The organism is Microcoleus sp. B13-B6, from assembly GCF_036705405.1.
Lineage (GTDB): Bacteria > Cyanobacteriota > Cyanobacteriia > Cyanobacteriales > Microcoleaceae > Microcoleus.
This window is the reverse complement of sequence record NZ_JAUBUJ010000004.1, coordinates 57,672-162,733: the sequence shown is the minus strand read 5'-3', so window position 1 is coordinate 162,733 and position 105,062 is coordinate 57,672. Positions and strand designations below refer to the sequence as shown.

The window sequence follows — 105,062 nt, the reverse complement described above, 5'->3', positions numbered from 1 at the left end:
GAGGCTCTTTCTGCCCATTCTTGTGACTACTTTCCTATGCCTGACCTCATTCCCGAATTTCAGACCTGAATCCTTACGATTCAATAACACCCTGATGGCAGGGATATCTCGTTATTGTAATAAAAACTCGGTCATTTTATAAAAAGCTTTCCAATCATGTGAGAGCTATCTGGTATTTTATCCATCATTACAATGTTTCTTTACGCCTAAAACTGTTTAGGGTTTTTCCTGGATCAGTAAAATAATCTTAAAATTTAAGCTTTGTAACGGAACTTTCCTGGGCATCTTCAGCTAATTCACTCCGAACAAATGTCGAGTTTAGCACAGTTAGTCGCTGGAGTCGCTCACGAAATCAACAACCCTGTCAGTTTAATTTATGGTAAAATAGTTCAGGTTAATTAATATGTCTGAGAGTTATTCAACCTGAGTGAAATTTACCAAAAATACTGTCGGGCATTCCCATCATAAATCACCTAAGATGTAAAATATATTGCTCTGCATCATATCAAAAAAGCATAAAAAACGTAAATATTGTTGAGCAGATTGCAGATATACAAGCGTTTATCTAGTTTCAATAAATTATATTATTTATGTAGGGGCTAATTTCAGACAGCCCCTACATCATTTTTGGTTCGGCTAGCTTATTTTTGCAGCGGATTGAGTTTCGTAACGGAACTTTCCTTGGCATCTTCAGCGCTATCTTTGAGGAAACCAGAAGCATCCTTAAATGCGGCGCCTACTCTCTCTAAAATATTGGCATCGGGATCGCTGCGATCGAATACGGGTTGAGCCTTAGCCGGCTGTCCGTCTGGCGTATCTAACAGAGTTTTATCTCCGCCGAGTTCGAGGTCAAACTTGTCAGTTTCCATCGGTGCAGAACCCGGATAAAGCAGCTTTGAGGAATTAGATTCAGCGGTAGTCGAGGCCAGGAGACGATCGCCTAAGATCGACAAATCAGCCCGATTCTTTTCTGCTTTAGCAGGCGATTGATTGACTTTAGGGTCAGTAGACATTTGATAATTCGTATATCCATCACCACCGGCCTTGTGAGGGTTATTCATTCCTCCCATTTGGACGGGAGGATTCTCAGGCCGAGCACCTCGAGTATCGCCGGCATTGCAAGCGGTGCTGGTAAACAGCAGCACACCTGCCATAAATACAGTCAAAATTTGACCGATACGCAGTCTTTTAAAAAAAGCAGTTACAGTGTTCACAAAAATTTTCCATTTTTTTACTACTACTTATCAAGAGTAAAAATAAACTCCCCACACCTGCCTCTAACGGCGGTGATATTTTGCCACTAATTGCTATCTATTTTTTTCTAACTTTAGAGGGATTTAAAAATGGCGATCGCCTTCGAGAGATTATTTTTGGTAGGACTTACGCGCAGGTATCTAGAAACCCAGCTTTTTTACCGGGTTTCTAGAGTAAGTTTGGTTGAGACACTCGTACCCGACCGACAAGAAAAGGGCCCAGGTAGTTTCAAAGCGTAGTCTTCGGGTGCGTGCGTTCCAAGAATTGCTTGATGACAAAAGCTTTTCTGTTTTTGACCACGCCCAAAAACGGATACTTGCGAACGAATGCTGTCGTGGAGTTAGAAAAATTTTAGACTCTTGTTCAACATCCCAGATTCATCTGTGGAGTAAACATAACATCTAAAATCTCCAATCCACTGACGCACCCTACCAGCTACTAACCTCAGAACCCTACTGCTACTCTGGGAATTTTTCGACTTTCGCTTCAGCTTGCAAAGTCAGCACACCAGCTTCCACATTTAGCTGCTGAATTCGCAGGGACATTCCCTCAATTTCAAAATTTCGCAAGTTTAAAACCTCACCAGCTTTGTCCGCCAAAGCTGCTGTTAACTCCGGCGAAAATTCCTTGTTTTCGGGATACTCGACATCCTGAAGAGAAATTGCCCAACCGCCCGCTGCGATCTGAGGTTTTGATGTAAAATAAATTTTTTCAGTAGAGGCAGTTTCCTGCACCAATACCTCAGCATTTAAAGCGATTTTTCCAGCTAGCAATTGGCACTCAATAGTTTTAACGTCTATTGTCTGCTGTTGTCCCTCAACAGTAACTTTTAAGTTTTTCAGTTTCCTGCTGATGTATTCGGAATTAAAAGCGCGGTTGATATCGCTTTCTGTTAAAACTGCGCGCGCCGCACCGAAGGCAGGCCCGTTCAGTTCAATTTTGCCAAACATAGCGGTCAGGGGATTGACAGCAATATCCTTTATGTGAATTTGCAAATCTTCCACGCGCAAATCTTGTTGCATTACCAACCCTGTGCCCTCAACCGCAACGGCCTCTACTGAACCCTGGGCTAGCTGGATCGGATCGGTGTTAACTGTGACAGACAAAGTTTCGGATTCGTCTAATTTGCTCGCAATAGCAATCTCGGCCACTTTGTCGATCGCCTGTTCCCCTAAACTTCTATTTTGTTGAAGCACGCTCAGAATTCCTAATATTGTTTTCAAAATAGTAGTTAATACCTAAGTCATTTACCGTCTTCCTCTCGGCTGGTTTCTCGTCTGAAAAAAACTCAGCCAAAGACAGAGGGTTTCCAGAAAATTGCTAAAATTAATCAGGTACTCTTCGGCGCACTCTACATTGACCGAAAGCATCCAGCATACAAGCCCCCGGATTCATCTGTCCCGAAATAAAAAAACTGTATCCGATGAAACTTGCCCCCCGAATTTATCCGTGGGGTCAATGCTTCAATGCTTCAATGCTAAAATCTAAAATCTAAAATCTAAAATCGATTGACTCGGTTGCGAAGCGGGGAAAAATCAAAAACTCGGATTTTTGCCAAAAGTCTTTTCGAGAAGTTCGATCGCCCGCTACAATAAGTAAGAGCAGGCACCGCTTTTTGCAGTCAGGAACCTCAGCTATCAGGCATGAGGCTTGTAAGAGATTCTTGCGAGCCGTCCTGACGGGCCGTATACTTTCGAGGTCTACGTTTTTTGAGTCACGAGACCCGCTTGATGCGAAGCTAGTCCCCTGCTCTGTCATTTGCAGTTAAACAGTTTTAAGGTCACGCTTTACAGTGCTGCAAGTTTAACAAGCTCTCAAAACAAAGGCGCGTGCTAACTTTACCCGTAAGGGAGTTTTGGAGAAGACCACATCTCCACGGAGGGGCAACCATACCCCTCCACCCCAATCCAATGTAAAGCCGTCCTAGAAGGACGGGGTTTCAGGCTCATTTTTCTGATGAATTCAGAATCAACTCTCGCTAGACTACAAGCTACACTTCCCGGCGGAAAACTGCCTTCTAGCTACGGGGTATACTTCAAAAACACCCTCGTAGCCCTGTGTCACGCCCTAGAAGACCACATTTTGCAAACCAGTGGCGGGGACAAGAGCGAACTCCAACCCCTAGTTTTGGTGATGTTTCAGCAGGGAAAATGGTATTTACAGGAAGCCGATCGCTACCTAGATATTGCTAATGCCTCTCGGCGCGTTGTCATAGGTGCAGTAGCCGACAGCGGTTTCGCTACCCACAAAACCGCTCAATTAGAAAATGTATCTTTAATAAATCTCGATGAGAGCGACCCCATAATCCAAGAATGGAATTTAATCATCCTCGCCCCGACATACAAAGCAATGGTGCTTTGTCGCGAACTTTCAGACCAGGAATACTTGCCCGATGGCAAGCCGGAAGTAGATATAGAACGAAAGTTCTACGGTTTGTGGTCGTTTGACCAGTCTTTGGTGTCGGCTGCTGCAGAAATTTTTATAGAACAGACGCGACATTACAACGCCCCCCTAGCCGAAAGTTTGCTGGAAATGCACCACGAAATCCTGGCAACTAAAGGCCCGCCCTTGGCCGACATTAGTGGGGTGGTATCGCGGATCGTCACTTACCTGCAAAGTTCTCAGCAGCAAATGGTGGCAATTAACCGCCAAACCCGCGAGTTGTGGGAATTGGAAGGTCAAGCTTTGCGCGTCAGCCGCAATTTGAACGCTAACAAACTTCAAGCTTTTCTGCGGATCGCCCAGCGCGTAGACGAACGCGATACCTCCAATCCTACAGCGTCTTTGCAGGTGGCGGCTTTGTCGGAAACTTTGGGTCAAATCCTCGATTTGCCGGCTTTGCAGTTGCGGAGGCTGCGGCTGGCTGGATTGCTATTTCGAGTCGGCTTAGTTTCGGCCCCGAATGAGGTGTTCGATCGCACTCCCGATGCTTTTGACGAAGCAACTTTCTCGTTTTGGCGCGATCGCAGTTTCATCGGTTCCCAACTGCTGCAAGCAATGCCGGAACTAGCACCTGTAGCGGAAATTGTCAAGCATAAACTCGAATATTGGGACGGCAGCGGCAGGCCAGAGGGTTTGCGAGCCGAAGCGATACCGATGACTTCGCGGATTTTGGGGTTGGTCGCTTATTTTCAAGAACTGACTCAACCACGTGGCGATCGTCCGGCTTTGAGTTTGAGCGAAGCTTTGGAACAGTGCCGCGAACTGTCGGGCACTCGCTTCGATCCGGCTTTGCTGGAAACTCTCAGCAGCGTCGTCAGAATGACAGAAATTGGTTTGATGGAGTTACCAACTCGTCCGAGCCAACTGCCTAACGTGTGGTTGGAGGAGGGCGATCGAACGACCTCGGCCGCTCCGGCATTATAAAATAACTCGACTGTTGACTGTTGACTGTTGACTGTTGACTGTTGACTGTTGACTGTTGACTGTTAACCAACAACTGACAACCAACAACTGACAACTGACTAATGACTAATGACCTCGAAGCCATACGCAAAGGCAAAATTTTGATGTTGGTCGGCACTGATTTAGCCGGCAAAGACTTAGCCGGAGCCGATCTCGCCGGTGCTAACTTGTCTCAAGCCAACTTGAGTGGAGCTAATCTCGCCGGCGCTAACTTGCAGCGGGCAGTATTGCGAGCCAACCTCCGCGGCGCTGACTTGAGCGGCGCTGACTTGCGAGGCGCAGATTTTCGCAATGCCGATTTGCGGGGCGCTTCCTTCGCTAACGCTTTAGTCCGCGACGCAAGTTTTGGGGGTGCTTTTTTGACGGCGGCATCCATCGGCAATTTGGATTTGAGCGGTGTCGATTTGCGCGGTGCCGATTTGCGGGGCGCTGCTTTGGCTAGGGCAATTTTGCTTGGTGCCGATTTGAGCCATGCCAATTTGTCCGGCGCTGATTTGTCAGGAGCTGACTTGGAAGAAGCGATCCTGAATGGAGCCGTACTGCGGGGCGCTAACCTGACGGGGGCTAATTTGCTTTGCGCCATGATGGAAAAAACCCTTTGGGATGGAGCTTTGCTCGATCGCGCTTGTCTCCAGGGCACCCCCCTGAGCCTTTAAATTTCAAGAATGTTGTTTAGAAGACAGACAAAAAACAAGATCTGCTTATGAGGTGAATAAGCACAAGCGATTTTTACATTTCTTAATATAGGGTTATAATGGCGACTGTAGATGAGCAAACGAATAAATGGTAGCAGCTTTGTTTAGCGGTACATCCTTTCAAGGTCAAAGTGGCGATCGCCTTGTTAGTAAAGTAGCAGGAGCTGCGATCGCAGCCTTATTCAAGCGTTCTGAAAAGGCCGAGGCCAACATCCGAGTCGAACCAGTAGCCAAACTCTTGCAGGGAAGCATCGACGGTTTCGACTTCGTTGGCAAAGGTATGTTGATGTACAACGGCCTTCGCATAGAAGTGATGGAACTCTACCTGCAAGCACTCTCCATTGATTTTGGAGCGATTTTTGCAGGTCAAGTGAAATTACGGCAGCCTACCCAGGCAAATATGCGAGTAGTCTTAAGTCGATCGGATTTAACCACCTCATTCAATACACCTTTTGTAGTTGAAAAACTCCAGAAGCTGAAGTACCAAGAGCAATCTCTGCACTTTCAAAACACTGAAGTCAGCTTCGGAACCGACAAATCAATTCGGCTTCAGTCCGAAATTACCGTAGGCGATGCCAGCGAACCGGTCAAAATAGATATTACTGCTCAATTGCAAGTAGAAGACAGACGCAAAATCCAATTTGTCAGCGTTACTTACGGCGGTGACGAGCAAGCAGTAGACTTGGGTCAAGCTATAATTGCCCACGTAAATAACTTGCTAGACTTAGACAAATTTGCCTTAGAAGGCACTCAACTGCGAGTAGACCGCTGCCGAGTTCAGAACGACGAGCTGGTTTTCTACGGTTGGGCTGGTATCGAGCAATTCCCCAAAGGTAAGCGCTAAGCCTCAGCCTGCTGAGCTGGCCAAATCCGATTTGTTTGAGGAATTTTATCAGAAGATTGGGTTTAAAACCCCGTCCTTTTAGGACGGCTTTTTCCATTTTCAAGTAAAATAACACATCCATCTCAACAAATGAATATGGTACAGTAAGCAGATCAGACAAGATTTAAAAACCTACCCCCGGACTGGGGGAAAGTCTACGCCCAAAACATTCACAGAGGAGATATGACTACACACCTATGTGCTTTTCGTGGTCAGCCTGGGAACCCTATTACTAGGGATATTAAGATCGAAATGTCTTAAGAATCCTCGTGCCTTCAGGGCCAGGAGTGTCAAAGCTTAACAGCACAACCCGCGTAGGCGGGTTTTGCTATTTTAGCGACAGTTTTTAAGCTGTGGCCCTGCTAGCGTAAGGTCGCGCTATAGTCTCGATCGCAAAAATTGGGTACACCTCACATCTTGCACCATTCTCAATTACTTGTTTAGGAACAGGCTTTTCGGCCTGTTCCACAAGAAGACTCATTCTTTGTGGAACGGGCCGGAGAGCCCGTTCTTGACAATGGTGCAAGATATCAGGTACACCCAAACCTGTGTGGCCAAGCTATATGTCACTGTCAGCTATACGCGAAGCAATCGCCTAGACTATATAGCCTTTCTCACAAAAATTGGATACACCGAAACCTGTGTTGCCAAGGTTATTAAGTTTGATTTCATACCTCATCTGCCCAAGAAATTCTATATATTCCGGCGTATTTCGCGAAGTAAGCTGTCGCGCATTTAATCGATCGACTACTGCGTACTTAAACTCTTGTGGGGTCGCCACTCCTAGCCCACCATCAAGCTTAAATTTAAATGCAAAATAGTTGATTCACTGGGATTCTATTCTCGCCTCAAAATCAGCACTCAGGTTGATGCGATCGCACAAATTACTTTGATAAAGTTAGACAATTCTAAACGCAGAAACCGGGTTTGAAGGACTAAATTCTCTGGTAAAGGGCGATCGCCAGGAGTTGAACAACCCGGTTGATGAGAGTCGCGAGGGCGTAAGTCCTGTGAGAAAATAAATAACCCCAAAAGAGGAAAAATGCTCGGAATTTATTTATTTTGTATCTACGTCGCAGTATTGTCCGTGTTTGCTGGCTCCAGCCCCCGCAGCCCTGAGAAATGGTGGGTAGAAATCGTCACAGATTTGCCCCGCTGTACCTACTATTTTGGCCCCTTCGACACCGACAAAGAAGCCTCCAGCAATATTCCGGGCTACATCGAAGACCTGGAAAGCGAGAAAGCCAAAAGAGTTAGCATCCGCATCAAACGGTGTCAGCCTTCGGAACTCACGATTTGCGACAGTGAATTCTCAGAGAGTATCGCGGCTTAAGAATTTTGATAGTCCAGACTCCAGAAACCGGGTTTTTTGACGAAAATACTCCATCTATCGCGAGGGGTATCGGTTAAATAACCCGGTTTCTGAGCGTCAAGAGTGCCTAAGTTTGGTTTGAGTTTTCAATTACCTCAAGCCTCAACAATAATATTAAGCCTCATCTTGTCCTAGTCCTTACCTTGCGGACTTGGTATTTGTAGTGGTGGCTGAAAAGTCGGAATCATCTCCATCAAAGTGCAGATTTTATCCACCATTAACTGCCCAAATTTATCGGGATCAAATCAGCACTGAGGATGAGCCGATCGCTCTCGTTGCGTTGATAAATTGAGAACAGTAAAAACTACTTAAGTCTTCTCAGAGGTAAATATGTTTGAAATCTCTATGTTGGGTATGTTTTTCACGGCTTTTTGGGTGCTAGCTCAACCTGCTAGCAGCACTCGACGCGACGAATGGTGGGTAGAAGTGGATACAGATTCGCCAAAGAGTACCTATTACTTTGGGCCCTATGACAGCAGACAGGAAGCTTCCGACAACTCGAACTACTACATCCGAGACTTGGAGAACAAAGGATCTAAAAAAATTAGCATCAACATCAAACAAGGTAGTCAACCTACTCAGCTAAGAGCTAGTGAAGAGTCTTGAGAAAGTGGGAAAGTGCAAATTACGGGCGAATAAAATTTGAGTTGTTAACAGGGTTTTTTTAAAATGAGATCGCGCTTGCATACTGTAGGGACACAACAATGCTGTGTCCCTGGCGAATCTTGAAGAAATGGTATTATTTGCGTCCGAGAAATGCAGGTTTTTTCAAATCACCATCTGATTGAGATTACTGCGAGGATTAAAAGTACGATTGGCTTGAATTTTCTCGTAGGCCTCGCGTTCGAGAGTGGTGAGTTCTTTCGGCGGCACGATCGCAATTTTTACTAACAAATCAGTCCGCTCGTCTTTCTTGGGTTTCGGCCATCCTTTGCCCCGCAACCGCAAAGACTGACCCGAACGAATCCCGGCTGGAAATTTCACAGTGATCATACCTTCAGGCGCCGGCACTTCAATTGAAGATCCCAACACCGCTTCGTCGGGAGTTATCGGGACTTCGCAGACCAAATTTTCTCCCTCAAACTGGAAGAAAGCGTGAGGCAAAACTTCTAATTTTAGGTACAAATCTCCCTGCTGCTTCGTGTACGGGTCAACTTGACCTTTGCCTTTTATCCGAATTTTACTGCCAGTTTTCACTCCTGCTGGAATCGAAACTTCGCCCGTGGCGACTCGCTTGGAAGTTCCCCGAAATGCTTCCCCCAGAGTCAGGGAAATGGCGACCTCGGTGTCGAGAGAGCTTCCTGCGGTGCGGTTTTCGTACCCCGCGAAATCTTCAAATCCGCCAAACCCGGTGGGCCCGCCGCTGGTGTTGCGGTAGTTGCTGTAATTCCACTTGGGGTTGCGGGCACTACCCGGACTACTACCTGCGCGACCTAACAAGGCATTGATAAATTCGTCAAAACTGCCGTACTCGCTGAAGTCAACCCCGCCAAAGTCTACATTCGTACTGCCCCCGCCCGGCCATCCACCTGGAGTTGTGGCAGCTTGCTTCCAGTATTGACCGTATTGGTCGTATTTTTTGCGTTTTTCAGGGTCTGAGAGCACTTCGTAAGCTTCGTTTACTTCTTTAAAACGAGCTTCGGCTTCTTTGTTGCCGGGGTTCATGTCCGGGTGATATTTGCGGGCTAGTTTGCGGAAAGTTTTTTTTAATTCGTCAGAAGTGGCAGTTTTGTTGAGTCCCAAAATAGCGTAATAGTCTTTAAAATCTGTTGCAGCCATTAAGCAATCCCCTCTTTATTAGTTGTTATTTGTTAGTTGTTAGTTGTTAGAAAGAATAAATCCCAAATTAGCCGCAGGATGGCGCATTAGTATAATGCCAGGAGCCGAAGTGCCTGCGACATCTCATTCAAATTATAGGTTATCAAAGGTTTGGACTCGATCGAGTTCGGTTGTTGCTGGGCGTTCGATCGCAATTTCCGCACTCCGCTGCTGTTTAAGATTTTATAGCATTCGGCTCTCTCGTGCACAAGGCAGCCGGAGCAGTGGGCTCTAGAAATGATTTTGGCATTCGACAGCAAAAACAATGCTTTCCTCAATTAAGGAACGTCCTTACCCTATAGGCCGTTGCTATAGCTGTGAGCTTTGAGACGGTGAAACTCCTGCGACGAAAACTTTTGGGGAGTTTATGAGGCTGAGGGCTTTCGGGAGGCGGCAGCCCGATTGAGGTGAGGGGGGGAAAGCTGCTGCTGTTGCGGGCGCGAGCCCAGGAGGGTTGACTTGCGCGGACGATCGATCTTTTTTGGTCTTTTTTTCCGGGGCGCGGTGCGATGGCTACGCCCGGCTTACGCCTACGAACTTCTCGATCTGAGCTTGATCACCCAATCCAAATCTTAGCAGGTTTTCATCAGCAAGTTCTGTCAAATCCGGTGTCTGAATTGTGACTATATAATACCCTAAATTGCGCCGTTTTTACACAAAATTTATAGATATTTTTTATTCACCCCAGACCCGTGCTAGACAATTTTATTTTTACAACCTCTGAATAGATTTTAATCCAACTAATATAACATAATTTCTCCCCTGTCTGTTAGCTACATCACACACTTTTATAAAACATTAAGATAGGATAGTAGAGCGATAAGCTTTTAACTGTACCAGGGTCCTAACATTATGAATTATTTGCTAAGTTGGCCTTGTGGCTGCTGCGACGATTGGAAAGATAGTTCCGAGAGTGCTGTGGTACTCAGAAACGGGCAGCGTATTTGTCAGTCGTGCTACCAGCGCAAATACAAAAATCAGAAGCTATTCGCCAGACGCAGGCGAGCGGACATATCTGTATCACGGCAGACAGTAACAGAGACTGTCGCTTATTAATAATGCGCGAGCCTTGGAAGAAAGCCAAGTATTTCGACAACCTCGCATCAGCGGTGGGAATTAATAATCAACAAAAAAAAGAATGAATTTCGTCATCAGTCATCAGTCATCGGTCATTGGTGATCTGTCACTAATTTCATTATTTATCATCAGTCACTTGAAAAGCAGGTAACAGATTTTAACTTAAAAAACTAATGACTGACGACTAATGACTAATGACTAATAACTAAATGATAGTTCCATCAGGAATCGTGGCATTTTTCAGAACTACGATAATGCCGCTGCGGATGTAAAAACCTTGGTTTTCGCGGTTGGCTTCTTCCACTCGGTCTTTATTAATTATTTGAACATTGCGGCCGATGCGGGCATTTTTATCCACAATCGCGCGGCGAATTGTAGTATCTGCACCGATACCGAGGGCGACGCCGCCGCTGTCCAAACTCGAATGCCGTTCGGCGTCGGGTTCGTAGAAGTCAGCACCCATCACCAGGGTGTCTTGAATCGTACATCCAGCTTCAATGCGCGATCGAACTCCCAACACAGAATGGTCGATCCGGCACTGTTTGAGAATGCAGCCTTCAGCAATAATCGATTCAGTCACGTGAGTATCTAAAAGCTTAGTCGGCGGCAAGAAACGCGGGCGAGTGTAAATCGGCGCATTTTCATCGTAGAAACTGAAAGGCGGCTGAGGCTGTTTTGTCAGAGCCAAGTTAGCCTCGTAAAAAGCCTCAATGGTTCCGATATCTTCCCAGTAATCGTCAAACAAATAAGCTTGAACGTTGTGGTCTTTTGCATTATTCGGAATAATCTCTTTACCAAAATCAGTTTGGTTGGGAGATTCTTTCAGAAGTTTAATCAGAACTTCTTTTTTGAAGACGTAAATCCCCATCGAAGCAATGTAAGGACTTTCCTGAGCCTGCTGCGCTGTCAGTCCCAGTTTAGTAGTATCCACCTGCATTTGTTTGAGCGCATCGCCTTTTGGCTTTTCGCTGAAAGAAACAATGCGGCCGTTGTCGTCTATTTTCATCAAACCAAAATCCGAGGCCCGCTTCTCGTCCATAGGCAACACCGAGAGGGTGATATCGGCGTTGGTTTCGCGGTGTCTCTGCACAAACTTCTGGTAGTCCATGCGATAGAGGTGATCGCCCGAAAGAATTAAGTATTCGTCAACGTCCCACTCTTCTAGCAGCCAGAGATATTGGCGAACTGCGTCGGCTGTCCCTTGAAACCAGTTGGGGTTTTCCTGAGTTTGCTGGGCGGCGAGCACCTCGGCAAATCCCTCGGTGAAGCCGGAAAACTGGTAGGTGCGAGCGATGTGACGGTTCAGGGAGGCCGAGTTGAATTGGGTGAGGACGTAGATTTTGACTATTTCCGAGTTGATGCAGTTGCTGAGAGGAATATCGATGAGGCGATATTTGCCTGCGAGGGGAACTGCGGGTTTGGCTCGCAATTTGGTTAGGGGGTAAAGGCGGGTGCCTACACCGCCACCGAGGATGATGGCTAAAACTTTTTTCAAGGAACTTTCTCCCTAGGGTCGATTAACTCTCCAAGTACAGTGTCGGATGGTGAGGGCTTCTTGACAAGGGGGGGGAGCAAGGAAGTTTTGAGTTTTGAGTTAGGAGTTGAGTCGCTTACACAGAAACCGGGTTGTTTAATCCAAATACTTCTTCAAACCCTCAATAAGAGTTATAAAACCCGGTTTATGAGAGTTGGAGTGCGTCCGGGACAGGAGTTAGGAGTTTTGAGTTGTGAGTTAAAATACCCATCAATCCATAATCGATATTTAAAAAAGTTTTGAGTTGTGAGTTAAAATACCCTTCCATAAATAAAGGCAGTTTAAGGAAAGAATAAGGTTCGGGGTTTTGGCTGTTAATAACAAGTTTTTTGGGTAAATTCCCCGTTTTCACAATTTCTCGATCGAGGCTCATGGCGCTATTGTTCTTTTTCAAGGCAGGTCGATACTCGCACCGCCACGCCCACTGACCGAAAGCATGCAGGATACAAGCCCCCGGATTCATCCGTCCAGAAATAAAAAACCTGTATCCGAGAAACTTGCCCCCCGAATTTATCCGTGGGGTCAATGCTTCCATTCTTTAATCTAAAATCTAAAATCTAAAATCTAAAATCGATTGACGCTCTGTATGGGCCCAAAGTGCGCTCTGGTTCTGCTTGAATTTGATCCGGTTCTTTTTGCTGGCGTTCCTGTTATCTGAGTTTGTCCGACTCCACACCAGTCAGAAAGCGCCGCCCGTCGGGACGATAAATTTCTAGGTAGAGTCACTTTTCAGTCTTAGATTGACTGCAAATTTGTGTAATATTTTACAATTTGTCGATCGAGAAAATTGCAGAAAATGTCTATTCTCTACCAAAAGCTAGATCCGCAACAAACATCTGCTACTGTAGCCTAACCCCTAAAAGCTAGAAAAAGTGTATGCAAATTCAAACGCCGGACTGGGTTAAAAACGCCGTATTCTACCAAATATTCCCCGATCGCTTCGCCAAAAGCAAACAGCCTCGCAAACGCCTGCTGCAAAACTTCATGTGGGAAGAATGGCAGGCAATGCCCACCCTGCAAGGCTACAAAGGTGGCGACTTGTGGGGCGTGATGGAACAGCTAGACTACTTGCAAGACTTAGGCATTAACGCAATTTACTTCACCCCCATATTTCAGTCGGCCAGCAATCACCGCTACCACACCCACGACTACTATCAAGTCGATCCGATGTTGGGTGGCAATCCAGCTTTTAAAGAGCTTCTAGACGCCGCCCACGATCGCAATATCAAAGTTGTCCTCGACGGCGTATTCAACCACGCCAGCCGCGGCTTTTTCTTCTTCCACGACATCCTCGAAAACGGCCCCGGTTCTCCTTGGCTCGATTGGTTTAAAATTGAAGGCTGGCCGTTATCTGCCTACGACGGCAATTTTCCTGCTAATTATGCCGGTTGGGATGGGAATCGAGCCCTTCCTGTATTCAATCACGACAATCCCGAAGTGCGAGAATACATCATGGAAATCGCCGAATATTGGATTGAATTCGGCGTCGATGGCTGGCGGCTGGACGTTCCTTTTGAAATTAAAACTCCGGGATTTTGGCAGGAATTTCGAGACCGAGTTAAAGCAGTTAATCCCGAAGCTTACATTGTCGGCGAAGTCTGGGAGGATGCGAGAGAATGGCTCGACGGCACTCAATTTGACGGGGTAATGAATTATCTTTTTGCTGCACCGACTATTGCTTTTGCAGCGGGGGACAGGGTAGATTTAACTCAAATTGAAGGCCGTGCTTACCATCCCTACCCACCGCTTTTTGCTAAAGAGTACGGCGACAAAATTCAGCAGGTTTTGGAACTGTACCCGTGGCCAATACAGCTAACTCAACTTAATTTGTTAGCCAGTCACGATACTGCGAGGTTGTTAACAATTGCAGGAGGCGATAAAGCTAGTGTTGAACTTGCAACTTTGCTGCTGTTAACTTTTCCCGGAGCTCCTAGCATTTACTACGGCGATGAAGTTGGTTTGCCCGGTGCTCTCGATCCCGATTCTCGCCGCAGTTTTCCCTTACAAGCTCGCTGGGAACTTGATGTTTTAGATTATCACAAGCAGTTGATAGGTTTGCGGCACAAATACGCTGCCCTCCGCACTGGTTCGTACCAAGTTCTGTTTGCTGAGGGAACGGTTTACGTTTTTGCCCGAATTTTGGGGGATGAGGAAATAGTTGTTGCTGTCAATGTCGCGACCGAAGAAGCTAATATTAGCTTTGAGCCAGCTAATCTGAAATCTCCTCACGATAAATTGCTGTTTGGCAAAGGTGAGTTTGTGTGGAAAGGTGAAGGGGAAACTCGCCTTTTAGAATTGATGCTGCCGGCGCGATCGGGATTGATTTTAGGTTCGGATAATTAGTTCAGCAATTACGCAAGTGTCACGATCCAATTGACTTGTAGGGTGCGTCAGACCGATTGATGGACGGATGATCCAGGGTTTTGGCTCTGACGCACCTTACTAATTGTGACACTTGCGTAAGTTCTCTAGTTTAAAATGTAAGGTGCGCCCATAAGCACCCAGGGCTGTTTCATTCTCAGAAAAACCAGGGTTTTGTAGGGGCGGTGCCCCCGTGCCCGCCCAGCCGATAGACGAGCGGGTAGGGGTTTCAGATATCGGGGCAACCACGGGGGGATTGCCCCTACAAGAGAATGAAACAGCCCTGCATAAGCACCCTACTAAATTTAGAGATGCCGCAAGTTTTATTCTGCTGAAACTAATGCGGGTATTAGCACCGCATCAATAATATGGATGACGCCATTGTCAGCAAGAATATTGGAAGTGAGAACTTTAGCATCATTCACTTTAATGCCGTCAGAAGTATCAATTCCCACCACAGAACCTTCAACTGTTTCAGCAGAACTTAACTCAAGCAAATTCTCAGTTAGTACCTCGCCAAACAGAATGTGATAGGTCAGAATTTTCTTGAGCTTGGGTATGTCTTCCAGCCAAGACGTAATAGTATTCGTAGGAATTTTGGCAAATGCCTCATCAGTGGGTGCTAAGACGGTGTAGGGGCCCGGACTTTGCAATAAATCTAACAAACCAGCCGCTTCAATAACAGTCACGAGGGTTTTGAAAGAGCCGGCATTGGTGGCAGTCTCGACAATATCAGCCATGATGTTTTTCAGGAGTGCAAATAGCAGAAAATGAATCAGAGGCGACAATCATTTTAGCAATTTACAAATAGCAGAAAATGAATCGGAGGGATGATGATTATTTTAGTCATAAAAAACACTCGGCAAGTGGGAAACTCAGTGACTTCAGTCCTGAGAGGAAAACGACCCGGCGATTTCAAGCGCCGTGAATCTTCAAGTTCAAAATGAGTAATTGTAGCCATCTTTGTGATGAACAATTTTGCAGTATTTATGGCTAATCCCTTGCATCAATTCTGATGCCGAGATATTAAACGAACCCGTCGTTCTAACCGCAACTCGACCAACATATTCACCAATTTTCTTGCCACTGGTAACGACTGCTTTTACAATGTCGCCCGTTTGAAAACCTTTGACAAACTTGTTTCTCGGAACGTACCGAGATGGAAAGCCAAATTTGTCTGTGCGGCACATTTGACGAGTTCCGTGTCCAGTCGCCTTGATTAGCAATGGTTTACTCGTTACTACAGACAATGATTCAAGTTGACCGACACAAGCAGCATCAAGCCAATGAGTTTTAGGTAGTTGCAGTCGAGTACGATTAAACTTGGTCAGTCCACCTGAACCAGTTAAGACGGGCAACCCCGTTTCTTTCAGTCGAGAGAACAGCGCCCATCGAGTCGAATTCACGGCAGCAGCATCCTTGAGCGGACGTTTTGCTTGTGCAAGAATGTGCTTCAAAATGTCAGGTTTTTTGGCTAAGAATTGCTGAACATCTTGAGTACCTTTCTTCTGGTTGCACTTCTCGCAAGCAAGGCAGAGATTAGAAATTCGATTGCTTCCACCCTTGGCTTTTGGATGAACGTGTTCAACTTGCAAAGGTACGTTTTCAAGGTTGCAATAAGCACATTTCCTGTTCCATTTATTCAATAAATACTCGCGGATTTCGTACCCACATAAAATGCCTTGCTGGTACTCCAGTTCACTAATTTCTGGGTTTTCTAGTTGTTGTAGATCGAATCTGACAAGCTCTTGAACGATTAGACTGATTGGTGCAAGTCTGCGTAATTTGTTGACCCAAGTTAGGGTGGTTTCTACCCGGTGCTGCAAAGATGGTGCTAACCAACCTTTTTGGCGGGTACGGTTTAAAAACCTTGCTTGGCGGTAGCGAGTATGACGGTTTCGTCTTCCTCGACGCAGTGCGCGACGGGAATCAAGACTTGCTTTGATGGCTTGACCTCGATGAGTTAGTTCAGCGCCAAAAATTACTTTCTCACCTTCTAGTAAAGCGATGCCAGTAGTTTTAGAACCTGGATCTAACTTGAGACTAATTGATTCAATAGTTGCTGTTATCACCTTTTTGAGAATAATTGTGAATGGGAACCGTCTAAAAACAGCCGCTTTGCCGGCAGTTAACAACTTATGAGCCATTGAAGGCTTGCAAGGTGTTAGCGGTCTTTTGTTTGTATCAAGTACGAAAATAAAATTGGACATTGTTTCGTCCCTCCACTTGCGTGTAATGTTAGCTTCGCCAAGGTTATAAGAGCTTTTTAAACCTGCAACACTGCCGAGCGTGACTTTAAGACTGTTTAGTTGCAGATGACAGAGCAGGGAACTAGCTTCGCATTCGCCTGGTGTCGTGACTAAAATAACGTAGATTTCAAGAATCTTAGGCTGGTCAGCATAGCTTGCAATTTCTTACAAGCTCAGTCTCTTTAGAGCTGAGTTACTGACTATAAGTTAATTCGGTTGCCGACCCTGATGGCTCGGCCCGATCGACCTTTTTGGCTTATACTTGGCTCGCCTCCTCCCCCTTGCGGAAAAACTGCTTTAAAATCTCTCCGGGTTCTCTGTCCCAGGTGTCGATATGTTCGTAAATTAAGCCGTCTTTATCCAGTTTATAAGTAGAGTAGCCGTTAAAAAAAATCCGAGCTTTCCAGGGAACCCGCAGTGTCCCGCGAACAGTCCAATTTGCCACAATAGTATCAGGGGCTGTCTGACCTACGTCGTGGAGGTCGAAGTAAATCTCGTTAAAGAATAGCTGCCCGTGAAATCGCAGAGTCCAAAAGATAATGCGATAGTTGATTTTTCCTTTAAATTTGTTAACAGGGTCTTGAAAATAAACATCTTTTGTGTAGATGTCGTAGGAGATGTCTTTTTCAAAAAGCGTCGGGAGATCCGCTTTCAGGGTGTCTACTGCTTGTTCTACCTGCATTTGATATTCGATCGCGCTCAAACTACCACCTTGTGACAGTATTAATTTATGACTTTAAATGAATAATCTCGATCGGCAGCGGGAGGAGAAAAAAATTGATACTTCAACCAGCTCTAATCTTACCTCTAATTATATTGTCCCCCTCGGCCTTTCTGCTGACCCGGACTTGCGAACTCGAAACCTTGGCACAGATTTGACAGAACACCCCCACTCCTCTGACATTCTCGCAGAAATCAACAGCGGCAAGCTGTTGATGGTAGATAGCCGTCGCCGGAACGGCCTAATTTTGATTAAACGTTTCCACGCGGAGTTTGCCGGGCCTGGGGCTGCCGTTGGGGGCGCTTTTGATGTTGACTCTCAGCAGGCGATTCCCGTGGGCGATTTTTGTTTGGTTTGCCCTCAATCTCCCGAAGAAATACAGAAAGCTTTTGGAATTCGGCGGCAGTGGGTGCGGTTAATGGAACAGTTAACGGCAAAGCCAGCAGCTTTGGAACGCGCACAAATGGTTTTAACTCAGTTTGAACAATATTTGGATTGGGAAACGGTGGCACAAATTCCCGATGAAGCTTTGGCACTTTTAGTAGGCGTATTTCCTCAAACCATTCGGGCGGCACGGCAGATTGATAATTAAAAATGTTATTGCATCATTTTAGCCGTAGGTTGGGTTGAGGAACGAAACCCAACGCAACCGATGTTGATGTTGGGTTTCCACTATCGTTCCAACCCAACCTACGCAAGATTTGTTGCAAAATTAATATTCATCATTCCTGACCAACTTCATTGTCCCATTCAATCAGAACATTCGCGCCCCAATCCCTTGAATAAGAACCATCCTGCACATAGCGATGAAAACTGGAATATTCCCAATCCCGTGGTGCGGCAACTAATCCATGCTTGACCGGATTATAAGGAATGTAATCCACATGATTTGCAAAATCCACTTCATCTCTAATTTGATGCTCCCAAAACCGCCTCTGCCAGATAGCTTGCTCACCTTTTTTCAAACGAGATACTGAACGAGTTTGTTTATATTGCTCAGGACAATTACGACTGAAATAATTCTTGATCAATCGCCAGCGAGTTGAAAAATTAGCATCTTGATCTGGCAGCGTCCAAATACAATGGAGATGATCTGGTAAAACAACAATAGCATCAATTGTAAAGGGAAATCCACCTATAACATTGCGGAATGCAGCGCGAAGCAGCTCTACCATTTCGGGGTCAGAAAATAAGCGTTGGCGCTGATACGTAACAATAGTAAAAAAATAGGTAGCTCCGGGAGTTTTTAGACGACGATACTGCATGTGCTAAGCACTGATTTTTATAGTGTAGGTTGGGTTGAGGCACGAAACCCAACATTCTGTATAAGCCGTGGAGTTGAGAAACGAAACCCAACATTATTAATCAATTGGGTGTTTGGCAGAGCGAAGCGTAGGGTTCGCTATCGCTTAACCCAACCTACAGAATACCAGCTACAAGATCCACTCGGCATTCTGCAAAACGACTCGATAGCCATCTGGGTCTTCAAAGGTCACTCCATCTTTGTCCCAGTAGGGATTGTAGGAGTTTACAGGCTCAAATCCCATTGCTTTCATTCGCTCAACAGCCTGCTGCCATTCTTGTTGGTTAGGAAGGTAAAAGACGATAAGATTGTCTTGAGTTGGAGCGCCACCTACAATATGTCCCCGTTGATGGATGAATTCAAAGTGGTGGCTTTCTCCTGGCATCCCAACCATTACTCCGTCAAAACCTTCATGGTTTTCAAAACGATCGAGGATTTGCAGCCCTAAACCCTCTGTGTAGAAATGAACAACTCGATCGAGGCAATCCGTTGGACGAGCAACCCGTAAAACCTTTCCTTGAAGCATATATATCTTCTCCAAAGTTATTTTTGTGTTAAGCAGAAACTGGATACCGAATATTATGAGTTGTCAAAAAGTTCTCCTATGCGATCGACTGTCCGCTGATTTTCCTCCGGGCTACCCACCGTAATTCGCAAACCTCCCCCAGTATGCCTAATTAAAGTACCTCGCTCTTTTAGCTGCTGCATGATTTGTTTGTGTTCCTGTTCGGCAGATTCGCCCTCACGAGCTTTTACCCGCAGGTAAACGAAGTTAGCCGCACTCGGCCAAACTTGCAATTTTTGATGCTGAGTTAGCGCTGCAATTAATTTGGCTCTTTCTGATAGAGTTTCTGGAATAGTTGCTAGCAATAACTGCCGCTGCGCTAGAGCTAACTCGGCTGCGGTTTGCGAGAAACTGGGAAGGTTGTAGGGGAGGCGAATTTTTTCTAAGGTGGCTGTGAGTTCGGGATGGGCGATCGCATATCCGACTCTCATTGATGCTAGCCGGAATGCTTTGGAAAATGTACGTAAAATTATCCAATTCCGGTGATGGTGCAATTGGTCTGCTAAAGTATTTTGGCTGAATTCAAAATAGGCTTCGTCAATTACTACTAATATCTCTTCGGGTAAAGTTGACAACCATTCTATTTCATCTGGTGTCAAAGCATTGGCTGTGGGCGAATTGGGGTGAACGACAAAGACGGCGCGCACGGGGGGATTTTGATTTTGGGCTATCGCCCTTTTAGCCGCCTCGATATCGATTTCAAAATTCTCCTCTTTCCGCGGAGCACTCACAACGGGAATTCCGAGGGTTTGGGCGATTATTCCATACATCGAAAAGGTGGGATTCGCAACGAAAATAGAGCCTGCGCCGCCCAAGCAAGTAGCTATTAAGATGGATCTAATTAGTTCGTCGGAACCGTTGCCCACAGAAATATTGTCGGCTGTAATGGCGGTTTTGGGCAGTGTAACCCCCCCTAGCCCCCCCTTGTTAAGGGGGGGGACATTTAGGGATTCATTGACGTATTGGGCGATCGCCTCTTTGAGCGCTGCGTGGCCTCCGTCGGGATAGCGATTTGTCTCAATTAACTGCTGGTAAGTCCAAGCTAGCTTTTTTTTTAATTCTTCTGGCAAGTCGTAGGGGCATTCATTGGTATCGAGGCGATCGATCGCACTTTCCGAGTGCGCTGATTCTCCTGATGTGCCGCCCGGATGGGGAGTGTATGCGGTAAGTTCGGCTAAATCTTTTCGGATAAAGGGAAGCATGGTATAATTTACGACTTTTTATTTTAGATTATCTGCTTAGAAGCATCTGAACTTAGCATAGAGCTTGTTCTATCTCGAAAGCAAGAGGAGAGGGGGATTTAGTTTCTGTCGATCGATTGATGCGTCGGCTGTAACAAATTGATTATTTTGATAAAGTAACTGCTGATATTTGGAGACCGAGTATGAAAGTTAAGCCTTCCGATTTATCTAAAAATGCCGCCGCTACCCTCATAGCTTTGAGTTTGGCTGTTCTCCCTTCAGCTATGCCTGCCTCAGCTCAAACCGAGTCAGCTCCGGCACAGAACAATACTGAGTCTAATGGAGTTGTTCTAGACACCACTCCCCTTCAAGAAAGCAAGGAAGACAACAATCATTGGGGTGCTTTGGGTTTGTTGGGCATCCTCGGTTTGGCGAATCTCTTTCGCAAGGATGAACCCAAACGCTACCGCGATCCGATGGGCGAATAATTTTTTAAACTGCCATCGCACCAGCCAAAAACCCAATCAACCGTCGTGGATTCAGAAACCGGGTTTTTTACCTAAAGACTGGATTATTGCCTTTAATCCAACCAAAAAATCCGGTTTCTTTGATATTATTGATGGCCATTTTAGCCACAAAGTTTATTCAATCGCGCCACAAAGCAATCCCGCCCAATAAACCGCTCACATTGGGTACTATTTTAACCTGTGGCGGTAACTCAACAGCAATCTTTTTAGTATTGCCGCCGCCGATGTAAATGCGATCGCAATTAAAGAGATTTTGCAGATAGGTGAGCGCTTTTTCCAGACGGCGATTCCATCTTTTGGAGCCCACTGTATCTAATGCCGATCGCCCTAATTGCTGTTCGTAAGTTTCCCCTTTGCGAAACGGGTGATGTCCTAATTCTAGATTTGGCACCAAGATACCATCGACAAATAAGGCAGAACCGAAACCGGTGCCAAGGGTAATTACTAATTCTACCCCCGTCCCAGCAATTGCTCCCAATCCTTGAATATCGGCATCGTTAGCCACTCGCACAGGTTTTCCCAAGCGATCTTTGAGGGTAGTTTCTAGGTCAAAATCTATCCAAGACGGATCTAAATTCACTGCGGTTTTGATGACGCCTAGACGCACGACACCGGGAAAACCGACGGATACTCGGTCAAATTCCCCTTGTCCGCTTGCTAAAGAGGCGATCGCCTCTAGTACGGGTTCCGGTTTCGGTGGTTGAGGCGTTTCTAAACGGCTGCGTTCCGTTTGGGGCTCGCCTTCATTGTCCAAAACCATAACTTTGATGCCACTTCCGCCAATGTCAACGGCTAGGGTGCGAGTCGATCGATCTTGTTCAGTCATTTGAGTGTTAAGACTTGCAAGTTGGTCAAATTTTAATTTTTGAATTGGCAAAACTTTTGATCGCTTCCCACATTTCCGCTAGGACATTTCCCAAAGAATGATCGTCTTCTAATTCAATTAATTGCACCCAGGGACGGTTAGCGGCAAAATCTCTGCTAGCGTGAACCGGTATTATTGTATCATGCTTCCCGTGGAGAATTAACGTAGGCACGGATCGCATTAATTTTTCTTCAGGGTATTGAGCCATATCTGCCACAAACTGATAATTCAGCGGCAGATAACCTTGTTCGCCGTAGTGGTAAACGGGCAAATATTTCTCAGACTGCCATTTTTCTAACTGTTGCTGTCCCAACAGCGGCAGCCAGTGGGAGATAAAGTCAAAAGCCGGTGCTAACAAAACTATTTGTTTTACGGACAATTGTCGATCGGCCAACCAAGCCGCTGTCAGCCCCCCAAAACTAGACCCTATTATTGTAACTCCGCCTAATTCTTTTACCTTTTCTGCCGATTGCGAGGATTGGGTTTGCAGAAAGTCTGTTTCTATTTGCTGCAACTGACGGGTGAGGGTGAGGCCGGAAAAATCGTTTTGATTGAGATCTGGAGTTTTTAGGTCAATTCCTACGGAAGAAAAGCGCTCTCGGAAATATTTTGCCTTAAGGGAATCGGGACTTGAAGCAAATCCGTGTAAATAAATGTAACTCGAATCGTTCTGTAGATTCATCCAGAAATTTTTATGAGACTTCTTAACTAATTATTTTAACTTAAAATGAGTTATTAAATAAAAAAATAAGACCCTAAGTAGATGAACATATTTACTGATTATCCCAAGAGAGAAATCCATCGCATAGACTTGAAATCGCTTACTTTTTAGACAAATTATCCGAAGAGAGAAAGCCATCGCGTAGATTACAGAAAACCAGCGTTTATCGATGCCTGTATTTATTGATTTATACCTGCTTACAATGAATCGCAGAGTGCGAATTACGCACCCTGCAATTCACTCTAAACTACTCGTCAATTACTGCGGTTTTTGACCGTTTTGCATCCGGTTTTTAGCATTTTGTCGGCGCTGCTGCATCAGTTGAGCTAATTGGCTACGTTGTTCGGCAGTGAGCACTTCTCGCATTGCGAGTGTAATTTCAAATTGCACCTCTTCCAACTGCTGCCTCAATCCCATTATTTGACGGTGTTTGTCGCGTATTTGGCTGGCATTTTCCTTGCCGGACATCATCGTTTCCAATTCTTGTCTGGCTTGGCGGACTGCTTGCATTCGCTGGGAAACTTGGTCTTTGTAGCGATCGCGCACTGCCTGCATTTGCTGCTTTTGGTCTGCGCTTAAATTAAGTTTCTCGAACATCCCACCTTCCCTGCCAGCGGGTCGATTGGGACGCTGGTTTTGTGCAATTGTTTCTGGTTCTAGGGGATTGGGAACTGCTATTGCTGCGGCTGTGCTGCCGAGAGTCAGCATTAAAACGGCTAGGGCAGAAATACGACGAATTGACATGAAAATTACCTCTTTGATATTACTTATTTGTGGGCGGTTCACTGTCAGCACCAGGGCTGAAAGTCAACCAGTCTGTTTGTGAGCGATCGGTCATATTTTCTTGGGGAGAATCATGGAGGACACCCTCCCAGTTAGTGACTAAAAATGCTTCTAACTTAGCTGTTTCCTCATCTGGCAATTGTGCAGTCTCAAACGGACGGTAGCCAGACCAAAGAACTAGCAAACCAGCAGCAATCGCAGACGACACAGCCCACTTAGAAACAGATGATACTTTTAACCTGTCATTAGACTTAGGTGACGTAGTTACTCGCGTTTTTTTGCGGTGGGTTTCATGGAAAACACTCGCCTGATTACTTTCTATTGCTGCTAAAATTTTTAGCTCTAAATCTGGTGCAGATTCAGGAATATTTGGGCGATGTTGCTTCAAGAAATTAACTAACTCTTGGTCGCTGCTTGGGTTATTCATAGCTCGCTGACACCTTCTTTTTGCAAAAATTGCCGCAGAGAATTTCGGGCATAAAACACGCGAGATTTGACGGTTCCCGCAGGCAGTCCCAAAATTTGGGCTACTTCTTTTTGCGGGATGTCTTCTAAGTCGTGCAGCACCAAAACGCTGCGGTGTTCAAAGCTCAATTGCTCCAGTCCCCGTTGCACTAAATCTTGATAGTGCAACTGCATCAAGTCCGATGTGTTATCTTTGAAAATAACCCGATCCATTGTTTCTTGATTTTTGAGTTGGGAGTCAAAAGAATGCTGTTTAGCAAATGCTTGTCTTTGGTCGGAAGCCACATTCCACGTGATTCGATAAAGCCAAGTAGAAAAGTTTTCCTGGTGCTTGAGTTTGGGCAATCCTTTCCAGACTCGCAGGAATACTTCTTGTGCTAAATCGTCAAGAAGTGAGGGGCCGCAGAGTTGGTAAAGGGTTGACCTGACTTTGTGTTGGTACCGTTGGTAAAGGTAGCGAAAGCAAGTGCGATCGCCCTTTAAACATTGAGCAACTAAGTCCGAGTCGGAACAGTCATCGGTTAAAACATTGGCTGACACAGCTAACACCTGTGAAGTCTCCCCCACCAGTTCGTTATCTGAAGTGTTTAGACAGGGCGATCGCAAAAAAGGTTCAAAGGATTTAAAATTTTTTTTCGACGAGGCGGCAGGTAGGGAAACGGCACTGCCGTGTCCTGATTTTTCCTGTAATTAACGGGTTCCGAGGTGTAAACCTGGGAACCCAGATCCAGAGTCCCAGCCTTGGTTGAGAAAATGGACGCTCTGACTCGCCCCAGAAGCGTTACTTTTACAAGTGATTTAGAAAAGCTATGTATAGCGGTTATCAATTAAGGGAGGTACAAGTTTAGATTGAATAACTGAATAGTTGGGGAATTTACGAATCAATTAAAAAGTCCTCAATACCCCAATTTAAAATCTAAATCTGTACATTATCTACCTGAGAAAAGCTATAGTAGGCTTAGCGCTTTTATTGACCTGAGAGTTTGAGGCGATCGCCTGCCGGTGATATTGCTCTATCCAGGATTGAATTGCCAATTTAAATTCAGCTTTTTGTGCGTCTTGAATTCCTTTTGGATCGAAGCGATCGCAATAATGAATCTCAATCAACAATGCTAACTCTTCGAGACAATATAACTCCGGTTTTTCTTTTTTTAACCTCTCGATCCAATTTTTAAAAGACTCGGAAGGATGGCGAATCAATCCAGACTCATTTAAAGCCTGTTCGATTAAATAAAATTCCGATTTCGGACTCAACGAATCTTTGTTATAAATAGCTTTTAGCCAGCTTTGTTTCTTAGATAAAAGGCGTACATTTTTCTTAAAATTAGGATTACACCTCCAGAAAAATATTAAGATCAGCAGGATGACTCCCCCATACTTCAATCCATTGCTACCTGATAAATATCGCAACCCCAGCAAAATTTCGTAACTCAATAGCGACCATAAATCAGAGATAAATGCCCCTGGGGGAGCAGCAGCATCCTCCATGCTTTGCCAATCAGAAGGCGTAGCATCAAAAGCTTGCCATTTTCCCGCGATATAAGCCAAAGTCCAAGCATGAGCATGGCGACTTCTTACAATATACTGGTTCTCCAAAGAACTAAATTCGTGAACAGAATATCCAACAGCATAACGGGCTGGAATACCGAGTTTTCTCAGGAGAAGTGTCGCAGCAGTAGCAAAATATTCACAATGTCCAGAGCGAGTGTTCAGTAAAAATGTTGATAGAGGCGTAGCATCATTATCTTGGCCCCTAAGCTTCAGTGAATAAACGAAATTTTTTAGGAAAAACCACTCTATTTTATCTAAAATTTGTGGTGGAGACTGGCCTTGAATATCCATTTGGCTGAGGACTTTATTCAGTGCAGCCATTTCTGATTTTGGTATTTGCAGGTCGTCTGCTGTAGGCGGGCTATCTACAGAAAAATTATTATTAAAGTAGCTTCGATAAGCCAGCCTATCAACTTTTCCTACCACTTTAATTGTGCCATATTTATTCTTTTCCATCTGACTGACAGGCAAGGCGTCAATTTTAAAAGTTCCATCTGGCAGCTTTAATAAACCTTGGTTGCCTTGGAGTGTAGCCGAAATAGTAATCGTTGATGGATTCGGTAGTTGGTCGCCTAAATCCCAAGTTGTGCCATTAGTCTTTGGTTGTACGGGAACAAAGTTAGGATTTAAGGCGAGCCACAGTGAAGAGTTGTAGCGATTATAAGTGGCTTCTCTTAGCAGTCGGGGAGGAGTCTGTTTAGCTTCAGGAGCAACTCTAAAAATAATTTCATTTGACTGTTTTAATAATCCCACTGATCCGATGTTCGTTTGTTTTTTCAAAAAATCTGTTTCTTGAGAATTCCCATTACTAAGCCATGAGATTGCTTGCTGTTCTACTGCTAGGTGAAGTTGGTGCAGACCCATCTGTCCTATAAATCCTATACTGCCAGCAATTAACATCAGACCAAGCCAGAGAATAGATGAAAATCTTTTCGTTCTCACCGACCACAAAGCAATAGCTGTTAATGCAAATATCCCAGCATAAAAAGATATCTCTCTACTATTCGTCGCACTAGCGGATAGCAGACAACAGATAAAATATGGATAATTTAGATTCACCATCAAGGGGTTAAGTGGTGCTTTTTTTGTGGCTTTGTTTAGCCACAAAAACATTAGGCGTATATCCAGACTTTCCTTGAGAGAATATACCTGAGCAGCTACCAGTGGAAACAATACACCAGGAAGCCACTGCAACAAATTATATATCAAGTAAATAGAGCGGTTGGCGACCAGGAGATAAACCAGCAAACAGCACAAAAAAATCAGGCAGAAATTAGCAATGCGCCTAAAATCACTAGCTGAAAAATCCCACCGATAAGGCAACCAGCTAGCTGCCTCTAAAATCAGAGCAATTGGCAAAGCAAAAAACCATAGTCCCGTCTGCCAGCCCCAAAAAATTACACTAACACCCAAAAGAAACACTGGCATTTTCATAATTTCATTAACTCCTCTTGTATTTGACCTAGCTTTAAAATATGGCAGCTTGTTAAGTCATCTTTAATCAACTCTAAATTTAAGCTATCTAATTTAGCGTCTCGCTCTGTTAAAATTAAAACTAAGGTATGGATACCGCGACTTCTTAAATAATTTATTAATCTTTTTCTAGGTTCGTCCCAACACAAAAATATACAAATACAACCGCTTAGCAGAGAGATTTTCTTCATTAAAACTGAGGTGAGGGAGTCAAAAACTTTATCCTGACAGGCACCGACGGAGGCGAGAATTTCTAGCATTTTATCAGTAGAGTTTAGCCCTCTACCAAAGGTAAAACAATAAGCTTCTTGAACTACAAACATCAAATCCAATAAGGATTCTTGAGTCTGAACTTCATAGGATAATGAAGCAGCGATTGAAATTGCCTCTTCTAAAATTTCACTGTACTTTACACTTTGAAATGTATCCAAAATTAGGGCGTGCCTCACAAAAAATTCATCCTGTTCTTCTTTAACCATTGGCTTACCTGCTTTTGCCCAACTTTTCCAGTGAATTTTTCGTAGCGGATCTCCCGGTCGATAATCCCGCAGAGACCTAAATTCCTCGGAATCTCCTACGGATGAAGCTAATGTTACGCCACCTGATTGATATCTTCTTGAGCCAGGAAGCTGAATTGGTGGTAAATGATATAGTTTGGGTAAAATTAACATAGATTGGGGCAAGGAATTTGTTTTACAAGCATTCCAAATCCCAAAAGGATCTGACCTAGTAACTGTTAGACCACTGAGGCGGATAACACCTCTGCAGGACGGCGTGATTTCACCTACCACTTCTGTTTTGCTATTGGGTGGAAGAGGAGGCAATTCTATGACTTTAGCTGTGGCGCATTGTTTTCTATAAATCAGCCACAGCCAACGATAATAGCCGAAGTATTTATCCAATGAAGTGCGCTGTTCTTCACCCGGTTCAGGTGTTTCTATAAATTCTTGAAAACTTGGGAAGGTGTCGGCAAAATTTTCCCACAATTTCAGGTTATTTTGACTGTGGCTAGTTTTGTTATGAATGAGTATACGGTATTTTAAAGTGACTCCAACAGTTGCAAACTTTGGCAAAAACCGTACTGCATTGAAGCGGAAGCGAAAAAATTTACTAAAAATTATGGCTATTCCTATAATTGACAACAGGAAAGTAAAGATTTGATAAGTCACAGTCTGATTAGTATCTAATCCTAAAATTCCCGCTAAAAGCGTGCAGCTAAGCACTGCTAACCCATTGTTGGTCAATCGCTTCTTTCGCGAGCGATTTACACGCGCACAGAAGCGAAAAATAGCGTAGAAAAAACGTTTCATTTTTTAGGCGGGTACAGGAATAGATTTGATAATTTCTTCAACTACACCTGGGGCCATTCTACCAGAAAAACGCGCTTGAGGTTCCATTACTAGGCGATGAGCGATGACTGATACCGCCTGTTCTTGAATATGTTCTGGCGTAACAAACTCATAGCCATCGAACAAAGCTAATGCTTGAGCAACTTTCATTAAAGCTATGGAAGCTCTGGGACTCGCCCCTAGTTGTACGCCTTCGGCTGAGCGAGTTGCATTCACGATATCTACGAGGTAACGTTTCAATTCTTCACTAATCCTAACTTGCTTTACCTGCTGTTTTAAGCTAATTAAATCCTCTAAATTAACGCAGGTTTGAAGTGTATCAATAGGATGTTGATGGATTTGGTCTCCGAGCAGGTTAACTTCGTCTTCTGGCGAGATGTAGCCTAGACTAAATTGAACGGCAAAGCGATCCATTTGGGCTTCAGGAAGTGGATAAGTGCCACGAGATTCTACTGGATTTTGAGTAGCAATGACAAAAAATGGGTCTTTAAGTTTGTGTAAATTTCCGTCAATGCTGACTTGAAATTCGGCCATTGCTTCTAGGAGGGCGGATTGGGTTCGCGGTGATGACCGATTGATTTCGTCAGCCAAGACAATATTAGCAAAAATAGGCCCTTCGTGGAAATGAAACGTGCGTTGATTGGGGTCGAGCATGGATATGCCCAAGATATCGGATGGCAAAAGGTCAGGTGTAAATTGAATGCGTTTAAAGCTGACATCGACAGATAAGGCTAGGGCTTTAGCTAGGGTAGTTTTACCTGTACCGGGATAATCTTCTAGGAGGACGTGCCCGCCACTCACAAAGGCTGACAGCAATTTCCTGATTGCTGCTGATTGCCCTTTCACCACTTTTTGAATGTTGTTGGAAATCCTTTGATAAATTTCTCTGCCCGACTGAGCGTGATTTTCTGTAATTGCTTTATCCATTATTTATTGTGTTCGTAGCGTCCGGTTACTGTCCCGCTGATTGGCTTCGCTAGATTTAACTATTTACAGCATTTTTCCAATATGTATAAGTTTTTAAACCAATACTTTTTTGATTTTCATTATATATCTCATCCAAACACCTGAAAAGAGCTAAAGCGTAATTTTTCAATCCCAACTCTGTCAAACTTGTGAGAATCCTAGTCAGCCGCAGGTAGTTGTGATTAAATTGTTCAATCCACTCTCTTTTCCTTGACAAATATTCTGGGGACTTGGCAATTACAATTTCTGCGTTTTCCCCTTCGCGGCATTCCAACCCGTAAAACCCCAGCATGACTTTTAGAGATTTGACTAAGCGACTTCTTAACTCTTCACTTGTTCTAAAAGCTTGAATAACCTCATCATTTAAAGTAGGAGCACTGGAATTAAAGCGGCTCTTTTCTCTCAGCGGAAACAGCCATTGAATGTAATTGTGCACGGATTCCAGCTTCTGGTAATCCCACGACCAAATATCCTCGATCGCCCGACCTTGTGAATCAGGCTGCTGGCCGAGATAGAATGCTAAAATTTTGTTTTGTTTGGTTGAATTACTCATTAATCCCTTTACGGGCGGGCAGGATGCCCACCCCACAATAAAATTTAATTTTTCTGTGGAACAGGCATCCTGCCTGTTCTGGAAAATGGTGCAATATCTGAATTTTAACTGACTTTAGGCTGTTAGGCAGGGGTTTAAACCCCTGGCTGCTTCGCCCGCTTTACCGCAGAGTCACAAACTCTTCACCAGTCGATGGGTGAATGCCAATAGTCGCGTCGAAGTCTTTCTTCGTAGCTCCCATATTAACAGCGATCGCCATTCCTTGAATAATCTCCCCCGCGTCTTTCCCAACCATGTGCACGCCCAAAACTCTGTCCGTATTAGTCTCAACAACTAACTTGACAAAAGTCTTCTCATCTGCACCTGTCAAAGAATGAAACATCGGTCTAAACTTGGCTGTATAGCACTTAATTGATTCGGGAAACTTGGCTTTAGCCTCCTCTTCTGTTAAGCCAACTGTAGCTGCTTCCGGCTGGGAAAATACCGCTGACGGGACATTTTCGTGAGTGATTGCTCTCGGATTGTTGCCAAATTCAGTATCTGCAAAAGCGCGTCCTTCGGCGATCGCAATTGGCGTTAAATTGATGCGGTTGGTGCAATCTCCGACTGCAAAAATGTGCTGCTGACTGGTGCGGCTGTCTTTGGTAACGGCGATCGCACCTTTATCGGTTTCTACCCCCGCATTTTCTAAACCCAATTTTTCTAAATTTGGTAAGCGCCCGGTAGCGGACAAAAGCGCGTCTACTATTAGCGTTCCTTCGGATTTTCCCGACAGAGTTAATTTTAAACCTTCTGGGGTTTTCTCAATGTGGTTGATCGAGCTTTCTGTCAAAATGTTTATTCCGTGCTTACTCATTCCTTCTTGCACGTTAGCGCGAATTTCTTCGTCGAAGTAGTGCAGTATTTGATCGCGCCGGATGATTTGAGTTACTTGGCTTCCCAACCCGTTCATAATGCAAGCAAATTCGACACCGATGTAGCCGCCACCCCAAATTGCCAACCGTTTTGGCTGCTCTTTTAGTAGGAAGATTTCGCGAGACGTAATCGCGTGTTCGATGCCGACAATTGGGACTCTTTGCGCTTCTCCGCCCACTGCAATTAAGATTTTAGCTGCGGTAAATTTTTTGTCACCAACTTCGACGGTATGGGGGTCAATAAATTTGGCGTATCCTGAGATTAATTCGACTCCGGCTTTTTCAAGAAAGCTGATGTGCAGTTTGCTCAGCCGCCGCACTTCTGTGTCTACCGTGGTGACGAGTTTTTCCCAATCAAAGCTGCTTTCAACTGGACTCCAACCGTAGCCCACCGCATCTTCGTAAAGGTGCGAAAATGTTGAGGCGTACACCATGAGTTTTTTGGGGACACAGCCGCGAATTACGCAGGTTCCGCCTACTAAGTCATTTTCGGCGATCGCCACTTTTGCGCCGTAGGATGCTGCTCGCTTGGAACTCGCCAATCCGCCGGAACCCGCACCTATCACAAACAAATCGTAATCGTATGTCATAATTGTATTTACCTAAAATCTCCAACTTACCAAGTTTACGCTTAAATTTTCTTAATGATAGCTCAAAAATTTTGCCTTTAAGAACTTCTGATCGCTACATACATAGCTAATTGAGGGGTAAAAAAACGGGGGACTAGCCGATATTTGGTTATAGGATAGCCCCAAAATGCCATCTGTGATGAAAAGTTTAGCCGTATAAGAGCAGGTGGCCTCACTCGGGAGCATCTCATATTTGTAAAAAAACTTCTTCTAGCTCCCTCCTTCTTCCTCTTTCCTACTGCCTTCTGCCTCCTGCCTCCTGCCTCAAAACTCCAATTTCTAGCTTGGCTGAAAAAGTGAGATGCTCCCCCTCACTCAACCCTACCTGCTTACTGGTATTGTCAGATTCGTTAACTCTGCCCCTACTTTGACTCGGTAGATTGAGCTGGCTCTGTATTCTGATCCTTTGACGCTGTATCATCTGGTTTTTGGATTTGCTTGAGATGAATCTCATTCACCTGATTGATAAAGTTTTCTATTGCCATTTTTGTCATTTGTTGATGTTGGGCTGCGTCGGCTACATCATAGCAACGATAAGCTGGAGTCACTCCTAATACAAATTTCTCCTGTTCCGCTTCTAACAATTCCACAGCCGTGTTAGCAGAAATCCAATTCTCCTGAAAAGGAAAGGAGGTAACTATACTGGCGACTATCGAGGCGACAGCGGGACAAATTACGGGCAGCCATTTGAGCAAAGATTGACCTGGTTCCAATTTGTCTACCAATACTAAAATTGGTGTGACTCCCGAGAAAATCACGGTTGCCAACTGGAAAGTATAGTAAATATTTCTCGAAGTCTCTCTGGTGTTTTTATAGTCGTCAATCAACTCCTGGCAATATCGTAAAGCCTTTTCTCTCACCGGGGTAATCGAATTGTTATCCGAAACATTATTCGGATTTAAGAGGTAATTATATAGTTCCGCTTTTCTTCGGATTTCTAACTGATTAGCATTATTCCTAGAGTTGTGAGCCAATTGCCTATTGGTCAGGAAGAGAAAAATAAAACTAGAGAGAAAAACCGATCCCAAAATAACGATAAGTTGATTGTCTGGAAAAACTCTGGTAAGGAGGCACGCACCCACAAAAGCGGCTATGGATAAATACTCAACAATTTTCAGGAAAGATAACATTTGTGGACTCGATGAGACTGTATTGGAAATCTCGGTCTGGTTTGTATCCGCAGAAGTAGTCATTGGTTTGTACTCTGTTTGGCGATCGGACACAAGTTTAGCCTATTTGGGTGTCTATTTCACCCAAGCCCTGTCAACTTGGTGAAGAAGGCCCTGAAACCCTTGAAAAGTTGTTGATGGCGATCTTTAAATATTCCTTGTATAACAGTAGATGACCAATAAACTGGGTTTATTGGTCATCGCCAACGGGTAGGATGAGGTAAAGCAGGGCGAGCGTATTTTGACAGTAGTTGCCATAAGCACCCTACAGAGAGAGTCAATCGATTTTAGATTTTAGATTTTAGATTTTAGATTTTAGCATTGACCCCACGGATAAATTCGGGGGTTCCTTTATCGGATACAGGTTTTTTATTTCTGGACGCATGAATCCGGGGACTTGTATCCTGGATGCTTTCGGTCACTGCATAAATAGTATAGATTTTTTGGCTCTGCTGAATTTATGTATGATTTTGCCTGTAGGGATAATTCTAAGTCCTTACACCGTCAGCGGTGGGGCAATCACGGGGGGATTTCCCCTACAAATTTTATACCCCATTCAGCAACGCCGATTTTTGTTTCCACTCCGACTTTACCTCCCAGTTGGTGTCAAAGTATTCACTTTGATTTGAATATAGATTTTCTGTTCATTAGCATCGAAACAGCCGTCACCCCGATCGCCAAAACCGATGGGAAGTGTTAGCTTAGTAGTTAGTTGTGTCGATCGCACAGAAAAAAAATGCCTGAACTACAAACCGATACATACCAAGACCTCGACCCGCAAGTCCTCTCAAAGCCCGTTGTTGTCGGTCTGGAAGAGGTAACAAAAGTTTACGGGATTGGCGACCTGGAAGTTCGCGCCTTAAACGGCGTCAGCTTGACCGTAAGACAAGGAGAATATTGCTCGATTATGGGCGCATCGGGTTCCGGCAAATCTACAGCTATGAATATTATCGGCTGTCTCGATCGACCTACGAGCGGCAGTTACTACTTAGACGGCGTAGATGTCGCCCAAATGCCCGAATCAGAATTAGCCGGAATTCGCAATTTAAAATTAGGTTTTGTCTTCCAACAATTTCACCTGTTGCCTCAATTGACAGCCTTAGAAAATGTCATGTTACCGATGGTATATGCCGGCATTCCCGCAGCAGAAAGACGCGAACGCGGAGTAGATGCTTTAACGAAAGTAGGCCTGGAAAGTCGCCTGCAAAACAGACCGAATCAACTATCAGGAGGACAGCAGCAGCGCGTAGCCATCGCCAGGGCTATTGTCAACCGTCCCGTGTTGTTGCTGGCTGATGAACCTACAGGTGCATTGGATACAAAAACTACTCAAGAAGTAATGGATATTTTTACAGAATTCAACGAAAGCGGCATGACTGTTGTTATGGTAACGCACGAACCGGAAGTAGCGCGCCAAACTCGCCGCGTTGTCTGGTTCCGGGACGGTCAAGTTATTCACAATAATCTCAACCCGGAAGAGCTTTCACACGCGGTATTTTAGTATAAAAGTCCGCCAAAAGCGAACAGAAAATTCGGCGATTGAAATCGCTTCTAGACAAACAAAGTCCGCCTACGCGGACTGAAGAATCAAGAAAGTATTATTTCTATCCAAGAGGGCTTTAGCTATTAGACAGGGGTTTTCAACCCCTGGCGGACTAATACACAAAACGCCAGATATCTGCTTAATGAAAAGCACTGGGAAAAGCTTCCCAAACTCGATCGACAAAATCTCTAAGTTGCCGAGATGCGATCGCACCATCCTTTTTTTCAGCATCCAGAGAGTGCAACTCAGTCAACAGTGAAATTACCTCAGTATCAAAAGCCTCCCGAAACAAGCTCAGCGGCCAAAGCAAATCAGCACCATCCCGCAAATCCGATAAAGTGTATTCTGCCGATAAATCTTTCCCCCACGCCGATACAACTAACATCAAAGGGCGCACCCAACAAACTTGACGTGCCTCAACCACTTGGATCACCTCGGAATGGAGGCACGCATCTCCACATTCTAAACTGACAATTTGACCGGGCTTAAAGTTCAAAGCAAAACCCATAGATTCTGACATTGCATAGCAAAAAATTACCACTGTATTCAACAGTCGTAACAAATATTATAGCACTTTTTAGTAATATGAGATGCGTGATTGGTCATTGGTGATTACTAGCTGACTTACCTCACTTACTTGAGAACAACTGACAACTGACAACTGACAACTAACAACTTTCATCAAGCTTTTTAAGATCCATTTCGAGCTGGGCACTCAACAATCGTGCTTCTTTTTTACCACCGCCACCATTGGCATAATCCGCCACGCAAATCGGAGCACCGATCGCAATTTTTACCTGACAACCCCATTGAGGAATGCGCGGGCGATAGCGGATACTCATCGGTACAATTTTCACCCCCAAACCCGGTTTGCTCAACTCTGCTTGCATTGCCAAACGCGCCAATCCAGGCTTAATCGGGTGAACTTCGCCATCCTGAAAAATACCGCCTTCGGGAAAAATCACCAACATTTCTTTGTCGAGGAGTAGTTCCACGCCGTAACGGAGACTGCCAATTGCCGGATGCTTGAGATCCACAGCAAACCCCCCCAAATTTCTGATGAACCAACCTTGCAGTCCTTTCACTTCATCAGCAGTTACCATAAACCGCAAATCGCGTCCAGTCACCATCTGTCCCGTTGAATAAGGCATCATCAGGGCATCCCACCGGGAGCGGTGCGTAGGGGCTAAGATGACAGGCCCGTCTTTCGGCAAGTGCTCCTGTCCGGTTATCTCAATCTTGCCAAAATGAAACGGTAGGACAACATAGTGACCTAGCGGATAGAGCAAGGAGGTTAACCAAGGAGAAACGCGAGAGGTATTAGATGCTACCTTGGCAGGCATGGGCTTCACTAGAGATGATTTACTGGACTCAACGGCGATCGTGGCGGTGTGGCGCATAGCAATTAAGCTGCCTTATCGAAATATAAAGTCTAAAGTAAGTTGTTGGACAAATCTTTAGTTTTTGGCTCAGGACAGTTTTGCTATTGGCCTTGTGCAGATCGAGCGATCGCGCCCGCAAGAGATAATCTGTCACAGGTAAAACCTCAGCCAACCGGACAGCACTAATGCAGAGCAGTCGGCCGCCTGGAAAGCTTGATCGGGCAATTACGGATCTATTATTTCAGTTAAAGGATCAATTTCAATTAAACATCGCCCCGAAGAGAGTAAAAAATTTTACCGGTTAATTTTTCCGGCGTGCTTCAAACCAAGAAAGCAACTGCTCGCGGCAAACAGACTCCATAATACCGCCGAGCACCTCTAATCGGTGACACGAATGCGCGCTATCTGGAATATTAGCCGCAGTCCGAATCGTGCCAGTTTTCGGATCATCTGCTCCGTATACCAGCAGACCAATCCGAGCTTGGACGATCGCACCCGCGCACATCGGGCAAGGTTCCAGCGTTACGTAGAGTGTGCATTGGTTAAGATGCCAGTCTTGCAAAACTTTGCCGGCCGCCCGCAAAGCCAAGATTTCAGCGTGAGCAGTCGGATCGCAATCTCGCTCTCGCCGATTTTGCGCTTCGGCAATCAATTTGCCAGTACCGTCAACAATTGCAGCACCCACGGGTACTTCACCAGCATCACCGGCTGCTTGCGCCAGTTCCACAGCCCTAGTCATCCAGCGTTTGTGAATAAAATAAGTAGTCTCACTAATAGCCAACGGCTCAGCTTTATAATTCACGTCATACCTAAGTTACAGAAAAACTTAAGATCGATATAGAAAGTTACATTACAGCTTAATCGAGAGTCTTTAATTATGGACACCACTACGATTACCACTGAAATTGTTGAGCTGTTGTGCCGCATTAGTCGGCAAAAGCTGCGCGAACAAGATATCACTCCTTTGGTAGTGTTTCTGACTGCTCTGATTTCCATCCTGCGCGGAGTGATGATTATTGACAGGACGATCGCAGTTGAAGAAGAAGAACGGCTGCAAAAGACTCTCAAAGCCTTTGCCAGCGGCGACCGCGATCGGATCGAACTAATTCAGCGCCTTGTCAAAGGAGTATCGAAACAGCAGGTTTACTTCAACCCCACGGAATTGCTAACCCTGACAGCTTTGTTCTCAGAATCTGAAAAACTGTTGCTCATCGGTTCCGGCTACGAAATGTCAGCGGCCGACGGACACATCGATATGCGGGAGCAAATGTACTTACAGTCGATCGCAAATCGGCTCGGCCTCGACTCCAGACACATTGCAGTCATAGACACTTTATTTACTAAAGAAGGAACCCTCGACTCAGAAGCTTTTGCCGAAGTTAAAGCTTTACTCGATCCCAGCGAATTCGAGTCCCGCGATCCGGTATTTGGCAAAGCAGCAAAGCACTTGCTGAGTATTTTACTCCGCCAATAATCCAGCCCCTATAATTTTTTGGGCAGTACAAAGTAGTGAGAGAGGATTTCGAGGATTTGACGCTGTTTCCAATTGAGATGGGAATTGGGCGCTCTTACCCTCAAAAACCGGGTTGGTTAACCCCTACCAAGAGCGCTGCACGGCGTATGTTGGTGAAAAACCTGGTTTCTGCCTAAGTCCCGCTTTATTTTTTTGGCAAGAGTCGATCGACCCTTGTATCCCATTGAACCGAATCCCTCTAAAATCTAAAAGCGACTTGTCGCTGCCTTGATTGACTCAGCTCAATCTCCAATCTCAAATTGATTGATTATGCAAATTGAATGGCAAACCGCCAAAACCTACGAAGACATTCTGTATCACAAAAGTGGTGGCACCGCCAAAATTACCATCAATCGACCTCACAAACGGAACGCTTTCCGTCCCAAAACCGTGCAGGAACTGTGCGATGCCTTTACTGATGCCCGTGAAGACACAAAAATCGGCGTTGTCCTTTTCACCGGTGCCGGGCCTCATACAGACGGCAAATACGCCTTTTGCGCCGGCGGCGACCAAAGCGTGCGGGGTTCGGCGGGATATGTAGACGAAGGTGGCATACCCCGCTTGAACGTGCTCGACTTGCAGAAGTTGATTCGATCTATGCCCAAAGTTGTAATTGCTTTAGTTGCAGGCTACGCAATTGGAGGGGGTCACGTTCTGCACTTAATTTGCGATTTGACGATCGCTGCTGACAATGCTATTTTCGGACAGACCGGCCCCAAAGTCGGCAGTTTCGACGGTGGTTTCGGAGCTAGCTATCTCGCCAGAGTAGTCGGCCAGAAGAAAGCCAGAGAAATTTGGTTTTTGTGTCGCCAGTACAGCGCGCAGCAAGCCCTAGAAATGGGTTTAGTCAACTGCGTCGTGCCCGTCGAACAACTAGAAATAGAAGGGATTCAGTGGGCTGCGGAAATCCTCGAAAAAAGTCCGATCGCGATTCGCTGCTTGAAATCCGCTTTTAATGCCGACTGCGACGGTCAAGCCGGTTTGCAAGAACTGGCGGGAAATGCCACTTTGCTGTACTATATGACGCAGGAAGGCGCCGAAGGCAAACAAGCCTTTTTAGAAAAACGGCAACCTGATTTTAGTCAATATCCTTGGCTGCCATAGCTGGATGGAGAAATCAGTTTTTTTTATGCGCTCATATTAAAGTAGATGCTGCTGAGTTTTATGAGTTAGTAAAGCCAAATGCACGCGCTCGTCCAAAAGTGTCAGTATGGATACCAGTTCCCAAAAAGAATGAAACTGCTTTGCCAGATCCAAACCATGATAGTCATCAGTGATTCCCCAATCGAAAATTGACAATCGAAAATGGTATGAGCTGTCCTGCTGCAGACTAACTAGACCGAGAATGCTGCAGCGGATTTTTCGGTTAAGGTTGTGCCTGTAAGCTGGCCGGCATGGCGATCGGAAAGAGTGACGGTGGCATCCTGCAGCGTCAGAGTCGATTCTTGCCACAGTCCAATTTCTTCTATGTTTTCCCAAGATGACCTAAAAGGCGAAACCGCTAAAGCACAAGCTTTCCACTGACTTTGAACCGGGCCGCCTAGTAAAGCGCAAACACCCCCGCGTCTGCCTTCAGGGGTATAGTGACGGCAGTGACCACAAGCTGAAGTTAAAGGTGAAGTTAAGGAGGTTTGCATAAAAGTTCTTAGGGAAATCATTTTCATCTCTAATTCTCCCTTGCAGAGCTAGTCTGCCTTAGAGCCTCCCAACCTTTATGCTGTCTGGGTTGTAGCGATCCCCGGAGCATAATTAAATTTTATAATTTATTTATAATCTCGTTATATATAGAAACAATTAGCTCGGTCGTTGCTCATTGTATAGGTAAAAACCCAGGTTAAAAGTTTATAAAGCCGTTAGGGATCAAGAAAAAGTACAAATGCCCAACCAGTATGAGAGGTTACAAATAAGCGGTAGCAGAGAATACAAAAATTGGCTGAGAGTGTCGGTAAGCAGCCTCCGGGAAACAGCAACAATTGAGTTTTCCACTGAAAATGAAAAATAGCTGCCGACGCGCGAGCCCCTGTTGCATTGACGCCAAAAGTAGCTAATCATAAAATAGGCAAGTTTTCAACCTTCATGTTTATCTCTACAATCAACATATTAAAATTAATTCAGAGGCGGTAGGAGTTTTGCTAATGAGTAAGCGTTCTTCGGTTGAATCCCCAAATCATCAATCCTCTTCAACCCCAATCAACCCTGCTTTGCAAGCAGTCCTGGGGAGTCTAGATGTAAACCTAGAAGCAGAACTGACAACATACAGAAGGCACAGGAGGCGCGCCGAACAGTGGGTGTCGCCCTCAGTTCGTACCGGCAAGCAAACAGCCACAACCGAGCAACAGCTAGCCCAAAATTTGCCGCCAGAGACTGCGGAGGAAACCCAGCAGCCCCTATCGCTGCCGCTATCCCTTGCCGGCACTCAGGGCGATGCCCCGCTAGCAACTACCAGGGGTGGCACAAAATTATCTAGCAGTGCCTTCGCACCCAACAAGTATCTCGAATCAAGCGAAAAACTGATCGAAAGTTTGGACGAGTCAAAAGCTGAGCCTACAGTAGAACGCAGTTTAGCCGCCAGTTTGTTAACTCCCTTGGGACTGAGTTCGATGCTGCTGTTTTTGCTGTCATGCACAGCTTTGGGCTACGCAGTCATGTACCCGTCAAATCTAGTTAAGATGGCCGGCCTGAACCGTTTGCTCGATCGCACCTCACCCTCTCCCAGCGACAGTCCCGCCTCTACTGCCATCTCAGATAGCAGCACCAAAGAACTACCGAAAGCACCAAATCTGGTATCCAAGGAATTTGTCGAGCTAGATTTGAGCACTCTCAGCAATGTCAAGCCGACAGTCAGCCCGATTCCTTCCCCGTCACCCAAAGCATCAATCCCCCCAACTCCGCCAGCGCCTCCGGGCCCCAGCGGGGCTGTGCCGATTCCTACAGAAGACGGCAACCCGGCCAGAGGCAGGGAACAAGGACTCAACAATCTGAGCACGGCTTTGCTTCCCACTCCCAGCCCCAGCGCCGCCCAGCCTGTGCCGACACTGCCGACACTGCCTCCAACACCCTCCCCAGCCCAGCCTGCAGCCACATCCCCGGCGACAGCATCCCCAGCCGCCACCTCCCCAGCCGCCGCATCCCCGGCGACAGCATCCCCAGCCGCCACACCCCCGCTGGGAAGGCCTGCACGGGCTGCCGACGGTTTCTATTACGTTGTCACCGATTACACAGACGAAAAATCGCTGCAGCAAGCCAGAACCGCAGTTCCCGATGCCTACGTGCGGAACTTCTCAAAGGGTGTCAAGATCCAAATGGGGGCTTTGAACGATGCTGCCTCAGCAGAACGTTTGGTGAAAGAACTCCAAGAAAAAGGGGTGAAGCCACAATACTATCAACCATAAATTAGGCAAAGACAATTAAACTAATGATCGGGGAGTAGGTTGGGCCCAGGCACGAACCCTCGGTTTCGCTTCACCCAACATTTGCTCAGTTTTGATGGGTAATGCTCGCGCCCTACCCATCCTAAAAATAATCATGACGACCTAACTTAGAGGGAATTAAAATTTCACAATTAAAAATTAAAAAGACGATTGATAAGTATTCATTTTTAATTTTTAATGGTGATTTCTCTGTCTTAATTCTAAAGTTTAAAATTGGGAGACTGGCAAAATGGGATTATTCGATCGCCTATGGCGAGTGATTCGAGCCAATATTAACAGTTTGGTCGGCGCAGCAGAAGACCCAGAAAAAATTCTGGAACAGGCTGTAATGGATATGCAGGAAGATTTAGTGCAGCTCAGACAAGCTGTGGCAGGAGCGATTGCAGCTCAAAAACGCACTGAACGCCAGTGCTCCCAAGCTGAGTCTACAGCAGCAGAATGGCATCAGCGGGCGCAGCTAGCTTTGCAAAAAGGCGAGGAAAATTTGGCGCGGGAAGCTCTGACGCGCAAGAAATCTTATCAAGAAACGGCAACGGCGATGAAAGCCAGTCTGGATCAGCAATCGGCTGTTGTGAGTAAACTTAAAGAAAATATGCGGGCGCTCGAAAGTAAAATTTCCGAGGCAAAATCTAAAAAAGATATGTACATTGCCCGAGCTCGATCGGCTGCATCGTCGGAAAGGCTGCAAGAAATGATGGGCAATCTCAGTACCGGCAGCGCTTTGAGCGCGTTTGAACGGATGGAAGAGAAAGTCATGCAGCTAGAAGCTCGCTCCGAAGCAATCGCAGAACTCGGAACTAATGATTTAGAAAAGAAGTTTCTCTCTCTCGAAGGTGCCGACGATGTGGATACCGAGTTGGCGGCGATGAAAGCACAAATGCTTCCGGGCAACAATACACCCAAATTGCCGTCGAGCGAGCCGCCCGCATCCTGAACCCCGGCAACAGAACAAGAGTCGGGACGAGCAAAAACTTCTCAACAGCCTAGCTAGAGATGGCTCGAAGCCTGTTGGGGAATTCCCGGATCGAAGTTAAACTCAATAGGTAGGTGCATGAATAAGCTTGCCTGCATCACATTACTCGATCGCTTTAAACTGGATTTATCTGTCTGCAAAAATTGCCAAAAACTAAATCGCACTAAAAATCTGACCAGAGTGAATTTCACAACTGCGGGCTAGGGCTATCAAGCCTGCTTGCCGCCTACTTCGTACACCTCATTCAGGAAAAATAGCATTATGGGATTATTTGACCGCATTAGCCGAGTCGTCAAAGCCAATCTTAACGATCTGGTCAATAAAGCTGAAGACCCGGAAAAGATTTTAGAACAGTCCGTTACGGATATGCAGGAAGACTTGGTGCAGTTGCGTCAGGCCGTTGCCAGCGCGATCGCCACTCAAAAGCGCACCCAGACTCAGTACAATCAAGCTGAATCTCAGTCTAACCAGTGGCAGCAGCGCGCTCAGCTAGCCCTGCAAAAAGGAGACGAGACTTTGGCCAGGGAAGCGCTGGTTCGCAAAAAGTCTCACGCTGAAACGGCGGCTACCCTGAAAGCCAGTCTGGATCAGCAATCGGCTCAGGTGGAAAGTCTCAAGCGCAACTTGATCGGTTTGGAGAGCAAAATTTCCGAAGCTAAGACTAAGAAGGATATGCTCAAAGCAAGGATATCCGCTGCTAAGGCTCAGGAACAGCTCAACAATACCATTGGCACCTTGAATACTGGCAGTTCAATGGCGGCTTTCGATCGCATGGAAGAAAAAGTTTTGCAGATTGAAGCTCGCGCGGGGGCTTCGGCAGAATTGGCCGCCGGCGGCAGCAATTTAGAGGAACAGTTCCGCTTGCTCGAAAGCGGCGGTGATGTTGACGACGAGTTGGCTCAGATGAAAGCTCAACTGACCGGGGGTTCTGTGTCTCAAGGTCAATTGCCTGCAGCGGGTAAAACGGCAGCAGCTAGTAGCTCGGAGTCGAGCCCGGTGATTGATGCTGAGTTGGAAGAATTGCGATCGCAGCTCAATAAAATGTAGTAATCTGTATCAAAATTTACCTATTTCTGAGATCGCAGGTTTGATAAAATTCTCCGCCGACCTACAGGACTAGCTTGGGAGGTCGGAGTTTTTTTGACTAATTCTTCTATGCACAAAGTAGGAATTATGTCAACTATATTTATATTGATTTAAGGAATTAAGTGTTTAAAAAGTGATAGAGTAATTTTATTCCTTGCAAGATGGCTAGCTTGGGAGGTCAATCGATTTGAGATTTTAGATTTGAGATTTTAGATTAAAGAATTGAAGCATTGGCCCCACGGATAAATTCCGGGGGCAAGTTTCATCGGATACAGGTTTTTTATTTCTGGACAGATGAATCACGTGGCGGGTATCCTGGATGCTTTCGGTCGGAGTTTTTTTCAGTAATTGTTAAGTACACAAACTAGAGTTGCTGTCAACTATCTTCATATTGAGTTAAGGAATTAATTGTTTAAAAAGTGATAGAGTGGTTTTATTCCTTGCAATTGCGTCGGTCTCGCCCGCTCGTAAGTGTAAATAACTATCAAATATGGCTAATCTGTCATGCCCGTGCAATCTTCTAGAGGCTTTTGTAAAATCAAGTTTTTCAAGGCATTAGCGCTTGGTTTTTCAATGGCAGCTATTTGCCCCGCACTGCTATCAGCTCTAAGTCTTGGCGAGTCGATGGTTGCTACCGACTCAGGGGTGCAAGCGCCAATTTTGCATGAGAATTTACCGTCTCAATTCAAACTAGATCAAGAAACAGCAGACGATCGCGATCGGCTTCGTGATTTATACTCGGGTTCAGAATTAGATAGAGACACTACAGAGCAAGAAAATAGCATCCCGGAGTTCGATCAATCAACCCAAAGTGAGGCCCCAGAAACTATCCCTCCATTGCCGAACCGAGGAGAAAACAGACACGAATTTCCGATTCCCAACCCGCGGCTGCCAAATCCGGCTCCCCTCCCGTAACCCGCGCCGCCAGCGCCCTTGCTTTCAGCCGAACAGCTTTTGCCGCCTGCTGTTCCCGCGCCGGCACAGCCTGCAGAATTGCTAAGATTGCGGGTACGATAAAAGTCGCTCGATTTGAAGTAGTTGGCAGTTGACTTACCGCGAGCCGATCGTGCAAAATCCGAGAAGAGAAATTGCCATCGGTATTGGTACCAGCAGGCGAGAAAGCGATACATCTTTGCTGGGAAAGGATTTTCCGCTGTCGCCGGAAGCAGATAATCGGGGTAGACATCCGGTTGCGGTGCTGAGGCTGTTTCAGGATTTTACTCAGAGGGGAGAGAGATGTCTTGGCGGCGCGATCGCAGTTTTGTCAGGGAGTGGCAGCATTTGGCGCTACGGTGAGCAGCAGCAGCCCTGACAGTCGATTTTTGATTTGGCGGGGTCAATTGCAGTACGTGCGGTTGTTGGTTCCTGAGAGGCTGCTGCGGGTGCGATCGGATGTGGAATTGGCTGGGGCAGAGCTTTTGTCGATCGAACCATTGGGTATAGGGGGCTCAGACACATTGCGGGGCTACCGTCAATCGATTTTAGATTTTAGATTTTAGATTTTAGATTGACTTGCGCGAGATAAATGCGGGGGCTCTTCTGATTTTAGATTTTCGATTTTGGATTGATTCCACGGATAAATCACGTGGCGGGTACCACCTTTGAAATTCCTGGTCAGGAGGCTTTGCTGGCCGATAGCGGGATTTGTGATTCAGCCGAGTTGCGGTATCCGATGCAAGCGCACCCGCGACAACCAAGGAGTTTTGCAGGTGACGGCGTTTGTGGATTTTGGCAATGTTTGGAATCCCAGGGAAAGCGCGGTTTTGGAAGCGAATACTTTGCTGTCAGCGGGATTGGGCTTGCGGTGACTGTACGGCGAGAGGTGGAATAATCGCGAAGGCTGGGGAATTCCTGTGATTGATATTAAGTCGAGTAATACCAATTTTTTATGAGGCCCCGTAGAATCTGATCCCCCCTAACCCCCCGCCGGAGGGGGGGACAAGATTCTTCTCAAAGTCAACCCCTACTCCCCAACAACCAGGGGGATTTAGGGGGAGCGAGATATGTGCAACTTCACATTAAATTGGTATAACAGGAGTTTACAAGAGCGCGCGCTGTATTTTTCTGTATAATTCAAACATTTTTAGGAAAAGAGTCGTTTTGCCCTTGGCGGAACTGAGCAATTCCGCTATATAGTAATAAGTATCATTTGGCACTCATCTGTAGATGCCAAGAGTGTATTTTACTGATAATCTTTAAATTAAACTATGTCTAAGGTGCGGTTGTTGCTTTTAAGTTCTTTTGCTTCCGGTTTTGGGCTTTGCTCAATCATTTTGGCGATGTTTACGATGACTTCCAGGCTGTCGTTTACGTCTTTTTTTACATTTGTTTTAACTTTGGTGTTTTTTGGAATTAATCTGCTTTTTGCTTTGCATTATTATACATCGCTTACTAAGCAATTGAGTGTTAAAAATAAAAGGAAAGCGAGAATTTAGCGGTTGTGAAGCAGAAGCGGAAAAAGGCATGGATAGTTTTTTATGGAATTTGAATGGAATCCAGACAAAGCGACACTAAATGTTGAGAAGCATGGTGTTTCCTTTCAAGAAGCCACAACCATATTTAATGACCAGGAATTTCTTGATGGTACCCGCCACGTGATTTATCCGTGGAATCAATCCCAAATCGAAAATCCTCAAGCCCGCCGCATTTATCCGTGGGGTCGCCTCTAAAATCTAAAATCTAAAATCTAAAATCGATTGACCCGCTATCTGTAACTTTTCCCGATCCTCAGCATTCCATCGGAGAAAGCCGGTACGTTATTATTGGTATATCCAGGTAGGGACAACTTTTAATTGTTGCATACACCGATCGAGGAGAAAAAGTAAGAATCATCAGTGCCAGAAAAGCTACCCGCCAGGAGCAGAGGTTTTATGAAGAAGGATATTGAGAACGAAATGGAAGACGAATTACTTGCTGAGTATGACTTTGCTCAGATGAAAGGAGGTGTTAAAGGCAAGTATGTTGAGCAATATCGTGCAGGGACAAACTTGGTGCTTTTAGACCCCGATATTGCCCAAGCTTTTCCTAATGATGCAGCAGTGAATGACGCATTGAGGATGTTAATCAAAATTGCACAGCGCCAACAGTCAAATCCTGCGGTGCAGCGCAGCCACGAAGGATCTCAACTTTGAGAAGGCGATGTCAGGAGATTGTGCGATCGCCCATATTATTTATTTATTTGCCCAAAAAGCGATCGCCTCTGGGTTGAGACAATTATCTAGCTGTCAGCCATAATTATTTAAGGTCTAATTATTTAGGAGGTGCGATCGTGGTTATAACTCAAACCAACCCGCCAAATCTTCCCGATGCGACAAAGACTCGCTTTACTCCAGATGAATACCGGGCGATCGAGGAAACTGCTGAAGAACGTCACGAATACTGTAACGGAGAGATTATCGCTATGCCAGGAGGTTCCCCCCCTCACAGCCGTATTACCGTAGACATTACGACTTTTCTTAACGTGGCTGTGCGAGACACAAATTTTCAAATCTATAACGGCGATCTACGCATTTGGATTCCTAGCTTCAATCATGGAACTTATCCCGATGTTATGGTCGTCAATGGTGAACCGGAATTCAATGGCGATCGCACGGATGAAATTCTCAATCCTTTACTGATTGTGGAAGTTCTTTCGCCATCTACGGAAGCTTACGATCGAGGTGAAAAGTTCCGAAAATATCGCTCTCTTGCTAGTTTTTGTGAATATTTGCTGGTGAGTCAAGCTGAACCATATATTGAGCAATATTATAATGGCGATCGCCAAAGTAGTGATCGTTGGCAATGGCAAGTTTGCGATCGGCTCGATCGGGCGATCGTCCTGCACAGTTTAAATATAGAACTTCCGATGTCGGAAGTCTATCGCCGCATTAGTTTTTAAGGGGTATTTTTTCGAGTTTGAAAGGGATTGTGTTTAACTAGAAATATAAGTTTAGGAAAAGCTATGGCTACTCTAATTCAAAACGCTACAGAAAACCAACTTGAAACACCAGCGGATAAAAAAATCTGGACTGATGCCGAATTCATGGCACTCAACCGAGACGGACACCGGTATGAGATTGTAAATGGAGAACTAATTGACATGGGAAATTCGGGTGCAAAACACGGTTATGTTTGCAGTATATTGATGATTTTGCTAGGTGGTTATGTCCACATTCAAAAGCTAGGCGCGATGTTCGACTCTAGCACTGCTTTTAAAATGAAATCAGGAAACAAGCGATCGCCCGATGTTTCCTTCATGGCAAAAGAACGCCTGCAAGGGCTAGATGATCTCCCCGATGGCTTTCTAGAAGGTGCGCCGGATCTTGCCGTAGAAATCCTTTCTCCTGGCAATACAGTGGCAGAAATTCACGACAAACTCGTAGAATATTTCGAGAATGGGGCGCGTTTAGTCTGGGTGATTCATCCTCAAGAACAGTATGTGTTAGTTTATCGATCGTCCCAAGAACCCGATCGCCTGCTTAAGTCCGTTAACTCCCTCGATGGGGAAGAAATCGTCCCCGGCTTTACTCTTGCGATTGCCGAGTTATTTCAAAAACTGGCTTTTTAATGAAAGTGCGATCGGACTCTGGAAAATGGCGAGTAGTATTGATAATTTAACTTAGACAGCTAGTAAGACCGAATCCGAAAATTGCGGGTAATCAGCTAGTAATATAAAACTAAATTCTAGGAGGCTATAACGATGACAAACATATCCAACGAACAAACAGCGATCGTCCGTACAGAAAGAGGACTGTCCATCGCAGGTACGCGCATCACCATCTACGACATCATGGACTATGTGACGGCTCAATATCCGCCTAAGTTTATCAGGGGATTGTTTGACCTTACAGAGGAACAAATTAATGCGGCTTTAACTTATATTGAGGCAAATCGAGCTGATGTTGAAGCTGAGTATCAAATGGTTCTTAAAGAAGCTGAAGAACTGCGGCTGTACTATGAAGAAAAAAATCGCGATCTCATTGCCCGAATTGCCGCCCAACCACCCAAACCTGGTGAAGAAGCTATTCGAGCCAAACTTCAAGCAGCAAAAGCCAAACTTAAGTCTCAGCCATGAATTTTTTAGTCGATCATAATTTGAGAGGACACGCCGTACTTCTCTCAGGTAGCATTGTGAGTAGTGGCTGGCTAGATTGGGTTCTCATTCGATTTATCACCTTTGATGAAATGAGCCTGCCGATCGATAGTGACGATCGGGTAGTTTGGCGGTTGGCTCAATCAAACCCGATGATTTTATTGACAGCGAATCGGAGTATGAAGGGCGATAACTCTCTGGAACAAGTGATGCGCGAGGAAATTACTTCTAAATCATTACCCGTGATTACTATTGGCGATGCCGATCGCTTGTTGAATGACTCTGAATATCGGCAGCGTTGTGCAATTCGTCTGGTTGAAATTGTGATTGATCTTAATACTTATATGGGTGTAAGTCGGCTTTTTATCCCATGAGGTTGGTCGAGATTGTTGAAGAAGTGCGATCGCACTCTATCATAACGTCATCAGCTAAAAATCCCAAAAGGAGATTGCTTTAATATGTTAACTAAATACATCCAAGCTGCGATGAAGCAAGCTAAGTATGAAATTTTCCCTGATGATGGGACTTTCTACGGAGAAATTCCTATCTGTGAGGGAGTCTATGCAAATGCTGTAAGTCTCGAAGCTTGTCGAGAAGAATTGCAAGAGGTATTGGAAGACTGGATTTTACTTGGTCTCACCCTGAAACTTCCTTTACCAGTTCTTGATAATATCGACCTGACAATTACTAAAGAAGTCGCCTGATGCCCCCTTTAAAACCAATCAAACGTCGAGACTTAATTTATTACCTAAAACAACTGGGATTTGACGGCCCCTATTCGGGAAAAAGGCATCAGTTCATGTTGAAAGATAACCTTCGCATTACCATCCCCAATCCTCATCAAGGTGATATCAGTGCCAACTTTTTAGCTAAAATTTTGGGACAGGCTAAAGTTGATATTAGTGATTGGGAAAACCTCTAATTTTTTGACTGCTATGTAAAAATAATTTTGTGGAGTCAGAAACCGGTTTTTTTTGCAAAATCGGGCGTGGGAATTCCGAGATTGTCGCAAAAACCCGGTTTCTTGGATTTTGGGTTTTCTCGTGGGTAGTCAGAAACCGGGTTTCTTCCTAAATCTGGGTGACGATGCGTAAATTATCGCAGAAACCCGGTTTCTTGGCCTCAACGCAGGTAAGTCCTGCTTCGGTTAAACTAAGGCTCTATAATACAACTATCCAATAGTTTTATAGGAACAAATGAGAGGGGTAAAACAACTATTCCTAAGCAGCTTTGCTATTATTACTTTGAGTTGGGTTTTGGGAACTCCCATTCAGAGGATACCAGAGGCGATCGCTCAAACACAAGTTCCCATGAGATTGCAACACGCGGAAGGAACTTATACCCTTACGGTGTCAGAAACCAATACCACAAAATCTGCTTATGGGGGTCAGTTGCGCCTCTATGACGTGCATATTGCCAAGATGTTTGAGGTGACATATTCGGACTGTCAGGAGATACCCAACGCTGGCGGTAGGACTTGGTATTACTTCGCTGGAAATGGTAAAATTGACATGGGGCAATTCAGAATCAACTGTCAATTGGCTAGCGATATTGCTAATACTTATGGTTTAGGGAAACCAGAGCGTACTGCGATCGAATATTCTCAGGGGGAGGCGGGGCGGCCAATATCGAGGACTCGTTCTATTCCAATTTTAGATATTACTGGTAATAAAATTCAGCGGTGGACGAATTTTGTGCAAGGGTTTCGCCCTCAGTCTGCTAATTCTGAAGGAGGTAATTCTCGATCGAGTATTTCTTTTCCAGTTCGTGAAATTCTATCGCAGATTGAAGGTAAGACAAGAGTACCAATTTTTCTCCCCAGTCAGCTTCCATTCTCAGAAAAAATTTACTTAAAAAACCGAGTAGAAACAAATGGCTATAGTGTTGACATGGGCCACATACCTAATTGCAGCAGTACGCCTTGCTATATCGGGAGTATCTCAGCAGAAAGAGGTGGAGAACCAGCCCAACCACCCCCTAGAGGATTCAGGAGTGAATTCAAAACCATTCAATTAGCCGGCAGAACACAAGGAGTTTTTTCTAATGGCTGCGGTGCTTACTGCACGGCCTTAGTTGAATGGCAGTATCAAGGCGTTTTGTATCGAGTAACGATGAAGAATGGGCGAGAGGAAACGCTAGTTCAAATAGCTAATTCTGCTATTGAAGCTGGGCCTCGCTAGTTAAAGGTGGATAACAGTGCGTCAGGGCAAGTCCTATTCTCCAATTGGAGATTTATTTTCCCTGACGCAGCGTAAAACTGCTATGTAAATAGAAAGCATATCAATTCTAAACTTTTAAGCCGGAAATTTCGCCTGCCAAACATTGTTTTTAATTTGTTCCTCTAATTCATTGACCACCCACATTACACTATGTTCGGGTTCGCTCAAAATAGATTTTTTAATGTCATGTAAAGAGTTGACTAAATCTTCACGCAAACGGGGCTTGTCTTCTTTAACTCCTTGCGTATAATCCCAATAATCCCAAGCGATTAAACCTATGGCAAGGGTAGGCTCAATCATACTGCCTAGTTTCGCAGAAAGAGCAGCTACAGCTTTACTACCTGCTTTAGCAGCAATTGTAGCCGTAATTTTAGCAGTTCCAGCAGCACCTACAAATCTTACTAAAGATACTTCATCTCCTCGTTCATTTTGTAGCCTAAAATTTATACCTTCTAAATATTTAACCCAGTCGGATTGGGGAATTGTATACATTTTTGGTACATCATCAAACTCCTTAGATAATTGTTCAATATAAAAATTAGCCGTATCGATTACTATGGTATGAAATTTCATCTCGGCTGAATTTGCTTGCAATACTCTCCTCGAAAATTCTCTTTGAATATTGTCATTTATGCTTTTGGCAATCTTTTCATTGACTATAGTCGGATTAAACCCATTCATAACATTCTCGCCTATATATTGAAAAAGAACACCAAATTCTTGCTGTTTCTGATTAAAATAATTAAAATACCAATTTAAAAAATCCGTATCAATTCGATTTATTAAATCAGCTTCCCACCGATTCAATTCATTGTTAGCATATTGTTTAGCACTTTGATTGGCACTGTTCACAGCTTTTTTGAAAGCTTCTTCTCTTCCACCAAAGGCCACTAGAGATTGAGTAACTTCTAGGGAGGGAGGAGAGGTTAATTCTGCCGCCAAAGCCTGACTCATAACTAATCGTCCCAGTAACGGGATGAATACAATTAGAATTATAATCGACCAAATAATGATACTAACTATCTTAGAAATTTTGACAATCCGCGATTTTTGAGTAGGTTCTTCAGTAAGCTGAGATTCACCAGATTCTTTAGCCTTCAACTCAATGGTCACTAATTCTTGAGCGCCCAAGACATCAGTTAATTTTTGATCTAGCTTTTTGGCAATCAACTGACGACCATAAGGTATTCCATTTGAATGACAAACAAGGTTATTCTTTTCGTCTAAAAACACCTGTCCTAAAATTTGCCCTTCGGGATGCTCTTGGCGAATAATTGCTCCTTTTTTTAAATTAGGAGTTCCTGGACGATCGCTCTGGAAATAACTGATAGCCTCCTCAAAGGTTATCCCCTCTAAAACTTCAGGTGTCCCCAGAATGCGTGGCAAACATTTATTAAATTCGCCAACTATCCGCTGCACATCCCCAGAAGTGAGTTTCTGCTCTCCTTGAGAGGCATCTTTGGCAAACCAGTTAAACGGTGTCATATTTCCTCCAGAGCATTTGATAACTTATAAACTTCTACTATATTCCTTATATCTCTCCTGATCGTAATTTAATATGAAAATGTATTTTTGGCTATTCATAAAAGTGTTATTTAGTGTACAGTTACCTTTTTTTTAAAAATTTATTAAGAAGAAAAAGTGTTATTTAGTTTTCCAGGTGTGATAAAGTGTGATAAAGTGTGATATAGTGTGACGACCAAAACTCAACCCCCTTTTAGGTATGGACATCCAAGAGGTTTTACAATGGACTGACGAGCAAGTATTTGTGAAGACGGGAAAACATATTGATTCATTACAAAGCTCTATCTTAAAAGAAGTTTGGGAGGGGGAGAAATATCATAAGATAGCTAAAAAGTGCAATCGTAGTGAAGATCATATTAAACAAGTTTCTAGGAAATTATGGAAGATGCTTTCTGACATATTGGGAGACGATATTAAACAATCTAATGTTCGCTCTATTTTAGAAAGCAAAGCAGTATCTAGTATTTACAATTTTGGTAACTCTTCACAGATTGTTAATAGTAAAATTAATAGAACTCATATCAATATCTGTGGAGAAAAAAGGCAAGATGCAGAAGAGGCCAAGCAGCGATCGCCCTCACCCCCAGATTCTCCCCAAAATCAAGCCCGATCGCCCATAATCGATTTAACAGACGCACCCGAACTCCCTTACTTTTACGATCGCACCTCAGAACTCTCCACCCTCAAACAATGGATTTTACAAGCCCACACCCGCTTGATTACCGTCTACGGCTTAAGTGGAATTGGCAAAAGTGCGATCGCCCTCAAACTCATCGAACAAATTCAAACCGAATTTGATTATATTATTTGGTTAAGCCTCACCAACACTCCCACACTTTCAACCCTCCAAACCGAACTCAAGCAGTTTTTTGGGCGATCGCAACAACCCCCATTACCCACAATCATCGATTATTTCCGATCTTCTCGCTGTCTAGTCATTCTTGATGACGTACAGAATATTTTTAGTAGCAGTCAATTAGCAGGTCAATATTTAGCAGGCTATGAAGACTATGGCAAATTTTTTAAACAAATTGCCACATCCTCCCATCAGAGTTGTTTAATCCTCCTCAGTTGGGAAAAACCCAAAGAAATCGCGAATTTAGAAGCCGAAAACCTCTCCACGCGAAGCTTACACCTCAAAGGGTTAGGACAACAAGCCACAGAAATTTTCCAACAAAAAGGATTAGTCGATGAGGAAAAATGGTCAGACTTGCTCGCCCTTTATCAAGGTCATCCTTCCTGGCTAAATATAATTGCTGCCACTATTTTGGAGTTATTTGATGGTAGCGTTTCCCGGTTTTTGTCCGATGTAAATGATTTATTTTTAGGTGACTTAGAACCCATCTTAGAATCTCACCTAGAGCGTTTATCAGACTCCGAAAAAAAGGCGTTATACTGGTTAGCAACTCAAAATGAAAGTGTAGATATTTCCCGAAAAGCTACTGAGAGTGAATTATCCCAACCAGAATTTTGGCAAGCCATACAATCTTTAGCGCGACGCGGCTTAGTGGAAAAAGTGTTAGTAGGAGGGCGATCGCTCTTTTTCCTCAATCCCGTATTCAAAGCATACATTCAGTGCAAGTTAAATCTTATATAAGCTATGGGTAATTTCACCCGATCGCAAAGCAATTAAACCACAGAATTACTCTTTTCTATTCTACAACGATCGCATAAAAGCATTCACCGCATCATATTGGTCGGCCATACGCGAATAGAATTCGATCGATCGCAAATCCAACTTGGCCAACAGTTCACTCTTACTCACCAACTCATATCCCGTTGGACGCAAGCAATAAACCCAAATTACACCATCCTCCCAAAACCAAACCTCCTGCACTCCAACCCGACGATAGATTTCCAGCGTATCAATTCCACCACTCGTCACTGTCACAAGGAAGATGTTACCAAAGAACCGTGCACGGCGGAGAACAAAGAACCACCGAAGACACCAGCAACTCCCAACATAGCGACAGTTAAACTGATGAGGGTTATTAGCCAAGCTGATGAAACCAGAGACAGGGCCGAACAAAGTCGATCGCTAGGTAGATCGAGATGACAATTTAATTATGCCCGCACCAACTCCAACCGATATCGGTACAAAGCCACAGGATGCCCGCCAGCCGCAAAATAATCCGGGTCTTGCGGCGACAAATAAATCGCTGTCACCTGATCCGCCTCAATTCTTTTACCCGCAGAATCGCCATTTTTCCCGCCTGCAACAACTCGATAAGCCGTTGTTGTTTCCACCTCGTTTAAATAAATATCAGACTCTCCCCGAAAAATCTGCTGAGAAATCTCTGTAGACACAAACTCGCGAGGATTCGGCGTCTCAGTTCCCCGACTGGTAACAATCGAAATTAGTTGGCGTTCCCCTTTCAAAACAGTAATTTGGCGGTTGGGATTGGTCGGATCGACTTTCACCGAAAGTACGCCACGATCGCCTAAATAAGCCTTGGCAATATTCAAACCGTTAAAAGTGCGATCGGCTACAATCTTTTGAGCATTTTTAAATGTATAATTAGAAATTAACCCAATATTTTTTTCAGGTTGAAATCGCACTTTAAATAATACTGGATGCTGCAAATACTGGCGGTTGCTTTCAAACCCAGGCGTCACAATATTTGGCGCTAAAGGAGCGGCTAAATCCACCAAAGTGCTCGCCACATTCCAATTGCCGGCCATCCAGTCGGGATATACCAAATCTCCCTTAGCTACAGCGATAGGAGGCTTGCTTTCCCAATTAGGAAAACTTGATATGCGATCGCCCAAAACCCCCGCTATCGCAGCCCCACCCCACAGAAGTACCGCCAAAACCAGACAAAAAGCCCAAATTACCTTCATACCCAATTACATTCAAACAACTAATTTTCTGTCTCTCTTTCTCTTCTCTGCGTTCTCTGCGCCCTCTGCGGTTCATTAATTCAAAAATTAGACAACAAATCAGTTAAACATCATATTTTATACCATTTTCATAAACAGGCAAGATGCCTGTTCCACAAAAATAAATGTTCTGCTTGTGGGGATTAGGGGTTGGGCATCCTACCCGCCCCCAATATGCAATTCAAAGATGGAAAAGCCGATTTTTTAAAGCGCCTCAACAGGTGCAGGTTCCCAAACTTCCCCGTATTTCTCCTTCAATTCGTGCCAATTTTCCACCTGTCCGGGTTCGTATTCCCCTGGCTTTCCCCACTGCAAAAACGCACTCAAAGCAGCCTCATTTTGTTCGTCGAGAAAACGGATTGCATAAGTAGTGAAATTGCCTCTTTTCGCCTCACCCGTTTCAAACTTCACCTGTTTTATTTTGTCCATATTTAGGTGAAACTCAAATATTTCGGCGTGCATATTGGCATATTTACCCTTCGGCAACTCCGCATAAAACAGCTTGTGAATTGAACCGCGCACTTCCAGCACAGCCGCGCTGCTAGTCACGATTAAACGCAGGGTGCCCAATTGTTCGCAAGCTTCTAAGAATTCTTTCAGATTAGGCATAATTTAATTTGGGAATTGGGTATTGGGCATGGGGAATTGGGCATGGGGCATGGGGCATGGGGCATTGGGCATGGGGCATTGGGCATGGGGCATTGGGCATTGATTATTGGTAATTAAAAACCACAATAACTAACAACCAACAACTAATGACTAATGACTAATGACTACTGACTAATGACTAATGACTAATGACTAATGACTAATGACTAATGACTAATGACTACTGACTAATGACTACTGACTAATGACTACTGACTAATGACTACTGACTAATGACTAATGACTACTGACTATGTTTCGTGCAGTTCATAAGCAGCGACAATCCGCTGCACTAGAGGATGTCGCACCACATCCGCCTGAGAGAATTCGCAGAAAGCAATGCCCTCAACGTTGCGTAGAATGTTTTGGGCGACTGACAATCCCGACTGTTGGTTTGGCGGCAAATCTGTTTGAGTGATATCCCCCGTTACTACCATTCTCGATCGAAAGCCCAGACGAGTCAACACCATTTTCATCTGAGCCGGCGTCGTATTTTGAGCTTCGTCCAAAATTACGAAAGCATTGCTGAGAGTGCGCCCCCGCATATAAGCTAAAGGAGCTACTTCGATCAAGCCTCTTTCCATTAAATCGGCCATTTTTTCAGGGTCGATCATTTCTTGCAGGGCGTCGTAAAGCGGGCGCAAATATGGATCGACTTTTTGCTGCAAATCTCCCGGCAAAAACCCTAATTTTTCGCCAGCTTCCACGGCTGGCCTTGTTAAAATTAGCCGTTCGTACTGCTTGCTCAACAGCGCTTGCACGGCGAAAATAGCTGCTAGAAATGTTTTGCCAGTACCAGCGGGGCCAATGCAAAATGTCAGGTCGTGCGTGCGTACTGCTTGGACGTATTGCCGCTGCTTGAAGGTTTTGGCTCTAATTTCTTCGCCGCGACGGGTTCTGGCGAGAACGTCTCGCTGCAAGTCTTGTAAATCGCCTTGGCGGTTGCTATCCAAAGCTTGGCGCGCCGTCTGGATTTCAACTCCGGTAATATTTTTGCCGGATTTCCAATAGTCGGAGAGCGATCGCACTAATTTATGACACAATTCTACTTGACTTTTTGTGCCAGAAATCAGCAGTTCTTGCCCTCGCATTACCAGGGTAGCACCGGTTTGCTTAGAGATCATTTTCAGGTTTTCTTCTTGATTACCGGCCAGCGACATTGCACTTTGAGTGCTCGGTAACTCTATTGTTAGTTTTTCATTCATGCCAACATAATCTCCTCCAAATAAGCAATTAAAAGTTAACAACTAAACGTTCAACCCGTCACTATTTGCGAACAAAAAGACGCCCGTTACTAGGTTTTACCTAGTATCTAAGGCGTCTTTTAGATTTAGCTCCCAAATGAGTTTGGTGCTTGAGGCACAAATCAAATCTCCCTTCTATTAAGTCAGGCAATTTTAGATTTTAGATTTGAAATTTTAGATCTTAGATTAACCTGATGCCGCTGACATTTGAAATTTTAAATTTTACATTTGTTTCCGATCGCAAAACCGGCAATTTCAAACCAAACGGAGCTTGTAATACAAAGTCTACAACAGGCAATCTAAAATCTAAAATTCTTTCTTGGCTCTGCAGTTAGTTAATAACCGCAGGGCTGTTTCATTCTCACCAAAAACATGAATTTTGACTCTTGTAGTGCTACCCCTACTCCCCGTGCCTACCCCCGACCTAGAGGATTCGATCAGCAGATCAGACCAAGAGGGCCGGCACGGGGGCACGGCCCCTACCGAGAATGAAACAGCCCTGGTTAATAACCGGGAGTATTTCTGCTCGTTCTAAACGTAGGTGTGTTAGTACGGCGAGGTTGTTCTCTCGGAGTTCTGCTAGCCAAGGGACTCGGCGACGGAGGTGGCGTCCGGGGTCGGAAGTCGCCTCGCGGCTCCCGCGAGCCACGATCTGGGCGGTCGCGATCCGGGCGATCGCGATCGCCCCTGGGCGGGCCAGATCCACGATCGCCCGCTTCACCATCGTATATATCTAAGTAGAGGGACTGACCCGCCGTCTGCGCCACCGCTTCGAGCGTAGTCCTAATTGCCTGAATATTGCGTCCACCCCTACCGTAAACCCGGCCTTTGTCCGGATCTTCAAAAGCAAGCCTAACCCAGACCCGCGATTGGCGCGGGTGCAGTTCGCAATCAACCCGCAAAGAGCCGGGGGTCTCTAAAAAAGGCCCAATTAAAAACTTAACCAGTCCAGCATAGTTGGGACTAGCTGACTGTTGCTGTGCTGGATTCAACGTTAGCTCCGGCTCCGACTTGTTCAAATACATGGGCTTTTCTCAGGATGTCACGCACGGTGTCAGTTGGCTGAGCGCCGTCTTGCAGGCGCTTGACAATCGCTGGAACATCCAGCCTGGTTTCGTTATTTCTGGGGTTGTAATAGCCGAGCTCTTCTAGGGGACGGCCGTCGCGGCGAGTAGAACTGTTCATCGCTACAATCCGGTAGCTGGTCTCGCGTTTTTTCCCGTATCTCTTCAATCGCAGTTTGATCATCTTCTTGCACAATAGTCTTGTTCCAATTCTAAGCTATTTTGTCAGTGCTCCTTCCTCGAACCCCAACTCAACCCCTATTTCTTAACCTCCGACCAAAATATCGCTACGATTTGCTGCCCCCAAGGCAGGTCTGGCGCCGTCAATGTGCGGTGTAATTGCTACTGGTAAAATCGATGCAGTTCCCCATTGCTGCACCAATTTTTGCAAAAATATATCTTGCTGCGCTCTCAAAGAGTCCCAATCGGTGCCGCGATTAATAATTGCAAACCAAACTAAACCCCGATCGCGCGTGGGTATAGCTCCAGCCAAAGCAATCACCGTGTCCAAAGTACCAGTTTTCACCACAGCCGATCGCGGAATGTGTCGGTATTCCAAAGTTCCTTTATCGCGCCCGGACACCGGAAACAAGTCAGCAACTGTCAGCCCAGTCGTCTGAAGGTTGCGCCCGATCGCCTGCATCATCCCGCAAGCCGCCCTCGGAGACATCTGATTTTCCACTCCCAGTCCCGAACCGTTAACTAATTGAAGTTCCTCCTCCGGCACCCCCGCAGCCCAAGTCGCTTGCTGCTGCACTATTTTTGCCCCGCCCAAATCGTCGGCCAGCATCTGAGCTATTTCATTATCGCTGTGGACGTTCATCTGCTTGAGAATTTCGGCTAAAGGAAGCGATCGGCGCTTCAGCAGCAAACGCCCCGAAGTCACAAATTTCTCAGCAATGACGCTGCCGGCCACCGTTACTTGCGGCTTTCTAGTTCCTGGAGCCATCTTAGAATACATTGCCACCACGTCCGCAGGCCAATTGCTACCCTCAAGAGCTTGCCGCAGTATCTCCCCCGCCACCAAAGGATCGGACTGATAATTCATGCGGAAATTGCCTGTCACCACCAAATTGCCCGCCACGCGCTCGATACCCATTTGATTGAGAGCATTGCCCACGGCGATCGCCTCCTCCCACACAAACAGCGGATCGCCCCCGCCGCTGACCACCAAATCTCCTTGCAATACCCCATTGCTAATCGGCCCCGTTGCTCGGAACCGCGTTTCAAATTGATAATCCGGGCCCCAAGTCTCCAGCGACGCCAGAGAAGTCGCAATCTTAGTCAGCGAAGCCCCAGGCATCAGCGTCTTCCCCTGCTGACTTACCAGCGGCACCATTCCCGCTTGCACCCAAATTCCCTGATTTCCATCAATCAGGTTTTTGTCTTTCAACTCTTTTAAATATTCCCGTACCGTCGCTTCTGCGGGCAAGTCTGGATTTGCCGCATTTATTCCCCCAAAAGCCAAATCTTGGGCCACCACTAACCCAGGTATCCCTCCCCGCCAAGCCAGCACGGACGCAGCATTAGGCGCGGCACTGCCTACCCCAGCCATGTCCAGCCACAGAGACATCATCCCTGAGCTAAATAAATCCAGCATTTTTTACTCCTAAAGTCAATCGATTTTAGATTTTAGATTTTAGATTTCAGATTGAAGAAAGCGCTCCCACTGATAAATCCAGGGGCAAGTGATGAGGATGGGGAGCTTTTTTCTCGCTCCACGGATGAATCCGGCGTTCCCGGACTAAAGTGCTTGCGGCCATGTAAACTATTTCATTGATTTTTTCAATATGCCGTCAAAAATAGTAAAGTAGTGACAAAACAAGTTCTATCAGAGTAGCCGGAAATAAGAATTGTCCGATCGGGCGATCGCCAATTGTAATTCTTTATTCAGACTTGTGGATTCACGCTCCTGACTTCCTGGTAGAATTTTTAGTGTTTCTCAAACATTGGTCAATGGGATCGACACGCGCAAGAATTGCAATAGACGCTATGGGTGGGGATCATGCCCCCGCCGAAGTTGTAGCTGGAGCGCTTAAGGCACAAGAAGAATTAGGCGTAGAGATTTTGCTTGTGGGCGACCCACAGCAAATAGAAGACTCGCTCCGGCAACAAGACGCGATCGGCCGCGTCTCTACAGGTCAGCTAGAAATCGTTCCTTCTGAAGGAGCGATCGAAATGCACGAAGAACCTTTGAGTGCCCTCAAACGCAAGCCCAACGCTTCGATTAACGTAGCGATGAACTTGGTAAAGCAGCAGCAAGCTGATGCTGTGGTGTCAGCCGGTCACTCCGGCGCGGCAATGGCTGCTGCCCTGCTCAGGTTGGGCCGGCTCCCCGGAATCGATCGCCCTGCGATCGGTGCGGTTTTGCCGACAATGATACCGGGCAGCGCTGTACTCATTCTCGATGTCGGCGCTAATGTGGACTGCCGCCCCAAATTTTTGGAGCAGTTCGCTCTTATGGGAACTATTTACAGCCAGTGCGTGCTGGGCGTCACCGAACCTAAAATCGGCCTGCTCAACATTGGCGAAGAACCTTCTAAAGGCAACGACGCAGCCGTGCGAACCCACCAGTTATTGGTGGACAACCCGAACATTCCTTTTGTGGGCAATGCCGAAGGCCGCGACGTGCTGTCGGGGAAATTCGACGTGATTGTCTGCGACGGGTTTGTCGGCAACGTGTTGTTGAAGTTTGCGGAAGCAGTGGGCGAAGTCGTAGTCCAGGTGCTTAAGGAAGAGTTGGTCAAAGGACTCCAACATCAAATTAACGACCCTATGCTGCAAAAAAGCTTGCAAGGATTTAAGCAGCGGGTAGACCACGTTGAACACGGCGGCGGTTTGCTATTGGGCGTTGCTGGAGTTTGCATTATCAGCCACGGTTCGTCTCAAGCTGGCTCGATTTTCAATGCCATTCGTTTGGCGAAGGAGGCTATTGACAACCAAGTGCTGGAGCGAATTCGATCGTCCAACAACCAAAGCGCTCTGGAACAAGAAGCTGTGAATTAGAGGCAGTAAGTAGGAATTAAAAATTAAAAATGTAAAATTAAAAATGTCAGCTTAAACCAACTGTTTTGCTTAAAAAAAAGTAATTTCAGCAGTTTAAAAAATAATTTTAATTGGTAGTTTTTAATTTTTAATTTCTCGCTCGATCGCTCATAAATGGAGAGGAATGTTGCAGCAATCAGGGTACGGCATTGCCGTCACAGGTAGCGGTTCTTGTACACCGCAGGTTTCGCTGGATAATAACGGTTTGAGTCAGATTGTAGAAACTTCTGACGAGTGGATTGGGGCGCGGACGGGTATTCGCTCCCGCAGGCTGGCGGACGCCCGCACTTCTTTGTGCGATTTAGCGTCCGAGGCATCGCTTCAGGCGATCGCAATGGCAGAAATTTCGCCGACAGATATCGATTTAATTATTTTGGCGACCTCAAGTCCTGACGATTTGTTTGGCACTGCCAGTAAAATTCAATATCAGTTGGGCGCAACAAAAGCTGTGGCTTTTGATTTGACAGCAGCTTGTTCGGGCTTTATTTTTGGTTTAGTGACAGCCTCGCAGTTCATTCGGACAGGGGTGTATCAAAATGTTTTGCTAATCGGAGCAGATATTTTGTCTCGCTGGGTGAATTGGTCGGATCGGGGTACTTGCATTCTATTTGGAGACGGTGCAGGTGCGGTGGTATTGCAAGCTTCAGAAGTCGATTCCTTTTTGGGATTTGAAATTCGCAGCGACGGCACGCAAAATTCGTCTCTCAATTTGGCTTACAAAGCCGAGTCAAAAGAATTAATTGAGGGCGTCAGCGTCGGAGTTGGCGGATTTCATCCCATCACAATGAACGGTCAAGAAATCTATCGCTTTGCCGTGAGAAAAGTGCCGGAAGTCATAGAAAAAGCTATGTTTCGGGCAAATATTAGCGCTGCTGAAATAGACTGGCTGTTGTTGCACCAAGCCAATCAGCGGATTCTCGATGCAGTTGCCCAAAGGCTAAAGATTCCCCCCGAAAAAGTAATCAGCAATTTGGCGAATTACGGCAATACCTCAGCGGCTTCAATTCCCCTTGCCTTAGACGAAGCCGTGCGTCTGGGTAAAGTTAAAGCGGGCGATACTATTGCTGCTGCTGGTTTCGGTGCTGGTTTGACTTGGGGGGCTGCGATTTTTCAATGGGGAAGGTAATACCATTTTCGATTTTCGATTTTCGATTTTCGATTGGGAATTACTGAGGAACTATGGGTTTGGAGCTGCTAAAGCAGTTTCATTATTTTTGGGAACTGGTATAATGTTTTGTGGCTTTAAACTTTGGCTAATGATTGTGGGGAGTGCGACCGCTGCATAATACAAATCCTTTAACAAGCCATACATAGGGCAAGGGGCGCAGCCGTACTCCCTCGGGACAGGAGTTCTTGACAAGTCCGCCCTGAGATTGAAAATCCTCTATTCTTCGATCGACTTTCCCCGGCTTGAAGCTTGAAAATTGTGCTACCCCTATTAATCAGATTAAAGTAGCAAAAAAAAATAAACCTGGTAAAAATCGCAGTTAGATGTTATAATTATGAGTCGCGAGTAGATAGTTCGTTAACCGAAAGATAGCGGATACCAGCGAGCGAACTTAGAAGCGGGAAAGAAAGAATTTTTGCAATCACCAATTAGCAACCACCAATTAGCAGATTACCGGAAAAATGACTAAAACAGCATGGGTATTTCCCGGACAAGGTTCCCAGGCGATCGGGATGGGTGCAGACTTATTAAACTTGCCAACAGCCAAAGCCAAATTTGAGCTCGCTAAAGAAATTTTAGGCTGGTCTGTCCCGGAAGTTTGCCAAAAAGAAGAAGCAAAACTATCTCGGACTCTCTACACTCAGCCTTGCTTGTTCGTAGTAGAAAGTATTTTGGCCGACTTAGTGCGAGAGAAAAGCGATCGACCAGCGGTAGTTGCCGGTCACAGTTTAGGAGAATACGTTGCCCTCTACGCAGCAGGCGTCTTTGACTTTGAAACCGGATTGCGCTTAGTCAAACGCCGCGCCGAACTTATGGACACTGCTTCCGGCGGGCAAATGGTGGCTTTGATCGGGTTCGACAGGCAGGAACTAGAATTGCAAATTCAATACAGCCGAGACGTGGTGCTGGCAAACGACAACAGCGAAGCACAAGTCGTGATTTCTGGAACGCCCGCTGCAGTAGAAGATTTGCTTGCCAAAATCAAAGTCAAACGCGCTGTTAAATTGAATGTTTCCGGTGCCTTTCACTCTCCGCTGATGGCATCAGTGGCTGCAGAGTTTCAAGTAGCCTTAAAGTCTGCAAGGTTTTCCGATGCTAAAATGCTGGTTCTCTCGAACGCAGAACCGTCAGCCACTACCAGCGCAGCCACTTTAAAGCAGCGGTTGACTCAGCAGATGACCAAAGGCGTGCGTTGGCGAGAAATTTCCCTGCAATTGCCGCAACAAGGAATCGATCGCGTAGTGGAAATTGGCCCCGGCAAAGTTCTCACAGGTTTGATCAAACGGACTTGTCCCGATTTAGCGCTGGTAAATGTTAGCAGTTTTGCAGATTTGCCCGCGTGAACGAACCTGACGGTCAACGGATTACCGTTAGACCGCAGGCTTCTTTTTCCTTTTTTTCAAAGGCTTTTTTGAGTGACGGAGTTCCCCCGCCACTTTCGTAACTTAGACCAATTCTCTTTATAAGCTTAGCTGAGTTTTTATCTCGATCCAAAAATTCTCCGCATTGACAAGAATGCCACCGCTCCGATAATTCTTTCGGTACTTTGTTGAGGCAATTCCAGCAATGTTGAGAAGTTCCTCTTGGAGAGACAAACAAAATGCTTTTACCCAATTTCCAGGCGACATATTTTAGGACGCTGGCGAATTGCCCATGAGCCGCATCAAGCATGGATTTATTCAAGCCACTTTTAGCTGACTGACCGTTCGGCAAATAAACCAAATTACCATTTTCAACATCAGTCTTGGGCTGGGCACGTCTAGTTAAATTTTTGACACTCAAATCTTCAACAACTAAAACATCACATTTACCGAATAGCTCATGTGCAGTTTTAAACTGAAAATCTAATCTAGCTCTAGCTACGAACTGATGGAGTTGGGAAATCTTGTCCTTGATGATTTTCCAAGGCTTGGAACCTTTAACTCTATTAGCTAACTTCGCTTGAAGCCTTGCTAATTTCTGGGTCGACTTCCTCAAGAATCTAGGATTCTCAACTCTTTCACCATTAGAAAGATCAGCGTAATTAGTGATCCCCAGATCGATACCAATAGTATTTTCGACCGTCGGCTGAATTTCTGCAACCGTTACGGGAACTGTTTTATCTTCTAGCGTCAAGGAAATATACCACCCATCCGCTTCTGGGATAACTGTACCCGTCTTAACCTTGAATCCTGTTGGTATTGGACGATGGAAAACCATAGGCACGCTTACCTATTTTTGCGAGGCTAATACAAATTCTATCTGGCTCGTCCTTAACAATATCAAGATTGTCTAGTTGAGGATAAGTGAAAGATTTGTAGTAATGAAGCCCTTTGAATCTGGGCTTACCTCTACGATTGCCATTTTTGTCGGGCGTGGTAAAGTTTGAGAAAGAAGTTTCCACTCTGTTGACGACATCTTGCAAAACCTGAGAATCTAACACTTTGTAATCAGGAAATAGCTTTTTTGTGTTTTTTAGGTCAGCCAATTGTATGGTTTGCCACTGTACATATCCGCCTTCAATGTTCGAGAAAACGTCACCTTTCCTGGTCAAAGGATTGCCTGACTCATCCTTTTTTCTGCCGTCCCTAGTTTGCACCCTAGTTAAGGGGATATCTTGATAAATTTCCTCAATCGGGACTATAGAAACAATTAAAGGACAGGCGTTGATAGGTGTTCTCGTGGACTCCCACCACCTAAATCTTTCGCCCAGACGGTAGTTGTACTGCCTACGACAGAGTTCTAGATGAGTAGCAATTGTTGCTAGTTGGGGCTTGGTTGGCTTGAGGCGGTACTTATATGTGAGTTGCATAAAAAACTTCTTTTTTCGACCTACTTTAATATACCATTTTCCTACTACAATATTTAGAACGTATTTTAAAAGTTAAGGTTTTCGCAAAATCTAGTTGTCGGCTTCCGTCCGCGACATCCGACGCTTCTTTCCATCACGCGGGCGTAATTTATTCGGGGTACTTCGCGCAGCGCTCAGATGCGTCCCCTCTAAATATACCGAGGGACTTCCCGGCTGTTAGTTAATCAAAAATCGAGAAATCGATCGACCTGACGGGGCGATCGCCAAATCCTGATGTAGACTAGGCGTAAAAACCAAGCTTATCTGGATGTTTATATGAAAAAAGTCCTTTACTGGTTGATGGGCGACAAGGCAGGCAGAACCATAGTAGGTGCGTGGAACTGGATGTGGGGACTGCCCGTGGAATCCGGCGGCCAGGTGTCGGTGGCGGTAGCCGAAGAGTCACTGCGATCGATGCAAGAATCAGTGCAAAAGCTAGCAGTAGCAGTCTCCACCCAAGTTGCAGCCTACCAGCGCGCCAAAACTAAATATGAAGAAAAAGTTAGGGAAATGCAAACCGTAGAGCGCCAAGCCATCACAGCCCAGCGCAACGGCAACGAAGAAGCAGCCCGCTTGGCAATGGCGAAGGTAATTCAGACAGAACAAATCCTGCCGCAATTAGAATCCCAAGTAAAACAAGCCGAACAATACGTCAACGCTTCCAAAGACAAGCTAAATCGAGAACGGATGAAGCTGGAAGCCTACAAAACCGATATGCAAAATATGAAAGATATGGCCGAGATTAACGAAGCCCTCGGAGCCATATCCAAAGTCAACAACGACCTCAGTATAGATTCAGCTCGATCGCAATTTGAGCAAGCCAAAAACGCCGTCCACGGCCGCCACCTCCAACAGCAAGCTTTAGCAGAACTCTCTGAGAATCCCCAAGAAAGACTTCAGGCAGAATTAGACAATATGACCTTAGACGATGAAGTTAATCGCAGGCTACAAATGTTAGACGACTCCAACAACAAAGAACTTCCCAGCTAAGGACAATTTTATGGCTAAGAGCGGGCCTCCCCCCATAGTTTTTATCCTGTTATTTCTCTTGCTAGCCGGTGGCGGTTGGTTCTTTTTTCTCAACAAACCAGCATCGCAAGATGTTAGTAACAATCCCCCCACTCCCACACCTGCAGGCGATGGCGTCCCACTTCCCGTCGCACCCGTAGTTGGCGGCGCTTCGCCTGTTGCAGCTAGTTCCTTTGCGCTTCCAGCTTCTGTTCCTGCGGGTACGGCGGTGAGAATCGACGGTTCCACCAGCAGGGTGACAATCAATCAGAACCTCAAGAACGGCTTTCAAGGCAAATTTTCCGGCACGAGAGTCGATACCAAAGCGAACGGTTCTGAAAAAGGAATTCAGGATTTGGCGGCGGGAACAGCCGATATTGCAGCGGTATCGCGACCTTTGACGGCTCAAGAACAAGGTCAGGGTTTGGCTGCTGTGCCCGTTGCCCTAGATACGATCGCCCCTGTAGTCGGCATTAACAACCCCTTCAAAGCAGGTTTAACCTCCGCTCAAGTTCAAGATATCTTCAAGGGAAATGTTCAAGACTGGTCGAAAGTCGGCGGCCCGGCAGGCCAGATTAAAGTAATTAACAGACCGGCAGTTAGTGGCACTCACCAAACGTTTAAAGAACAAGTGCTCGGAGGTGGCAAGTTTGGTACGACGGCAAATATTACCACGCTCGATCGAGATGCTACAACTCCCCTGCTGCAAGCTTTAGGCAACAACGGCATTGGCTATGCGACTTTCGCTCAAGTAGCCAATCAGAGAACGGTGCGCGTTGTTCCCGTTAACGGTGCGACGCCGGATGCGGGTAACTATCCTTACAAACGGCAGTTGTACTACGCCTACAAAAACCCTCCTAGCCAAGCAGTTAAGGATTTCTTGGGCTACGCGACTTCTTCCGAAGGACAGAAAGCTATGCTGGCTGGAAATTGAGCCTTTGCAAAGTTTTGAAATTCAGGAATTCACCAGAATAAATTCTGGCGCTACACAAGCAAATAGTCCGCCAGAATAAATTCTGGCGCTACACAAGCAAAGTCCGCCTGCGCGGACTATATTCTTCAGTCCGCGCAGGCGGACTTCGTTTGACAAGAAGCGGTTTCAACCGCCGAATAATCTCAAACGGACTCGATCTGATAGGCTAATATTCGATGTAATTTAAAATTTAAGGTTTTTCTGTGAGCAAAAGTCGCGAACCCGTCGAAAGTTTACTTCTCTACTATTTATTCAAATGGTCAATTGTCAGCCCGATGCTGCACCTATACTTTCGGGGCCGCATCTATGGTGCAGAAAATGTTCCGACAGAAGGGCCGCTGGTGGTAGTCAGCAATCACGCCAGCGATTTTGACCCGCCGATTTTGTCTAATTGCATGAGGCGGCCGGTCGCATTTATGGCAAAGGAAGAGTTATTTAAAGTTCCTATTTTGAAGCAGGCAATTACGCTTTACGGTGCTTATCCAGTGAAGCGGGAAAGTGCCGATCGCAGTGCAATTCGATCGGCTATCAACTCTTTGGAAAATGGCTGGGCGACGGGTGTATTTTTGCAGGGAACTCGCACCCCAGACGGCAGAATTACTGAACCGAAATTAGGTGCGGCGCTGATAGCTGCTAAGGCAAAAGCGCCGCTGTTGCCTGTTAGTTTGTGGGGAACTCACGCGATTTCGTCGAAAGGTTCGGGAATGCCGCGTCCGGTGCCGCTGACGGTGCGAATTGGCAAGCTAATTGAAGCGCCCGGTTCTTCGGATCGCGAGGAGTTGCAAGCGTTGACTCAAAGATGTGCGATCGAGATTAATGGGATGCACGATTTGGGTCGCTGATTTTATAACTTTTGTTGCGGTTTTTCAGGTTATATCTACAGATAGATGAATGCTGAAGATAAACATCGAAAAATATCAATATAAGTGATTGAAAAACAAGCGCAATAATTAGGCTTGAATTTGAGTTTAATTTGACAGGGGATAAGAAGAAAGATATGGTAACAAGCAATCAAACCCGCGCGTTGGGATTGTTTTCTAACCGCGAAGATGCCGAGCAAGCTCTGACAGAATTGAAATCTTCCGGGTTTCCAATGGATAAAGTTTCGGTTGTTGCTAGGGATGCAGGTGAGTCTGTAGGCGATACTCAAACTAGCACTCAGGTGGGCGAGAAAAATCTAGACACAGGATCAGCAGTGGTTGGAGAAACTCTGACAAATAGTGCTTTAGCCAGCTTCCTAGTGGGTCTCGGAAGTTTAGCTATTCCCGGAATCGGGCCGATGATTGCAGCGGGGACTTTCGGCGCCTCACTGGTGGCTACCGTAGCAAGCACTGGCGTCGCGGCTGCGAATTTCGGTGGAGTGGTGAAAGCCTTGACTGACTTGGGAATTCCCGAAGAAACAGCGAGAATTTACACCGATCGCCTGCGGGCCGGCGATTATTTGGTGGTAGTAGATGGCGCTGAGGATGATATTAGTCGGGCTCAAGGGGTTTTCAGCAGTCGGGGCATCCAAAATTGGGGCGTTTTTTAAACAGGAATTGTGCACTAAGTCTATCCCTAGGGCGATGCACACCTCACCATTGGTGAGAACCATTAGCTCAAATTTAGTACCCGACTTTTGTGTAAAAATTAGCGCATCGATCCCCCCTAACTTAAAAAGGGGGGAACCGGAAACGGTGTTTCTTCCCCCGGAAAGGGGATTGAGATCCGGCTAAAACCCCGATCGAGACCGGGTTTTAGTCTTAAGTTGACATTCATTCATTGCCCACCCGATCCCTACAGGTAAATTATTGATTTTTATCGCTCATCTTTTGATGCTGAGGCGGTGACATAAGCGACAGCTAAAGGCGAAATTTTTTCTGTAACTGCTGCGATAACTTGGCGATCGAAGTCAGTCCAAACTCTGGGGCGATCGAACATACAAGGCTGCAAAACCCCCCACAATAAGCCGTCAGCACAAAGGTGAGCATGAATCAAAGCTCGATGTCCGAACTCTTTTGCCTCAAAATTTTTGTTGACTACTTCAGGATTTGCTGTCTCAACATCCTCAACAAAAATCGACGGTTTAGTTCGCAAAGCTGCTGCAAACAAAGGGTCTTCTTCCCCTAAAGATTCCGGTTCTTTTTTCCATTCCGCGTCCCCAATCTCTGGAAAGTTCGAGTTGCGACGCCAGCAGTAAGGTACTCTGCCTCTTTGCGTTTCAGGATTGCGGAGGTAGAGAAAGACCCGATCGCAATTTAACACCTCGCCTAAAGCCGGCACCAAAGCCGAAAAAACAGCATCCGGCGTTTTGCTGTCACTCAAAATTTTATCCAGAACTTGCGGCAGAATTTGCTCAGTCATTAACTTTAGCTTTTGAAGTTCATCTATTAATTTTAAACTACTCCTTCTCTTCTTTTACGAATTTGTCATCAGCGTCTTCGCGGTTCGTTAAATCGCTAGAGGAGACAAGTTTTAAAACCAGAGGGAATGGAAAAAAATTAAAACTTGCTCAATGCTTTCCTTTGTTTATTCCATTCTGGCTTGGCTGAAGTTAGCACCTGTATAACCGGTTGTCAGCCAAAGAATAGCCCTAGCGCCGTCGCGAACAGCTTTTTCCATTGGTTCGGGGGTTCGCCCAGACGGAACTGCCACAGGCTTAAAACTAATGCCTCGACTGCCGAGTACGATTTCGCCGATAATCTGAGCTCGCCGCATATGATCGTCTGAAGTGATCAGATACACGCTCTCAATCCCTCTAGCTTTCAATTCATCTACCAGGGTAGTAAAATTTGTTACTGTATCCACCGCTCTGTAGTCTAAGTGTACGCGATCGGACTCAATTCCCGCTTCTGAAAACACCCATTCCGCGAACTCAGGATTGCTGCCAGACGACACCCAAATCGGCAATTCAGGGTGATCCAGAGCAAATTTGGCGGCAAACACCTCTCGCTCCGTAGCCCCACCTAGAACTAACACAGCTTGGGGTCTCTGAAATTCGCTCTTAACCTGCTGATAGCCAAACCAGCACGCCATCAAAAGCCCTACTAGGAACCAAAAACTGCGTGAAGTATTCAAAGGCTGGTAACGCCGCGTGTTTGAATTGATTCTTAACCACATCTAAACCTATAAAAATTTTATGTAACTCACAAAGGAACCATAGCAAAAAATACCGCACGTATAGCCCACTAACAGGAATTAAAAATTAAAATTTAAAAAAGGGTCGGGGGATCATAGATTTTAGATTTTAGATTTTAGATTTTAGATTGACTCTACGCTTGTGGTGGGCTGAAACAGGTGATTTTAGATTTGAGATTTCAGATTTTAGATTTCCGATGGATTCTATAGAGGTTCTGCGTAAGTCCTCGTGTTCAACCAAGTATTCGTCTGTGGGCGAATTCGTTAGCGGATATGCAAAAAAGAGGGGCAAAACTTAGGCTTACCCCTCCTGCTGTTAATTTTTCTTGGTTTTTAACGGGACTGGCCGGGTTCGAACCGGCGGCCTAGCGCTTCAGATTTGTGTGAGTTTCCCCACTCTCTGGACTATACCTTCACCATATGCTTGCAGCTTTTAGGTGGTGACCGTCTAGTCTCTAAACCTTCCTGATTTCAATATAGGCGATTGTTTAATCGCCCTGAACTCAGGCTTGGCTTGGTATTGCCTTAGAGTCATAGGAACCCACGAACTCTTTAGGTTTCACCAAATTTGACCACATTCACTCCTAGAGTTTCCTCGCAGGGTGCCCGATTCTTCAGGAGGCGCTTGCTCTATCCATCTGAGCCACAGCCCCAGTTGCTAAACCGTTTTGATTATAGCAGTTAATGTCGATTTTGATTTTTTTTTGATGATTACCGATCGCCAGTTGCGAGTTTCGCAGCGATGCGGGCAAAGTTTTCTGCTGCGGTGAGTTTACCAGCACCGTAACAGGCGCGCTGTCTCCATGCGGTGACGGGGAGATGTCCCAGGGGAGCATCTTCGTTGAAGGAGAGCTCGCTGTAATATTTCCAATTTTCCTTGACTCGCCAGCCGACGCGATCGCAAAATTCAGTATAATTTGCCTCGGTACTTTCCCAAATCTCCTGCTGCACGCTCAACCCGAACCGCCCGCTGCTGTATTGTTGCCAAAGTTTGTCGATCGTGCGAAGGTCTGTAGGAGGAAAACTGTCAATATCGGCTGCACTCAGCCAGCCTTCGTCTTCCCTGACAGCGATTTGCAGCAAGATTTCCCAAGTGTGTTCATCAGCTTTGCGCCATTTTCCAGTTTCTAATAGCTTTGTCAGTTGGCGGTAGTCCATCCCCACTTCGGAGATAGCCGGAGTTGTCGCAGGTATAGCGCCGATTTTGTCTTCCAGCCGCAGTAGAGTGCTGACAATCAATTCGGGGTTTAGTTGTTCGAGGCGATACAGAACCCATTCTAACTGAGATTGCAGGTACGTGCGGGCGATCGCACCTTGCTGCAATTCCCCATGCAACTCATCAAATTTAGCTGACCAATTTTGTTGAGTGCGGGCCAATTCCCACATTTGTTTTGCCCACTGCAATCTAACTTGTTCTTTTTTTAAATAAGTTTTGGAAGGCTTAGCACGTTGCGGGTAGGGAGTCACATCCCAGCCGCAAATCGAGCAAAACTCTGCTTTTTCTTCTATGTATTCAGCACCGCACACTGGACAGTTAGACATATCGCCATCAATTCGGTTGCCAAGTAATTATAGGACATCTGGTAAATTAACCCTAATTCGATTAGGTACGCACGGAACACCCTACAATTACAGTTTATCTGTAGTAATGTGCGCTTTTCGCACCCCAAAGTTAGAGTTATTTATACCGGTCTAACAAGGCAAGCGAATAGTAAACAAACTGCCTTTGCCCAACTCTGATTTTACGTCGATCGTGCCGCGGTGAGCTTCGACTATTTGGCGGCAGAGGTGTAGTCCCAAACCTGTAGCAGACCGCAAGTGAGTTCCCGGCCCAAACCTTTCAAATAACTTCGTTTGTGCTGCGGGCGAAATGCCGGCACCGGTGTCTTTGATTTCTATGATTACCCATGCCAGCGGTTGGTTTTTGAAGCTAGTATAAGCAGGTGAATTAGCAGCTTTTAAGCTGACATCTATTGAGCCGTTGTCGGTGAATTTAATCGCATTTCCGATTAAATTTGTCATCAAGCGGTGCAGTTCCAGACGATCGCCCGGATACTTCGCAATCGGTGCACTTTCTGCACTTTCTGTCAAGTCTAAATTTATCGACAAACCTTTAGCATCCGCTAGGGGAGCTAGTTCTTCAGCTACCTCAGTAATAAGCTGGCGCAAGTCCACGGCAGCAAAAGTTAGGGATTTGCGGCCTGCTTCGTAGCGGTAAACTTCCAGCAGCATATTTACCAGCGCGATCAGGTTTTTGTTGCTGCGAACCATCGTCCCGAAAGCGTCGCGCATCTGAGGCGAAATTTCTCCCAAAGCTCCCTGCTGCATTAAACTTAGCATTCGATCGGCTGCTACCAGCGGCGTCCGCAAGTCGTGAGCGAGCCGGGAGACAAAATCTTCGCGCTGGATGGCGATCGAGTTGCGCTCGTCTACGCTGTGTTTTAGCCGCAGGAGCGATCGAACCCTCGCCAGCAGTTCATCCATTTCGACTGGTTTGCGGATGAAATCGTCTGCTCCCATGTCCAATCCCTGCACTACGCTGGCACTGTCGTGAGCAGTGATCAGCAAAATCGGCATAAAGGGCAATTCCTTATTTTCTCGGATTCGTTTAGTCACTTCGTAACCATCCATTCCCGGCATCATCACGTCTAGCAGTACCAAATCCGGGGCTGACTTGTCAATTTGACTCAAGGCAGAAAAGCCGTTTTCGGCGGTGCTAATTTCGTAACCTTCTTCTTCTAGGATTGTCTGAACCAACAAAACATTATCTGGTGCGTCGTCTACCACCAGAATCCGATCGGCTTTTGTGGCATTCGGAACAGATAAATAACTCATTTAATTGTTAGCCTGGAAATAAATACTAACTTTAATATGGCATCCGATTTATGTTTTCACATTTTTCCACTTCTTAACTCTGTCATAAGGAATATATCAAAAGTTTATCAAATCTTTTTACTTTTGAGCACTCGGATGTAATATAATCTACTACTTGGTTGTCATAGTATGCACGCCGTCCCAATCATCGGGCGGGGGTACTTCCAAATAGCTCAGGGATCGATCGAGGTGAACTTCCACAGGTCGATCGTTCGGTCGCATAGCTAAAGCCGCTTCAAAACAATTAATAGCTTTGTGAAAATTTCTAGCAATATAAGCATCCCGACCGTTGCTGTAAAGTTCCAAAAACCGAACGGTTTCCCCATCAATGGGTTCAGAACTATTTTGCAGCAACTCGTAAATACCCACCGGCTGATTTTTTCCCTTAACCCGCACCTTGTCCAACTCTCGCACCCAAATCCCTTCGCGACACAAACTGTATGTAAATTCGCTCAAAATTATATCGCAGCCGTACTCCTTTGTAAGCTGTTCCAAGCGCGAACTCAAATTCACCGCATCCCCGATTACCGTGTAATCCATCCGCTTTTGGGAACCAATATTTCCCGAAACCACCTCTCCCGAACTAATCCCAATTCCGAAGCGAAACGGATCTGCACCGGGGCGAGAATCATTAAACTCTTTCAAACGGCGGCGCATATCTAAAGCCGACTGAACCGCCATCCAACCGTGACTTTCCGGAGGATTCAGCGGCAGGGGCGCGCCGAAAACCGCCATTAAAGCATCGCCGATAAACTTGTCTAAAGTGCCTTCGTAGTGGAAAACGGCCTCCACCATCGTCTCAAAATATTCGTTCAGCAGGGATACCACATCGGACGCTCCCAAATTTTCGGTCAGCGTGGTATAGCCGCGAATGTCGGAAAATAAAATAGTCACTTCTTTGCGTTCGCCCACCATCAGGGCGCCTTCACCCAAGGCCATCACTTTATCTACGACTCCAGGAGTCAGGTAGCGGTACATCGTATTTTTCATCCGCTTTTCGTGGCTGATGTCTTCGAGTACCACTAAACCGCCACGCACGCCGCCCTCTGGATTGAGCAGCGGGTTGACAGTCAAATTCAAACTACGTTCAATTACTTTTATTCGAGCGGCGGGGATGGGCAGCGGACAATAAGGGTGATACAGGGCAGAATTTCGCAGCGCAAATAGAGATTGGGCATTAGCTAATTCTGCCAGCGCTACTTCCTCAGTCCACGCGCGGTTTTCGCCCCAAGCGTAATATAAATTAGGATCAGTGCGATCGGGCACGGCCAAAATATAACTTTCTTCTTCTTCTTCTTCTTCTTCTTCTTCTTTTTGTTGAGAATTGAGCGTTTTTTCTACCAACAGTCCCACAGTTAAACTTTGTTCGGGAACGTAATGTCTGGCAGCATTGTTGAGACTGTCTTCGAGTCGAAATTGCAAATTTTCGATCGGCACAACTTCCCAAACATAGCGATTCACCAGTTTATCTTCCCAAATCTGGGGATTTGGTTTGCTTTTAGCTTGATTTACCGGACAGCCCAACAATTCTAGGGCTGCTTCGTTGATAGTCACCACTCGCCCCTTCAAATCAGTGGAAATCACTGCATCAGAAAGACTTTGCAGCATATCTTTCTGATACTGCTTTTCCACCATCACGTTCTGAAACAGTTGAGAATTTTGCAACGCCATTCCTGCTTGGGAATTAAACGCTCGCAAAAACTCTTCGTCGGAAGGGGTGAAAGTACCTTGGTTCTTATTAATTAGCTGAGTTACCCCGATCAGCTCACCTTTAGCGTTATGCACCGGCATACACAAGACAGTCCGAGTGCGGTATCCCGTTTGCTGGTCTGTAGAGGGATCAAAGCGGGGATCGTCGTAAGCATCTGTAATATTTAGAGGTTGACCAGTCGAAGCCACGTAGCCAGCAATTCCCCTATTCGCAGGAAGGCGGACTTCCATCATCGTTGTGCCGTCAGCCTTAGCTAATTTTGTCCAAAGTTCGTTGGTTTCCCGATTTAACAAAAATAGCGTGCTGCGATCGGCCTGCATCAAGTCGCGAGCTTGATCCATGACAGAGCGCAAAGTGGTTTCCAAGTCAAGACTTTGACCCAAAGTCGTGGTCGCTCTCAAAAGTGCGGCAACCCCTCGCTGGTTGCGGGCCACGACGTAGAAAGACTGACAGCTTTCGAGAATAATCCCGATCGAATCTGCAAAAGCCTGGAACTGCTGTTCGTCTTCCTCGCTAAAGGAGACTTTGCCAGCTTTATTTAACAGTCTGACCACCGCCACGGGTTCCTGTTGGCTCTTGCTGCTAAAAATTGGCATACACAGCATGGTCTCGATGTGGTAGCCCGGTGGTTCGTCTACTTCGGAATTAAAATACTCGTGCGATCGAGCTTCGGCGACATTAATAGATTTTCCGGTTGTTGCTACGTAGCCTAAAATGCCTGCATCCATAGGCAAGCGTACTTCTACCTCCTCGCCCGTCAGTGGATCGAGTGTTTTGTGCCACAGTTGATTTTTGTTGGAGTCAACCAAAAAAATTGTTGTCCGGTCTGCTTGCAAAATTTGACCAATTTTGACAGTGAAGGCATCTAAAAGTTGCTCTAAGAGACTTTCGAGTGCTTCATTGTTAATCAGGTCCATCGCCCGGATAAATTGCTGAAATTCAGCCGTGATAAAGTCCAGCAGGCACACTAATTCAGGAACTGGCAGGCTCTTAACACGGGAGGTCAATGCCCCCATAAAATTGACTTGAGTCAGTGTAGCCAGAACGCTACCAGTATTGGAGAATGTCATGATTAACTGCTTGCTCAGAGGGGTAGACTGACCGCAGGTCGATCGGCGCTAGATTCGGCGGCGGTGCAAACTCTTGAATTTGTTTGCCAGCGCATCGGCACTCGCTTGTCGTTTTGATGAATCGTGAGTTCAAAAGTGGCGCACGCAACTTCAGTTTGCTTGTTTTGTATGCTCGATCGATCTTTTTTCCAACCTCGATAAGCTGTTGCGGCATTTAAATTGTCTGTCAAAAAACAATCTAACTCTTGTGGGGAGTAGGGGTTGGGCGTCCCGCCCGCCCTGAATATGCAATTAAAAGGCGCGACAGCTTACTGATGAGGGTTCGTCAATTCAAGCTGAACTTGAGTTCGCAAAACAGAAGGCCTGAAAATTAGGTGACAGGCTTTAGTTCGATCGAGAGTGCAGTGTGGATTTGACGCTCTGTGCTCGGCCCCAGCGCGCGGTGTGACAGTTTTAGCGCACTCGGCGACCGTATCCGGTCAGGTAAAGGGCGCTATGAAAGCAGCGCGCAAGGCATTCCTACAGAGCTTACTCATAGTTTAATGGTAAACGCAACAGATACATTTAACCCGGTAAATCCAGGATTGCGCCTCGATATACTGTGTATGGCAGATCAGGCATCGCTTTTAGCGATCCCTAATAGGGAGGTATCTCTCAAAGCTTTCAACAAAATATTGAAAGCGCTATTCAATGCGTTACGCTTTTGGGGGCTGATCCGTTACGCTTACTACGAAACTTTTTCGCTTAGTCCGATGCTTCGGCGCTGGTTTTAAACGGTAGCCTATCCTATTACATACTAAGCTGTTCGACATTCAAACTGCACTATTTGTGGGCCAGACCCCATACTGCAAGGGGTTGAGGCAATAAATTTAAATGACTAACAGCTTACCAATGTCTACCGCTATCTTCTAAGAGTTTACAAGAATTCGTTTACTATACGAAAACAGCAGGATAACGACGGTAATTTATGCAGCAAAAAAGTTCGATCGGTCTTTGAAAACATCCCTATTCAATACCAACTGACGATCGAACAGGGAAGCTAAGCTGGCGGTGATGTTTAAAGGTGCTACAGATCCTGACATTTAGGCCGCTGTGGGCACAGACTCGGCAAACACCACTGATTGATAGTAGCGCTGCAGTTGTGCGGCGGCCGCGGCCCAACCCCAGCGTTCGGCTTCTCGGCGAGCGTTATGGCGCAAGGTTTCCCGTTCTTCGGGATTCGCAAACAGACGCTTGGTGGCGGCTAGTGCTCCTTCTTCGTCGGCGGGGTCAAATAAATATCCGTTAACACCGTCGGTGACGATATCGGGAATTCCGCCGCTGCGCGCCGCCACTACAGGCGTCCCCGCAGCCATTGCTTCTAGGAGCACTAAGCCCAGGGTTTCGGTGCGGGAGGGAAAAATGAAGGCGTCGGCCGATGCGTAAGCTCTTGCGAGTTCTTGCCCCTTGAGGTAGCCGACAAAATTGGTGGGTGTACCGGCAAAATATTGTTCCAGGGTTTGCCGATGCGGGCCGTCTCCCACTAAGGCGAGGCGGGCATCGGGAATCGCTGCGAGGACTGGTTTGATGCGTTCGATTTCTTTTTCTGCACCGAGGCGGCCGACGTACAGCAGCAGGGGGCTGTCTGGGTTATTTGCAGAAAGGCGCGATCGCATTTCTCGACTTGCCAATTCCGGGACAAACATTTCAGTATCTACACCCCGCTGCCACAAATCTACCCGCTCAATGCCGTGGGTTCTCAATTCTTCTACCATTGCTGTAGAAGTACATAAATTCAGTTCTGCTTGGTTGTGAGCACCTTTGAGCAATTCCCACAATAAAGGTTCGAGGACTCCAAAACCGTAGTGGTGCAAATATTTGGGCAAATGCGTGTGATAAGAAGCCAAAATCGGAATGTTGAACTTTTTCCCGTAATATATACCGCCCAATCCCAAAATAGCGGGATTGACAACATGAATAATATCAGGTTTAAACTGCTCTAATTGGCGACCGACAGCCGGAGAAGGAAGTGCCATTTTCAATTCCGGGTACATCGGCAAAGGCAAACCCTCCACACCGTAAACTCGGACACCTTTGTATTCTTTAATCCCATAATCTGGAGAAAATATCAGAACTTGTTCGCCCGCGCGCTGCAAGTGATCTACAGTGTGAATCAGTCTAGTGACAATGCCGTCTATTTTCGGCAGGAAAGTTTCAGTGAAAAGAGCGATTCTCATAATAAATTGTTTAGGAAACCGATGATAATCCTAGCCTCTGGAAGATGTCGGGGTCGATGACAGGATACACTGCCTCGCAGGGAGTCAGTAATTGCGTGCTATCGCCTCCATTATATTGACGCTGTTGCTGTACGAATTGGGAAATATCCTCGATTTTAACAATCCATTCTCGCGCGTAACGAGCTAAAACACTGCCGCGCAAACCGAGTTGAATTGCCCGCCGATCCATTTTCGATCCATTTGGGTGATGGTCCGGGTCCCATTGCAGCCGTACAGCCGAATTTTTAACAGCTTGTTGCCATTCTTTTTCGCTTCCATACACTGCTGGAACGAAATTAGAATGGACAGCAGATGCTAAAATTTCGTCAAAAGCCGAGCGCTTCAGCCAAATAGCCAGAATTACTTCTTGTCCGGGTTTTGTTCCCCATTCCGAGCGATACATCATCCATAGAAAATTGGGCTTAATCCAACTCATGCGATTCAGACTAAATTCCCCACCGAAATAACCTTGTTCCGCTGCAAAAAGACCGATCGCCGGACGGTAGGCTTGGTACACTACGACCGTATGTTCATCAAATTGTGCCAGAATGTGACGACCTGTTTTCGGCCATTTACTTGCCTGGTTTAAGTAGGGCTCTGTTAGCAGCTTCACCACAACTAATTACTCTCGTGATGTTTCTGGGGGCAACATACAAACTCCGTGAATTCCTATCCCTACAATTATCCCGCCTCAAAGCAATTCCACACCTTCGGCAAAGCAATTAATTCTGTGAATTTCCTTTGCTGTTCTGGCAATTAATATTTCTGTTCCAGAGGCAAATGGGGCTTCGTTATGGAATTTTTTAATTAACCGCAGAGGACACAGAGGACACAGAGAAAGAGATAAAAAAGATAGATTATCGTAATATACAGCCAAATCCATTCAGAACTTGCGAACCCTTCTCCTCTCTTCCCTTCTTTTCTCTTACTTCGCGCCCTTCGCGCCTTCGCGGTTCGTTAAAAAGCTCTTTCCCCGCAGATAGAGGCCCGAACTTACTTCCAAGAAACCTTCGGCAAAATTTGGTTTTTATCGACACGGTGCTGATATTTTGTAGCAAAATTCAGCAGAGAATCGAGCAGGGAATCTGAGAGATAGTGCGGTTGCAAACCGAGGTCTAGCAAATTGGTGTTTTTGGCATTGAAATAATGTTCTTCTTTCTCGACTCTGGGATTTTCGAGGTGGTTGATTTCTACTTTTAATCCCATTGCCATGCCTGCTTTTTGCACCAAGGAGGCTAAGTCGCCGACGCTGAATTGTTCGGTGAATTGGTTGAAGACACGGAATTGTCCGGCTTCGGCAGGGTTGGCGATCGCCAATTCCACGCACCGCACGGTATCCCGAATGTCTAAGAAGCTGCGGGTTTGTCCGCCAGTGCCGTAAACCGTCAAAGGATGACCGATCGCAGCTTGGATGCAAAATCTGTTCAAGGCTGTACCGAATACTCCGTCGTAGTCCAAACGGTTGATCAACAGTTCGTCCATGCCTGTTTCATCTGTGAGCACGCCGTAGACGACGCCCTGATTTAAGTCGGTGGCTCTTAAACCCCAGATTTTGCAAGCAAAATGGATGTTGTGGGAGTCGTGGACTTTTGACAGGTGGTAGAAACTGCCTGGTTGTTTGGGATAGGGTAGTGTATCCTTGCGGCCGTTGTGTTCGATCGTAATGTAGCCTTCTTCAATGTCAATATTCGGCGTGCCGTATTCGCCCATTGTCCCCAATTTCACTAGGTGACAGTCGGGGAAGTCTTCGCGGATGGCGTACAGCAGGTTGAGTGTCCCGACGACGTTATTGACTTGAGTGAGGACTGCGTGTTCGCGATCGATCATTGAGAAAGGTGCCGAACGCTGTTCGCCGAAATGGACGATCGCCTCTGGTGCAAATTTTCTCATGCTTTTGCTGAGAAAATCGTAGTTGGTGATGTCACCGACGAACAAGTCGATCGACTTGCCCGTTAAATCTTGCCATCGCTGGAGTCTTTGCTGAATCGGTGCGATGGGAGTGAGGGTGTCGCTGCACAGTTCTAGATCCCAGTGCCGCCGCACGAAGCTGTCGAGGATGCCAACTTCGTAACCCTTGTTAGAAAGGTAGAGTGCGGTTGCCCAACCGCAATAGCCATCGCCACCAATAACCAGGACTTTCATAAATCAACGGTGAATCTTGCTTGCCAATACTGGGTTAATGTATCAGGTTATGGTGCATTCTGAACCTTTAATCAAGCGTGTTCGCCTAGGAAGGAGTCTGTTTTTTTTGATTAAACCTGAATTTCGTCGGCGAAACTGGCCCGGCGGGTGAATTCAAAGGGGCCGGCCTGGGCTCCCCAGACATGGGCGTCGGTTTCTGGGTCACGTCCGCGATCGTGGCTAATAAATTTGTCTTGGTCAATCTCGAATTCGCTGTCTAGATAGGTTTTTTTGCCCTTTCTGACCACCATGCAGCCTTTTCCTGGTTCGACAGACCCTTTGAAGCTGTTGCCCGTCCACTGCGTAATAAAGGTGCAGCCGGGAAGTAGTGTCAGTTGTTCTTTTTTGATTTCTTGCAGCCGTTGCGGGTCGCGGGCAGCGCCGTAGAATTGTTCTTCGTTTTCTATGGCATAATTTTCGATGTCGATTCGATCGCCCACCGGGATTAATTTTAAGACTCGGACTCGGTACGGTACATTCAGTTCAATATCGTAGGCTTGTTCTAGGTACAAGCTGAGCCCATCCAGAACTTCGACGGGCAAAGGCCTCATGCACACGCGGATGTGGGCGAAGAAGGGCGGGTTTTCAAAGGCTTGGGCTTGGTTGCTGAAGTCGGCGGCCATCCAGCGGGCGAGGGTGACGATATCGGTGGAATGAGTCATTTCGATTTTAGATTTTGGATTTTAGATTTTGGATTGAGGGAGTAGAAATTATTTTAGGGGATAGCGGGCGATCGGCTATAGAAGGTAGTTATATGGTTTACGAACAAGTAAAGAAACTGCGGCGATAAGTACGGCATTAATCAACGTATCCCATTAGCGAGATCGCCCTTTTCTTCTGCCAACTCTCGAATTTGTAGTCGAACTCGCCCCATTGGTTCGCCCTCAATCTTCCAAAACCTCAACCAAATCTTCCATTGTCACGTCGAAGGCGCGGGCAATTTTGTAGACAGCAGAAAGATCGACTGTATTCAAAGCATCGCGCCTCCCGTAGCTTTTTACTGTGTTGTAGTTGACTCCCGAGCGATCGGCAACTTCTTTGAACGTCCAACCTCTTTGCTCAGCTAGTTCTCGAATCCGCAATCTAACATATCCCATTAGCGCGATCGCCCTTACTATTCCAAAAACTCGACCAAATCTTCAACTAAACCAAAAGGAGTCCCGCGCTCTACCTGTACCCAGGTGAGCGTCGAGCGTCGGGAGGAATTTGCGTGAGCCAGGAGAGCCGCCCCGAACCAAACCGATGACTTTATGTGTCCGAAGGTGAGGGGCGGTCGATGAGCGAACAAATAATTTTTGCTACACCACTTGCTTTTGCCATCTTCACGAGATATAATTTTCTCAGCGTTCGTGAAAGTGATGCCTCAAATAATCACCGCCAAGCTAAAACTAAACCTGAATGCCGAGCACAAAGGTTTGGTGTCTCAGACTACCTTGGCTTATCGCGATGCCTTGAATCATACTTCGCGAGTTGCTTTTGATGCGAACAAAACCAGCAATGGCGCTCTCGTTGCAAAAGGCTGTTTACAACGAATTGCGTGTTCGATTTGGGCTGGGCGCTCAGATGGCTTGCAATGTACCCAGACAAGTGTCGGCAACCTACAAAACACTCTGGACTAAGGTAAAACAATCTAACGATGCTATTGCCAAAGGGTACACCAAGAAAAGGTACAAAGGACTAGACCAGCCCCCTAAGTATATTTCTCGAACTTGTACCTTGAATTATCAGCGCGACTACTCGTTCAAATCCGAGCAGAGGGTGAGTATTATTACCCTAGCTGGTAGAATAGTAGTTTCGTATGATGGCTACAACAAGCATCTGGATTTGATTGCCAAGGGTTCCAAGTTTGGAGCAGCTAAAATTGTCTATCAGCGTTCCTCTAAGGTTTACTATTTGATGGTAAGTATTGAGGTAGAAACCCCTGAGCTCGACCCACTGAAAATAACCAGAATTTCTGGCGTTGACGTGGGGATGCGCTACTTAGCCGTAGAAACAGACTTACAAAACAAGTCTAATTTCTACTCAGGTTCAGAAGCTAGACATAAAGCCAACCGCTATCATAAAGCTAGACAAACTCTTCAGCGTAAAGACACTCGTTCGGCAAAGCGCAGACTAATTGCTTTGTCGGGAAGAGAAAGACGGTTTATCGCTGACGTGAACCACCAAATTAGCAAGGATATTGCCAAACCTAATACTTTGATTGGACTGAAAAACCTAACCGGAGTTCGGGAGAGAATGAAGTCCAAGTCTGGTAAAAAGGCTAGCAAGAAACAGCGAAGAGCTAATCGAAATAAAGCTAAATGGTCGTTTGCCGAATTGCACGGCTATATTGACTACAAAGCTAATTTGAACGGCTCTTTAGCTACTAAAGTCCCAGCTCATTATACTTCGCAAAGCTGTCCAAAGTGCGGACACACATCAGCAGGCAATAGACCAAAAAAAGGGCTATTGTTTCGCTGTGAATGTTGCGGACACGAGCTTCATGCTGATTTGGTGGGTGCGCGGAATATTGCCATGAGAACGTTGCTTGTCCGGCAGGACTGGACGAGTACGGGGAGCTTGTCAGCATCCCCTAATGTGTCGGGCCGTGAAACTAAAGCTGAGATTCTGCAAAGATTGTCCCAATTGCGGTGGAGCTCAGATACAAGCCCACATCTCCGGCGGTACTCCGCTTGATGCTGGGTAGTTGACTCATGACATCAAAAGCAAGGGCGATCTTCTGAACGGCACTCAGATCGACCATACTCATCCCATCATCGCGTCTAGCGTACCCTTTAACCGTGTTGTAATTGACCCTCTTGGCGATCTGCCACGTCTTGCAGCGTCCAGCCCTTTTCTTCTGCCAACTCTCGAATCTTTAGTCGAACTCGCCCCATTGGTGCGCCCTCAATCTTCCAAAATCTCGACCAAATCTTCCATTGTCACGTCGAAGGCGCGGGCAATTTTGTAAACAGCAGAAAGATCGGCTGTATTCAAAGCATCGCGCTGAACGTAGCTTCTGACAGTGTTGTAATTAACTCCGGATCGATCCGCAACTTGCTTTAGTGTCCAACCCTTTTGCTCAGCTAGTTCTCGAATCCGCAGTCTAACGTATCCCATGTTTTAACTTGACATTGATGCGTATGCAACATATGATATCTATGTACACTAAAAACGATCGCCCTCCTAGCCTCGAAAACTTAAGGGCGATCGCCTTTTCTATCACACCCCGCGTTTGCGGGGAAGGATTACCCTATGATACCAACATCCAAGCCCAAATTAAACACTCATCCCTGGTGTATCGTGCGACAATTGCCAAATATGCAGCGATTGGTGGTTGCTCGGTTCCACCGCCGGGGCGATGCGGATGGATACATACAGATTTTACGGCGGTTGTTGCCGACGGCTAAACACGCGATCGTTTTTGATACGACAGGGGCTGAGAAATTGGCAGAAGTGCGATCGACTCAATTAGAACGAATCTTGTAATTAATCAGGAGCGATCGTGTTTTATAGCAAGTGCGATCGCTCCTGTGTTATAACCCAGAAGTCAGCCCCTAGCCAGACTCCACGCTAAAATTATCATCCTTAAGCGGATAATTTTTTTTTCGTTTTTTTTTACTCTATTATACTCTATAATATTTCCGATTTCAATTAGAAGCGCTATAGTGAACGGCCAGTTTCTTCATTTGGATGTAGGTGATAGAGTTGTGGTGTTGATAGTTTTAAGCAGCATTTTGTTGCTTATTTTCATAACAGGAGAATAAAACGGTATGCTACTGGTTAAGACAAAACTTGGCATCAGTTTTATTCATGCTATTGGTCTTTTCGCAGCGCAGTTTATTCCCAAAGGTACTGTTACCTGGGAATACTCTCCATACTTCGATACGTCTTATGAAGAGGCTGATGTTGAACGTATGTCTCCTTCAGCAAAAGAACAGTTCCTAAAATATGCCTATTTTGACAATATCCTCTGTAGATATGTTCTTTGCTTTGACGATCAACGTTTCATCAATCATTGTTCGGAGTCTCCTAATATTCTTTCGACATTGCGACGAGACGTTGCAGCAGTTGACATCTACGAGGGAGAAGAACTTGTTTGCAACTATAACTGTTATGATGATACTTATTTTATACGTCTTGGCATTCAGGAAATCACTCTGACACGCACCATACAATCTAGTTAAAGTGTTACAATTGCGTACTGGATTTATTGAATTAGTTAATACTAGCATAAAGTTTTATAGGAGGAAGCACTTGCGCGATCTATCTACAGATAAAACTAGAGATTTTTCGCGCAAATACTTCGCCCAAACGATACTTTTGCCAGAGATTAAATCCTCTGGTTGAGGCATCTAAATTAGCAAATTAGATGAGTTTGACAGCCCGCAGACCAAACATCAGGACTGTCGCCAAGCCGATCATGCCGCCAAAAAGCCCGAAATAAGTTATTATTCCGCTAAGAGTCATAAAAATCCTCGGTAAGTGGGTTCCTCAGCGTCTTTAGACCTGAGAGGGAAACGATACGAGCGGTTTCAACCGCCTTAAATAATTTACACCTTTACCGCCTTGGAATTACTTAGTTCCGGGTTCTTTTGTAATAAACTTTCAACAGGACAATTACTGCTTCAAACCTTTCACCCTGTACGCATAATGGTTTGCTCTTTCTTAGAGCCTCCTTTCGGGGTAATGTTAGCACGCGCCAATGTTTAGTGAGCTTGTTAGGTCAGCAGCGCTGTCTTACCTAAGAGTAAAACTGTTTAACCACTGACGACAGAGCGGGGAACTAGCTACGCATTCTCCCGCTGTCGTGACTCAAAAAACTTAGTCAGTTAAGACGCTTGGCTGGTCAACTAACTGAAGTTGTAGGCATCAAGCCCGTTACTTCAGTGCGGGGCGCTGACTGCAATTTCTCCAAAACAATCATTGACACTCCTGGCGCGTAAACGCACCGGGATTCTTTAATCTACGAGCCAATTTGCTGAGGCAGGATTTCTCCAGCCAAAGTAGAGATTGATTCTCCTAAAGCGTTGCTTGCGTCAAGCGCAAAAGTTCCGGTATGCCCTACCGTACCCAATCCTCTCCTTGAGGATATTTCTAGCCGCGTTTTCGTCTCTATCCATTACACACCCACATTTACACACGTGCGTTCTAGTAGATAGCGTTTTCTTGACAATTACACCGCAGCTAGAGCATTCTTGGCTGGTATATTGCGGATTCACCGCAACCGTAATCTTTTCAAATACTTTTCCAAAGTATTCAAGCCAGACACGGAACTGATACCAAGATGCGTCGTTAATAGACTTAGCTAAACAATGATTCTTCACCAGATTTTTTATTCTCAAATCTTCGTAAGCGATTACATCGTTTGATGAGATTACGCACCGTGCAAGCTTCATTGCATGGTCTTTACGCTGCCTACTTATTTTGAGATGGCGTTTGCCTAGAATCCGCCTAGCTTTGTCCCTGTTGTTTGAACCTTTTACTTTCCTGGACACCCGACGTTGACAACGTTTAAGGACTTTTTCACCTTTTCGCAAAAATCTCGGGTTCTCAACCGTAATTCCTTTTGAGTCGGTGTAATATTCCTTCAATCCTACGTCTAAGCCTATGGTGTTCCCAGAGGGGGCTATGTTTTCCTTTCGATCAATATCAATACAAAACTGAACGTATACGCCATCCGCACGTTTTACCAATCTCACCCGTTTTATTTGGCTAATTTGGTAGAAATGCAAATCGCGTGTCCCCTTGAGTTTTAACCGCCCAATCCCTTTCTTGTCGGTAAAATTGATGGATTTTCGGTCGTCGGCAAGTTTCCATCCAGTTGATTTATACTCAACAGATCGGCAATCTTTCTGGAACTGTGGATAGCCTTTTTTGCCAGCAACACCCTTCTTGCAGTTATCGTAGAATCGGGAGATAGAAGACCATGCTCGTTCTGCACTAGCTTGTCTAGCCATTGAGTTGAGTTCGTCAGCAAAGGAAAAATCACGCGCCAGTACAGCGCAGTATTTATTCAAATCATATTTATCCACCTTTTTGTTGTCCATCCAATACCTTATACAGCTATTGCGGACGAATTTTGCGGTACGAATTGCTTCGTCTACGGCAGTAAACTGATTTGATTTTCCGTATGCTTTAAACTCGAAAACTAGCATGGTTTTACCTCCCACCTTATGCTACTATGTTCAGCATAGGATGTTCCGTGACTTATTAAAACTTTACAATTAAAGCCGTCAAGCGAAGGACGGGGTTTTTAACCCAATTTCCTGATAAAAAGACCTATAAGAACTATAATCTAAAATCTAATATCTAAATTAGATAAATATGCAATCGATAATTAAAGTTGACTTGGGGCCACAATCTTACAATGTTTGCGTGCGATCGGGCGGTTTAGACGAACTCGGCAGTCTGATGGGCGATCTAAGTTTGGGCAAAAAAGTGCTGCTGGTGTCGAATCAGTCGATTTTTCGGCAGTACGGCGAAAGAGCAACAGCGGCCATCGAATCGGCCGGTCTGGAAGTCAGTAGCTGCATTTTACCACCGGGAGAACAGTACAAAACTTTAAATTCGGTGCAGAAAATTTACGGTGCGGCTTTGGAAAACCGCTTAGAACGTTCCTCGACAATGGTGGCTTTGGGCGGCGGGGTGGTTGGCGATATGACGGGTTTTGCGGCGGCAACTTGGCTGCGCGGAATTAATGTCGTGCAGGTTCCGACTTCGCTGCTGGCGATGGTTGATGCTTCTATTGGTGGCAAAACGGGGGTAAATCATCCTTTAGGGAAGAATTTAATCGGGGCTTTTCACCAGCCACGCTTGGTGTTAATTGACCCGGATGTACTCAAAACTCTGCCGGCGAGAGAGTTTCGTTCGGCGATGGCGGAAGTCATCAAGTACGGGGTGATTTGGGATGCTGAACTTTTCGGGAAGTTGGAGAATTGCAAGCGTTTGGATCAAATGCGCTATGTGAAGGCGGATTTGTTGGCAGAAATTTTGAGCAGGTCTTGCCAAGCTAAGGCTGAGGTGGTAAGCAAAGACGAGAAGGAATCGGGTTTGCGGGCGATTTTGAATTACGGACACACCATCGGTCATGCTGTGGAAAGTTTGACCAATTACAAGGTGATCAATCACGGGGAAGGAGTGGCTATCGGCATGGCTGCGTCAAGCCGGTTGGCTGTGGAGTTGGGAATGTGGGATGCTGAGTGCGATCGCCGTCAATCTGCTTTAATTGAAAAAGCGGGTTTACCTGCCAAATTGCCGGCTGGTGTGGATGTTGAGGAAATTTTGCATACTTTGCAACTCGATAAGAAGGTGCAGGATGGCAAGGTGCGGTTTGTGCTGCCGGTGCGCTTGGGTGAGGCTGCTGTGAGCGATCGGGTGGATGGGGATTTGATTATACAAGTTTTGAAGGAAATGCTTTAGCTTGCGGTTTTTGGGGCTGTTTAACCGCCGCTGAATGCTGATTAACGCCGATCGCCAATGATGTTTTTTCTTTCAATCGGCGATCGGCGCTGGAGTTTAGGAACCGCTCGATCGCGAATTAATTTCCTCCAAAATTTTATCTATTCTGTTAGCGGCTTGAGTTCTGCCTTGCTTGATAAATAACTCTTTAGCTTTTGTGAGGCTGGCTACTGCCTCCGCTTGGTTTTCCTTGTCTCCTTGTTGGTACAAACCGACTCCTAAATTGTTTAAAGCATCGGGATATCGATCGTTAATTTTAATGGCTTGTCTCCACTGAACAATTGCCTCTGGCAACTGCCCCTGACTTGCCATCGCCACGCCTAAATCGTTGTGAGCTTTGGCGTGCTGCGGGTTGACTTCAATTGCTTTTTGGAATAGAGCGATCGCATCGCTCATTTTACCTTGCCCCGACAGCATAGTTGCCAACTTGTAATAAGCATCCGCTTCTTTGGGATAGCGAGCGATTAGTTGCCGGTACAAAGCTTCGGCATTGACAGCATTTCCTTGACCGTAAAGGTCGTTGGCAGTTCTCAAACCCATCGTGTAGCCTTTACCTACAACTTGGCACTTTTTCTCGGAGTTGCCTTCCTGCTTGCAAATCCTGAGTTCGTCTCCCTTCATCTCGTAGGACATAACTTCCCGAACAGCAGGGCCTCGGCGCTGTGGTTGCAAGTTCTGCGAGTGCAAGTTTTGCGATAGTTGCAGGGCGATTGTCTCAGCCCCGGCCGGTTCGGCCACTGCGACACTGCAGATTCCTGCACCCACCAAAATGCTTGGGGCAATCCACATCAAAGGTTTGAACCAGGGAAACTCTCGATCGTTTTTCATGTTTTTTGTGGAAACGTGTTGTTGATATCCTGGGTTTCACTAGCGCCGCAAGAGTCGGAGCCGATGGGGCCCACCCGATGAAATAGTTAGTTATTAACAGATACATTTAACCCGGCAATTCCCGGAAGTCCGAGATTGCTGAGTATGGTAAGACTTGGAAATCAGCAAGAATTCCAGTCAAAGAGGTATCTCTCAAAGCTTTCAACAAAATGTTAAAAGCGCCATTGGTATCCCGGTCTAGTTTGTGACCGCAGGAGGGGCAAGCAAAATGCTTTTTGCCTCCTAGTTTTGTATGAATGTGACCGCACTTTGAACAGGTCTTAGATGTATACTCTTCTGTTACGTCTACTACAACACAACCATGTTTGGCTGCTTGATGCTTCAACGTTTTTTTGAATTTATAGTGACTCAAAGTCACCATCGCTCTAGCTGTTTTCGCAGTCAGGCGACGCTTGACTTTCTTCACCATCTGCTGAGTCTCGAAAGTCGGCAGAAAGATTACCTTGTATTTGTCACACAGATATTTCGCCGTTTTTTTGTGCAATTCAGAAACCAAATTTTTAATTTGGTTTCTGATTTTAGATGCAGCTTTTCTCAAGCAATAGCGAAGTCGTTTAAAACTTCTCCCCTTGCTGTTGCCGATTCGACTCATTATTTTATCTAGATGCCTAGCAAGACGGTAGATTCTGCCAATATCATACTTGCCCACCTCTAGTACCTCCTGCCCGTCGAAACCCGTCATAAAAGTTCTTACACCGGGGTCGAGTGCCACAGCCAGTCTTGAGTCTGTCGCAGCAGGCTTGCTTTCCTTGACTGCATAACTTACAAACCACTGACCGTTAATTAAGCTTAGGCTTGGCTCGTGCTGCATGACATCCAAAATTGGTTCTGCTGACTTAAAGCTTAAGCCTTTGGTCCCTTGAGGGTAAAACGTACTTGATTTCCAGTTGTCAGTTTGAAATCTAATGGTTTGAGACGTATCTCGACAGGTTCTGAATTTAGCTGAACCTCCCGACTTTTTAGCAGCTTTGTGGGCTTCAAATGCTTGAAATACTGCTAGCTGTCTGGGATTGTAAGGTTGTAGTTTTACCCAATCTGGCGCGCTATCCATAATCTGCTTTCGCAGAGCGTATTTACCAATTTTCTGGGTTTTGAGGATAGCAATTGCTTGGTTGTAACACCACCGACTAGCAGCTATCCAAGTTCTCCAGGTTGCTGCTAATTTCGTTTCCGGGTAAACTCGGATCTTCTTTGATAGTAGATTTGTACTTGCGGAGTCCGTACAATCGGCAACTGAATACGTGGATGATGGCAAGGATATCTTCAATGATTTCTCTTTCTGGAGATAGTTCTGTGCGACCGAGAACCACGAGTTTGCAATCGTTTTGTTCGCACACCCCTCTGATGAGGTCACAACCAAACCTTGCGAGTCGGTCAAGGTGGCAGACCACAATTGGGCTGATAGTTCCTGACATGACTTGTCCCAAAAGGGCAAGAAGACTTTTTCTTTTGAAATTGAGTCCCCCTCCGATATCTTTGAAGACTTGGCCTTGCGGGTAGATTCCTTGGAGGTAGCTGATTTGTCGGTTGAGGTCTTCTTTTTGTGTGGCCCTGCTAACTCGGCAGTAGAGGGCGGTGATTCTTGGATGGAGTCCGTCACTGAACACTGAGTCAATGTCGTAACGTCGCTGGTTGGTAGGAGTTCTAATTGTCTTGATTTTCCCTGCTTCGTCCCAGTTTCTAAGGGTCTTTTGGGAAACCGAGAGGAGTTTACAGGCTTCTCGGGGGGTGACTCAAGCGAGTCATGATGGTTGTTTTTTGCTGGCATCTCCTATGGTATCCTGTTTGGTCGGGTTGTTCCGGGAATTTACAAAAAATAATTTACCTTGTCGCAACAGTCGAGATATTTTAGCACTGTGGGGTCGAGTTTGAGTTAAATTAGAGTAGAATTCCGATCGATTCTCAGTCAACCTTAGCAGGAAAATAGAAATGGGGCAGTCTATTCTTACCATGCTCTTTGCGCTCATCCTCGGCTACGCTGTTAACTCAAGCGTCAAAATAGTCAGCGGTGGCGACGAAGCTTTAGTGGAACGTTTGGGTCAATACAAGCGCACCCTCAAGCCAGGATTCCACTTTATCAGTCCCCTGGTCGAAAAAGTCGTCTGCGTGGACACAAGCCGTGAAAGAGTTTTAGACATTAAACCTCAGTCAGCAATCACGGGAGATAATGTGGCTCTCGAAGTCGATGCCGTTGTGTATTGGCGGGTTGTGAATTTACAGAAAGCTTATTATGGAATCGATCAAATTGAAAATGCGATCGCCAACTTAGTTTTAACGACGTTTCGCGCTGAAATTGGTCGATTGCCCATGCAAGACATCTTGGGTTCCCGAGATGACATGAATAAAAAGTTACTCAAGAAGTTGGACGAAGCTACCGAAACTTGGGGTGTCAAAGTAATTCGGGTAGAAATTCAAAGCATTACACCTCCGAAAAGGGTGCAAGAAGCTATGGAATTGGAGCGCGCTACCAAGAGCGAGTGGCAAGCAATGGTCAATAAGGCGATCGGCACTAAGGAGTATATGAGGCTCTTAGTTGAAGCTTTAGACTCCCATCCGAATAGCAAGCAAGTTTTGAATTACTTAGTAACGGAAAAATACTTAGACGCTCAACAAAAATTGGGCGAAAGCGACAATGCCAAAATTCTGTTTATGGACCCCCGGAGCATGAGCGAAGCTCTGGGCGAGCTGATGGGTTCTATGCCCGATGTGGTTCATTCTGAGGGCGGGGAAATGAAAGTTATTGATACTCCCACTTCTCAAGACTGATTTCTGAAGATAGCGTCGGCAACCAGACAAACATCGTGCATTTCTCTGACATCGTGAACTCGTAAGATATCGGCCAAATTTGCGATCGCACCTGTACAAGCCGCCGCTGTCCCCCAAACTCTTTGTTTCGCTTCTGGCTGATTCAAAATATGACCGATGAAGCTTTTTCGCGATACTCCGACTAAAATCGGACAGTTTAAAACACGGAATTTTCGCAACTCTCGCAGAATTTCTAAGTTTTGACTGTAATTCTTAGCAAAGCCAATACCAGGGTCGAGAATTATTTGAGATTTGTCAATCCCCGCAGCAACTGCTGCCGCAATTCGACTCTCGAAAAATTCCCCAATATCCCCCATTAAATCGCGATAATCTGTCAGTTTTTGCATCGTCTGGGGAGTGCCCCGAATGTGCATCAAAATTATTGGAACTTTTAACTGAGCAACGGTTGACAGCATTTCCGAATCAAAAGTTGCTCCCGAAATATCGTTAATTATATCCGCTCCCGCCTCAACCGCAGCTTTCGCAACCTGCGCTCTGGTAGTATCGATCGAAATAGGAACTGAGCCAAAAATATCGGCTTTTTGTCGCAGTATTTGTACGAGAGGTATAACGCGATCGATCTCCTCTGCTAAGGATATTTCCACTGCACCAGGCCGAGTAGATTGACCGCCAATATCAATAATATCTACCCCCCCCGACTTTACCATATTTTCCGCTTGCGCTAAAGCAGATTCTATGGTATTGAAATCTCCGCCGTCGCTAAAACTGTCAGGGGTTACGTTCAAAACGCCCATTAAATAAGTGCGTTTCCCCCACTCGAAAGCTTGATTTCTAAGTGTAATTTTTGGGTTATGTGTCATGGCGATCGTGGGATTTGATATCTGACTGAACGCACGGGTAGCCAGAAACCGGGTTTTTTCACGACAATATTTCGTTGCCACCCACAGATTCTGTAAAAAACCCGGTTTCTTTGAGTCTTAATGCGTCCAAGACTGTTCAACCAAAACTTAACCAGCTAAAAACAGTATCAACTGTCAATTCTAATTCAATTTTATCAATTATTGGCAACAGAGCAGCACCTTTATACAGTTCTACTTTTTGTCCTGGAAATACTGCCAAAATACTCTCTTCTTCTGGATCTAGTAACCACCCCAACTCAGTGCCGTTTCGCGAACAGTGGAGTAAGTTACTCAGCACTTTTGTTTGGCTTTGGTTTGGAGAGAGAATTTCTATCGACCAGTCGGGATTAATGTCAAAGCGGTTAGCAATTCTACCAGACGGCAAAAAAGGAATTCTTTCCCATCGGAATACTGCTACATCTGGCACGATTGATGCGCCGCCAAAAGTGCAGCGCAACTCGGGAAAAGCATTGGCAATTTTCCGAGTTTTCGCTACTTGATTGATAGTCTTGCAGAGCTCACCTTGAAGTACGCTGTGTTCACCTTGAGGCATCGGCTTCTGAATGATTTGTCCCTCAAGAAATTCTGAGGCCGGTTCAGTTTCAGGAAGTTTGAGGAACTCGTCTAAGGCGGGTTTGGGTTTAACGATCGCAGTCATAGGTTAATTCTCCCGATCCGAGAAACACTGAACGGCACATCACAATTGTAGGCGATCGCTGTTTAATTCCCGCTGCCTTGTTCCCATTACCAATTAACAATTACCAATTAGCAATTACCTAATTACTGATAATTGACAATGCGCGAGAAACTCGCAGCTTCCAAACTCGCACCGCCTACCAGAACCCCGTCAATCTCAGGCATCGCCATAACTTCATCAATATTCTCCGGTTTAACAGAGCCACCGTACTGAATTGGCACGTCAGGATTAGTCAATTTACTGCGAATCAAACCAATAACTCGGTTAGCTTCCTTAGCTTCGCAAGTATCGCCAGTGCCGATCGCCCAAATAGGCTCGTAAGCAATGACTAACTTATTTTGGTCAACATCAACCAAATCTTTTGCCAACTGAGAAAAAATGTGAGCTTCAGTTTCGCCTGCATCTCGCTGCTGCTTGGTTTCCCCAACGCACAGAATCGGAATTAAATCGTATTTCTGAGCCGCTTTCAGCCGCAAATTCACCGTTTCGTCAGTTTCCCCAAAATATTGGCGTCGCTCGCTGTGGCCGATGATGACATAACGGACACCAAGTTCACTCAGCATTGGCCCGGAAATTTCCCCAGTAAAAGCTCCAGACTCTTGCCAGTGAACGTTCTGAGCACCGAGTCTGATCCGGCTGCCGTGCAAATTTTTCGAGAGGACAGCCAAGGAAGTGAAGGGAACGCAAAGCACGACTTCCCGTTCCTCTGGGGTTTCCGTCAGGCAGGACATGAATCCTTGAAGAAACTCTAGGGATTCTGCCCTAGTTTTGTACATTTTCCAGTTGCCAGCTATAACTATTTTCCGCACTATTTCTTTCAGTCCTTGTCCTTACAACGCAATTTATAGTCTAAAGCTTTAGCGTACCTTTCGATCCTTCATTGCCCAAACTCGATTCGAGCTTGCTCAACTAAGTCAACGGTGACGACTTCGGTTTCGGCTTCGCGGGCCAAGTGTTCTATGCGGACGCGAGCTTGTCCCCGGACAAAGTAGGGAATATTTTTCAGCTTCGCCTTGGCTTCTGGCGTCCATTTTAAATCATCGGAAAATTCGGAATCGGGCATGGCGTATTCAGCGATCGACTACAAGCCTTCATGTATCAGGCTTCGATGGAAAGCCTGGATGTATTAAATTTACCACGAGTTGCGATCGCCCCACACCTTCTCACTCTGCCTTAAATTTTGTTGCCTAAAATAGCCGACGCTTCTTGTAAAAGCTGATTCTGCTCTTCTCGAATTGCCTCCAACCTTGTCAAAATATTAGCAAGTCGTTCCTGAGACTCCAAGCTGTTTGATTCAACTCCCCTCAATTGTTGTAAACCTGAATTATTTTTGTATTCGGGATTCTTTGAAACCAATGAGTTTACAGCCACTCCACCGACATTACTTACAGATTTAGAGCCGAAACTCAAAACCCCTTGCATAAATTTTACAGGGCTTTGCAGAATAAATAACCAGCCTTTTGCAAACAAGCTACCTAAAGCCTGAAAAAAACCTAAGATCCTCAATATAAATAGCAGCAAAATTGCTAAAGATACCAAGGGGTGATTCACCAACCAGAAGACGAGAGGGTGAGAATAAATCCAATCTTTAATATTACCATTGATAGCACTTTGGATGGCATTGGAAGCGGCATCACTCATATTTCCCGCCTTGTTAATGCTATCTTCTAATGAAGCCTTAGCCTTTTCTGTAGCTTGATTTACACTCTCTACAGCTTGGCTAGTGCTTTGATTCAGAGTATTGACCGCAGAGTTAGTAGTTTGATTAATAGTTTCTTTCTTCTGTTGCCACAGAGTGAGAAACAGCATCAACAGCTTTGTTGGTACTTTCACTGACGCGACTAACTGCTTGATTCGCGACTTCCGATATAGAAATTCTAGTTTTTTCTGTTTTTTCCGCTACAGTACCTAAAGCATTCTTCGTAGCTTGATTAACAGTATTAACGGCAGAATTCGTAGTTTGAGTGAGAGCTTCTTTTGCCTGAGATTCAGTTTCGGAGAGAGAAGATTTGGGAGCATCTCATATTTGTAAAAATACTTCTTCTGGCTCCTTCCTTCTGCCTCTTTCCTTCTGCCTCTTTCCTTCTGCCTCTTTCCTTCTGCCTCCTGCCTCCTGCCTCCTGCCTCAAAACTCCAATTTCTAGCGGAGGGCTGCAAAGGTGAGATGCTCCCGAAGATTTAGCTTCTGCTGTTGCTTCGGAAACAGAATTAACTGCTTTTCCGACTTGTTCCGTCCAAACTTCTTTCGTTTTTTGAACGCTTTGAGAAAAATTTTGAGAAAAATCAGGGAGTGCTACTGCCATAGTAAGTGATCTCCATCAAGTTAATTGACTCTTTCCCAGTGATTATAGTATATAGCAATGCTTGCAGGAGTCATAAATTTTTTACCCCACTCCAACCCTCCCCGAACTCGCGGGGAGTCCGTAAGAAATTCACAAATGATGCGAGAATTGCTATAGTATAGCTTCCATACCCCCATGCTTTGAAAGATGGTGCCAACGCTTTGACGATGTGTTCCCTACTCAAGCCCAAAGACACGAGTTTATACACTATCTAGGGAATTATTGGGAGAAAAGAGACCAAAAACCTATCCCAGAGCGCGCAGAATGCTGTAAATGTTTCTTAACAAAGCTTACGCTTTTGTGCAGTCAGAGCTTCCTGGTGCGAACAAACGCTCAACCCAGGGCGAAGCTATACGTGAGAGTGTGACATCAGATGTATTTCCCAAAAATAGAGCGGACGATCGCTCAAATATGAGGCAGGAATTTGATGCACCTGAAAAAGTCTGAATTAAGTTGAGAAATATAGCCTATTATCCCAGCGACGATCGCGGGATAACTGGCGATCGTTCGTCAAAGCTCGCTCGGCGTTGTAAAAACTGTTTAACGCCCCCAAAAATAATGACATATTTACAAAAATTAGCGCAAGTTACCAGACTTTATATCTCCGAAAAAAAGCTATAAATTTTAAGTAGACTGTGGCTGTTGGTTTAACAAACCGGACGCTGCCTAAAAGGTTGTGGCGGAAGCTTAGATGGTGTATAATTTATGACATATTTGCCAAATTTTCACTTTCCATCCCAACCTCAAAATATGCTAGGGTAGAATGTTTCCAAAGCTTAAGATACACCATGACGTATGTATCAATCATTAGAAGACTCAGCCATTTCGACTAACCCATCTATGGAACCGTCCTCTCTAATTCTCATTGTGGATGACGATGCCTTGATTCGTTTGCAACTGCGACTGTATTTACAGAAGGAAAAATACCGAGTGGCCGAAGCTACAGATGGGTTGACAGGGCTAGTAGCCTATGAGGAAGTACATCCAGACCTCATCCTGCTAGATGCAGTGATGCCTACTATGGATGGTTTTGCTTGTTGTCAAAAATTATCTGAAGTGCCTGAGAGCGCTCGCCCACCTATTTTGATGATTACTAGCTTAGAAGACAAAGAATCTGTCGATCGAGCGTTTGCAGCGGGAGCGGCTGACTATATCACTAAGCCGATTCACTGGGCTGTTTTGCGACAGAGAGTGCGACGGTTGATTAAGCAATTCCACTTGCAACAGCAACAAACCCTACTTTACAACCAGCTAGAGGCCGCCAATCGACAATTAAAATACCTCGCGTCAATTGACGGTTTGACTCAGATTGCCAATCGCCGTCAGTTTGACCAACAGCTAGAGGAGGAGTGGCGACGCATGACGAGGCAGCAAACTCCTTTGTCACTGATTTTGTGTGATATCGATTTCTTCAAGCCTTACAACGATACTTATGGACACCAAGCAGGGGATCTATGTTTACAGCAAGTTGCGACAGCTCTCAATCGCAGTATTAATCGAGCGGGAGATTTAGTAGCACGTTATGGAGGTGAAGAATTTGTAGTGATTTTATCGGACACCGAGCTTGAGGGAGCCGTCCAAATCGTTAAGCAAATGCAGGCTCGCATCCAAGATTTAGCAATAGTTCATAAGAGTTCTCCGCATCATTGTATTACGCTCAGCTTCGGTATTACCAGTGTGATTCCTAACCAAGAAAGCTTACCAGAAACTTTAATTACTGCTGCCGATGCAGCACTTTATCAAGCCAAAGACAAAGGTCGTAATACTTTTTGTACCAACATTCATACAGTTAATGAATTCACCCGTTAAATCCTAAGGGTAAAAACTATGCCTCTCGTCATTTGGAATGACTCGTTAACTATTGGTATTCCCGAAATAGACCGCCAGCATAAACAATTGATCGATCAACTCAATACCTTAGTGGATGCCATGTTGGCAAACCGTGGGAAGGAAGAAATAAAAGGTATTGTAGATTTTTTAGACTTGTATGTAGCCCAACATTTCGGATTTGAAGAAAATTGTATGCAAAGATACAAATGCCCAGTTGCATCTAACAATGCAGCGGGGCATACCAAATTTATTAAAACACTGAGTGAAGTTAAACAAGAGCTACAAACCAAAGGGTCGAGCCTTTCCTTAGCCATTAAGGTTAATGAACAATTGCTAGATTGGTTCGTGAACCATATTAAAAAAGTCGATCGAGAACTCAAGTCGTGTATGAGTAAGCCTTGATTGCTGCTTGAAAGCTTAAATAATCGGTGGTGCGATCTTCAGGGAAACTGTCAGGTAAATAACAGATCGGCTCTATGGCGCTTTTTTTATCGGAATCAGGTCATATTCAGCAACTAGCGATTATAAAAGTTTATGGGAGGGGCTAGCTCAATGCGTAATAAAAGATGGTTAGGTGCGATCGCCCTTCTCACTGGTGCGGGTATTCTGGGCAACTATTTCAGTTTGTCTCTTTTCTTTGGGGTTGATTTCCTCTTTGGCAGTATTCCCATACTGATTATTACTTACTACTTCGGCTTGGGCTGGGGAGGCTTGGCTGGTCTAATTGCAGGCAGCTATACTTATATCCTGTGGCATCATCCATACGCCACGATTATTTTGGTAATTGAGGCTCTGTTTGTAGGGTTTCTTTGCAAGAAGCGCAAACAGCCAAATATCCTTTTATTCGATGGGATTTACTGGTTCTTAATTGGAATGCCCCTCCTCTGGCTTTTCTACGGTCAAATGATGCACATGGAGGCGAATCAGACCATCCTCGTTATGTGCAAGCAAGCAGTCAACGGCATTTTTAATGCCTTAGTTGCCAGCTTAATCATTTCGTATGCGCCGATTTATCGGTGGATTGGTGCTTCAAAGCATCTCGCCCTCTCTTTACAACAAACTATTTTTCATCTGTTGGTAGCTTTTGTCTTTCTTCCAGGACTGATGCTATTAGTTTTTGATGGTAGATCCTTGGTAGGTCAAATCCAAACGACGGTGCAAACGGAGTTACGAACAAACGCAAAAAGTCTCACTAGCGCAATATCTAGATGGCATCAGCGACATCTCTTAGCTTTGAATACATTAGCTGAAAAATCGCTCATGCCTGAAGCCGGCACTGCTGCTAATACAGCGATTAAATCATCCGAGGATCTACAACAAAACATTAGCCTGATCGAGCAGGTGTTGCCAGATTTCGACAAAATTTATGTTGCCGATTCATCGGGAACCATTTTAGCTACTTCTTCTCTTTTAAATCCAACCCGCCGGCGGTTGATGGAACAAAGCACGGAACATCAATCTCTAATTCCCCTGGCTCAAGAGCGGTTGAGACCTTGGATGACTCCTATCCACAAAGATATATTACTGGACGAACCTCATGTAGGATTGAATGTACCCCTGCAACTTCAAGGTAATTTTCTTGGGCTGGTCCACGGTTCATTAGGATTGAGCCAGATCAAAGCTCTCTACATTTTCCAGAGAAACAATCAGCAACTAGGCATTACATTGCTAGATCAAAACAACCGAGTCATTGCCAGTAATCAATCCGACCAAAAGCTTTTGACCAGTGTTCCGGGGTCAAAGGACGGCAGCACTCGCACCTTAGAGGGAACCTTGCAGCAGTGGCTTCCTAGCAAGGGCAAGAATCCGATGATCCGTTGGAAAAATTCTCTGTATATACAGGAATTTACCATTAGCCCCGCTCTGGACTGGAAATTACGCTTAGAAATTCCAGCCGATCCCTATGTAGAAAATTTACAAAATCGCTACAAGGCTGACTTGAGTATTCTACTCCTCGTCACAATGTTGGCATTTTTGTTTGCAACGCTGGTTAGCGAACGACTGGTCCAGCCATTATCCTATTTAGCTCGTGCGACTACTGACTTACCCAACAAGCTTTCAGAAGAAACATTTGAATGGAAACATAGCTCTGTTAGTGAAATCAATGAGCTTGCTGGCAATTTTCAATTGATGGCGATCGCGCTTTATCAAAAATTTAGGGAGATTAAACACGCCAACGCTACATTAGAACAGCGGGTTCAAGAACGAACGCAAAAATTATCCATAATCAATCGCTCTCTGAAAGCTGAAATTAAGAGACGTAAACAAGCCGAAACTGAACTAAGAACGAGAGAGGCGGCGATACGAGCTTTATATGAAGTCACTGCTACCCAAAATCTCAATTTTGAGCAGCGCATTCAAGCTTTGATTGACATGGGATGTCAGAATTTTGGGCTGGAAAGTGGCGTCTTGGCTCGTGTGCAAGATAACCGTTATGAGGTGATGGTTGTGCGATCGCCCGATGAAGTCCTGAAACCAGGTGATGTCTTTGATATTAAGCAAACTTTGTGCTGTGAAGCTTTAGACACAAATGAACCCCTAACCATCCAACATACAGGCACCTCAAAATGGCGTCACCATCCTGCCTATCTTGCCTTTGGCATGGAAGCTTATATTGGAACACGAGTTTTAGTTGCAGGCAAAGTCTACAGTACCCTCAGCTTTTCTAGTAAATCTCCCCGTGCAGACAGCTTTAAATCTGCCCATGTGGAATTACTGAAGCTGATGGCTCAGTGGATTGGTAGTGAAATCGAACGGCATCAGGCAGAAGTCGCTCTGCAAGCGAGTGAAGAGCGGTGGGAACTCGCCCTACGTGGTAGTAATGAAGGGGTATGGGATTGGAACGTCAACACTAATGAAGTATTCTTCTCGGCTCGCTGGAAAGAAATGTTGGGCTACGAAGACCATGAAATTTCCCATCACCTGGACGAATGGAGCAAGCGGGTGCATCCCGATGATCTCGGTTGCGTCTTGCAAATAATTCAAGATCACTTTGAGGGCAAAACTTCTTTTTATATTACAGAACATCGAGTTCTTTGTAAGGATGGGAGCTACAAGTGGATTCTGGCTCGAGGGCAGGCGCTTTCGGATGAAGCGGGCAAAGTTGTCCGTATGACTGGTTCTCAGAGCGATATTACCGATCGCAAAAACTTAGAGCAGGAAATTCAAGCCAGAGAGCAATTATTGAATGCTTTCTTTAAAGGAGCTTCCCTAGCAGGGGTGGGGCTGTGTATCCACGATCGGCAGTTTAAATTTTTACAAATCAATGAGGCACTAGCTGAATTTAATGGCCACTCTGTGGAGGCTCACTTAGATAAGACAACCGATGATATTTTGGGAGAATTTGCGCCTAGTGTAAATGCACTGTTACAACAAGTTTTAACGACAGGAAAACCTTCGATCAACTTGGAAATTAGCACAGCACTATCCAGTCAAATGGGTGTCAAGCGCCACTGGCTCGTTTCTCACTTTCCCATTTTCAAGGATGCAGAGCAGGCTATAGCAGTGGGTTGCATTCTAATTGAAATTAGCGATCGCAAACGAGCCGAAGCGGAACTGCAACAAATGAGTGCGGCCCTAGAAAATGCCGTGGCAGGCATTTCTAGGCTTGACCCTCAAGGACGCTATATCTCTGTCAATGTGACTTATGCTGCCATCTGCGGATATCAGCCCGAGGAACTGCTAGGGATGGAGTGGCCAACAACCGTTCATCCTGAAGATGTTGAGAAGATGGGGGCTGCTTATGAGCAAATGTTGAGAGACGGCAGAGTCGAAGCGGAAGCTAGGGGAATGCGAAAAGATGGCTCCAGCTTCTATAAACAATTGGTGATGGTTTCTGCTTATGACGAGCAAAATGTGTTTGTCGGGCATCACTGCTTCATGAAGGATATTACCGATCGCAAGGAGGCAGAAGAAGCACTACAACGACAATTGCAAAAAGCCCTACTGCTGAAGCAAATTACCCAAGAAATTCGTCAAAGCCTTAATGCTCAGCAGATATTTGAAACGGCTGCTATTCAGATTGGGCAAACTTTTGGAGTCAGTCGCTGCTTAATTAGCACATACCAGGACAATCCACTGCCTCAGTTTCCTGTCGTTGCAGAGTATCTAGGAGTGGGATATGGGCCCAGCGGGGAGCATGACCTTCTGGCGGGCAGTCCTGCTTATACAAAACGGTTGATGGCTCAAGATGAAGCGATCGCCTCCCCGGATGTCTACTGCGATTCATTGCTCACCTGTGCTCATTCTATTTGTACCAGTCTCAAATTGAGATCGACATTAGCAGTGCGAACCTCTTACCAAGGAGAACCGAATGGTGCCATTTGTTTGCACCAGTGCGATCGCTACCGTCGTTGGACTGCCGATCAAGTGGAGTTGCTAGAATCAGTGGCGACTCAAGTAGGAATTGCCCTAGCTCAAGCCCAATTACTAGAGCAAGAAACTCGACAACGAGAAGAATTAACTCTGAAAAACTTTGCTTTGGAGCAAACTAGACGGGAAGCAGAAGCAGCGAGCCGAGCCAAAACTGAGTTTCTGGCGATGATGAGCCATGAAATTCGCACTCCCATGAATGCGGTTATTGGTATGACGGGACTACTGCTGGATACAGAACTCAAGGCTCAACAGCGAGACTTTATCGAGACGATTCGCAATAGTGGGGATACCCTCCTGAGTATCATCAACGACATCCTGGACTTCTCCAAAATTGAGTCGGGCAAGCTGGAGCTAGAAATGCATCCCTTGAGCTTGAGAGATTGCATAGAAGGTGCGATCGACCAACTTGCAGTTAAAGCAGATGAGAAGGATATTGAGTTGGGCTACCTCATCCAGCCTCAGACTCCTAAGTTCATTTTGGGTGATGTCACCCGTCTCCGTCAGATTCTAGTTAACTTGCTCAACAATGCGATTAAGTTTACTGAAACTGGGGAAGTTACCATTTCCGTGGAAGCCTCTCTAGTTGATTCTGACAAAACAATTTCTGAGCCAGGGAACTCGTCAGAAAGCTTGTACGAAATCCAGTTTGCCATTCAAGACACAGGCATTGGTATTCCCGCCAATCGGCTCGATCGACTGTTCAAGTCTTTTAGTCAAGTAGATGCTTCGACGACTCGGCAGTATGGAGGGACTGGTTTAGGTCTGGCGATTAGTAAGCGACTTAGTGAAACTATGAACGGCACGATCTGGGTTGAGAGCGGAGGCCACGTCGGAGGAACCCCTTCACCAAAATGGCAAGCCGCTAAGCTTAATAGAGTCACAATGGGTTCCACCTTCTACTTCACGATTGTGGCATCCTCTGTTGCTACTGAGTTAGCGGAACCGATGGAAATGCTACCAGAACTATCTGGCAAGCGTTTATTAATCGTGGATGACCAGCCCACTAACCGACAAATTCTGACGTTGCAAGCAGAGAGTTGGGGGATGCAGAGTCTGGCTGCCCCATCGGGTGCGGAAGCGCTCAACTGGCTTGAGAGTGGAGAAGCGTTTGATCTCGCTATTTTAGATATGCAAATGCCACAAATGGACGGCCTCACACTCGCCTCAGCCATCCACCAGCATCCTAAGTGCCACCGTTTACCCCTAGTGTTGCTGACTTCAATGGGCTACCCAGAAGCGAGTTCTTCAGCGCTCTCCACCCACTTTGCGGCTTTTTTAAGCAAACCGATCAAACAATCCCAGCTCTATCAAATACTGATCCATGTGCTACAAGCTCAACCGAAAAAAGTTCAACAACAGCTTCCTATATCTGTCGAGGATGATATGAAACTAGCCCAGAGACTCCCACTGCGAATTCTTTTAGCAGAAGATCATCTGGTAAATCAGAAGGTCGCACTGCTGCTGTTAGAGCGTTTGGGATACCGGGCCGATATTGCTGCCAATGGATTGGAAGTTTTGGAAGCCCTGAATCGCCAGCCTTATGATGTAGTGCTGATGGATGTACAAATGCCAGAGATGGATGGACTAGAAGCCAGCCGTCGTATTTGCCAGGAGTGGCCGGCTCCTACTCGTCCCTGGATTATTGCAATGACGGCAAATGCCATGCAGGGCGATCGCCAAGTTTGTCTTGATGCTGGCATGAATGACTATATCAGTAAACCAATTCGACTAGAGGCTCTCAACCAAGCGCTGAGTCAGTGTCAACCCAACCCGGAACCGCAACAGGCCCAAAAGGAGGAATCAGATAGTAACAAGCCAAAAATTGATAGGCCAGCGGTTAACCTCACTGAACTGCAAGCCTTCTGTAGCAGCATCGATCAAGATTCAACCGAGATTTTGAGCTTGCTAGCTAACTGCTACTTGGAGGAAGCCGTAAAGTTGCTAGAAGCTATGAAATTAGCGATCGCCCAAGGGGATACTCAAGCCCTAAACCGAGCGGCCCATACCCTCAAAGGCAGTAGTGCGAATCTAAGCGCGGCTCCTCTGGCCCACCTTTGTGCCACGTTAGAAGTCATCAGTACCTCTGGTCAACTCGATCGAGCCTCCTCCCTATTTGCTCAAATCGAGGTTGAGTACGATCGTGTCAAGAATACTCTCCAACAAGAACTACAAGCATAGCGAAACTAATCTATGAAAGTCAATTAAATAGGCATCTTTTGGCATCAGGACTTAGGCAACTGTCACACGCGATGCCGCAACCGGGTTATGCGATCGCATCTGCATCTGCGTAAATGGGCGTCAATCCATTGTCATCTGCGGTTAAGAAATTTTCTTTTTTTAACAGCAGATGAGGGCAGATAAACACAGATTAACGCAGATGAATGAGATCAATTCCGGCTGCACCCTGCGTGATTGTTGAGTGTTGACTGTTGGCTGGATTTTAAAATAATAGACCTCTTGCAAAAATCCTTTTCCTCAATTGATGGGACGGGTTCTGAGACCCATCCCACAAGAGTTATTTTTTCTTGTGGGATGGGCCCCAGAGCCCGTCCTAATTATTTTTGCAAGAGGTCTCATGACTAATGACTAATGACTAATGACTAATGACTAATGACTGCTGTCGAAGCGGAATTTCGATCGCAAACTCAGTACCTTTCCCCACTTCCGAATTGCATTTTAAAACACCGCCGTGTTTTTCTACCACAATTTGGTAACTAATTGACAGGCCCAATCCAGTACCTTTTCCCACTGCCTTAGTCGTGAAAAAAGGGTCAAATATGCGTTGTCTCATAGATTCCGAAATTCCAGTACCGTTATCAGAAATCCGAATCACCGCGCTAGGAATAGTACCATTAAGTTGACCGACAGCAGTCGAGATTTTAATTTGAGGAGCTCCAGATTGACCAGCGAGCAACTTGTGCGATTCCAAAGCATCGATCGCATTCCCGATTACATTCATAAACACCTGATTCAACTGTCCAGCATAACACTCAACTCGAGGCAAAATGCCGTATTCTTTCACTAGCACAATGTTTGCACCGTCCGCATTAGATTTCAGTCTGTGCTGTAAAATTAACAGCGTGCTGTCAATGCCCTCGTGAATATCAACCGCCTTCATTTGACTTTCGTCAAGACGAGAGAAATTCCTTAAAGACAGAACTATTTGACGGATGCGATCGGCTCCCACCTTCATTGACGATAGCAATTTTGGCAAATCTTCTAGCAGAAATTCCAAGTCAATATCTTCACTCAATTTTTCTATTTCAGGACTATAATCGGGATATTGCTGCTGGTAAAGTTCCAGCAAACTCAGTAAGCTAGCAGTATATTCACTAGCGTGATTGAGATTGCCGTAAATAAAATTAACCGGATTGTTAATTTCGTGAGCAATCCCGGCTACCAGTTGCCCCAAACCAGACATTTTTTCAGTTTGAATCAATTGAGCTTGAGTGTGTTGCAAATCTTTTAAACTTTGAGCGATTTGTTCTGCTTGGCGTCTGGTTTGAGCCAGCAAATCGGCTTGTTGGATAGCAACGCCTAATTGATTGGCAATCTGAGCTAAAAAGTTGACTTCTGAACTTTCCCAACAGCGGGGCCCAGAATGTTGATACGCTGTCAGCAAACCCCAAAGTTCTTGTCCTACAAAAATCGGCGCGATCGCATAAGCCTTCACCTGAAATTGCTCTAAAATACCAAGGTCACACTCCGAGTGGCAAACTTGATAGATATCGTCAACGGCTAGAGTTTCATTATTGGCATATCTGCCGCCTCGGTTTGACTGCAAATAAGTATCTTGCCAAACCGTATTGATACCTTCGCCTACCAATTTTATCCAGCCATCTTTCACAAACTCTGCCACATAATGGCCGCTCCAATCAGGATTAAATTGATAGACAGCAATTCTATCAACTTGCATAAACTGACACACTTCTTGGGTGGCAGTCTGAAAAATCGCGTTGATATCGAGAGATTCTCGAATCTTAGCCACCACTTCAAACAGTATCCGCTGTTGCTCGGCTGCCCACTGCAAATCAACTGATTGCTGCCGCGTTTTAGCCAACAAATCTGCTTGTTCTAATCCTACACTCAACTGAATTCCCACTTGCGTAGCAAACTGAATTTCCGAAGTGTTCCAATGGCGCAAACCGCTGCACTGGTGCACGCACAGCAAACCCCAAAGTTGGCTGCCATTCATCAGTGGCATAATCACCTGAGCTCTAATTTGAAATTGAGCTAAAAGAGCAACATGGCAGTCTGAAAGTCCAGCATTTTCGACATCTTGTAGCACTTGAATCTGTCCCTGACTATATTTTTTAGCATAGTTTTCGCTAAAGAAATGATCGCGAACTTTTACATTCATTGCCGAAGAAAAACCAGGCAAAACATCTTCGGTAATAAATTCGCCTTCATTAAAGTTTAAACTAGGATCGAAGCGATAAATGCCAACTCTATCGGCCTTTAATATCCGCCGCACTTCGGTAGTTGTAGTACGAAAAATTGTATCTAAATCGAGAGATTGTCGAATCTTAGTAACTACCTCAAACAGTATTCGCTCCTGCTCTGCTACCCGCTGCAACTCAACTGCTTGCTGCTGAGTTTGAGCGAGCAAATCTGCTTGTTCTAGGGCGATACT

General features: G+C 45.6%; 106 protein-coding genes and 2 pseudogenes (1 of these 108 only partly in view). 45 read left to right on the top strand and 63 right to left on the bottom strand.

The features are described 5' to 3' along the window. Positions 1-641: 641 nt before the first annotated feature. Positions 642-1,214, bottom strand: coding sequence for a DUF6658 family protein (locus QUB35_RS03370; RefSeq protein ID WP_333139375.1), 573 nt, complete (start codon positions 1,212-1,214; stop codon positions 642-644). 498 nt (positions 1,215-1,712) lie between these two features. Next, positions 1,713-2,450, bottom strand: coding sequence for a DUF2993 domain-containing protein (locus QUB35_RS03365; RefSeq protein WP_333139373.1), 738 nt, complete (start codon positions 2,448-2,450; stop codon positions 1,713-1,715). Positions 2,451-3,210: 760 nt separating this feature from the next. On the opposite strand from QUB35_RS03365, the gene QUB35_RS03360 reads away from it, so the two are divergent. From QUB35_RS03360 to QUB35_RS03340, 5 genes are all read left to right on the top strand, one after another. Beyond that, on the top strand, positions 3,211-4,620 hold the full coding sequence (locus QUB35_RS03360) for an HD domain-containing phosphohydrolase (RefSeq protein WP_333139371.1): 1,410 nt from the start codon (positions 3,211-3,213) through the stop codon (positions 4,618-4,620). 101 nt (positions 4,621-4,721) lie between these two features. After that, positions 4,722-5,315, top strand: coding sequence for a pentapeptide repeat-containing protein (locus tag QUB35_RS03355; RefSeq protein ID WP_333139369.1), 594 nt, complete (start codon positions 4,722-4,724; stop codon positions 5,313-5,315). Between the two features lie 127 nt (positions 5,316-5,442). Next, positions 5,443-6,198, top strand: coding sequence for a DUF2993 domain-containing protein (locus QUB35_RS03350; RefSeq protein ID WP_333035730.1), 756 nt, complete (start codon positions 5,443-5,445; stop codon positions 6,196-6,198). 1,081 nt (positions 6,199-7,279) lie between these two features. Further along, on the top strand, positions 7,280-7,570 hold the full coding sequence (locus QUB35_RS03345; protein ID WP_333109629.1) for a DUF1816 domain-containing protein: 291 nt from the start codon (positions 7,280-7,282) through the stop codon (positions 7,568-7,570). Between the two features lie 369 nt (positions 7,571-7,939). Continuing rightward, positions 7,940-8,215, top strand: coding sequence for a DUF1816 domain-containing protein (locus tag QUB35_RS03340; RefSeq protein WP_333139367.1), 276 nt, complete (start codon positions 7,940-7,942; stop codon positions 8,213-8,215). Between the two features lie 162 nt (positions 8,216-8,377). Here QUB35_RS03340 and QUB35_RS03335 read toward each other — a convergent pair whose 3' ends face one another. The 3 genes from QUB35_RS03335 to QUB35_RS03325 all read right to left on the bottom strand — a co-directional run bounded on the left by QUB35_RS03335 (position 8,378) and on the right by QUB35_RS03325 (position 12,573). Further along, complete coding sequence (locus QUB35_RS03335) at positions 8,378-9,388, bottom strand: J domain-containing protein (RefSeq protein ID WP_333139364.1); 1,011 nt, start codon at positions 9,386-9,388, stop codon at positions 8,378-8,380. Between the two features lie 1,321 nt (positions 9,389-10,709). Continuing rightward, positions 10,710-11,999, bottom strand: coding sequence for a glucose-1-phosphate adenylyltransferase (locus QUB35_RS03330; protein WP_333139363.1), 1,290 nt, complete (start codon positions 11,997-11,999; stop codon positions 10,710-10,712). 184 nt (positions 12,000-12,183) lie between these two features. Further along, on the bottom strand, positions 12,184-12,573 hold the full coding sequence (locus QUB35_RS03325) for a hypothetical protein (protein ID WP_333139361.1): 390 nt from the start codon (positions 12,571-12,573) through the stop codon (positions 12,184-12,186). Between the two features lie 341 nt (positions 12,574-12,914). On the opposite strand from QUB35_RS03325, the gene QUB35_RS03320 reads away from it, so the two are divergent. Continuing rightward, positions 12,915-14,381: a glycoside hydrolase family 13 protein gene (locus QUB35_RS03320; protein ID WP_333139359.1), complete on the top strand. Its 1,467-nt coding sequence runs from the start codon at positions 12,915-12,917 to the stop codon at positions 14,379-14,381. Between the two features lie 341 nt (positions 14,382-14,722). Here the strand turns inward: QUB35_RS03320 and QUB35_RS03315 are convergent, their stop codons facing one another. The 3 genes from QUB35_RS03315 to QUB35_RS03305 form a co-directional block, all read right to left on the bottom strand. Further along, a complete protein-coding gene (locus QUB35_RS03315) occupies positions 14,723-15,139 on the bottom strand; it encodes a fasciclin domain-containing protein (protein ID WP_333139357.1) in 417 nt (138 codons plus the stop codon). A 198-nt stretch (positions 15,140-15,337) separates the two neighbouring features. Continuing rightward, positions 15,338-16,609 (bottom strand): RNA-guided endonuclease IscB, encoded by a 1,272-nt coding sequence (gene iscB, locus QUB35_RS03310; RefSeq protein WP_333139356.1) that lies wholly within the window; start codon positions 16,607-16,609, stop codon positions 15,338-15,340. A gap of 295 nt (positions 16,610-16,904) precedes the next feature. Further along, on the bottom strand, positions 16,905-17,330 hold the full coding sequence (locus tag QUB35_RS03305) for a DUF2358 domain-containing protein (RefSeq protein WP_333139382.1): 426 nt from the start codon (positions 17,328-17,330) through the stop codon (positions 16,905-16,907). A 58-nt stretch (positions 17,331-17,388) separates the two neighbouring features. Here QUB35_RS03305 and QUB35_RS03300 point away from each other — a divergent pair, with 58 nt between their 5' ends. Beyond that, on the top strand, positions 17,389-17,961 hold the full coding sequence (locus tag QUB35_RS03300) for a hypothetical protein (RefSeq protein ID WP_333139354.1): 573 nt from the start codon (positions 17,389-17,391) through the stop codon (positions 17,959-17,961). A gap of 130 nt (positions 17,962-18,091) precedes the next feature. On the opposite strand, the gene QUB35_RS03295 is transcribed toward QUB35_RS03300, so the two are convergent. From QUB35_RS03295 to QUB35_RS03285, 3 genes are all read right to left on the bottom strand, one after another. Beyond that, positions 18,092-18,634 (bottom strand): REP-associated tyrosine transposase, encoded by a 543-nt coding sequence (locus QUB35_RS03295; RefSeq protein ID WP_333139352.1) that lies wholly within the window; start codon positions 18,632-18,634, stop codon positions 18,092-18,094. A 168-nt stretch (positions 18,635-18,802) separates the two neighbouring features. After that, complete coding sequence (locus tag QUB35_RS03290) at positions 18,803-19,198, bottom strand: VOC family protein (protein WP_333139350.1); 396 nt, start codon at positions 19,196-19,198, stop codon at positions 18,803-18,805. 53 nt (positions 19,199-19,251) lie between these two features. After that, positions 19,252-20,439: a histidinol-phosphate transaminase gene (locus tag QUB35_RS03285; RefSeq protein ID WP_333139348.1), complete on the bottom strand. Its 1,188-nt coding sequence runs from the start codon at positions 20,437-20,439 to the stop codon at positions 19,252-19,254. Between the two features lie 182 nt (positions 20,440-20,621). Between QUB35_RS03285 and QUB35_RS03280 the strand changes: the two genes are divergently transcribed. Beyond that, positions 20,622-20,906 carry a WGxxGxxG family protein gene (locus QUB35_RS03280; RefSeq protein WP_333139346.1) on the top strand — a complete coding sequence of 95 codons (285 nt, stop codon included), beginning with the start codon at positions 20,622-20,624 and terminating at the stop codon, positions 20,904-20,906. 157 nt (positions 20,907-21,063) lie between these two features. Here QUB35_RS03280 and QUB35_RS03275 read toward each other — a convergent pair whose 3' ends face one another. The 12 genes from QUB35_RS03275 to QUB35_RS03220 form a co-directional block, all read right to left on the bottom strand. Next, positions 21,064-21,771: an ROK family protein gene (locus tag QUB35_RS03275; RefSeq protein ID WP_333107905.1), complete on the bottom strand. Its 708-nt coding sequence runs from the start codon at positions 21,769-21,771 to the stop codon at positions 21,064-21,066. 25 nt (positions 21,772-21,796) lie between these two features. Beyond that, positions 21,797-22,492 (bottom strand): YqiA/YcfP family alpha/beta fold hydrolase, encoded by a 696-nt coding sequence (locus QUB35_RS03270; protein WP_333139344.1) that lies wholly within the window; start codon positions 22,490-22,492, stop codon positions 21,797-21,799. 297 nt (positions 22,493-22,789) lie between these two features. After that, complete coding sequence (locus tag QUB35_RS03265) at positions 22,790-23,275, bottom strand: Spy/CpxP family protein refolding chaperone (protein ID WP_333139342.1); 486 nt, start codon at positions 23,273-23,275, stop codon at positions 22,790-22,792. A gap of 19 nt (positions 23,276-23,294) precedes the next feature. Then, positions 23,295-23,741 carry a hypothetical protein gene (locus tag QUB35_RS03260; protein WP_333139340.1) on the bottom strand — a complete coding sequence of 149 codons (447 nt, stop codon included), beginning with the start codon at positions 23,739-23,741 and terminating at the stop codon, positions 23,295-23,297. Beyond that, positions 23,738-24,328, bottom strand: a complete 591-nt coding sequence (locus tag QUB35_RS03255; RefSeq protein ID WP_333139338.1) for a sigma-70 family RNA polymerase sigma factor — start codon at positions 24,326-24,328, stop codon at positions 23,738-23,740. The genes QUB35_RS03260 and QUB35_RS03255 overlap by 4 nt, the downstream gene beginning before the upstream one ends. 384 nt (positions 24,329-24,712) lie before the next feature. After that, entirely contained in the window at positions 24,713-26,764 is a 2,052-nt protein-coding gene (locus QUB35_RS03250) for a transglutaminase domain-containing protein (protein ID WP_333139336.1), read from the bottom strand. Next, complete coding sequence (locus QUB35_RS03245; RefSeq protein ID WP_333139334.1) at positions 26,761-28,113, bottom strand: DUF58 domain-containing protein; 1,353 nt, start codon at positions 28,111-28,113, stop codon at positions 26,761-26,763. Before QUB35_RS03245 ends, QUB35_RS03250 begins: the two co-directional genes overlap by 4 nt. Before the next feature lie 3 nt (positions 28,114-28,116). Beyond that, positions 28,117-29,079 (bottom strand): MoxR family ATPase, encoded by a 963-nt coding sequence (locus QUB35_RS03240; RefSeq protein ID WP_333139333.1) that lies wholly within the window; start codon positions 29,077-29,079, stop codon positions 28,117-28,119. Between the two features lie 55 nt (positions 29,080-29,134). Further along, positions 29,135-29,671 carry an opioid growth factor receptor-related protein gene (locus QUB35_RS03235; RefSeq protein ID WP_333139331.1) on the bottom strand — a complete coding sequence of 179 codons (537 nt, stop codon included), beginning with the start codon at positions 29,669-29,671 and terminating at the stop codon, positions 29,135-29,137. A gap of 160 nt (positions 29,672-29,831) precedes the next feature. Then, the gene (gene gor / locus QUB35_RS03230) at positions 29,832-31,175 is read right to left on the bottom strand and encodes a glutathione-disulfide reductase (protein WP_333139329.1); all 1,344 of its coding nucleotides are present in this window, start codon (positions 31,173-31,175) and stop codon (positions 29,832-29,834) included. 401 nt (positions 31,176-31,576) lie between these two features. Continuing rightward, on the bottom strand, positions 31,577-32,407 hold the full coding sequence (locus QUB35_RS03225) for a DUF4231 domain-containing protein (RefSeq protein WP_333139327.1): 831 nt from the start codon (positions 32,405-32,407) through the stop codon (positions 31,577-31,579). Between the two features lie 565 nt (positions 32,408-32,972). Next, positions 32,973-33,110 carry a hypothetical protein gene (locus tag QUB35_RS03220; protein WP_333139325.1) on the bottom strand — a complete coding sequence of 46 codons (138 nt, stop codon included), beginning with the start codon at positions 33,108-33,110 and terminating at the stop codon, positions 32,973-32,975. A gap of 9 nt (positions 33,111-33,119) precedes the next feature. On the opposite strand from QUB35_RS03220, the gene QUB35_RS03215 reads away from it, so the two are divergent. Next, entirely contained in the window at positions 33,120-33,884 is a 765-nt protein-coding gene (locus QUB35_RS03215; RefSeq protein WP_333139323.1) for an ABC transporter ATP-binding protein, read from the top strand. Positions 33,885-34,065: 181 nt separating this feature from the next. Here the strand turns inward: QUB35_RS03215 and QUB35_RS03210 are convergent, their stop codons facing one another. From QUB35_RS03210 to tadA, 3 genes are all read right to left on the bottom strand, one after another. Beyond that, positions 34,066-34,446 (bottom strand): hypothetical protein, encoded by a 381-nt coding sequence (locus QUB35_RS03210; protein WP_333139321.1) that lies wholly within the window; start codon positions 34,444-34,446, stop codon positions 34,066-34,068. 148 nt (positions 34,447-34,594) lie between these two features. Beyond that, complete coding sequence (locus QUB35_RS03205) at positions 34,595-35,326, bottom strand: lysophospholipid acyltransferase family protein (protein WP_333300399.1); 732 nt, start codon at positions 35,324-35,326, stop codon at positions 34,595-34,597. 283 nt (positions 35,327-35,609) lie between these two features. Then, positions 35,610-36,110: a tRNA adenosine(34) deaminase TadA gene (gene tadA, locus QUB35_RS03200; protein ID WP_333139317.1), complete on the bottom strand. Its 501-nt coding sequence runs from the start codon at positions 36,108-36,110 to the stop codon at positions 35,610-35,612. 75 nt (positions 36,111-36,185) lie between these two features. Between tadA and QUB35_RS03195 the strand changes: the two genes are divergently transcribed. Further along, positions 36,186-36,782, top strand: coding sequence for a TerB family tellurite resistance protein (locus tag QUB35_RS03195; protein WP_333139315.1), 597 nt, complete (start codon positions 36,186-36,188; stop codon positions 36,780-36,782). A 309-nt stretch (positions 36,783-37,091) separates the two neighbouring features. After that, complete coding sequence (menB, locus tag QUB35_RS03190) at positions 37,092-37,925, top strand: 1,4-dihydroxy-2-naphthoyl-CoA synthase (protein ID WP_333139313.1); 834 nt, start codon at positions 37,092-37,094, stop codon at positions 37,923-37,925. A 36-nt stretch (positions 37,926-37,961) separates the two neighbouring features. On the opposite strand, the gene QUB35_RS03185 is transcribed toward menB, so the two are convergent. Beyond that, positions 37,962-38,120: a hypothetical protein gene (locus tag QUB35_RS03185; RefSeq protein ID WP_333139311.1), complete on the bottom strand. Its 159-nt coding sequence runs from the start codon at positions 38,118-38,120 to the stop codon at positions 37,962-37,964. A 35-nt stretch (positions 38,121-38,155) separates the two neighbouring features. Continuing rightward, positions 38,156-38,485 carry a hypothetical protein gene (locus QUB35_RS03180; protein WP_333139309.1) on the bottom strand — a complete coding sequence of 110 codons (330 nt, stop codon included), beginning with the start codon at positions 38,483-38,485 and terminating at the stop codon, positions 38,156-38,158. Positions 38,486-38,956: 471 nt separating this feature from the next. On the opposite strand from QUB35_RS03180, the gene QUB35_RS03175 reads away from it, so the two are divergent. Both QUB35_RS03175 and QUB35_RS03170 read left to right on the top strand, forming a co-directional pair. Then, on the top strand, positions 38,957-40,213 hold the full coding sequence (locus QUB35_RS03175) for a hypothetical protein (protein ID WP_333139307.1): 1,257 nt from the start codon (positions 38,957-38,959) through the stop codon (positions 40,211-40,213). Between the two features lie 268 nt (positions 40,214-40,481). After that, entirely contained in the window at positions 40,482-41,186 is a 705-nt protein-coding gene (locus QUB35_RS03170; protein ID WP_333139304.1) for a PspA/IM30 family protein, read from the top strand. Positions 41,187-41,239: 53 nt separating this feature from the next. On the opposite strand, the gene QUB35_RS03165 is transcribed toward QUB35_RS03170, so the two are convergent. Further along, entirely contained in the window at positions 41,240-41,416 is a 177-nt protein-coding gene (locus QUB35_RS03165; RefSeq protein ID WP_333139302.1) for a hypothetical protein, read from the bottom strand. A gap of 70 nt (positions 41,417-41,486) precedes the next feature. Between QUB35_RS03165 and QUB35_RS03160 the strand changes: the two genes are divergently transcribed. From QUB35_RS03160 to QUB35_RS03090, 15 genes are all read left to right on the top strand, one after another. Continuing rightward, a complete protein-coding gene (locus tag QUB35_RS03160; protein ID WP_006635936.1) occupies positions 41,487-42,272 on the top strand; it encodes a PspA/IM30 family protein in 786 nt (261 codons plus the stop codon). Positions 42,273-42,884: 612 nt separating this feature from the next. After that, positions 42,885-43,226, top strand: coding sequence for a hypothetical protein (locus tag QUB35_RS03155; protein WP_333139300.1), 342 nt, complete (start codon positions 42,885-42,887; stop codon positions 43,224-43,226). Between the two features lie 130 nt (positions 43,227-43,356). Beyond that, positions 43,357-43,623, top strand: coding sequence for a hypothetical protein (locus tag QUB35_RS03150; RefSeq protein ID WP_333139297.1), 267 nt, complete (start codon positions 43,357-43,359; stop codon positions 43,621-43,623). After that, positions 43,604-43,810, top strand: coding sequence for a hypothetical protein (locus QUB35_RS03145; protein ID WP_333139295.1), 207 nt, complete (start codon positions 43,604-43,606; stop codon positions 43,808-43,810). Before QUB35_RS03150 ends, QUB35_RS03145 begins: the two co-directional genes overlap by 20 nt. Before the next feature lie 86 nt (positions 43,811-43,896). Beyond that, positions 43,897-44,142, top strand: a complete 246-nt coding sequence (locus QUB35_RS03140) for a hypothetical protein (RefSeq protein ID WP_333139293.1) — start codon at positions 43,897-43,899, stop codon at positions 44,140-44,142. 646 nt (positions 44,143-44,788) lie between these two features. Further along, a complete protein-coding gene (locus QUB35_RS03135) occupies positions 44,789-44,980 on the top strand; it encodes a hypothetical protein (protein WP_333139291.1) in 192 nt (63 codons plus the stop codon). A gap of 122 nt (positions 44,981-45,102) precedes the next feature. Then, positions 45,103-45,198, top strand: a complete 96-nt coding sequence (locus tag QUB35_RS03130) for a BrnT family toxin (RefSeq protein ID WP_333139379.1) — start codon at positions 45,103-45,105, stop codon at positions 45,196-45,198. Next, a complete protein-coding gene (locus tag QUB35_RS03125) occupies positions 45,182-45,442 on the top strand; it encodes a hypothetical protein (RefSeq protein WP_333139289.1) in 261 nt (86 codons plus the stop codon). Before QUB35_RS03130 ends, QUB35_RS03125 begins: the two co-directional genes overlap by 17 nt. 137 nt (positions 45,443-45,579) lie before the next feature. Next, positions 45,580-46,188, top strand: coding sequence for a Uma2 family endonuclease (locus QUB35_RS03120; RefSeq protein WP_333139287.1), 609 nt, complete (start codon positions 45,580-45,582; stop codon positions 46,186-46,188). 63 nt (positions 46,189-46,251) lie between these two features. Continuing rightward, positions 46,252-46,857, top strand: a complete 606-nt coding sequence (locus tag QUB35_RS03115; RefSeq protein ID WP_333139286.1) for a Uma2 family endonuclease — start codon at positions 46,252-46,254, stop codon at positions 46,855-46,857. A gap of 132 nt (positions 46,858-46,989) precedes the next feature. Further along, the gene (locus QUB35_RS03110) at positions 46,990-47,364 is read left to right on the top strand and encodes a DUF433 domain-containing protein (protein WP_333139284.1); all 375 of its coding nucleotides are present in this window, start codon (positions 46,990-46,992) and stop codon (positions 47,362-47,364) included. Further along, positions 47,361-47,756 carry an ACP S-malonyltransferase gene (locus QUB35_RS03105; RefSeq protein WP_333139281.1) on the top strand — a complete coding sequence of 132 codons (396 nt, stop codon included), beginning with the start codon at positions 47,361-47,363 and terminating at the stop codon, positions 47,754-47,756. The genes QUB35_RS03110 and QUB35_RS03105 overlap by 4 nt, the downstream gene beginning before the upstream one ends. Positions 47,757-47,840: 84 nt before the next feature. After that, a complete protein-coding gene (locus QUB35_RS03100) occupies positions 47,841-48,086 on the top strand; it encodes a type II toxin-antitoxin system HicB family antitoxin (protein WP_333139279.1) in 246 nt (81 codons plus the stop codon). After that, positions 48,086-48,304, top strand: coding sequence for a type II toxin-antitoxin system HicA family toxin (locus QUB35_RS03095; RefSeq protein WP_333139277.1), 219 nt, complete (start codon positions 48,086-48,088; stop codon positions 48,302-48,304). The genes QUB35_RS03100 and QUB35_RS03095 overlap by 1 nt, the downstream gene beginning before the upstream one ends. A 274-nt stretch (positions 48,305-48,578) precedes the next feature. Beyond that, positions 48,579-49,562, top strand: coding sequence for a hypothetical protein (locus QUB35_RS03090; protein WP_333139275.1), 984 nt, complete (start codon positions 48,579-48,581; stop codon positions 49,560-49,562). A gap of 114 nt (positions 49,563-49,676) precedes the next feature. Here QUB35_RS03090 and QUB35_RS03085 read toward each other — a convergent pair whose 3' ends face one another. Beyond that, positions 49,677-51,086: a hypothetical protein gene (locus QUB35_RS03085; RefSeq protein ID WP_333139273.1), complete on the bottom strand. Its 1,410-nt coding sequence runs from the start codon at positions 51,084-51,086 to the stop codon at positions 49,677-49,679. Between the two features lie 238 nt (positions 51,087-51,324). On the opposite strand from QUB35_RS03085, the gene QUB35_RS03080 reads away from it, so the two are divergent. Next, complete coding sequence (locus QUB35_RS03080) at positions 51,325-52,722, top strand: ATP-binding protein (RefSeq protein WP_333139271.1); 1,398 nt, start codon at positions 51,325-51,327, stop codon at positions 52,720-52,722. A 60-nt stretch (positions 52,723-52,782) separates the two neighbouring features. Here the strand turns inward: QUB35_RS03080 and QUB35_RS03075 are convergent, their stop codons facing one another. The 7 genes from QUB35_RS03075 to QUB35_RS03045 form a co-directional block, all read right to left on the bottom strand. Next, on the bottom strand, positions 52,783-53,010 hold the full coding sequence (locus QUB35_RS03075) for a hypothetical protein (RefSeq protein WP_333139269.1): 228 nt from the start codon (positions 53,008-53,010) through the stop codon (positions 52,783-52,785). A 179-nt stretch (positions 53,011-53,189) separates the two neighbouring features. Continuing rightward, positions 53,190-53,966 carry a DUF6816 family protein gene (locus tag QUB35_RS03070; protein WP_333139267.1) on the bottom strand — a complete coding sequence of 259 codons (777 nt, stop codon included), beginning with the start codon at positions 53,964-53,966 and terminating at the stop codon, positions 53,190-53,192. Between the two features lie 243 nt (positions 53,967-54,209). Continuing rightward, positions 54,210-54,614, bottom strand: coding sequence for a ChuX/HutX family heme-like substrate-binding protein (locus QUB35_RS03065; RefSeq protein WP_333057403.1), 405 nt, complete (start codon positions 54,612-54,614; stop codon positions 54,210-54,212). A gap of 290 nt (positions 54,615-54,904) precedes the next feature. Next, the gene (locus QUB35_RS03060; RefSeq protein WP_333057402.1) at positions 54,905-55,858 is read right to left on the bottom strand and encodes a PhoH family protein; all 954 of its coding nucleotides are present in this window, start codon (positions 55,856-55,858) and stop codon (positions 54,905-54,907) included. A 542-nt stretch (positions 55,859-56,400) separates the two neighbouring features. Continuing rightward, complete coding sequence (locus QUB35_RS03055; protein WP_333085049.1) at positions 56,401-56,889, bottom strand: KH domain-containing protein; 489 nt, start codon at positions 56,887-56,889, stop codon at positions 56,401-56,403. After that, positions 56,861-57,145: a 30S ribosomal protein S16 gene (rpsP, locus tag QUB35_RS03050; RefSeq protein WP_333085027.1), complete on the bottom strand. Its 285-nt coding sequence runs from the start codon at positions 57,143-57,145 to the stop codon at positions 56,861-56,863. The genes QUB35_RS03055 and rpsP overlap by 29 nt, the downstream gene beginning before the upstream one ends. An 81-nt stretch (positions 57,146-57,226) precedes the next feature. Next, positions 57,227-58,561 carry a D-alanyl-D-alanine carboxypeptidase gene (locus QUB35_RS03045; protein WP_333139264.1) on the bottom strand — a complete coding sequence of 445 codons (1,335 nt, stop codon included), beginning with the start codon at positions 58,559-58,561 and terminating at the stop codon, positions 57,227-57,229. Between the two features lie 356 nt (positions 58,562-58,917). Between QUB35_RS03045 and plsX the strand changes: the two genes are divergently transcribed. The 3 genes from plsX to fabD all read left to right on the top strand — a co-directional run bounded on the left by plsX (position 58,918) and on the right by fabD (position 62,517). Beyond that, positions 58,918-59,967 (top strand): phosphate acyltransferase PlsX, encoded by a 1,050-nt coding sequence (gene plsX, locus QUB35_RS03040; RefSeq protein WP_333139262.1) that lies wholly within the window; start codon positions 58,918-58,920, stop codon positions 59,965-59,967. A gap of 163 nt (positions 59,968-60,130) precedes the next feature. Further along, on the top strand, positions 60,131-61,132 hold the full coding sequence (locus QUB35_RS03035) for a beta-ketoacyl-ACP synthase III (protein WP_333139260.1): 1,002 nt from the start codon (positions 60,131-60,133) through the stop codon (positions 61,130-61,132). 503 nt (positions 61,133-61,635) lie between these two features. Continuing rightward, positions 61,636-62,517 carry an ACP S-malonyltransferase gene (gene fabD, locus QUB35_RS03030; RefSeq protein WP_333139258.1) on the top strand — a complete coding sequence of 294 codons (882 nt, stop codon included), beginning with the start codon at positions 61,636-61,638 and terminating at the stop codon, positions 62,515-62,517. Positions 62,518-62,530: 13 nt separating this feature from the next. Here fabD and QUB35_RS03025 read toward each other — a convergent pair whose 3' ends face one another. Continuing rightward, positions 62,531-63,373, bottom strand: a complete 843-nt coding sequence (locus QUB35_RS03025; protein WP_333139256.1) for a transposase — start codon at positions 63,371-63,373, stop codon at positions 62,531-62,533. Further along, positions 63,333-63,965 (bottom strand): helix-turn-helix domain-containing protein, encoded by a 633-nt coding sequence (locus QUB35_RS03020; RefSeq protein WP_333139254.1) that lies wholly within the window; start codon positions 63,963-63,965, stop codon positions 63,333-63,335. The genes QUB35_RS03025 and QUB35_RS03020 overlap by 41 nt, the downstream gene beginning before the upstream one ends. Before the next feature lie 315 nt (positions 63,966-64,280). Between QUB35_RS03020 and QUB35_RS03015 the strand changes: the two genes are divergently transcribed. From QUB35_RS03015 to QUB35_RS03000, 4 genes are all read left to right on the top strand, one after another. Further along, on the top strand, positions 64,281-64,994 hold the full coding sequence (locus QUB35_RS03015; RefSeq protein WP_333139252.1) for a PspA/IM30 family protein: 714 nt from the start codon (positions 64,281-64,283) through the stop codon (positions 64,992-64,994). A gap of 10 nt (positions 64,995-65,004) precedes the next feature. Beyond that, the gene (locus QUB35_RS03010; protein WP_333139251.1) at positions 65,005-65,946 is read left to right on the top strand and encodes a phosphate ABC transporter substrate-binding protein; all 942 of its coding nucleotides are present in this window, start codon (positions 65,005-65,007) and stop codon (positions 65,944-65,946) included. A 242-nt stretch (positions 65,947-66,188) separates the two neighbouring features. Then, positions 66,189-66,827, top strand: coding sequence for a lysophospholipid acyltransferase family protein (locus tag QUB35_RS03005; protein ID WP_333139249.1), 639 nt, complete (start codon positions 66,189-66,191; stop codon positions 66,825-66,827). A gap of 155 nt (positions 66,828-66,982) precedes the next feature. After that, on the top strand, positions 66,983-67,516 hold the full coding sequence (locus QUB35_RS03000) for a hypothetical protein (protein ID WP_333139247.1): 534 nt from the start codon (positions 66,983-66,985) through the stop codon (positions 67,514-67,516). Positions 67,517-67,782: 266 nt separating this feature from the next. Here the strand turns inward: QUB35_RS03000 and QUB35_RS02995 are convergent, their stop codons facing one another. The 11 genes from QUB35_RS02995 to QUB35_RS02945 all read right to left on the bottom strand — a co-directional run bounded on the left by QUB35_RS02995 (position 67,783) and on the right by QUB35_RS02945 (position 80,290). After that, on the bottom strand, positions 67,783-68,328 hold the full coding sequence (locus QUB35_RS02995) for a GAF domain-containing protein (RefSeq protein WP_333139245.1): 546 nt from the start codon (positions 68,326-68,328) through the stop codon (positions 67,783-67,785). 165 nt (positions 68,329-68,493) lie between these two features. Continuing rightward, the gene (locus tag QUB35_RS02990; RefSeq protein ID WP_333139243.1) at positions 68,494-69,084 is read right to left on the bottom strand and encodes a YdcF family protein; all 591 of its coding nucleotides are present in this window, start codon (positions 69,082-69,084) and stop codon (positions 68,494-68,496) included. Between the two features lie 729 nt (positions 69,085-69,813). Then, the gene (locus QUB35_RS02985; RefSeq protein ID WP_333139241.1) at positions 69,814-70,644 is read right to left on the bottom strand and encodes a GUN4 domain-containing protein; all 831 of its coding nucleotides are present in this window, start codon (positions 70,642-70,644) and stop codon (positions 69,814-69,816) included. 150 nt (positions 70,645-70,794) lie between these two features. Further along, positions 70,795-71,937: a hybrid sensor histidine kinase/response regulator gene (locus QUB35_RS02980; RefSeq protein ID WP_333139239.1), complete on the bottom strand. Its 1,143-nt coding sequence runs from the start codon at positions 71,935-71,937 to the stop codon at positions 70,795-70,797. Between the two features lie 150 nt (positions 71,938-72,087). After that, the gene (locus QUB35_RS02975; protein WP_333139237.1) at positions 72,088-74,757 is read right to left on the bottom strand and encodes a GAF domain-containing protein; all 2,670 of its coding nucleotides are present in this window, start codon (positions 74,755-74,757) and stop codon (positions 72,088-72,090) included. Positions 74,758-74,771: 14 nt separating this feature from the next. Then, positions 74,772-74,987, bottom strand: coding sequence for a hypothetical protein (locus tag QUB35_RS02970; protein WP_333139235.1), 216 nt, complete (start codon positions 74,985-74,987; stop codon positions 74,772-74,774). An 852-nt stretch (positions 74,988-75,839) separates the two neighbouring features. Then, positions 75,840-76,973 (bottom strand): glycosyltransferase, encoded by a 1,134-nt coding sequence (locus QUB35_RS02965; RefSeq protein WP_333139233.1) that lies wholly within the window; start codon positions 76,971-76,973, stop codon positions 75,840-75,842. 10 nt (positions 76,974-76,983) lie between these two features. After that, entirely contained in the window at positions 76,984-77,628 is a 645-nt protein-coding gene (locus QUB35_RS02960; RefSeq protein ID WP_333139232.1) for a DUF4291 domain-containing protein, read from the bottom strand. 377 nt (positions 77,629-78,005) lie between these two features. Continuing rightward, positions 78,006-79,154 carry an NAD-dependent epimerase/dehydratase family protein gene (locus QUB35_RS02955; protein ID WP_333139230.1) on the bottom strand — a complete coding sequence of 383 codons (1,149 nt, stop codon included), beginning with the start codon at positions 79,152-79,154 and terminating at the stop codon, positions 78,006-78,008. Between the two features lie 110 nt (positions 79,155-79,264). Further along, complete coding sequence (locus QUB35_RS02950) at positions 79,265-79,855, bottom strand: chromophore lyase CpcT/CpeT (protein ID WP_333139228.1); 591 nt, start codon at positions 79,853-79,855, stop codon at positions 79,265-79,267. A gap of 222 nt (positions 79,856-80,077) precedes the next feature. Further along, positions 80,078-80,290, bottom strand: a complete 213-nt coding sequence (locus QUB35_RS02945) for a helix-turn-helix transcriptional regulator (RefSeq protein WP_333139226.1) — start codon at positions 80,288-80,290, stop codon at positions 80,078-80,080. 382 nt (positions 80,291-80,672) lie between these two features. On the opposite strand from QUB35_RS02945, the gene QUB35_RS02940 reads away from it, so the two are divergent. Continuing rightward, positions 80,673-81,869 carry a transposase gene (locus QUB35_RS02940; protein ID WP_333139224.1) on the top strand — a complete coding sequence of 399 codons (1,197 nt, stop codon included), beginning with the start codon at positions 80,673-80,675 and terminating at the stop codon, positions 81,867-81,869. 210 nt (positions 81,870-82,079) lie between these two features. Here QUB35_RS02940 and QUB35_RS02935 read toward each other — a convergent pair whose 3' ends face one another. Then, complete coding sequence (locus QUB35_RS02935) at positions 82,080-82,292, bottom strand: helix-turn-helix transcriptional regulator (protein ID WP_333139222.1); 213 nt, start codon at positions 82,290-82,292, stop codon at positions 82,080-82,082. Positions 82,293-82,427: 135 nt separating this feature from the next. Between QUB35_RS02935 and QUB35_RS02930 the strand changes: the two genes are divergently transcribed. After that, positions 82,428-82,661: a hypothetical protein gene (locus QUB35_RS02930; RefSeq protein WP_333139220.1), complete on the top strand. Its 234-nt coding sequence runs from the start codon at positions 82,428-82,430 to the stop codon at positions 82,659-82,661. A gap of 284 nt (positions 82,662-82,945) precedes the next feature. Then, the gene (locus QUB35_RS02925) at positions 82,946-83,359 is read left to right on the top strand and encodes an SET domain-containing protein-lysine N-methyltransferase (RefSeq protein ID WP_333139218.1); all 414 of its coding nucleotides are present in this window, start codon (positions 82,946-82,948) and stop codon (positions 83,357-83,359) included. Positions 83,360-83,540: 181 nt separating this feature from the next. Here the strand turns inward: QUB35_RS02925 and petL are convergent, their stop codons facing one another. Together petL and QUB35_RS02915 are read right to left on the bottom strand one after the other, a co-directional pair. After that, positions 83,541-83,642, bottom strand: coding sequence for a cytochrome b6-f complex subunit PetL (petL, locus tag QUB35_RS02920; RefSeq protein ID WP_333139216.1), 102 nt, complete (start codon positions 83,640-83,642; stop codon positions 83,541-83,543). A gap of 496 nt (positions 83,643-84,138) precedes the next feature. After that, positions 84,139-85,330: pseudogene (locus QUB35_RS02915) on the bottom strand (RNA-guided endonuclease InsQ/TnpB family protein). 169 nt (positions 85,331-85,499) lie between these two features. Here QUB35_RS02915 and aroB point away from each other — a divergent pair. Beyond that, positions 85,500-86,594: a 3-dehydroquinate synthase gene (gene aroB / locus QUB35_RS02910; RefSeq protein ID WP_333139214.1), complete on the top strand. Its 1,095-nt coding sequence runs from the start codon at positions 85,500-85,502 to the stop codon at positions 86,592-86,594. 96 nt (positions 86,595-86,690) lie between these two features. On the opposite strand, the gene QUB35_RS02905 is transcribed toward aroB, so the two are convergent. The 3 genes and pseudogenes from QUB35_RS02905 to QUB35_RS02895 all read right to left on the bottom strand — a co-directional run. Then, entirely contained in the window at positions 86,691-87,461 is a 771-nt protein-coding gene (locus QUB35_RS02905) for a tetratricopeptide repeat protein (RefSeq protein WP_333139212.1), read from the bottom strand. A gap of 106 nt (positions 87,462-87,567) precedes the next feature. Continuing rightward, a complete protein-coding gene (locus tag QUB35_RS02900; RefSeq protein ID WP_333139377.1) occupies positions 87,568-88,707 on the bottom strand; it encodes a transposase in 1,140 nt (379 codons plus the stop codon). After that, positions 88,649-89,254, bottom strand: a pseudogene (locus QUB35_RS02895) (IS607 family transposase); the annotation flags it as partial. The gene QUB35_RS02900 and the pseudogene QUB35_RS02895, both read right to left, overlap by 59 nt. A 196-nt stretch (positions 89,255-89,450) precedes the next feature. On the opposite strand from QUB35_RS02895, the gene QUB35_RS02890 reads away from it, so the two are divergent. Further along, positions 89,451-90,287 (top strand): stomatin-like protein, encoded by an 837-nt coding sequence (locus QUB35_RS02890; RefSeq protein WP_333139210.1) that lies wholly within the window; start codon positions 89,451-89,453, stop codon positions 90,285-90,287. Here the strand turns inward: QUB35_RS02890 and folP are convergent. The 6 genes from folP to QUB35_RS02860 form a co-directional block, all read right to left on the bottom strand. Further along, a complete protein-coding gene (gene folP, locus QUB35_RS02885; protein ID WP_333139208.1) occupies positions 90,278-91,147 on the bottom strand; it encodes a dihydropteroate synthase in 870 nt (289 codons plus the stop codon). The genes QUB35_RS02890 and folP overlap by 10 nt on opposite strands. A 136-nt stretch (positions 91,148-91,283) precedes the next feature. Next, complete coding sequence (locus QUB35_RS02880; RefSeq protein WP_333139206.1) at positions 91,284-91,844, bottom strand: Uma2 family endonuclease; 561 nt, start codon at positions 91,842-91,844, stop codon at positions 91,284-91,286. A gap of 122 nt (positions 91,845-91,966) precedes the next feature. Continuing rightward, positions 91,967-92,692: a triose-phosphate isomerase gene (gene tpiA, locus QUB35_RS02875; RefSeq protein ID WP_445251421.1), complete on the bottom strand. Its 726-nt coding sequence runs from the start codon at positions 92,690-92,692 to the stop codon at positions 91,967-91,969. A gap of 68 nt (positions 92,693-92,760) precedes the next feature. Beyond that, the gene (locus QUB35_RS02870; protein ID WP_333139202.1) at positions 92,761-92,946 is read right to left on the bottom strand and encodes a PCP reductase family protein; all 186 of its coding nucleotides are present in this window, start codon (positions 92,944-92,946) and stop codon (positions 92,761-92,763) included. Between the two features lie 110 nt (positions 92,947-93,056). Beyond that, positions 93,057-93,716 (bottom strand): hypothetical protein, encoded by a 660-nt coding sequence (locus QUB35_RS02865; protein WP_333139200.1) that lies wholly within the window; start codon positions 93,714-93,716, stop codon positions 93,057-93,059. Between the two features lie 155 nt (positions 93,717-93,871). Beyond that, positions 93,872-94,186 carry a hypothetical protein gene (locus tag QUB35_RS02860; RefSeq protein ID WP_333139198.1) on the bottom strand — a complete coding sequence of 105 codons (315 nt, stop codon included), beginning with the start codon at positions 94,184-94,186 and terminating at the stop codon, positions 93,872-93,874. A 312-nt stretch (positions 94,187-94,498) separates the two neighbouring features. On the opposite strand from QUB35_RS02860, the gene QUB35_RS02855 reads away from it, so the two are divergent. The 4 genes from QUB35_RS02855 (at position 94,499) to QUB35_RS02840 (ending at position 102,607) form a co-directional block, all read left to right on the top strand. Next, the gene (locus QUB35_RS02855) at positions 94,499-94,672 is read left to right on the top strand and encodes a hypothetical protein (RefSeq protein WP_333139196.1); all 174 of its coding nucleotides are present in this window, start codon (positions 94,499-94,501) and stop codon (positions 94,670-94,672) included. Positions 94,673-95,020: 348 nt separating this feature from the next. Next, on the top strand, positions 95,021-96,034 hold the full coding sequence (locus tag QUB35_RS02850; protein ID WP_333139194.1) for a PleD family two-component system response regulator: 1,014 nt from the start codon (positions 95,021-95,023) through the stop codon (positions 96,032-96,034). A gap of 18 nt (positions 96,035-96,052) precedes the next feature. Further along, on the top strand, positions 96,053-96,457 hold the full coding sequence (locus QUB35_RS02845) for a hemerythrin family protein (RefSeq protein ID WP_333139192.1): 405 nt from the start codon (positions 96,053-96,055) through the stop codon (positions 96,455-96,457). A gap of 150 nt (positions 96,458-96,607) precedes the next feature. Next, positions 96,608-102,607 (top strand): response regulator, encoded by a 6,000-nt coding sequence (locus QUB35_RS02840; protein WP_333139190.1) that lies wholly within the window; start codon positions 96,608-96,610, stop codon positions 102,605-102,607. 415 nt (positions 102,608-103,022) lie between these two features. Here QUB35_RS02840 and QUB35_RS02835 read toward each other — a convergent pair whose 3' ends face one another. Next, positions 103,023-105,062 carry the 3' portion of a GAF domain-containing protein gene (locus tag QUB35_RS02835; RefSeq protein WP_333139188.1) on the bottom strand. It continues 1,821 nt past the right edge of the window, so 2,040 of the gene's 3,861 nt are visible here — the last part of the coding sequence; its start codon lies off the right edge, out of view; it ends in the stop codon at positions 103,023-103,025.

Excerpts from the sequence above, each read along its gene's own strand:
- QUB35_RS03360 (WP_333139371.1), top strand. The coding sequence starts at position 3,211 with ATGAATTCAGAATCAACTCTCGCTAGACTACAAGCTACACTTCCCGGC.
- QUB35_RS03355 (WP_333139369.1), top strand. The coding sequence starts at position 4,722 with ATGACTAATGACCTCGAAGCCATACGCAAAGGCAAAATTTTGATGTTG.
- QUB35_RS03350 (WP_333035730.1), top strand. The coding sequence starts at position 5,443 with ATGGTAGCAGCTTTGTTTAGCGGTACATCCTTTCAAGGTCAAAGTGGC.
- QUB35_RS03345 (WP_333109629.1), top strand. The coding sequence starts at position 7,280 with ATGCTCGGAATTTATTTATTTTGTATCTACGTCGCAGTATTGTCCGTG.
- QUB35_RS03340 (WP_333139367.1), top strand. The coding sequence starts at position 7,940 with ATGTTTGAAATCTCTATGTTGGGTATGTTTTTCACGGCTTTTTGGGTG.
- QUB35_RS03335 (WP_333139364.1), bottom strand. The coding sequence starts at position 9,388 with ATGGCTGCAACAGATTTTAAAGACTATTACGCTATTTTGGGACTCAAC.
- QUB35_RS03325 (WP_333139361.1), bottom strand. The coding sequence starts at position 12,573 with ATGGAAGCATTGACCCCACGGATAAATTCGGGGGGCAAGTTTCTCGGA.
- QUB35_RS03320 (WP_333139359.1), top strand. The coding sequence starts at position 12,915 with ATGCAAATTCAAACGCCGGACTGGGTTAAAAACGCCGTATTCTACCAA.
- QUB35_RS03315 (WP_333139357.1), bottom strand. The coding sequence starts at position 15,139 with ATGGCTGATATTGTCGAGACTGCCACCAATGCCGGCTCTTTCAAAACC.
- iscB (WP_333139356.1), bottom strand. The coding sequence starts at position 16,609 with ATGTCCAATTTTATTTTCGTACTTGATACAAACAAAAGACCGCTAACA.
- QUB35_RS03305 (WP_333139382.1), bottom strand. The coding sequence starts at position 17,330 with ATGCAGGTAGAACAAGCAGTAGACACCCTGAAAGCGGATCTCCCGACG.
- QUB35_RS03300 (WP_333139354.1), top strand. The coding sequence starts at position 17,389 with ATGAATAATCTCGATCGGCAGCGGGAGGAGAAAAAAATTGATACTTCA.
- QUB35_RS03295 (WP_333139352.1), bottom strand. The coding sequence starts at position 18,634 with ATGCAGTATCGTCGTCTAAAAACTCCCGGAGCTACCTATTTTTTTACT.
- QUB35_RS03290 (WP_333139350.1), bottom strand. The coding sequence starts at position 19,198 with ATGCTTCAAGGAAAGGTTTTACGGGTTGCTCGTCCAACGGATTGCCTC.
- QUB35_RS03285 (WP_333139348.1), bottom strand. The coding sequence starts at position 20,439 with ATGCTTCCCTTTATCCGAAAAGATTTAGCCGAACTTACCGCATACACT.
- QUB35_RS03280 (WP_333139346.1), top strand. The coding sequence starts at position 20,622 with ATGAAAGTTAAGCCTTCCGATTTATCTAAAAATGCCGCCGCTACCCTC.
- QUB35_RS03275 (WP_333107905.1), bottom strand. The coding sequence starts at position 21,771 with ATGACTGAACAAGATCGATCGACTCGCACCCTAGCCGTTGACATTGGC.
- QUB35_RS03270 (WP_333139344.1), bottom strand. The coding sequence starts at position 22,492 with ATGAATCTACAGAACGATTCGAGTTACATTTATTTACACGGATTTGCT.
- QUB35_RS03265 (WP_333139342.1), bottom strand. The coding sequence starts at position 23,275 with ATGTCAATTCGTCGTATTTCTGCCCTAGCCGTTTTAATGCTGACTCTC.
- QUB35_RS03260 (WP_333139340.1), bottom strand. The coding sequence starts at position 23,741 with ATGAATAACCCAAGCAGCGACCAAGAGTTAGTTAATTTCTTGAAGCAA.
- QUB35_RS03250 (WP_333139336.1), bottom strand. The coding sequence starts at position 26,764 with ATGAAAATGCCAGTGTTTCTTTTGGGTGTTAGTGTAATTTTTTGGGGC.
- QUB35_RS03245 (WP_333139334.1), bottom strand. The coding sequence starts at position 28,113 with ATGAAACGTTTTTTCTACGCTATTTTTCGCTTCTGTGCGCGTGTAAAT.
- QUB35_RS03240 (WP_333139333.1), bottom strand. The coding sequence starts at position 29,079 with ATGGATAAAGCAATTACAGAAAATCACGCTCAGTCGGGCAGAGAAATT.
- QUB35_RS03235 (WP_333139331.1), bottom strand. The coding sequence starts at position 29,671 with ATGAGTAATTCAACCAAACAAAACAAAATTTTAGCATTCTATCTCGGC.
- gor (WP_333139329.1), bottom strand. The coding sequence starts at position 31,175 with ATGACATACGATTACGATTTGTTTGTGATAGGTGCGGGTTCCGGCGGA.
- QUB35_RS03225 (WP_333139327.1), bottom strand. The coding sequence starts at position 32,407 with ATGACTACTTCTGCGGATACAAACCAGACCGAGATTTCCAATACAGTC.
- QUB35_RS03215 (WP_333139323.1), top strand. The coding sequence starts at position 33,120 with ATGCCTGAACTACAAACCGATACATACCAAGACCTCGACCCGCAAGTC.
- QUB35_RS03210 (WP_333139321.1), bottom strand. The coding sequence starts at position 34,446 with ATGTCAGAATCTATGGGTTTTGCTTTGAACTTTAAGCCCGGTCAAATT.
- QUB35_RS03205 (WP_333300399.1), bottom strand. The coding sequence starts at position 35,326 with ATGCGCCACACCGCCACGATCGCCGTTGAGTCCAGTAAATCATCTCTA.
- QUB35_RS03195 (WP_333139315.1), top strand. The coding sequence starts at position 36,186 with ATGGACACCACTACGATTACCACTGAAATTGTTGAGCTGTTGTGCCGC.
- menB (WP_333139313.1), top strand. The coding sequence starts at position 37,092 with ATGCAAATTGAATGGCAAACCGCCAAAACCTACGAAGACATTCTGTAT.
- QUB35_RS03180 (WP_333139309.1), bottom strand. The coding sequence starts at position 38,485 with ATGAAAATGATTTCCCTAAGAACTTTTATGCAAACCTCCTTAACTTCA.
- QUB35_RS03175 (WP_333139307.1), top strand. The coding sequence starts at position 38,957 with ATGAGTAAGCGTTCTTCGGTTGAATCCCCAAATCATCAATCCTCTTCA.
- QUB35_RS03170 (WP_333139304.1), top strand. The coding sequence starts at position 40,482 with ATGGGATTATTCGATCGCCTATGGCGAGTGATTCGAGCCAATATTAAC.
- QUB35_RS03160 (WP_006635936.1), top strand. The coding sequence starts at position 41,487 with ATGGGATTATTTGACCGCATTAGCCGAGTCGTCAAAGCCAATCTTAAC.
- QUB35_RS03155 (WP_333139300.1), top strand. The coding sequence starts at position 42,885 with ATGGCAGCTATTTGCCCCGCACTGCTATCAGCTCTAAGTCTTGGCGAG.
- QUB35_RS03135 (WP_333139291.1), top strand. The coding sequence starts at position 44,789 with ATGGAATTTGAATGGAATCCAGACAAAGCGACACTAAATGTTGAGAAG.
- QUB35_RS03125 (WP_333139289.1), top strand. The coding sequence starts at position 45,182 with ATGAAGAAGGATATTGAGAACGAAATGGAAGACGAATTACTTGCTGAG.
- QUB35_RS03115 (WP_333139286.1), top strand. The coding sequence starts at position 46,252 with ATGGCTACTCTAATTCAAAACGCTACAGAAAACCAACTTGAAACACCA.
- QUB35_RS03110 (WP_333139284.1), top strand. The coding sequence starts at position 46,990 with ATGACAAACATATCCAACGAACAAACAGCGATCGTCCGTACAGAAAGA.
- QUB35_RS03105 (WP_333139281.1), top strand. The coding sequence starts at position 47,361 with ATGAATTTTTTAGTCGATCATAATTTGAGAGGACACGCCGTACTTCTC.
- QUB35_RS03100 (WP_333139279.1), top strand. The coding sequence starts at position 47,841 with ATGTTAACTAAATACATCCAAGCTGCGATGAAGCAAGCTAAGTATGAA.
- QUB35_RS03095 (WP_333139277.1), top strand. The coding sequence starts at position 48,086 with ATGCCCCCTTTAAAACCAATCAAACGTCGAGACTTAATTTATTACCTA.
- QUB35_RS03090 (WP_333139275.1), top strand. The coding sequence starts at position 48,579 with ATGAGAGGGGTAAAACAACTATTCCTAAGCAGCTTTGCTATTATTACT.
- QUB35_RS03085 (WP_333139273.1), bottom strand. The coding sequence starts at position 51,086 with ATGACACCGTTTAACTGGTTTGCCAAAGATGCCTCTCAAGGAGAGCAG.
- QUB35_RS03080 (WP_333139271.1), top strand. The coding sequence starts at position 51,325 with ATGGACATCCAAGAGGTTTTACAATGGACTGACGAGCAAGTATTTGTG.
- QUB35_RS03070 (WP_333139267.1), bottom strand. The coding sequence starts at position 53,966 with ATGAAGGTAATTTGGGCTTTTTGTCTGGTTTTGGCGGTACTTCTGTGG.
- QUB35_RS03065 (WP_333057403.1), bottom strand. The coding sequence starts at position 54,614 with ATGCCTAATCTGAAAGAATTCTTAGAAGCTTGCGAACAATTGGGCACC.
- QUB35_RS03060 (WP_333057402.1), bottom strand. The coding sequence starts at position 55,858 with ATGAATGAAAAACTAACAATAGAGTTACCGAGCACTCAAAGTGCAATG.
- rpsP (WP_333085027.1), bottom strand. The coding sequence starts at position 57,145 with ATGATCAAACTGCGATTGAAGAGATACGGGAAAAAACGCGAGACCAGC.
- QUB35_RS03045 (WP_333139264.1), bottom strand. The coding sequence starts at position 58,561 with ATGCTGGATTTATTTAGCTCAGGGATGATGTCTCTGTGGCTGGACATG.
- plsX (WP_333139262.1), top strand. The coding sequence starts at position 58,918 with ATGGGATCGACACGCGCAAGAATTGCAATAGACGCTATGGGTGGGGAT.
- QUB35_RS03035 (WP_333139260.1), top strand. The coding sequence starts at position 60,131 with ATGTTGCAGCAATCAGGGTACGGCATTGCCGTCACAGGTAGCGGTTCT.
- fabD (WP_333139258.1), top strand. The coding sequence starts at position 61,636 with ATGACTAAAACAGCATGGGTATTTCCCGGACAAGGTTCCCAGGCGATC.
- QUB35_RS03025 (WP_333139256.1), bottom strand. The coding sequence starts at position 63,373 with ATGGTTTTCCATCGTCCAATACCAACAGGATTCAAGGTTAAGACGGGT.
- QUB35_RS03020 (WP_333139254.1), bottom strand. The coding sequence starts at position 63,965 with ATGCAACTCACATATAAGTACCGCCTCAAGCCAACCAAGCCCCAACTA.
- QUB35_RS03015 (WP_333139252.1), top strand. The coding sequence starts at position 64,281 with ATGAAAAAAGTCCTTTACTGGTTGATGGGCGACAAGGCAGGCAGAACC.
- QUB35_RS03010 (WP_333139251.1), top strand. The coding sequence starts at position 65,005 with ATGGCTAAGAGCGGGCCTCCCCCCATAGTTTTTATCCTGTTATTTCTC.
- QUB35_RS03000 (WP_333139247.1), top strand. The coding sequence starts at position 66,983 with ATGGTAACAAGCAATCAAACCCGCGCGTTGGGATTGTTTTCTAACCGC.
- QUB35_RS02995 (WP_333139245.1), bottom strand. The coding sequence starts at position 68,328 with ATGACTGAGCAAATTCTGCCGCAAGTTCTGGATAAAATTTTGAGTGAC.
- QUB35_RS02990 (WP_333139243.1), bottom strand. The coding sequence starts at position 69,084 with ATGTGGTTAAGAATCAATTCAAACACGCGGCGTTACCAGCCTTTGAAT.
- QUB35_RS02985 (WP_333139241.1), bottom strand. The coding sequence starts at position 70,644 with ATGTCTAACTGTCCAGTGTGCGGTGCTGAATACATAGAAGAAAAAGCA.
- QUB35_RS02980 (WP_333139239.1), bottom strand. The coding sequence starts at position 71,937 with ATGAGTTATTTATCTGTTCCGAATGCCACAAAAGCCGATCGGATTCTG.
- QUB35_RS02975 (WP_333139237.1), bottom strand. The coding sequence starts at position 74,757 with ATGACATTCTCCAATACTGGTAGCGTTCTGGCTACACTGACTCAAGTC.
- QUB35_RS02965 (WP_333139233.1), bottom strand. The coding sequence starts at position 76,973 with ATGAGAATCGCTCTTTTCACTGAAACTTTCCTGCCGAAAATAGACGGC.
- QUB35_RS02955 (WP_333139230.1), bottom strand. The coding sequence starts at position 79,154 with ATGAAAGTCCTGGTTATTGGTGGCGATGGCTATTGCGGTTGGGCAACC.
- QUB35_RS02950 (WP_333139228.1), bottom strand. The coding sequence starts at position 79,855 with ATGACTCATTCCACCGATATCGTCACCCTCGCCCGCTGGATGGCCGCC.
- QUB35_RS02945 (WP_333139226.1), bottom strand. The coding sequence starts at position 80,290 with ATGGGATATGTTAGATTGCGGATTCGAGAACTAGCTGAGCAAAGAGGT.
- QUB35_RS02940 (WP_333139224.1), top strand. The coding sequence starts at position 80,673 with ATGCGAACAAAACCAGCAATGGCGCTCTCGTTGCAAAAGGCTGTTTAC.
- QUB35_RS02935 (WP_333139222.1), bottom strand. The coding sequence starts at position 82,292 with ATGGGATACGTTAGACTGCGGATTCGAGAACTAGCTGAGCAAAAGGGT.
- QUB35_RS02930 (WP_333139220.1), top strand. The coding sequence starts at position 82,428 with ATGATACCAACATCCAAGCCCAAATTAAACACTCATCCCTGGTGTATC.
- QUB35_RS02925 (WP_333139218.1), top strand. The coding sequence starts at position 82,946 with ATGCTACTGGTTAAGACAAAACTTGGCATCAGTTTTATTCATGCTATT.
- petL (WP_333139216.1), bottom strand. The coding sequence starts at position 83,642 with ATGACTCTTAGCGGAATAATAACTTATTTCGGGCTTTTTGGCGGCATG.
- aroB (WP_333139214.1), top strand. The coding sequence starts at position 85,500 with ATGCAATCGATAATTAAAGTTGACTTGGGGCCACAATCTTACAATGTT.
- QUB35_RS02905 (WP_333139212.1), bottom strand. The coding sequence starts at position 87,461 with ATGAAAAACGATCGAGAGTTTCCCTGGTTCAAACCTTTGATGTGGATT.
- QUB35_RS02890 (WP_333139210.1), top strand. The coding sequence starts at position 89,451 with ATGGGGCAGTCTATTCTTACCATGCTCTTTGCGCTCATCCTCGGCTAC.
- folP (WP_333139208.1), bottom strand. The coding sequence starts at position 91,147 with ATGACACATAACCCAAAAATTACACTTAGAAATCAAGCTTTCGAGTGG.
- QUB35_RS02880 (WP_333139206.1), bottom strand. The coding sequence starts at position 91,844 with ATGACTGCGATCGTTAAACCCAAACCCGCCTTAGACGAGTTCCTCAAA.
- QUB35_RS02870 (WP_333139202.1), bottom strand. The coding sequence starts at position 92,946 with ATGCCCGATTCCGAATTTTCCGATGATTTAAAATGGACGCCAGAAGCC.
- QUB35_RS02860 (WP_333139198.1), bottom strand. The coding sequence starts at position 94,186 with ATGGCAGTAGCACTCCCTGATTTTTCTCAAAATTTTTCTCAAAGCGTT.
- QUB35_RS02855 (WP_333139196.1), top strand. The coding sequence starts at position 94,499 with ATGTTTCTTAACAAAGCTTACGCTTTTGTGCAGTCAGAGCTTCCTGGT.
- QUB35_RS02850 (WP_333139194.1), top strand. The coding sequence starts at position 95,021 with ATGTATCAATCATTAGAAGACTCAGCCATTTCGACTAACCCATCTATG.
- QUB35_RS02845 (WP_333139192.1), top strand. The coding sequence starts at position 96,053 with ATGCCTCTCGTCATTTGGAATGACTCGTTAACTATTGGTATTCCCGAA.
- QUB35_RS02840 (WP_333139190.1), top strand. The coding sequence starts at position 96,608 with ATGCGTAATAAAAGATGGTTAGGTGCGATCGCCCTTCTCACTGGTGCG.